The following is a 114179-nucleotide window of genomic DNA, read 5'->3' as shown; positions in this document are numbered from 1 at the left end:
GGTCGCGGGCGGCATTGGGCTCGGCTTCGTGCTGCCGAACCTCACCGTCTTCGCGCAGCAGACGGCCGGCCGCGAGCATCTCGGTATCGCGACGGCGTTGCTGCAGTCGCTGCGGATGGTCGGCGGGATGGTCGGTACCGCGCTCACCGGCACGCTCGTCAACCAGATGTATTCGAGCGGCGTGCGCAATGCGCTGTCGGCCGACCACGCGATGCAGTGGCATGCGCAGCTCGCCGATCCGCAGATCCTGATCGATCGCGCCGCGCAGGGCGGTCTCGTCGCGGAGCTGACGCGGGCCGGGCATAATGGCGCGCTGCTGCTGGAAGCGGCCCGCGAATCGCTCGTCGGCGCGATTCACCTGGGCGTCGCGATGGCGGCGGTCGTCGCCGTGGTGTCGGTGTGGCAGTGCCGCCGCGTGCCGCCGATCGCGCTGCGGCACAAGATCGAACCGCATGTCGCGGCCGACTAAACGATTGAACGAGTAGAACTGAGCGCATGGAAGAACAGGACCGCGTCGCGATCTTGCAGCAATTCGGACGCACGTATCGCGCGTTCATGACCGCGTTCGAGGCGCACGTCGGGCAACCGATGCCGCGCTGGCGCATCATGGTCGCGTTGCACACGATGGGCGGGCATTCGTCGCAGAAGAAGCTCGTCGAAGTGCTGCGCGTCGATCCGGGCGCGCTCACGCGTCAGTTGAAGTCGCTCGACGCGCTCGGCTGGATCCAGCGCGAATCCGACGCACGCGACAATCGCGTGACCAACGTGACGCTGACGGACGACGGCCGCGCCGCGTTCGACGCTTGCCTGCCGCGCCGCAAGGCGTTTCTCGAACAGACGATGGCGCAATTGCCGGACGACGTGCTGACTGCGCTGTCGGGTGCGCTGGCGATGCTGGAGTCGCGGATCGCGGACGTCGGCTCGACGCCGGTCGCACGCTGAAGCGCGGGCAGGGCGGCGCGCATCCGCCGCCGGCCCGGCCCTTCATCTCATCTCAATTCACTTACGGTCAGACGCGGGTTCAAAGCTCGATGCGCGTGCCCAGCAGCGCGAGGAACTGCGCGAGCCACGCCGGATGCGCGGGCCACGCGGGCGCGGTGACGAACGGCGCGTCGGTCACGGCCGCGTCGACCGGGATGTCCGCGTATTCGCCGCCGGCGAGCTTCACCTCGGGCGCGCAGGCCGGGTAGGCCGAGATGCGCTTGCCGCGGATCACGTCGGCGGCCGCGAGCAGTTGCGCCGCGTGGCAGATCGCCGCGATCGGCTTGCCGGCTTCGGCGAACTCGCGCACGAGCGAGATCACCTTCGGATCGAGTCGCAGGTATTCGGGCGCGCGGCCGCCCGCGATCGCGAGTGCGTCGTAGCGCGATGCGTCGACGTCGTCGAACGCCGCGTTCAGCGTGAACTGGTGGCCCGGCTTCTCGGTGTAGGTCTGGTCGCCCTCGAAATCGTGGATCGCGGTCTTGATCTTGTCGCCCGCGCGCTTGCCCGGGCAGACTGCATCGACGTGGTGGCCGACGGCCTGCAGCGCCTGGAACGGCACCATCGTTTCGTAGTCTTCGGCGAAATCGCCGGTCAGGAACAGGATCTTCTTCGCGGCCATGGCTTTCTCCAGTGGAGCTGCGTTGAGGGCCCGCGCGACAGGCAAGTGCCACGCCCGCGTGGGGCCCCGAGGACGAAAGCGCAGTGTACTCCGGCCGCTTGAAGCGCGCGTGACGGCCGCCCCGCGCGAGCGGCGGGGCGGTGGTGCGCGCCGTGCGCGACGGGCGTCAGAAGAAGGTTTCGACGACTTCCGTCACGCCGAACTGCGGATCGAGCACGAGCACCTGGCGCCACTTGTCGAACGTCAGGCACGGGTGCGAGATGTCGAACGCGACCATGTCGCCCACTTTCACGTCCGCGCCCGGCGGGATCTGCAGGTACGCGTGCTGGTCCATCATTCCGGTCACGGCCCAGCCTTCGGTGGCGGCGACGTCGCGCGGCGCGGTGTCGCGGCCCGGGCGGAAGTGGCGCGCCGGCTCCGGCAGCCCCGCGTCGAACGCCGCATCGCGCTTGCCGAGCGCGACGATCGCGCGATCCGCCTCCGGCACCGACTGCACGTAGGCCCACAGCTGCAGCGCGGGCAGCAGCCCTTCGCCCATCGTGCGTGCGATCGGGTTGCGCGCGAACACGTCGGTCTGCGCCTTCTTGTAGATGCCGACATCGTGCGTCAGGTAGCAGCCCGGACGCAGCACGACCTCCGCGAAGCCGGCGTTCGACGCCTTCGCGAATTCCTCCGCGACCACGTCGTACCACGCCGAACCGGCGCCGGACAGGATCGCCGGCGTGCGCGCGAAGCGGCCGGCTTCGGCCAGCTCGCGCGTGAGCGCGACCGCTTCCTGCAGGAACGTGCGGATCTCGCCTTCTTCCTTCAGCACGCCTTCGTAGAGTTCGATACCGGCCAGCTTCAGCATATCCGGATAGCGCGCGATCGCGGCGAGCACGGCCTCGCGTTGCGCGGCATCGCGCACGCCCGCGCGGCCGCCCGGCACGCCGAGCTCGAGCAGCACGTTCAGCGGCTTCTTCAGCGCACCGAAGAAGCGGCCGAGCTGGTCGACGCTCTCCGCCGAATCGACGAGACAGAAGAATTCGAAATCCGGATCGGACAGCAGCCCGGCGATGATCGTCATGTTCTGGCGGCCGACCAGCTGGTTCGCGAGCAGCACGCGGCGCACGCCGCCGTGATACGCGGCCTGCGTCTGGTGCGCGGTCGCGAGCGTGATGCCCCACGCGCCGGCGTCGAGCTGGCGGCGGAACAGTTGCGGTGCCATCGTCGTCTTGCCGTGCGGCGCGAACTTGACGCCGTACTTCTGGACGAAGGCCTGCATCCAGTTCAGGTTGTGTTCGATGCGGTCCTCGTAAAGCACGGCGGCCGGGAGGCTGACGTCTTCCGCAAGCAGGTTCCACTCGAGGCGGCCTGCGTCGCCGAGCGGCACGCTCGCGCTGGGCAGATTGCCGAGGCCCTTGCCGAACGGATCGATCGTCGCTTCCTGATAGTTTGTAACTTTCATGTCATCCCGCTCCATCATCACTATGCATTGCACTGAAGTTGACACGCCGATGGTACAGAAAGTAGCATCGGCGCGGTGATGTTATTTAGTAACATCGAGCTTCGCACCCTTTTCCGCTGATGAATACGCCCGCCACTCCGTCCGCCCCGCTCGCAGCCGAGCTTCACCCGGCGCCGGCCGCTCCGCCGGTGCTCGACATCGTTGCGCGGATCGCCGAATGTGCGCCCGAGCTGCGCGAAGCCGAGCGCAAGGTCGCCGCGTTCATCCTCGCCGACCTGGCGCGCGCCGCGCATGCCAGCATCGGCGCGCTGGCACGCGACGCGGAGGTCAGCGTCGCGACGGTCACGCGTTTCGCGAAAGCGGTCGGTTGCCGCGACGTGCGCGAACTGAAGGTGCTCGTCGCGCAGGCGGCGGCCGTCGGCCAGCGCTTTCTGGTGCCGTCCGACGACGTGCCGGCCGACGACGCGAGCCCCGCGTCGATGGTCTACGACGAAATTCGCGTGGCGCTCGCGCACAACCATCAGTTGCTGCGCAACACGTCGTTCGACGCAGCCGCCGACCTGCTCGCCGCCGCGAAGATGACCTACGTGTACGGCCAGGGCGGCGGCTCGACCGCGCTCGCCGACGAGCTGCGCTTCCGGCTCGTGCGCTTCGGCCGGCCGGTCGCGAGCTACCAGGACAGCCTGCTGCAGCGGATGGTGGCCGCGACGCTGTCGCGCGACACCGTGGTCGTCGCGCTGTCGGTGAGCGGGCGTGTGCCCGAGCTGCTCGAAAGCTGCCGGCTCGCGAAGCGCTACGGCGCGAAGCTGATCGCGATCACCGCGCCGGCATCGCCGCTCGCGAAGCTGGCCGACCACCTGATTCCGGTCGTCGCGTTCGAAACCGATTTCATTTACAAGCCGTCGACATCGCGTTACGCGATGATGATGGCGATCGACGTGCTCGTCACCGGAGTCGCCTTGCGGCTCGGCGATGCGGGCCGAGAATCGCTGCGCCGCATCAAGCACGCGCTCGATGCGCATCGCGGCGGCGGAGACCGTCAACCGGTAGGAGACTGACCATGCATTCGCATCCCGAAGCCGCCGACACGCTGATCGTCGGCGCGCAGCTTTACGACGGTACCGGCGCGCCGCCCGTCACGCGCGACGTCGCGATTCGCAACGGCCTGATCGCGGCGATCGGCAACCTGTCGAACTGGCTGGCCGAGAACGTCGTCGATGCGAACGGCCGCGCGCTCGCGCCGGGCTTCGTCGACGTGCACACGCATGACGATACGCACGTGATCCGCGCACCGGAGATGATCCCGAAGATCTCGCAGGGCGTGACGACCGTGATCGTCGGCAACTGCGGGATCAGCGCGTCGCCGGTGACGCTCGCGGGCGATCCGCCCGATCCGATGAACCTGCTCGGCGAGCGCGGTGCGTTCCAGTACCCGACCTTCGCCGACTACGTCGCGGCCGTGAACGGCGCGCGTCCGGCGGTGAACGTCGCGGCGCTCGTCGGCCACACGGCGCTGCGCAACAACCAGATGGACCGCCTCGACCGCGCGGCGACCGACGGCGAGATCGCCGGCATGCGCGCGCAGCTCGAGGAGGCGCTCGCGAACGGCGCGCTCGGCCTGTCGTCGGGCCTCGCATATGGTTCCGCGTTCGCGGCGCCGGCCGAAGAGGTGATGGCGCTCGCCGAGCCGCTCGCGAATGCGGGCGCGCTGTACACCACGCACATGCGCACCGAGTTCGACGCGATCCTCGATGCGATGGAGGAGGCGTATCAGGTCGGCCGCCATGCACGCGTGCCCGTCGTGATCTCGCACCTGAAGTGCGCAGGCCCGTCGAACTGGGGGCGCAGCACCGAGGTGCTCGCGTCGCTCGAAGGCGCGCGCCGCTACCAGCCGGTCGGCTGCGACTGCTATCCGTACAGCCGCAGCTCGTCGACGCTCGACCTGAAGCAGGTGACGGGCGACATCGACATCACGATCACGTGGTCGGAGCCGCACCCGGAAGTGGCGGGCAAGCTGCTGAAGACGATCGCGGCCGAGTGGGGCGTGACCGAGCAGGAAGCCGCGCAGCGCATCCGCCCGGCGGGCGCGGTGTACCACAACATGTCCGAGGACGACGTGCGCCGGATCCTGTCGCATCCCGCGACGATGGTCGGCTCCGACGGCCTGCCGAACGATCCGCTGCCGCACCCGCGGCTGTGGGGCGCGTTCCCGCGCGTGCTCGGCCACTACGTGCGCGACACGAACCTGCTGCCGCTCGAGGAAGCGATCCGCAAGATGACATCGCTGTCCGCGCGCCGCTACGGGCTCGCGCGGCGCGGCGAGGTGCACGTGGGCTACCACGCGGATCTCGTGCTGTTCGACCCGGCGAGCGTGATCGATGCCGCGACGTTCGAGAAGCCGCAGCAGCCCGCGCACGGGATCGACGCCGTGTGGGTGAACGGCGTGCTCACTTATGAAAACGGCCAGCCGACCGGCGAGCGCGCCGGCGGCTTCGTCGCGCGCGGCGAGCGCGTGCCGGCGAGTGCCGACGCCGCGTTCTGAACGCGGTGGTTGTTCCGATCTGCCGCGCGCGCCGTCGTCGGTGCGCGCATCCGTAACCGTGCGTTGCATGGGGCCGGAGCAGGCGCTGAAGCGCCGGCTCCGGCCGACAAACAAGGAGAGAAACGATGAAGCGATATGGCGTAGGCGAAGCGAAGGGCACGGGCGGCCAGGTGATGCCGTTCGCACGCGCGGTCGAGGCCGACGGCTGGCTGTACGTGTCGGGCCAGACGCCGATGGTGAATGGCGAGGTCGTCGAAGGCGGCATCGTCACGCAGTCGAAGCAGACGATCGAGAACGTGATCGCGATCCTGAAGGAAGCCGGTTACGGCCTCGAGCACGTCGTGCGCTGCGGCGTGTGGCTCGACGACGCGCGCGATTTCGCGTCGTTCAACAAGGTGTTCATTTCGTACTTCGGCGAGCATCCGCCGGCACGCGCGTGCGTGCAGTCGAGCATGGTCATCGACTGCAAGGTCGAGGTCGACTGCATCGCGTACAAGGCGCCGGCGAAGTAACGCCGCCACGAGGAGCCGCTACGCAACGGGCCCGGCGCATTCACGTGCGCCGGGCCCGTTTTTCATGTGCAGGGCACCGGTCGACTGGCCGATGGCGCTTCCGAGGCCACAACCGCCGCAACGCATCCCGTCCGTTCATGTAATGTGCCGCATGACCTTATGGGGAGGACATGCATGAAATGGGCTGCGCTGGTGCCGGAGCTGATCTGCTCGGACCTTGCCGGAAGCGTTCGGTTCTATCGTGACGTGCTCGGATTCCGGATCCGCTTCGAGCGTCCGGAAGACGGTTTCGCCTATCTCGAGAGCGGGGGCGCTCAGCTGATGCTCGAGCAATACAGCCCGGAGAGCTGGCTGACCGGCCCGCTGGAGCCGCCGCTCGGGCGCGGGATCAACTTTCAGATCGAGGTCGATGCGCTCGAGCCCATCCTCGACAGGATTCACGCCGCGGGCGTGACGCTGTTCGTCGAGCCGCGCACGTCCTGGTATCGGGAGGACGAGATCGAGCATGGCCAGATCGAGATGCTGGTGCAGGATCCCGACGGCTACTTGTTGCGCCTGGTGGAGATTCTTCCGGAGCGGCCGGTGAGCAGGTGAGGGCTGTCCGCGCGTCTCCTGCACAATGAAAAACAGCCCGGCCGGTTTAACCCGGCCGAGCTGTTCTTGTCTGGGGTGGTCGCCGCGCGTTGCCGACTGCGAACCGCGGCGGCCGCCAGCCGCCGTCACTGCCGCGCATTACGCGCGTTATCCGGCATCGGCTGGTTGTAGTTGGTGCGGAACGGGTTGATGTCGAGCCCGCCGCGGCGCGTATAACGCGCATACACCGCGAGCTTCACCGGTTTGCACGCGTGCAGGATGTCGAGGAAGATCCGCTCGACGCACTGCTCGTGAAAGCCCGTGTGATTGCGGAACGAGATGATGTAGCGCAGCAGGCCCGCGTGGTCGATCTGCGGCCCGACGTAGTGGATCTGCACGCTGCCCCAGTCGGGCTGGCCGGTGACCGGGCAGTTCGAGCGCAGCAGGTCGGACACGAGCGTTTCCTCGACCGGCGCTTCGTCTTCAGCGGCCGACAGCAGCGACGGATCGGGTTCGTACACGTCGGTGTCGAGGTCGAGCCGGTCGAGCGACAGCCCGTCGAGCTCGTCCATCTCGAGCTTGCCGAAATCGTGCGGCGACACGAGCTGCACGGACACGGTCGCGCCGCACGCGGCTGATACGTCGCGCTTCAGCACGTCGCGCACTGCGTCGATCGAATCGAATTTCGTCTGCGCGAACGAGCCGAGATACAGCTTGAACGACTTCGATTCGACGATGTTCGGCGATTCGGCGGGCACATAGAACGTCGCCACCGCGATCTGCGGCTTGCCGCGCGCGTTGAGCCACGACAGCTCGTAGGCGTTCCAGATGTCGGTGCCGAAGAACGGCAGCGCCGACGTGATGCCGAGCTGTTCGCGCGCGCCGGCGCGCGGGATCGGGAACAGCAGCGACGCGTCGTACTGGGCGGCGTAGACGGTGGCCTTGCCGAGCGGGGAATGTTCGGGATTCATGCGTGACGCCTTTACGACAGGAAGAGGCGGTAAGCCGGGTTGGCGCTCTCCTCGACATACGGATAGCCGAGTGCCGCGAGGAAGCGTTCGAATTCGGCGCGATCCGCCTGCGGCACCTGCAGCCCGACGAGGATCGAGCTGTAGTCCGCGCCCTGGTTACGGTAGTGGAACAGGCTGATGTTCCAGTCCGGCGCCATCGACGACAGGAACTTCATCAGCGCGCCCGGGCGCTCCGGGAATTCGAAGCGGAACAGGCGCTCGTCGAGCGCGAGCGGCGAACGGCCGCCCACCATGTAGCGGATGTGTTCCTTCGACAGCTCGTCGTGCGTCAGGTCGACGCTCTTGAAGCCGTGCGATTCGAAGTTCGCGGCGATCTCGGCCGATTCGCCGCGGCGCTTGATCTGCACGCCGACGAAGATGTGCGCGGCCTGCGCATCGGCGATCCGGTAGTTGAACTCGGTGACGTTGCGGTCGCCGACGAGCGAGCAGAAGCGCTTGAAGCTGCCGCGCTCCTCGGGGATCGTGACGGCGAACACGGCTTCGCGCGCTTCACCCACTTCCGCGCGCTCGGCGACGAAGCGCATCCGGTCGAAGTTCATGTTCGCGCCGGACGTGACCGCGACGAGCGTCTGGTTCTCGATGCCTTCGCGTTCCGCGTAGAGCTTCGCGCCCGCGACCGCGAGCGCGCCGGACGGCTCCAGCACGCTGCGCGTATCCTGGAAGACGTCCTTGATCGCCGCGCACAGTGCGTCGGTGTTCACCGTCACGACGCCGTCGAGGTATTCGCTGCAGAGCCGGAAGGTTTCCTCGCCGACCAGCTTCACGGCGGTGCCGTCCGCGAACAGGCCGACCTCGCTCAGCTCGACACGCTTGCCGGCTTCCAGCGACTGCGCCATCGCGCACGAATCCTCGGCCTGCACGCCGATCACCTTGATCTCCGGGCGCACCGCCTTCACGTAGGCCGCGACGCCGGACGCGAGCCCGCCGCCGCCGATCGGCACGAAGATCGCGTGGATCGGGCCCTGGTGCTGGCGCAGGATTTCCATCGCGATCGTGCCCTGGCCGGCGATCACGTACGGATCGTCGAACGGGTGGACGAACGTGAGGCCGCGCTCTTCCTGCACCTTGACCGCGTGTGCATACGCGTCGCTGTACGACTCGCCGGCCTGGATCACCTCGACGCTCGGGCCGCCGTGCGCACGCACCGCATCGACCTTCACCTGCGGCGTCGTGACGGGCACGACGATCACGGCCTTGACGCCCATCCGGGCCGCCGAGAACGCGACACCCTGCGCGTGGTTGCCGGCCGACGCCGTAATCACGCCGCGCGCGAGCGCTTCCGCCGGAATGTGCGCCATCTTGTTGTACGCGCCGCGCAGCTTGAACGAGAACACCGGCTGGTTGTCCTCGCGCTTCAGGTAGACGGCATTGCGCAGGCGGGCCGACAGGTTGCGGGCGGATTCGAGTTCCGTCTCGATCGCGACGTCGTAGACGCGCGCGGTGAGGATTTTCTTCAGGTAATCGTGGGATGCCATGGGCGCTCGCGTGCAGTACGGAAAGCAGACGGTAAAGGATCAATGATAGCGCCAAGGGTCTGCCTGCACGCAAGCGGCATGCCGAGCGGGGGCTCGCGGGGCCGTGCGGGCGGGCGTCGGCGAGCGCGCGCCGCCTTTTTACCGGCTTAACCGGACGGTTACCGACCGGACGGACGGCGAATGATCGCATGAAATCGCGCCGAGCCAGGCCTGGCGCGGCTCGCGGGGATAGCCCCACGACCTGTCCGACGTGTCACGCGTGGCCCGATCATGGGTTAGAATTCCGTTTTGAATCAAGGATCGGAAGATGCAGAGGCACCCTCGGATCGCACCGTTGAAGCCGACGCCGCGCGCAGCCAGCCCCGCGGCCGAACGGCATGCGCGCCGCGCGCGATCGTGCTGATCGTTCCGAGTGCCGCCAGGCCCTGTCGCCGGCCAGGAGGGGCGAGTCGCCCGCTCCGGCCCCATGAAGGACAGCCGCGCGCCTGGTAACAGAACAGATTTCCCCAAGATTGCGCCCACGCGCTTGCCGACGCCCGTGCACGGTGTATCGGCCCTCCGAGTCGTCCGAACATGAACGCACCACAAGTTTTCGATCCGCATGGCGCGGCCGCCGCCGTCGCCGCCGACCCCGCGCCCCGCTTGCGCGAGATTCCCTACAACTACACGTCCTTCTCGGATCGCGAGATCGTGATCCGCCTGCTCGGCGAAGAAGCGTGGTCGGTGCTCGACGAATTGCGCGCCGAGCGCCGTACGGGCCGCTCGGCACGGATGCTGTATGAAGTGCTCGGCGACATCTGGGTCGTGCGCCGCAACCCGTACCTGCAGGACGACCTGCTCGACAACCCGAAGCGCCGCGCGCTGCTGATCGAGGCGCTGAACCACCGCCTCACCGAAATCGGCAAGCGCCGCAGCGCGGATCTCACCGAGCACCGCGACGATGCGGGCCGTGAGCGCGCGTCGCGCGTCGAGATGCTCGAAACCGCCGCGCAGCGAGCGGTCAACGAGTTCGCCGACGAATTCGAGAAGATGGCCGACCTGCGCCGCCGCGCGACCAAGGCGCTCGGCCGCTGCACGCAGAAGGACAACATCCGTTTCGACGGGCTGTCGCGCGTGTCGCACGTGACCGACGCGACCGACTGGCGTGTCGAATACCCGTTCGTCGTGCTGACCCCCGATAGCGAAGCCGAGATCGCCGGCCTCATCAAGGCCTGCTTCGAGCTCGGCCTGACCGTGATCCCGCGTGGCGGCGGCACCGGCTACACGGGCGGCGCGGTGCCGCTCACGCCGTTCTCCGCCGTCATCAACACCGAAAAGCTCGAGCAACTCGGCGCGGTCGAGCTGACCGAACTGCCGGGCGTCGCGCACAAGGTGCCGACGATCTTCTCCGGCGCGGGCGTCGTCACGCGCCGCGTGACCGAGGCGGCGGAAGCGGCGGGCTACGTGTTCGCGGTCGACCCGACCTCGCTCGACGCATCGTGCATCGGCGGCAACGTCGCGATGAACGCGGGCGGCAAGAAGGCCGTGCTGTGGGGCACCGCGCTCGACAACCTGGCCTGGTGGCGGATGGTCGACCCGGACGGCAACTGGCTCGAAGTCACGCGCCACGAGCACAACCAGGGCAAGATCCACGACATCGCGGTCGCGCGTTTCGAGCTGAAGTGGTTCGACGGCGCGTATGCGCCGGGCGAGAAGCTGCTGAAGAGCGAGATGCTCGAGATCGAAGGCCGCCGGTTCCGCAAGGAAGGGCTCGGCAAGGACGTGACCGACAAGTTCCTCGCCGGCCTGCCGGGCGTGCAGAAGGAAGGCTGCGACGGGCTCATCACGTCCGCGCGCTGGGTGCTGCACAAGATGCCCGCGCACACGCGCACCGTCTGCCTCGAATTCTTCGGCCAGGCGCGCGAGGCGATCCCGAGCATCGTCGAGATCAAGGATTACCTGTTCGAAACGTCGAAGCAGGGCGGCGCGATCCTCGCGGGCCTCGAGCACCTCGACGAGCGCTACCTGCGCGCGGTCGGCTACGCGACCAAGAGCAAGCGCAATGCCTTCCCCAAGATGGTGCTGATCGGCGACATCGTCGGCGACGATGCCGATGCGGTCGCGCATGCCACGTCCGAAGTGATCCGGATGGCGAACGGCAAGAGCGGCGAAGGCTTCGTCGCGGTCAGCGCGGAGGCGCGCAAGCGCTTCTGGCTCGACCGCAGCCGCACGGCCGCGATCGCGAAGCACACGAACGCGTTCAAGATCAACGAAGACGTCGTGATCCCGCTGAACCGGATGGGCGAGTACACCGACGGCATCGAGCGGATCAACATCGAGCTGTCGCTGAAGAACAAGCTGCAGCTCGTCGATGCGCTGGAAGCGTTTTTCCGTGCCGGCAACCTGCCGCTCGGCAAGACCGACGACGCGAACGAGATCCCGAGCGCCGAACTGCTCGAGGACCGGGTCCAGCAGGCGCTGGAGCTGCTCAAGCGCGTGCGTGCCCGCTGGGAATTCGTGCGCGACCGGCTCGACCAGCCGCTGCGCGAGGCGCAGCACTACCTCGTGCAACTCGGCTACGAGGCGCTTGCCGAGAAGTTCGCCGATCGCGCGGACGAGCAGCCGGGCGCGACCGTGTTCCACGTCACGCAGGACCGCACGGTCCGCATCTCGTGGAAGCAGGAGATCCGCGCCGAACTGCGCGCGATCTTCAACGGGGGCGCGTTCAAGCAGATCCTCGACGAGGCGCAGGCGATCCACAAGCAGGTGCTGCGCGGCCGCGTGTTCGTCGCGCTGCACATGCACGCCGGCGACGGCAACGTCCACACCAACCTGCCGGTCAACTCCGACAACTACGAGATGCTGCAGGACGCCCACGCGGCGGTCGCACGCATCATGACGCTCGCGCGTTCGCTCGACGGCGTGATTTCCGGCGAGCACGGCATCGGCATCACGAAGCTCGAGTTCCTGACCGACGACGAGATCGCCGAATTCCGCGCGTACAAGCAGCGCGTCGACCCGAACGGCCGCTTCAACAAGGGCAAGCTGCTCGAAGGCGCCGATCTGCGCAACGCGTATACGCCGAGCTTCGGGCTGATGGGGTACGAGTCGCTGATCATGAAGCAGTCCGATATCGGCGCGATTGCCGATTCGGTGAAGGACTGCCTGCGCTGCGGCAAGTGCAAGCCGGTGTGCGCGACGCACGTGCCGCGCGCGAACCTGCTGTACAGCCCGCGCAACAAGATCCTCGCAACCTCGCTGCTGGTCGAGGCGTTCCTGTACGAGGAACAGACGCGCCGCGGCGTGTCGATCAAGCACTGGGACGAGTTCAACGACGTGGCGGACCACTGCACGGTGTGCCACAAGTGCGCGACGCCGTGCCCGGTGAAGATCGACTTCGGCGACGTCACGATGAACATGCGCAACCTGTTGCGCAAGATGGGCAAGAAGAAGTTCAACGCCGGCAATGCGGCGGGCATGTTCTTCCTGAACGCGACCAACCCGCAGACGATCAACGTCGCGCGCAGCGTGATGATGGGCGCCGGCTATAAGGTGCAGCGCTTCGCGAACGACATGCTGAGGAAGGTCGTGACGAAGCAGACGCAGCACCCGCCGGCGACGGTCGGCAAGCCGCCCGTGGTCGAGCAGGTGATCCACTTCGTCAACAAGAAGATGCCGGGCAACCTGCCGAAGAAGACGGCGCGCGCGCTGCTCGACATCGAGGACAACAAGATCGTGCCGATCATCCGCAATCCGAAGTCGACCACCGTCGATTCGGAAGCGGTGTTCTACTTCCCTGGCTGCGGCTCCGAGCGCCTGTTCTCGCAGGTCGGGCTGGCCACGCAGGCGATGCTGTGGGAAGCCGGCGTGCAGACGGTGTTGCCGCCGGGCTACCTGTGCTGCGGCTATCCGCAGCGCGGCTCGGGCCAGTACGACAAGGCCGAGAAGATCGTCACCGACAACCGCGTGCTGTTCCACCGGGTCGCGAACACGCTGAACTACCTCGACATCAAGACGGTGGTCGTGTCGTGCGGCACCTGCTATGACCAGCTCGCCGGCTACGAATTCGACAAGATCTTCCCGGGCTGCCGGATCATCGACATCCACGAGTTCCTGCTCGAGAAGGGGATGAAGCTCGATGGCGTGACGGGCACGCGCTACATGTATCACGACCCGTGCCACACGCCGATCAAGACGATGGACCCGGTGAAGCTCGTCAACGAGCTGATGGGCTCGGAAAAGGACGGCTACAAGATCGAGAAGAACGAGCGCTGCTGCGGCGAATCGGGCACGCTCGCGGTCACGCGCCCGGACGTGTCGACGCAGGTCCGCTTCCGCAAGGAAGAGGAGATCCGCAAGGGTGCCGCGAAGCTGCGCAGCATCCCGGTCGTGGCCGGCAACGCGCCGGCGCCGGCCGCCGCGGCCGCGAACGGCCCGGACGTGAAGATCCTGACCAGTTGCCCGTCGTGCCTGCAGGGCCTGTCGCGCTACAGCGAGGACGCGAACCTCGAAGCCGACTACATCGTGGTCGAAATCGCGCGCCAGGTGCTCGGCGAGAACTGGATGGCCGATTATGTCGCACGTGCGAACAATGGCGGGATCGAGCGCGTGCTGGTCTAATGCGGGCATGACGACCGCCCGACCGGGCTAGGGATGAGCGGGCGCCGGCGCGGCAATGCCGGCGCCCGTCCACATGGGAGCGACGATGGAATGCGTGTTTTGCCGTGAAGACGGCGGCGAAGTGCTCTGGCAGGACGATGCGTTGCGTGTCGTCCTCGCGACGGGCGAGCACGAGTATCCGGGCTTCTGCCGGGTGATCTGGGGCGCGCACGTCGCCGAATTCTCCGATCTCGGCGAGCCCGAGCGGGCACATCTGATGCGCGTGGTCTATGCGGTCGAGCGGGCCGTGCGCCGCGTGATGCAGCCGAACAAGGTGAATCTCGCGAGCCTCGGCAACATGGTGCCGCACGTGCACTGGCACGTGATCCCGCGCTTTTCCAACGACGCCCACTTCCCGCAGCCCGTATGGGCGCCGCGCCAGCGCAGCGTGTCCGAGGCGCTGCTGCGCTCGCGCGCAGCGCAGGCCTCGCTGCTGCACAATGCGGTGCGCGAGGAAATTCAACGCATGACCGATTCGAGGCAGCCATGAGCGGTTTGACTTCCACGACGCCGATTCCGTCCGGCGTCGTCGTGCACGCGGTATCGCGCGTGCTCGAATTGCAGTACCCGAACGGCGACAGTTTCCGGATTCCGTTCGAGCTGATGCGCGTGTATTCGCCGTCGGCCGAGGTGCGCGGCCACGGGCCCGGCCAGGAGACGCTGCAGACGGGCAAGCGCGAAGTGACGATCACCGCGCTCGAGGGCGTCGGCCACTACGCGCTGCAGCCGACGTTTTCCGACGGCCATTCGACCGGCATCTACTCGTGGGACCTGCTGTACGAGCTGGCGACGCAGCAGGACGCGCTGTGGCGCGACTATTTCGACAAACTGAAGGCGGCGGGCGTCGAGCGCGATGCCCCGATGCCGGCGGCGAACGCGTCGCACGGCCACTGCCACTGAATTCGACGGCGCCCGCTCGGCGCCGTCTTGCCATTAACTGAGGATCAACGCGATGAGCAAAACCCACTTCGGCTTCGAAAGCGTCGAGGAAAACGAAAAAGCGAAGAAAGTGGCGGGTGTGTTCCATTCGGTCGCGAGCAACTACGATCTGATGAACGACCTGATGTCGGCGGGCATGCACCGCGCGTGGAAGGCGTTCACGATCGCGCAGGCGAACGTGCGCCCCGGCTTCAAGGTGCTCGATCTCGCGGCCGGCACCGGCGACCTGACCCGGTCGTTCGCGAAGGCGGCCGGGCCGACGGGCGAGGTCTGGCACACGGACATCAACGAATCGATGCTGCGCGTCGGCCGCGACCGGCTGCTCGACAAGGGCATCGTGACGCCGTCGCTGCTGTGTGACGCGGAGAAAATTCCCTTTCCGGACAATTACTTCGATGTGGTCACGGTCGCGTTCGGGCTGCGCAACATGACGCACAAGGATGCCGCGCTGGCCGAGATGCGCCGCGTGACGAAGCCCGGCGGCCGCGTGATGGTGCTGGAATTCTCGAAAGTCTGGGATCCGCTGAAAAAAGCGTACGATCTGTATTCTTTCAAAGTATTACCGTGGCTTGGCGACAAGTTCGCGAAAGATGCTGAAAGTTATCGGTATCTTGCTGAATCTATCCGGATGCACCCCGATCAGGACACGCTGAAGACGATGATGGAACAAGCGGGCCTCGATGCCGTCAAATATTACAATTTGTCAGGTGGCGTGGTAGCTTTACACATGGGAGCCAAGTACTAAGGGGCTCTTCCCATACATTTGTCTTACATTCGGAGAAGCTGATGTTCGAATCGCGTTCGTTGTTCAACCGTAGCAAGCCGTCGAAGCCGTGGGCTCGACGGGTCGGCACGCTGCTGATGGTCGGCCTGCTCACGGCCGGCACGTTCGCATCGCTCGACGCCGAAGCCAAGCGCATGGGCGGCGGGCGCAGCATCGGCCGCCAGAACTCCACCGTCACGCAGCGCCAGGCCACGCCGCCCGCGCAGCAGCCGATGCAGCAGGCCGCGCCGTCGCAGGCCCAGCGGGCGAATCCGGCCGCACCCGCACCGGCTGCGCAGCCTAACCGCTCGCGCTGGCTCGGGCCGATCGCCGGCCTTGCGGCCGGTCTCGGCATCGCGGCGCTGCTGTCGCACTTCGGTCTCGGCGGCGCATTCGCAAGCATGATGGCGAACGTCATCGTGATCGCACTGCTCGCGGCGGTCGGCATCTGGCTGATCCGCAAGTTCATGAACCGTCGTCGTCCGCAGGAGCCGGCGTATTCGGTCGGCGGCTCGGCGTCGTCGTCTGGCGGCTACTCGCAAAGCCCGTCGTTCCAGCAGGGCAGCACCGGCAGCAACTATGCGGGTAGCGGCAGCAGCTACGCGAACGAAGCGCAAGGCGTGTTCGGCGGCGGCGCCGCGGCTGCCGGCGCGGCAGCGGCTGCTGCGGCCGCACCGCTCCAGGTGCCGGCCGGCTTCGACACCGAAGCGTTCCTGCGCAGCTCGAAGGTCTATTTCGTGCGCTTGCAGGCCGCGTGGGACCAGGGCAACCTGGCCGACATCCGCGAGTTCACGACGCCGGAAATGTTCGCCGAGATCAAGATCGACCTCGATTCGCGCGGCAACGAGTCGAACCAGACCGACGTCGTGCAGCTCGACGCGGAACTGGTCGCGATCGAGGATCGCGGCATCGAGCAGTCGGCGAGCGTGCGCTTCCACGGCCTGATCCGCGAATCGGCGAACGCGTCGGCCGCGCCGTTCGACGAGGTGTGGAACCTGTCGAAGTCGGGCAGTCAGGGCTGGCTGCTCGCGGGCATCCAGCAGATCAACACGCACTGAGCGTGACCGGCGGCCCGCGCCGCCGGCACCCGGGCGACGGCCGCCGCACTGCGACCGCTTGCCGCCCGAGTGTGCGGTCAGGCACGGTCTGCCGACGATCCGACGTTACAATAGAAACCCGCGTGGGCGCCCGGCCTGCGCGGGTTTTTTCTTTCCCAGCCCGATGACCTTTGCCGCCAAGCCTTTTGCTGCCGCTGTCAATCACCTGCTCGCCCGCGAATCGTGGGCGCGTGACCGCCTGATTCCCTATTCGGGCAAGACTGCCCGGATCGACGTGCCCCCGGTTACGCTGACGCTGCTGGTGCAGCCCGACGGCTATCTGTCGGCCGTCGACGCGCACGATGCGCAACAGGTCGACGTGTCGATCGCGCTTGCCGGCGACACGGTCGCCGCGTTCCTGCAGGGCGGCCAGGCGGCCGTGATGAAGCACGTGAAGATCGAGGGCGACGCCGAGTTCGCCACGCAGATCGCGAAGCTGGCCGAGCACCTGCGCTGGGAACCTGAAGAAGATCTCGCGAAGCTGGTCGGCGACGCGGCGGCCTACCGGATCGCGACGGTCGTGCGCGACGCCGGCGCGCGCGCGCGACGCACCGGCCGCAACGTGCTCGATTCCGTCGCCGAATACTGGCTCGACGAGAACCCGCAGGTCGTCCGGCGCGCGTCGCTCGGCGGCTTCGACGCCGAACTGGCGCGCGCACGCGATGCGCTCGCACGGGTCGAAAAGCGGGTCGAGCGACTCGAACAAAAAATCGGCGCGCGCACGGGTTCCGGCCCGCGCGGCGCGCACTGAGGGGCCGCAGGGCATGCGCATTTTCCGTTTCATCAAGATTGTCTACACCGTCATCCGCTTTGGCCTCGACGAAGTGATGCTGTCCCGGATCGACGACCGGCGCGTGAAGCTGCTGTTGCGGATCACGACGATCGGCCGCCGCTATTCCGATCCGCCTGCGGTGCGGCTGCGTCACGCGCTCGAAAGCCTCGGCCCGATCTTCGTGAAGTTCGGCCAGGTGCTGTCGACGCGCCGCGACCTGCTGTCGGTCGATTTCGCGAACGAACTCGCGAAGCTGCAGGACCAGGTGCCGCCGTTCGATTCGGCGGTCGCGATCGGGATCATCGAGAAGTCGCTCGGCGCGCCGGTCGACGAGCTGTTCGACGAATTCGAGCGCGAGCCGGTCGCGAGCGCGTCGATCGCGCAGGTGCACTTCGCGAAGCTCAAGCAGGGCCAGCACGCGGGCAAGGCCGTCGCCGTCAAGGTGCTGCGCCCGAACATGCTGTCCGTGATCGACTCCGACCTCGCGCTGATGCGCGACATCGCGATCTGGACCGAGCGCATGTGGGCCGACGGCCGGCGCCTGAAGCCGCGCGAGGTCGTCGCCGAATTCGACAAGTACCTGCACGACGAGCTCGACCTGATGCGCGAGGCCGCCAACGGCAGCCAGCTGCGCCGCAACTTCGCGGGCCTCGACCTGCTGCTCGTGCCCGAGATGTTCTGGGATTTCTCGACGTCGCAGGTGCTCGTGATGGAGCGCATGACCGGCGTGCCGATCAGCCAGGTCGAGACGCTGCGTTCGGCCGGCGTCGACATCAAGAAGCTCGCGCGCGAAGGCGTCGAGATCTTCTTCACGCAGGTGTTCCGCGACGGCTTCTTCCATGCGGACATGCACCCCGGCAACATCCAGGTGAGCCTCGATCCGAACACGTTCGGCCGCTACGTCGCGCTCGATTTCGGGATCGTCGGCGCGCTGTCCGATTTCGACAAGAACTACCTCGCGCAGAACTTCCTCGCGTTCTTCAAGCGTGACTACCACCGCGTCGCGACGCTCCACCTCGAGTCGGGCTGGGTGCCGCCCGAAACGCGCGTCGAGGAACTCGAAAGCGCGATCCGCGCGGTGTGCGAGCCGTATTTCGACCGCGCGCTGAAGGACATCTCGCTCGGTCAGGTGCTGATGCGCCTGTTCTCGACGTCGCGCCGCTTCAACGTCGAGATCCAGCCGCAGCTCGTGCTGCTGCAGAAGACGATGCTGAACGTCGAGGGCCTCGGTCGCTCGCTCGACCCCGAGCTCGACCTGTGGAAGACCGCGAAGCCGTATCTCGAGCGCTGGATGACCGAGCAGATCGGCCTGCGCGGCTGGTACGAGCGCTTCAAGGTCGAGGCGCCGCAGTGGAGCAAGACGCTGCCGCAACTGCCGCGCCTGATCCATCATGCGATGGCCGCACGCCATGACGCGCCGCGTGCCGCGAGCGAAGAGCTGATGCGCCAGATCCTCGTCGAGCAGAAGCGGACGAACCGGCTGATGCAGGCGCTGCTGATCTTCGGCCTTGCCGTCGGCGTCGGGGCGCTCGTCGCGCGTGTGCTGCTGGCGCTCACGTACGGCACGTGACCGAAAGGAGCAGGGCGATGTCCGATCCGAAGCAACCCGCTACACCGTCAGCCGCCGATTTCGCGACGCGCGATCCCGGCAACGCATCGTTCTGGAACGAACGTTTCGAGCGTGGCGTGACGCCGTGGGAATTCGGCGGCGTGCCTGAGGGTTTCCGCGTGTTCGCGCATCGGCTCGAGCCGTGCACGGTGCTGATTCCCGGCTGCGGCAGTGCGCAGGAAGCCGGGTGGCTGGCCGAAGCCGGCTGGCCCGTGCGTGCGATCGATTTCGCCGCGCAGGCGGTGGCGGCCGCGAAGGCGCAGCTCGGCGCGCATGCGGGCGTCGTCGAGCAGGCCGATTTCTTTACGTACCGGCCGCCGTTCGACGTGCAGTGGGTGTACGAGCGTGCGTTCCTGTGCGCGCTGCCGCCGGCCATGCGTGCCGGCTATGCGGCGCGCATGGCCGAGCTGCTGCCTGCTGACGGATTGCTGGCCGGCTATTTCTTCCTGATGGCGAAACCGAAGGGGCCGCCGTTCGGAATCGAGCGTGCCGAACTCGATGCGCTGCTCACGCCGCACTTCGAGCTGATCGAGGATTTGCCCGTGACCGATTCGCTGCCCGTGTTCGAAGGGAACGAGCGCTGGCTCACGTGGCGCCGCCGCTGATGCGCGGGTATCGCGGCCATTGCCGGAGCGCGGCAGGGTTTCGGCTATAATTCAAGGTTTTGCAAGCCGTTTCCAGTTTCCGCGGGAAAAATATCATGCCGATCTACGCCTATCGATGCGAAGCGTGTGGTTTCGCGAAGGACGTGCTCCAGAAGATGAGCGACGCGCCGCTGTCGCAGTGTCCGGAATGCGGGAAGGATGCATTTCGCAAGCAGGTCACTGCCGCGGGCTTCCAGCTGAAGGGTTCGGGTTGGTATGTCACCGATTTCCGTGGCGGTTCGGGCGGCACCAGCGCACCGGCGACGGCGTCGGGCGACGCAGCCCCGGCTGCGGCAACGGACGCCGCGCCCGGCGCGGCCGCGCCGGCTGCATCGAGCAGTTCCGAAAGCACGACGACGAGCGCCGCGCCCGCCCCGGCTGCAGCGCCCGCCGCCGGCAGTTGACCGTCGCGGCCCGGCCGGGCTGCGACCAACCCGCGCCCGCCGGCGCGGTTCATTGACGGCAGATGATGAAAAAGACGACCCTGAAATCGGTGTTTCTGACCGGCCTGCTGGTTCTCGTCCCGCTCGCGATCACGCTGTGGGTGCTCGGCCTCATCATCGGCACGATGGATCAGACACTGCTCCTGCTGCCCGAATCGTGGCAGCCCGAGCGGATGCTCGGCTTCCATCTGCCGGGGATCGGCGCGGTGCTGACGCTCGCGTTCATCTTCGTCGTCGGGCTGGCCACGCAGAACTTCATCGGCCAGAAGCTCGTCACGTGGTGGAACGCCGTGGTGCGTCACATCCCGGTCGTCGGGCCGATCTACACGAGCGTCAAGCAGGTGTCGGACACGCTGCTGTCGAGCAGCGGCAACGCCTTCCGCAAGGCGCTGCTGATCGAATACCCGCGTCGCGGCTCGTATACGATCGCGTTTCTGACCGGCACGCCGGGCGGCGACGTGCTCAATCATCTGACGGAAGAATACGTGAGCGTCTATATCCCGACGACGCCGAACCCGACGTCGGGCTTCTTCCTGATGCTGCCGAAGAGCGAAGTCATCGAACTCGACATGTCGGTCGATGCCGCGCTCAAGTACATCGTCTCGATGGGCGTGGTGGCGCCCCCGGCGCCGGCTCCGGCGCCTGCACGCCGCCCCGTCGAGCCGCCGCTGTAAGTAAAGAATCATCGCCCGGGCCGCGCGTTGCGGCGCCCGTTGATCAAACCGAACGAAAGCAAACATCATGTCGATGCGTACTGAATACTGCGGTCTCGTGACCGAACACCTGCTGGGCCAAACCGTGTCGCTGTGCGGCTGGGTGCAGCGCCGCCGCGATCACGGCGGTGTGATCTTCATCGACCTGCGCGATCGTGAAGGCCTCGTGCAGGTGGTGTGCGACCCGGATCGCGCGGAAATGTTCGCGACCGCCGAAGGCGTGCGCAACGAGTTCTGCGTGCAGATCAAGGGCCTCGTGCGCAACCGTCCGGAAGGCACGGTCAACGCCGGCCTGAAGAGCGGCAAGATCGAAGTGCTGTGCCACGAACTGAACGTGCTGAACGCGTCGGTCACGCCGCCGTTCCAGCTCGACGACGACAACCTGTCGGAAACGACGCGTCTCACGCACCGCGTGCTCGACCTGCGCCGCCCGCAGATGCAGCACAACCTGCGCCTGCGCTACCGCGTGGCGATCGAAGCGCGCAAGTACCTCGACGAGCAGGGCTTCATCGACATCGAAACGCCGATGCTGACGAAGAGCACGCCGGAAGGCGCGCGCGACTACCTCGTGCCGTCGCGCGTGAACGCGGGCCAGTTCTTCGCGCTGCCGCAGTCGCCGCAGCTGTTCAAGCAGCTGCTGATGGTCGCGAACTTCGACCGTTACTACCAGATCACCAAGTGCTTCCGCGACGAAGACCTCCGTGCCGACCGTCAGCCGGAATTCACGCAGATCGACTGCGAAACGTCGTTCCTCGGCGAGCAGGAAATCCGTGACCTGTTCGAAGACATGATCCGTCACATCTTCAAGACGACGATCGACGTCGAGCTCGACGCGAAATTCCCGGTGATGCCGTACTCGGAAGCGATGGCGCGTTTCGGTTCGGACAAGCCGGACCTGCGCGTGCAGCTCGAATTCACCGAGCTGACCGACGCGATGAAGGACGTCGACTTCAAGGTGTTCAGCACGCCGGCCAACGCGAAGGACGGCCGTGTCGCGGCACTGCGCGTGCCGAAGGGCGGCGAGCTGTCGCGTGGCGACATCGACGGCTACACCGAGTTCGTGCGCATCTACGGCGCGAAGGGCCTTGCATGGATCAAGGTCAACGAGAAGGCGAAGGGCCGTGACGGCCTGCAGAGCCCGATCGTCAAGAACCTGCACGACGCATCGATCGCGGCGATCCTCGAGCGCACCGGCGCGCAAGACGGCGACATCATCTTCTTCGCGGCCGACCGCGCGAAGGTCGTCAACGACAGCCTCGGCGCGCTGCGCCTGAAGATCGGCCATTCGGAATTCGGCAAGGCGAACGGTCTCGTCCAGGCCGGCTGGAAGCCGCTGTGGGTCGTCGACTTCCCGATGTTCGAATACGACGACGAAGACGCGCGCTACGTCGCGGCTCACCACCCGTTCACCAGCCCGAAGGACGAGCATCTCGAGTACCTCGAGACGGATCCGGGCCGTTGCCTCGCGAAGGCCTACGACATGGTGCTGAACGGCTGGGAAATCGGCGGCGGCTCGGTGCGTATCCACCGCGAGGAAGTGCAGAGCAAGGTGTTCCGCGCGCTGAAGATCGGTGCTGAAGAAGCCCAGCTCAAGTTCGGCTTCCTGCTGGACGCGCTGCAGTACGGCGCGCCGCCGCACGGCGGTATCGCATTCGGTCTCGACCGCATCGTCACGATGATGGCCGGCGCCGATTCGATCCGCGACGTGATCGCGTTCCCGAAGACGCAGCGTGCGCAGGATCTGCTCACGCAAGCGCCGAGCCCGGTCGACGAGCGTCAGCTGCGCGAGTTGCACATCCGTCTGCGTCAGCCGGAACAACCGAAGGCGTAACGCGCTTCGTACCCGGTCGTGTGTGCGGTCACGCGCACTCGACACCCATGAAACAGGCGCAGCGATGCGCCTGTTTCGTTTTTTGCGGTACAGTCGCAGCACTTGCCGCCCGTTCGGAGCCTTTGCCCGGCGCGCGGCCCTGCGCTGCATGAAACAACGATGACGAAGCCGCCGAAAATCCCCGAATCCGTTCTTGTCGTGATCTACACGCCCGACCTCGATGTGCTCGTGATCAAGCGTGCCGACCAGCCCGATTTCTGGCAATCGGTGACCGGCTCGAAGGACACGCTCGACGAGCCGCTCGCGCTGACCGCCGCGCGCGAAGTGGCCGAGGAGACCGGCATCGCAGTCGGCACGCCGGACGTGCCGGCCAGCGCGCTCGTCGACTGGCGCCACAAGATCGAATACACGATCTATCCGCAATACTTGCACCGCTACGCCCCGGGCGTCACGCGCAATGTCGAGCACTGGTTCGGCCTGTGCGTGCCGCATCGTGTCGACGTGACGCTGTCGCCGCGCGAGCATGTCGACCATGCATGGCTGCCGTTCCGCGAGGCGGCCGCGCGCTGCTTCTCGCCGTCGAACGCCGAGGCGATCCTGCAACTGCCCGCGCGCGTGGCACTGTCGCGCGCGCCGCACGGCTCGTCCGCATGACGGCGGAAGCCCGCAAGCGCTTCGCGCAATTGCGGCAGATGTTCCTGCAGGAACGCGGTTCCGCGTCGCGGCTCGCCTTCACGTCGGGCAATACCGTGCGATTGTGCGAGACCGGCGGCGAGTTCTTCCGGGCGCTGATCGAGCGGATCGATGCCGCCCGCGAGCAGGTGATGCTCGAAACCTACATCTTCTGCGACGACGCGGCCGGCCGGCCGGTGTCGGACGCATTGATCCGCGCGGCGCAGCGCGGCGTGCGGGTGCGCGTGATCACCGACGGCATCGGCACCGCACGCCTGCCGTTGTTCGATACGTGGGCGGCAGCCGGCGTCGAGCACTGCATCTACAACCGTTACCTGTTCGGCCGCTTCGGCTTTTCGCGCACGCATCGCAAGCTCGCGGTGATCGATCACGCGGTCGCGTTCTGCGGCGGCATCAACATCATCGACGACTACGCGCAGGGCGGCACGACGCTGCCGTTCCCGCGCTGGGATTTCGCGGTCGAGATGGCGGGGCCCGCGGTGTCCGACGTGCGCGCCGCGTTCGAACTGCAGTGGCACCGGATCTTGTTCGGCCACAAGCCGTATGCGCAATACGCGACCGGACTGCATGGCGGCGAAGCATTTCCCGACATGTTCCGCCGCTGGATGCGCAGCCACCGGTGGATCAAGGCCGGTGCGCTGCGGGTCGTGACGGAGCCGAGCGTCGCGTTCGTCGCGCGCGACAACGTCGTGAACCGCCGCGCGATCGAGAAGGCGTATCTCGCCGCGATCGGCCAGGCCCGCCAGCGGATCCTGCTCGCCAATCCGTACTTCATGCCGGGGCGCAAGCTGCGCCGTGCGCTGACGGGCGCCGCGCGACGCGGCGTCGACGTACGGATCCTGATCGGCCGCAAGGAATTCGCGGCCCTCGATACGGCCGTGCCGTTCCTCTATCACGCGCTGCTGCGTGCGGGCGTGCGCGTGGCCGAATACGACAAGACGATGCTGCACGGCAAGGTGGCCGTGATCGACGACAACTGGGCGACGGTCGGCTCGTCGAACCTGGACGCGCTGAGCCTGATGTTGAACAATGAGGCGAATGTCGTGCTGGTGCGCTACGATGCTGTCACGAACGAACTGCGCGACGCGATCGCGACCGCGTTTGCCGACGGCCGGGAAATCGACCCCGCCCGGTTCGCCGCGCGCCCGCGCCTCGAGCGCATGCTGAACTGGCTCGCCTATACGGCGTATCGTCTCGTGATGAAGGCGCTGACGGTCGGCGGTTACGACTGACGAAGACTAAGCGTTCGCTTCAAAAAATCTGTCCGCACGTTCGTGCGGAAAAGCCGCTCCGGTCCCGCCGGAATCGCGCAAAATAGCGGCTCGGTTAGACACCGGTTTCTAATAATTTCCTTGTTTCGCGAGCGGCCGCACTCAATAATAGTACGGCCGTTCGATTTTATTCGAACCCCCGAACGGTTACAGAAATAGCTATGCGAAAAGGCGAACAGACGCGTGCCGCGATACTTGAAGCTGCTTTGGACCTCGCCAGCCGTGACGGGCTGGAGGGGCTGACGATCGGCCTGCTGGCCGAGCGCATGCAGATGAGCAAGAGCGGTGTGTTCGCGCACTTCGGATCGCGTGAGGACCTGCAGGTCGAGGTCGTCCGCGAGTATCACCATCGTTTCGAAAACGAGGTGTTCTTTCCGAGCCTGCGCGAGCCGCGAGGCTTGCCGCGCCTTCGGGCGATGCTGGCCCGCTGGACGGAGAAGCGCATCCAGGAGGTGACGACCGGGTGCATCTACATCAGCGGTGCGGTCGAGTACGACGACCGGCCTGACAGCCCCGTGCGCGAGCAGTTGATCGCAAGCGTGACGGCCTGGCGTGCCGCGATGCTGCGTGCCATTTCGCAGGCGAAGGAAGAAGGCCATCTGCGTGCGGATACGGATCCGGACCTGATGCTCTTCGAGTTGTATAGCTTCACGCTCGGCCTGCATCACGACGCACGCTTCCTGCATTCGCCGGACGCCGTGCGCCTCACGTGGGCCGCGCTGGAAAAGACGATTGTTTCGTATCAGAGCGAGAGCCGTTAGCGGCGCGTGATCCGCCCGCCAGGAGCTCGAGCCGTTTTGCCCACCTTTGGAGAGAGTCATGGGACAGTACGCCGCGCCGCTGCGCGACATGCAATTCGTGTTGCACGAGCTTCTGAACGTCGAAGCCGAAGTCAAGCAAATGCCCAAGCATGCGGACCTCGACGCCGACACGATCAACCAGGTCCTCGAGGAAGCGGGCAAGTTCTGCTCCGAGGTACTGTTCCCGCTGAACCAGGTCGGCGATCGCGAAGGCTGCACGTATGAAGGCGACGGCGTCGTGAAGACCCCGACCGGCTTCAAGGAAGCCTACCAGCAGTACGTCGAGGCCGGCTGGCCGGCGCTCGGCTGCGATCCGGACTACGGCGGCCAGGGCCTGCCCGCGTTCGTGAACAACGCGCTCTACGAAATGCTGAACTCGGCGAACCAGGCCTGGACGATGTATCCGGGCCTGTCGCACGGCGCCTACGAGTGCCTGCACGCGCACGGCGCACCGGAACTGCAGCAGCGCTACCTGCCGAAGCTCGTGACGGGCGAATGGACGGGCACGATGTGCCTGACCGAGCCGCACTGCGGCACCGACCTCGGCATCCTGCGCACCAAGGCCGAACCCAACGCCGACGGCTCGTACTCGATCAGCGGCACGAAGATCTTCATCTCGAGCGGCGAGCACGACATGTCGAAGAACATCATCCACCTCGTGCTCGCGCGCCTGCCGGACGCGCCGCAGGGCACCAAGGGGATCTCGCTGTTCATCGTGCCGAAGTTCATCCCCGACGCAGCGGGCGAGCCGGGCGAGCGCAACGGCATCAAGTGCGGCTCGATCGAGCACAAGATGGGCATCCACGGCAACTCGACGTGCGTGATGAACCTCGACGGCGCGAAGGGCTGGATGGTCGGCGAGCCGAACAAGGGCTTGAACGCGATGTTCGTGATGATGAATGCCGCGCGCCTCGGCGTCGGCATGCAAGGCCTCGGCCTCACGGAAGTCGCGTACCAGAATTCGCTCACCTATGCGAAGGAGCGCCTGCAGATGCGCTCGCTGACGGGCCCGAAGGCACCGGACAAACCGGCCGACCCGATCATCGTGCACCCGGACGTGCGCCGCATGCTGCTCACGCAGAAGGCTTACGCCGAAGGCGCGCGCGCATTCACGTACTGGTCCGCGCTGCAGATCGACAAGGAGCTGTCGCACGCCGACGAAGCGGTGCGCAAGGAAGCGGCCGACCTCGTCGCGCTGCTCACGCCGATCATCAAGGCGTTCCTGACCGACAACGCATTCGAGTCGACCAACCACGCGATGCAGATCTACGGCGGCCACGGCTTCATCTCCGAGTGGGGCATGGAGCAGTACGTGCGCGACGCGCGGATCAACATGATCTACGAAGGCACGAACTCGATCCAGTCGCTCGACCTGCTGGGCCGCAAGGTGCTCGGCGACATGGGCGCGAAGCTGAAGAAGTTCGGCAAACTCGTCACGGAATTCGCGGAAGCCGAAGGCGTGAAGCCGGAAATGGCCGAGTTCATCAACCCGCTCGCCGACATCGGCGAGAAGGTCCAGAAGCTGACGATGGAAATCGGCATGAAGGCGATGCAGAACCCGGACGAAGTCGGCGCGGCCGCCGTGCCGTACCTGCGCACCGTCGGCCACCTGGTGTTCTCGTACTTCTGGGCGCGCATGGCGCGCCTCGCACTCGACAAGGAAGCGTCGGGCGATCCGTTCTACAAGTCGAAGCTCGCCACCGCCCGCTTCTACTTCGCGCGCCTGCTGCCCGAGACGGCGTCGACGATCCGCGCGGCGCGCGCCGGTTCGAAGACGCTGATGGAAGTCGACGAATCGCTGTTCTGACGCGAGTCCGGGCGGTGCGCGCCGCGTGCCGCGCCGCCCGAACGCAACGGTTCCTGGTACTCACTTCGCCGTGCAGCCCCCACCTCCCGCGCTGCACGACACTATCCGGAGACATCCCGTGAGCAATTTCCTGATTCGCAAGGTCGCCGTGCTGGGCGCCGGCGTGATGGGCGCGCAGATCGCCGCGCACCTCATCAACGCGCGCGTGCCGGTGCTGCTGTTCGACCTGCCGGCCAAGGAAGGCCCGAAAAACGCGATCGCGCTGAAGGCGATCGAGAACCTGAAGAAGCTGTCGCCCGCGCCGTTCGGCGTGAAGGACGACGCGAAGTACCTCGAGGCAGCGAACTACGAAGACGACATCGCGAAACTCGCCGAGTGCGACGTCGTGATCGAGGCGATCGCCGAGCGGATGGACTGGAAGCACGACCTGTACAAGAAGGTCGCACCGCACATCGCACCGAACGCGATCTTCGCGACCAACACGTCGGGCCTGTCGATCACGAAGCTGTCCGAAGGTTTCTCGGACGAGCTGAAGTCGCGCTTCTGCGGCGTGCACTTCTTCAACCCGCCGCGCTACATGCACCTGGTCGAGCTGATCCCGACCGCGCACACGCGCCCGGAGATCCTCGACCAGCTCGAAACCTTCCTGACGAGCATCGTCGGCAAGGGTGTCGTGCGCGCGAAGGATACGCCGAACTTCATCGCGAACCGCGTCGGCATCTTTTCGATCCTCGCGGTGATCACCGAGGCCGCGCAGTTCGGCCTGCGCTTCGACGAAGTCGACGACCTGACGGGCAGCCGCCTCGGCCGCGCGAAGTCGGCGACGTTCCGCACCGCGGACGTGGTCGGCCTCGACACGATGGCGCACGTGATCAAGACGATGCAGGACAACCTCGCCGACGATCCGTTCTTCCCGGTCTACCAGACGCCTGCCGTGCTCGCCGAACTGGTGAAGCAGGGCGCGCTCGGTCAGAAGACGGGCGGCGGTTTCTACAAGAAGGAAGGCAAGGCGATCAAGGTGCTCGACGCGAAGACGGGCACCTACGTGGATTCGGGCGCGAAGGCGGACGAAACCGTCGGCCGCATCCTGAAGCGCCCGCCGGCGGAACGCCTGAAGCTGCTGCGTGAAACGGACCATCCGCACGCGCAGTTCCTGTGGTCGATCTTCCGCGACGTGTTCCACTACATCGGCGTGCATCTCGAATCGATCGCCGACAACGCGCGCGACGTCGACCTCGCGATCCGCTGGGGCTTCGGCTGGAACGAAGGCCCGTTCGAAGGCTGGCAGGCTGCCGGCTGGAAGCAGGTCGCCGAGTGGGTGCAGGAAGACATCGCGGCCGGCAAGGCGCTCGCGAACGTGCCGCTGCCGTCGTGGGTGCTCGAAGGCGCGGTTGCGGAAAAGGGTGGCGTGCACACGGCCGAAGGCTCGTGGGCGCCGGCAGCGAAGCGCTTCGTGCCGCGTTCGGACCTCGCCGTCTACGACAAGCAGGTATTCCGCGCGCCGCTGCTCGGCGAAGCCGGTGCCGATCCGAAGACGTACGGCAAGACGCTGTTCGAGACCGATGCCGTGCGTGCCTGGGTCGACGACCGCGCGGGTGAAGACGACGTCGTGATCGTGTCGTTCAAGTCGAAGATGAACACGATCGGACCGAGCGTGATCGACGGCCTCGTGCAAGCCATCGAACTCGCGGAGAAGGACTACAAGGGCGTCGTGATCTGGCAACCGACGTCGCTGAAGCTCGGCACGCCGGGCGGCCCGTTCTCGGCCGGTGCGAACCTCGAAGAGGCGATGCCCGCGTTCATGATGGGCGGCGCGAAGGGCATCGAGCCGTTCGTGAAGAAGTTCCAGGAAGGCATGCTGCGCGTGAAGTACGCGAACGTGCCGGTCGTCGCAGCCGTGTCGGGCATCGCGCTCGGCGGCGGGTGCGAGCTGATGCTGCACAGCGCGAAGCGCGTCGTGCACGTCGAGAGCTACATCGGTCTCGTCGAAGTGGGCGTCGGCCTCGTGCCGGCGGGCGGCGGCCTGAAGGAAGCCGCGCTGCGCGCAGCGGACGCCGCAACGGCCGCGAACGCGACCACCGACATCCTGAAGTTCGTCACGAAGTCGTTCGAGAACGCGGCGATGGCGAAGGTGTCGGCGTCCGCGCACGATGCCCGTGCGATGGGCTACGTGAAGCCGTCCGACACGATCATCTTCAACGTGTTCGAACTGCTCGACACCGCGAAGAAGGAAGCGCGTGCACTGGCCGCAACCGGCTACCGCGCACCGCTGCGCGCGAAGGACGTGCCGGTCGCCGGCCGTTCGGCGATCGCGACGATCAAGGCATCGCTCGTCAACATGCGTGACGGCCGCTTCATCAGCGACCACGACTACCTGATCGCGAGCCGCATCGCCGAAGCCGTGTGCGGCGGCGACGTCGAAGCCGGCAGCCTGGTCGACGAGCAGTGGCTGCTCGCGCTGGAGCGCCGTGCGTTCGTCGAGCTGCTCGGCACGCAGAAGACGCAGGAACGGATCATGGGCATGTTGCAGACCGGCAAGCCGGTGCGTAACTGAGCGAGCGGATAAGGCAAGGAGTCTCAAATGAGCAAACAATTGCAAGACGCATACATCGTCGCCGCCAGCCGCACGCCGATCGGCAAGGCCCCGCGCGGTGTCTTCAAGAACACGCGCCCGGACGAGCTGCTGGTCCACGCGCTCAAGTCGGCGGTGGCGCAGGTGCCCGGCTTCGACACGAAGCTGATCGAAGACGCGATCATCGGCTGCGCGATTCCGGAAGCCGAGCAGGGGCTGAACGTCGCGCGGATGGGCGCGCTGCTCGCGGGCCTGCCGCAGACGGTCGGCGGCGTGACGGTCAACCGCTTCTGCGCGTCGGGCATCACGGCGCTGGCGATGGCGGCCGACCGCATCCGCGTCGGCGAATCCGACGCGATCTTCGCGGGCGGCTGCGAATCGATGAGCATGGTGCCGATGATGGGCAACAAGCCGTCGATGTCGCCGCACATCTTCGATCGCAATGAAGACTTCGGCATCGCGTACGGGATGGGCCTGACGGCCGAGCGCGTCGCGGAGCAGTGGAAGGTGAGCCGCGAAGACCAGGACGCGTTCTCGGTCGAGTCGCACCGCAAGGCGCTTGCCGCCCAGCAGGCCGGCGAGTTCAACGACGAGATCGCCGCGTACACGATCACCGAGCGTTTCCCGAACCTCGCGACCGGTGACGTCGACGTGAAGACGCGCGAGATCAAGCTCGACGAAGGTCCGCGCGCCGATACGTCGATCGAAGGCCTCGCGAAGCTGCGCACGGTGTTCGCGAACAAGGGCTCGGTCACGGCCGGCAACAGCTCGCAGACGTCGGACGGCGCGGGCGCGCTTCTGGTCGTGTCGGAGAAGGTGCTCAAGGAATTCAACCTGACGCCGCTCGCGCGCTTCGTGAGTTTCGCGGTGCGTGGCGTGCCGCCGGAAATCATGGGTATCGGCCCGAAGGAAGCGATTCCGGCCGCGCTGAAGGCCGCCGGCCTGAAGCAGGACGATCTCGACTGGATCGAGCTGAACGAAGCGTTCGCCGCGCAGTCGCTGGCGGTGATGCGCGATCTCGGCCTCGACCCGTCGAAGGTCAACCCGATGGGCGGCGCGATCGCACTCGGCCACCCGCTCGGCGCGACCGGCGCGATCCGCGCGGCGACCGTCGTGCACGGCCTGCGCCGCCGTAACCTGAAGTACGGGATGGTCACGATGTGCGTCGGCACCGGCATGGGCGCGGCGGGCATCATCGAACGCCTGTAAGCGGAGCACGACGACAAGCTGCGACGGTGCGCGGGCCACGAGCTCGCGCACCGTTTTTTCATTCCGATAGAGGAAAGTCAAAGGAGACGGTTGTGGCCGAAATTCAAGTGGAACGCGCCGACGGCGTGATGACGATCACGATCGCGCGCCCGGCGAAGAAGAATGCGCTGACGGCGGCGATGTACCAGACGATGGCCGACGCACTCGCCGAAGCGCAGGAAGACAAGGCGGTTCGCGTGATCCTGCTGCGCGGTGGCGACGGCAACTTCACCTCAGGGAACGATCTCGAGGATTTCCTGAAGTCGCCGCCGAAGGACGACACCGCTCCGGTGTTCCAGTTTCTCGCGCGGATCAGCAGCGCGAGCAAGCCGATCGTGGCCGCGGTGCCGGGCCTGGCGATCGGCGTCGGCGTGACGATGCTGCTGCACTGCGATCTGGTCTACGCGGCCGACACCGCGACGTTCTCGCTGCCGTTCACGCAGCTCGGGCTGTGCCCGGAAGCCGCGTCGAGCGTGCTGCTGCCGCGTCTGGCCGGCCATCAGGTCGCGGCCGAGAAGCTGCTGCTCGGCGAAGCGTTCGACGCGCTGGAAGCGCACCGGATCGGCATCGTCAACCGCGTGCTGCCGGCGGCCGAGCTCGACGCGTTCGCGGCGAAGCAGGCGGCAAAGCTCGCGGCGCTGCCGGCGGCATCGCTGCGTGTGACGAAGGCGCTGCTGAAGGATACGGGCGGCGTGGCGACGCAGGCGCGGATGGCCGAGGAAGCGGGCCACTTCGCCGCGATGCTGCGCGCGCCGGAAGCGCGCGAGGCGATGACGGCGTTCTTCGAGAAGCGCAAGCCGGATTTCCGTCAGTTCGACTGACCGTCTGACGGAGCAGGGCGCGCCGGCGGCGGATTGCCGGCGCGCTCCCGCGATCGCGATCAGGCCGTGCCGTAGTCGACGTGGCCGGTTTCGCGGCAGAAGCTGACGAGCCGCAAGCCGGCCGCTTTCGCGATCTCGATCGCGAGCGACGACGGTGCGGAGATCGTTGCCACCAGCGGGATGCCGACTCGTGCGGCCTTGCGCACGAGCTCGTAGCTCGCGCGGCTCGACAGGAACACGAAGCCGTCGGTCGCGTCGGCGCGCGACAGCACGAGCGAGCCGATCAGCTTGTCGAGTGCGTTGTGGCGGCCGACGTCCTCGAATGCCATCCGGATCGCCCCTGTTGCGTCGCACCACGCGGCCGCGTGCAGGCCGCCCGTGAGCCGCGTGAGCGCCTGGTGAACCGGCAGCGCCTGCGCCGCGCGCGTCAGCGCGTCGGGGGCGAGGCGTGCGAGAAAGCCCGTATCGGGCACGCGTTCGGGCGCGAGGTCGAGCAGGTCGATGCTTTCGATCCCGCAGACGCCGCAGCCGGTACGCCCCGCGAGCGCGCGGCGCCGGTCCTTCAGCGCGGCGAACGCCTGCTGGACGACCTCCAGGTGAACTTCCGCATGCGGCAGCGGCGCGTCGGCGTGCAGGATCACCTCGATGTCCTTGATGTCGCTGCCGCGCGCGACGATCCCCTCCGAGATCGCGAAACCGACCGCGAACGCTTCGAGGTCGCACGGCGTACACATCATCACCGCATGCGAGATGCCGTTGAAGACGAGCGCGACGGGCCATTCCTGGCCCACGTAGTCGTGTGCGGTTTCGACGGCACCGCCGCGCGTGCGGCGCACGGACAGTTCGATCGCGCCGCGCGGTTCGTCGCGCAAGTCGCCGGATTCGGTCGGATTCACGAGCACTCCCGTTGATTCGGCGCGCGGCCGGCGGCAATCGTATCCGCCACCCGCGCGCAGAGGTTCTAAAATACCCCAGGCAAGCCGGCCGCGCCGGTATCCGCCATATCAGGTCACGATCATGGGACTCAGCGACGCTCCACTGCTATTCGCCTTCGAACACGATTCGTCGGAAAACTTCACGTACATCCCGATGATCGTGCGTTTCAATCTCGACCGTTTCGGTCTGCGGATCTCACTGGAGCAGTGGCAGTTGCTGCCGCTCGAGGATCGCAAACTGCTCGCGCGCTTTCCGGCCGACGAGGACACCGCGATCGAGCCCAACTTCGATCACGCGCTGTTCGAAATGCTGCGTACGCACGCGGATCTGGAGCCCTCGTGGTTCCAGCCGGACGAGCAGCCGGCCTGGCGCGCCACCGACAGCGTGCCGGAGTCGCTCGTGCAGCAGAGCGCGCTGGCCGGGCTGATGGCGCCCGAGCTTGCACAGTGGCAGCGGCTCGCGCCGTTCCAGCGCTACGTGCTGGTGAAGCTGTCGCGCAAGCCGAAGCTGAACCACGATTTCCTGCCCGCGATGCGGGAGTTCGGGCTGACGGCCACGCACTGAGGCGGCCGAAGGCAAGGGGAAGCGCCGCCGCGCGGCGCTCGTCCGTCAGAGCGGCGGCAGTTGCCGCGGCTTGCGGTCGGAGCCGGTCGCGACGTAGGTGAGCGTCGCTTCGGTGACCTTCACGACCTCGCCCATCAGGCGCATGCGCTGTGCGTACACCTCGACGTCGACCGTGATCGACGTGTTGCCGGTACGCGTGATGGTCGCGTAGAAGCTCAGCAGATCGCCGACGAACACCGGCTGCTTGAACACGAACGAATTGACCGCGACCGTCGCGACGCGACCGTTCGCGCGCTGGCTCGCGGGGATCGAGCCGGCGATGTCGACCTGCGACATGATCCAGCCGCCGAATACGTCGCCGTGGACGTTCGCGTCGTGCGGTTGCGGGACGACGCGCAGCGCGGGCTGCTTTTGCGGGAGTTCGAGGGTCGAATCGGTCATGGCGGGGGCTTTCATCCTGTAATAAATACGCCGCCACGCGCAGGCCGGCCGGCGAGGGCGCCGGCAGCGGCGCGAAGCGGCTTCTGCGACAATACAACGTTCGCAAATTGTACGAGAAAGTGAGCGAGCCGGCCGCCGATGCGCGCGTCCGGCACCGCCGCCGATCCTTCCCCCATGCGCCGATTTCCTGCTTCCGGCGAGCCCGCGCCGGCTTCGACCGGGCCCCGCAACGACTGGCAAACCATCCGGTCGCTGCTGCCGTACCTGACCACCTACAAATGGCGCGTCGCGCTCGCGCTCGGCTGCCTGATCGGCGCGAAAGTCGCGAACCTCGGCGTGCCGGTCGTGATGAAGCGCATCGTCGACCACCTGTCCTACGTCCAGCAGATCACCGCGATCGGCCGCGCCGAACAGTCGGCCGGCATCGTGCTCGCGGGCGGGGTGGGGCTGCTGGTCGTTGCGTATGCGCTCGTGCGGCTGTCCACGTCGTTGTTTACCGAGCTGCGCGAGATCCTGTTCTCGAAGGTCACCGAGAGCGCGGTGCGCCAGCTCGCGCTGCAGGTGTTCCGGCACCTGCACGGGCTGTCGCTGCGGTTTCACCTGGAGCGCCAGACCGGCGGCATGTCGCGCGACATCGAGCGCGGCACGCGCGGCATCCAGCAGCTGATTTCGTATTCGCTGTACAGCATCCTGCCGACGCTCGTCGAGGTCGGGCTCGTGCTCGGTTTCTTCGTGGTCAAGTACGAGGCCTATTACGCGTACGTGACGTTCGCGGCGCTGGTGACGTACATCGTGTTCACGGTGAAGGTCACCAACTGGCGCACGCATTTTCGCCGCACGATGAACGAACTCGATTCGCGCGCGAACTCGCGGGCGATCGATTCGCTGATCAACTATGAGACGGTCAAGTATTTCGGCAACGAGGAGTGGGAAGCGCAGCGTTACGACGAGAACCTGAAGCGCTACCGGAAAGCCGCGATCCGTTCGCAGAATTCGCTGTCGGTGCTGAACTTCGGCCAGCAGGCGATCATCGGCACGGGGCTCGTGTTCATCCTGTGGCGCGCGACGCAGGGCGTGCTCGCGGGCAAGCTGACACTCGGCGACCTGGTGCTGATCAACACGTTCATGCTGCAGCTGTACATCCCGCTGAATTTTCTCGGCGTCGTCTATCGCGAGCTGAAGCAGAGCCTCACCGACATGGATCGCATGTTCGGCCTGCTGTCGGCCGCGAAGGAAGTGGCCGATTTGCCCGATGCTCGGCCGCTCGCGGTCGCCGGCGCGCAGGTGCGCTTCGAGCACGTGAATTTCGCGTACGAGCCGGCGCGGCAGATCCTGCACGACGTGTCGTTCACGATCGAAGCAGGGACGACGACCGCGGTGGTCGGCCATAGCGGCTCCGGGAAGTCGACGCTGTCGCGGCTGCTGTTCCGCTTCTACGATCTCGACCGGCAGGCGGGCGGGGCGATCCGGATCGACGGCCAGGACATCCGCGACGTCACGCAGGACTCGCTGCGCGCGTCGATCGGGATCGTGCCGCAGGACACCGTGCTGTTCAACGACTCGATCTACTACAACATCGCGTACGGCCGGCCCACCGCGACCCGCGACGAAGTGATCGCGGCCGCGCGTGCCGCGCACATCCACGATTTCATCGAAAGCCTGCCGAAGGGTTACGACACGCCGGTCGGCGAGCGCGGGCTGAAGCTGTCGGGCGGCGAGAAGCAGCGCGTCGCGATCGCGCGCACGCTGTTGAAGAACCCGCCGGTGCTGTTGTTCGACGAAGCGACGTCGGCGCTCGATTCGCGCTCGGAGCGCGCGATCCAGCACGAACTCGACCAGATCGCGCGGCATCGCACGACGCTCGTGATCGCGCACCGTCTGTCGACGGTCGTGCACGCGCAACAGATCCTCGTGATGGACCACGGGCGGATCGTCGAGCGCGGCACGCACGACGAACTCGTGCGCGCCGACGGGTTGTATGCGCAGATGTGGGCGCTGCAGCAGCAGCGCGCGGCGGCGGGCGGGGAAGAGGCGGAAGCCGCGTGAGCGGTGGGGCTGCGCGCGGGGTGGGCGCAGCAGGACGGGGCACGTTTGATGGGCGGGAGCCGGGCCGGCATGGCGGTCCGACACGCGCGGACCCTTTGATCGGCCAGGCCAACGCCGCCAGTTCGCCGGTCAGCCAGCTAGCCAACAAGTCAGTCAGCTGACCGGTCAGTTCGTCGATCAGCCCGACGACCCGTCAGCCGGTCACTCCGCGGCGCGCAGCCGCGCATCCAGCTCGCCGAGCTGCGCGGGAGTGCCGACGTTCTCCCAGATACCTTCATACAGTTCGCCGCTCGCGCGGCCGGCCTCGATCGCCGCGCGATAGTACGGCGTCAGCGCGCGCCGCGTGCCGGGCGCGAGATCGCGGAACATCCGCGTGTCGTACAGGCCGATGTTGCCGAACGTGAAGCGCGCGGCGCCGTCGAGCGCAAGGCGGCCATCGTCGCCGAGCGCGAAGTCGCCGGCCGGGTGGAACGGCGGGTTCGGCACCATCACGAGGTGCATCGCCGGCGCGTCGAGCGCGGCCATCCGGGCGGCGCGCGGCGCGAGCGACCGGTAGTCGAACGCGCAGTAGACATCGCCGCTGACCGCCGCGAACACGGCCGGCTGCCCGCCGCGTTCGAGCAGCGGCAACGCCTGCGCGATGCCGCCCGCGGTTTCCAGCGCGTCGCCTTCAGCCGAATACACGAGCCGCACGCCCCAGCGCGAACCGTCGCCCAGCGCAGCCTCGATTTGCTCGCCGAGCCACGCGTGGTTGATCACGATCGTCTCGATGCCTGCGCGGGCGAGCGCTTCGATCTGCCACACGATCAGCGGCTTGCCGCCCGCTTCGAGCAGCGGCTTCGGGCGGGTGTCGGTGAGCGGGCGCATCCGTTCGCCGCGCCCGGCGGCGAAGATCATCGCCGTGGTCAGGGTGTTGCTCATGTTCGGCCGGGTGTCAGGAGAGTCGGAACGGATCAGAACGTATAGCCGACGTCGGCCGGTGCGTTGCCCTCGAGCTCGTCGAGCAGCTTCGCGAACGGCACGAGCGGGCGATAGCGCAGCGCGACCTTGCGCGCGTACGCGATGAAGCGCGGCAGGTCGTTCAGGTAGTGCGGCTTGCCGTCACGGTAATTGATACGCGCGAACAGGCCGAGCACCTTGATGTGGCGCTGTAGCCCCATCCATTCGAGCTGGCGGTAGAACTCGCCGAAATCGGGGTCGACCGGCAGGCCGGCCTTTTTCGCCTTTTCCCAGTAGTACGCGAAGCAGTCGAGCTCGAACTCCTCGTCCCAGCTGATGAACGCGTCGCGCAGCAGCGACACGACGTCGTACGTCAGCGGCCCGTAGACGGCGTCCTGGAAATCGAGAATGCCCGGGTTGGGCTCGCACACCATCAGGTTGCGCGGCATGAAATCGCGCAGCATGAAACCCTGCGGCTGCGCGTGCGCGCTGGCGACCAGCAGCGCGAAGGTGCGGTCGAGCGTGCCGCGCATCGCGTCGGTGACCGGCTTGCCGAGGTGGCGGCCGACGAACCATTCGGGCATCAGCTCCATCTCGCGGCGCAGGAATGCCTCGTCGAACGGCGGCAGCACGTCGGGCTTCGACGTGAGCTGGAAGCGGATCAGCGCGTCGAGCGCCGCGCGCATCAGCGGTTTCGCGGCGGCCGGGTCGGCCGGATCGAGCACCGAGATGTACGACGTGCGGCCGAGATCGGTCACGAGCATGAAGCCCGCGTCGAAATCGTGGGCCAGCACGTCCGGCACGTGGTCGCCGGCCGCGGCGAGCAGTTGCGCGACCTGGACGAATTCACGGCACTTCTCGGGCGGCGGCGCGTCGACGGCGATCAGCGTGCCGCCGGCGCTCGTGGCCGACGCGACACGGAAATAGCGGCGGAAACTGGCGTCCGACGAGGCGGGCGCGAGGGTCGACAGGTCGAGCGCATAGCGTTCGGCGAGCGGGTGCAGCCACGCGGTGAGCGCTTCGAGGCGGGCGTCGGGCTGGGATGCGGCGGATGGGGGCGTCATGAAACTCGGCGGAGGGGGGAACGTCTTGCCATATAATACCCCACGACTTTTTTGACGCGCCCCGCGTCAGCTTTCCGCCGTGCAGGCCCGCCGCCTGTCGCGCGGTCGCCCGAACGCCTCCCCGGTTTGCGCTCAGCCGCAGTCGCGGTGCGACGGTGCGGCCTGCCGCGCGCGCATGTGCCGCGACGGCGCGGTTGACAAGGGGCGATTCGCCAAACGATAGATGCCGCCCAAACCGCTATTCCCGAATGTTTTCCCCGGTGACGGGGCGCCGCGCAAACGGCGGCTCGCGCTCGCACTCCTGGCCGTGCCCGGCCTCGTGCCGGCCGTGTCGTACGCGCAGCTGTCGGGCGCGGCCGCGCAGCCGCAGCCGCTCGACTCGCCGTGGGATCTGCGTCTCGCGCCCCAGCTCGAGGATCATCCGCTGAAGGACGGCGCGAAGCCGGCCGCGTTCGTGATCGCCGACCACACGAGCGGCACGGCCGAGCAGGATCTCGCCGCGAAGGGTTCGGCCGAGCTGCGGCGCGGTGACGCCGTCGTGAAGGCCGACGCGATCCACTACGATCAGGATACCGACATGGCCGATGCGTACGGCCAGGTCAGGATCAACAATGCCGGCACGTCGTTCGCGGGCCCCGAGGCGCACCTGAAGATCGAGGCGAACCAGGGCTTCATGACGGCGCCGAAGTATCACTTCAACGTGACGGGCGGCTCGGGCAGCGCGGAACGCGTCGACATGGTCGACAACGAGCGCTCGGTGTTCGTCAACGGCACCTACACCGCGTGCCAGTGCTCGACGAACCCCGCGTGGTACATCAAGGGCAGCCGCTTCGACTTCGATACGGGTGCCGACGAAGGCACCGCGCGCAACGGCGTGCTGTTCTTCCAGGGCGTGCCGATCTTCGCGAGCCCGTGGATGACGTTCCCGCTTTCGGGCGAGCGGCGCAGCGGCCTGCTGCCGCCGACGTTCGCGATTAATTCGAGCAACGGGTTCGAACTGTCGCTGCCGTACTACTTCAACATCGCGCCGAACCGCGACCTGACGCTCACGCCGCGCATCATCTCGCGGCGCGGCGTGATGACCGAGGCGACGTTCCGCTACCTGTCGCCGTCGTATTCGGGCACGTTTACGGCCAACTACCTGCCGGATGACCGGCTCGAGCACCGCAACCGCTACGCGATCTACTGGCAGCACCAGCAGAATTTCGGTGGCGGCTTCGGCGGCTACGTCTACTACAACAAGGTCTCGGACAATACCTATCCCGAACAACTGGGTTCGTCGAACCAGTTCATCAACGGGACGCAGACGCTGTACCAGCAGGAAGCGGGCCTCACGTACAACAACGGCCCGTGGTCGGTGCTCGCGCGCTACCAGCACTGGCAGACGCTGCCACCGTCGATCGCGCCGTACAGTCGCGAGCCGCAGTTGAACGTGAAGTACACGAAGTACAACGTCGGCGGCTTCGACTTCGGCGCGGAAGCCGACTATTCGCGGTTCCGCATCACGACCGCCGATGCGACCGAAGGCGACCGGATCGTCTTCAACCCGTACATCGCGTACGGCGTGTACGGCCCCGGTTACTTCGTCGTGCCGAAGGTCCAGTACCACTTCGCGTCGTACGACCTGAACTACCTGTCGTCGAGCACGCCGAACAATCCGAAGCGCTTCACCGAGTCGATCCCGACCGTGAGCTTCGATTCGGGCCTGATCTTCGACCGCTCGGTGCGCCTGTTCGGCCAGGACTTCATCCAGACCCTCGAGCCGCGCCTGTACTACGTGTACACGCCGTATCGCGACCAGTCGAACGCGCCGCTGTTCGACACCGCGGAGTCGGACTTCGGCCTCGCGGAGATCTACCAGCCGAACACGTTCGTCGGCAACGACCGGATCGCCGACGCGAACCGGATCACGGCCGGCCTCACATCGCGCTTCATCGACCCGCGCACCGGCGATGAGCGCGCGCGTTTCGTGATCGCGCAGCAGTATTACTTCGCCGATCAGCGCGTCACGCTGACGCCTGGGCAGAGCGCCGTGCTGGCGCGCCATTCGGACCTGATCGTCGGCGCCGCGCTGAAGCTCGGTTCGGGCTTCATGTCGGAGACGGCGTTCCAGTACAACCAGAACAACAACCAGCTCGTGAAATCGAGCGTCGGTTTCGGCTACAGCCCGGGCGAGCGCCGCGTGATCAACGTCGGCTACCGCTACACGCGATCGAATACCACGCTCGACAACCAGCCGATCAACCAGTTCCTGGTGTCCGCGCAATGGCCGCTCACGCGCCGCCTGTATGCGATCGGCCGCTTCAACTACGACCTCGCCGGCGATCGCGTGGTCGACGGTCTGGTCGGCTTACAATACGACGCGGACTGCTGGGCGCTCGGGGTCGGCGTGCAACGGGCGGCGAACGGCATCAATTCGTCGGGACAGCAGAACTCGTCGACGCGAGTCATGATGCAGCTCACGCTCAAGGGCCTGTCGACCGTCGACAACGGCCTCGTGTCGGCGTTCCGCGCCGGGGTGCCGGGCTACACGCCGCTGCCGCCGCCGCCGCCGCCGATGTCCCGCTTCAGCAACTACGAGTAACGCCGGCTTGTCTGCACCGGTCAGCACGATTTCAATGGAGTTCCAGTGGCAATGAAGAAAACCCTTCGTTTCGCGGCAGTCGTGTCCAGCCTCGCTGCGGCCTCCGCGCTGCTCGCCGCCGCGCCGGCCGCGGCGCAGGCGCTCGGTTCGCAAGGTGCGCAGCTCGCCGACGAAGTCGTCGCGGTCGTCAACAACGACGTGATCACGGGCCGCGAACTCGACCAGCGTGCCGGCCTGATCGCGCGCCGGCTGCAGCAGCAGAGCGCACCCGTGCCGCCGACCGACCAGTTGCGCGCGCAGGTGCTGAACCAGATGGTGCTCGAGCGTATCCAGGTGCAGAAGGCCAAGGACGACGGGATCCGCATCGACGACGCGACCGTGCAGGCCACGCTGCAGCGTCTCGCGCAGGCGAACGGTATGACGCTCGAGCAGTACCGCGCGCGTCTCGAGGCGCAAGGCGTGCCCTGGAGCATCTTCACGAGCGACGCGCGTACCGAACTGATGCTGTCGAAGCTGCGCGAGCGTGAGGTCGACGGCAAGATCACCGTGTCGGACGCCGAGGTCGCGAACTACATCGCGAGCCAGCGCGGGCCGAGCGCGTCGCAGCAGCAGGACCTGCGCTTCCAGCATATCTTCATCAAGGCGCCGACCAACGCGCCGCAGGCCGACATCGAAGCCGCGCAGAAGAAGGCCGACGCGTTGCTGCAGCAGGCGAAGTCGGGCGCCGATTTCGAGAAGCTCGCGAAGAACAATTCGGAAGCGAACGACGCGAAGAAGGGCGGCGACCTCGGCTTCAAGGCACCGAGCGCGCTGCCGGCCGACGTCGTCGACGCCGCATCGAAGCTGCGCCCGGGTCAGGTCAACCCGACGCTGATCCGCGTGCCGGACGGCTTCGAGATCGTGCGCCTCGTCGATCGCCGCCAGAGCCAGGGCGCGTCCGCGGCCGCACCGAAGATCGTCCAGACGCACGTGCGCCACATCCTGCTGCGCGTGGGCGAAGGCAAGTCGGAAGGCCAGGCGCGCCAGCAACTGGCCGACATCCGCAACCAGGTCGAGGCCGGCGGCGATTTCGCGAAGTTCGCGCGCACCTACTCGCAGGACGGCTCGGCGTCGCAAGGCGGCGATCTCGGCTGGATCAGCCCGGGCGAGACCGTGCCGGAATTCGAACGCGCGATGAACAACCTGCAGGACGGCCAGGTCAGCCAGCCGATCCGTACCGAGTACGGCTATCACCTGATCCAGGTGCTGAGCCGCCGCGAAGCGGAAGGCTCGGTGCAGCAGCAGATGGATATCGCGCGCCAGGCGATCGGCCAGCGCAAGGCCGAGCAGGCCTATGCCGACTGGCTGCGCGAGCTGCGCGATTCGTCGTACGTGCAGTACAAGATCGGCGGCGTCGGCCCGGCGAACTGAGCGAGCTTCGGATGACCACACCCGCGCTGCAGATCGCGATCACGACTGGCGAACCCGCGGGGGTCGGCCCGGAGCTGACCGTGCAGGCGCTGCGTGATGCCGCGCAGCGCTGGCCCGACGCACATTTCATCGTGCTCGGCGATGCGGCGCTGCTCGACGCGCGTGCGGCGGCCGTCGGCGCCGACCGGGCCACGCTGGCCGGCGGCGGGCCGGTGTCGGTCGCGCATCACGCGCTCGCCGTGCCCGTGCAGGCGGGCAAGCTGGACGCCGCGAACGGCCCGTACGTGCTCGGGTTGCTCGACGCGGCGATCGACGGTGCGCTGGCAGGCCGGTACGATGCGATCGTCACCGCGCCGCTGCAGAAGAGCACCATCAACGATGCGGGCGTGCCGTTCACCGGCCATACCGAATACCTGGCGGAGCGCACGCATACGCCGCGGGTCGTGATGATGCTGGCCGGTACCGGCCACCAGCCGCTGCGCGTCGCGCTCGCGACCACGCACCTGCCGCTGAAGGACGTGTCCGCCGCACTCACGGTCGACGGGCTCGTCGAGACACTCGCGATCATCGATCGCGACCTGCGGCGTGACTTCGGTCTCGCCGCACCGCGCATCCTCGTGACGGGCCTGAACCCGCACGCGGGCGAGAACGGTTATCTCGGCCGCGAGGAGATCGACGTGATCTCGCCGGCGCTGGCCCGCGCGAACGCGCAGGGCATCGACGCGCGCGGCCCGTATCCGGCCGACACGCTGTTCCAGCCGCGCCATCTCGCGGACGCCGATTGCGTGCTCGCGATGTTCCATGACCAGGGCCTGCCCGTGCTGAAGTATGCGACGTTCGGCGAGGGCATCAACGTGACGCTCGGGCTGCCGATCATCCGGACGTCGGTCGATCACGGCACGGCACTCGATCTGGCCGGCACTGGCCGCGCGGATCCGGGCAGCATGATCGCCGCGCTCGACACGGCCGTCACGATGGCGCGCCATCGCCGCACGGCCTGACGCGGCCCGGCTTCACCTCTTTCGTCGTATTTTTCGTTTTACTCAGTCGATGTCGAACAGCAGACAGCACCAAGGCCATTTCGCGCGCAAGCGCTTCGGGCAGAACTTCCTCGTCGATCACGGCGTGATCGACTCGATCGTCTCGACGATCGGCCCCGCGCGCGGCCAGCGCATGGTCGAGATCGGCCCCGGGCTCGGCGCGCTGACCGAGCCGCTGATCGAGCGCCTCGCGACGCCCGAGTCGCCGCTGCATGCAGTGGAGCTCGACCGCGACCTGATCGGGCGCCTGCAGCAACGTTTCGGCGCGCTGCTCGAACTGCACGCCGGCGACGCGCTCGCGTTCGACTTCCGGTCGCTCGCGGCGCCCGGCGACAAGCCGTCGCTGCGGATCGTCGGCAACCTGCCGTACAACATTTCCAGCCCGCTGCTGTTTCACCTGATGACGTTCGCCGATGCGGTCATCGACCAGCATTTCATGCTGCAGAACGAGGTCGTCGAGCGGATGGTCGCGGAGCCGGGCACGAAGGCGTTTTCGCGTCTGTCGGTGATGCTGCAGTATCGCTATGTGATGGAGAAGATGCTCGACGTGCCGCCGGAATCGTTCCAGCCGCCGCCGAAGGTCGATTCCGCGATCGTCCGGATGATTCCGTACGAACCGCATGAACTGCCGGACGTCGATCCCGTGCTGCTCGGCGAAATCGTCACCGCCGCGTTCTCGCAGCGCCGCAAGATGCTGCGCAATACGCTCGGCGACTATCGCGAGACGATCGACTTCGACGCGCTCGGCTTCGATCTCGCACGTCGTGCGGAGGACGTGAGCGTGGCCGAATACGTCGGCGTCGCGCAGGCGCTCGCGGCGGTGCGCAAGGCCGGTTGAGGCCGGTTACGCGAGCCGGACCGGATGGGAACAAGAGGCTGCCTTGCGAGGCAGCCTTTTTATTGCATGGGCGCGCGCGTGCTGCGTCGGGTCGTCATGCCCGTCGGCGCGGCGGCGCGTTGACGAGCGCGATGCCGGTCAGCACGAGTGCAACCGCGGACATGAAGCGCCAGCCGACCGATTCGCCGAGCAGCAGCACACCGAACGCGACGCCGAACAGCGGCGACAGGAACGTGAAGACCGACAGCCGCGACGCGCTGTAGCGCGTCAGCAGCCAGAACCACGACAGGTAGCTGACGAACGCGACGATCACCGACTGGTACGCGAGGCTCGCCACCGCGACCGGCGTGACGTGCGCGAACGACACCTGGCCGAACAGGGCAGCGAGCGCGACCAGCACGACCGCCGACACCGCGAGCTGGTAGAACAGCGTCTTGCTTGCGCTCGCCCGCGCGAGCGCCGTCGAGCGCACGACGACCGTCGTCGCGGCCCACATCGCGCCGCCCAGGATCCCGAGCGCGTCGCCGGCGAGTCCGGCCAGTACCGATGCGCCGGGTGCGCGCGGTTTCAGGAAGCCGTCCGCGAAGGCGAGCGCGATGCCGGCGAACGCCAGGCCGACGCCCGCCCACTGCGTGCGCTGCAGCCGCTCGCCCGGTGCGAACAGATGCAGGCCGAGCGCGGTGAAGCAGGGCGCCGTGTAGAGGAAGATCGCCATGTGCGACGCACTCGTCAGCGTCAGCCCGAAGAACACGCAGATGAATTCGCCGGCGAACAGCGCCCCGGCCGCGAGGCCCGCGCCGAACGTGCCGTCCGCCTGGAACAGCGGCGTACCGCGCGAGCGGGCCCAGCCCCACAGCAGCACCGCCGCGATCACCGAGCGCAGCCCGGCCTGGAACATCGGCGCGATCGCGGCGTTCGTGCTCTTGATCGCGACTTGCTGGAAGCCCCAGATCGCGCATAGCAGCAGCATCAGGCCGACGGCGCGCGTGTCGAGCGCGCGGCGCACGGGGGCGGCGGCGAGCGTGGTCATCGGCGAACCTCGCCGGTTCGGCGCGGCGGCTGCAAGATCGGGAGGGCGGCGCATCCGGCGCGCTCGAATCGGCGGTTTCGCACGGTAGTGTGGCTGTCTCGGGGGAGGGGTGGTCGCGTTCGGGCAGTCGGTCGCATGCCCGTTTTTGGTGCGAGGTGGAAGGATGTTACCCGATCGGCGCAGTCGCCGGGCGAGCCGGATCGTGCCGTTTTCCGCCGTTGCGCTCGCGCCGGTTAGTGTCGACGGATCGTATCGCCGCACGCGGGCGAGACGCATCCGGCTGGACGCTCGTGGACAGTCGCGGCCAGGCGGCCCCGGCTGAGCGCCCCCGGCTAGGCGCCCCCGGCTAGGCGCCCCCGGCGAAATTCACCCGACTCTGGTAGAGTTCCCCGTTCTGGAAAGTCCCCACAGGAGTACAACACATGCGATTTCTGCATACGATGCTGCGAGTCGGCGATCTCGACCGCTCGATCAAGTTCTACACCGAATTGCTCGGCATGAAGGTGCTGCGCCGCGACGACTATCCGGAAGGCAGGTTCACGCTCGCATTCGTCGGCTACGGCGATGAAAGCGACAACACGGTGATCGAGCTGACCCATAACTGGGATACGCCGGCCTACGATCTCGGCAACGGCTTTGGCCACCTCGCGCTGGAAGTCGACGATGCATACAAGGCATGCGAGCAGATCAAGGCGCAAGGCGGCAAGGTCACGCGCGAAGCGGGCCCGATGAAGCACGGCACGACCGTGATCGCGTTCGTCGAGGATCCGGACGGCTACAAGATCGAGTTCATCCAGAAAAAGGCGCACTGAGCGCCGGATGAGCCAGGCTGCGGCGTGCGATGTGCACCGCGGCAGCAAAAAAGGGCGATGCGGAGTGATCCGCATCGCCCTTTTTCGTTGGCGGCGAAGCCGTGCGCGTCACAGCGACGGCAGCAACTCGGGCGGGTGATGCTTGAGCGTATGCCGCGCTTCGCGGAACTCGGGGAAGATCGATTCGACGGTCTGCCAGAAGGCCGGGCTGTGGTTCATTTCGCGCAGGTGCGACAGCTCGTGCGCGACGACGTAGTCGATGATCGACATCGGGAAATGGATCAACCGCCAGTTCAGCCGGATCTTGCCGTCGCTCGAGCAGCTGCCCCAGCGCGTCGCGGCCGACGACAGCGCGTACATCGAATACGTGACGCCGAGTTTCTCCGCATAGAAGGCGAGGCGTTCGCCGAAGATCCGCTTGGCTTCGCCCTGCAGCCAGCCCTGCACGCGATCCTTGATCTGCTGCATGTCGGCCTGCACGGGCAGCGGCAGCGAGAGCCGCAGCGCATCGGTATCGAACGCGACGGCGCCCGCGCCGAGCGCGATCGTCACCGTCTTGCCGAGATAGGGAAGCGCCGCGCCGTCGCGCCAGTCGATCTGCGGCAGCGCGCGCTGTTCGGTGCGCGTCTTCCACTCCGCGAGCTTCGCGAAGATCCAGCGCTGTTTCTCGGCGATCGCGGCTTCGATGTCGGCGAGCGTGACCCAGCGCGGTGCGGTGATCGACAGCCCACTGCCGTCGATCGTGAAGCCGATCGTGCGGCGCGCGGAGCGCTTCAGGCGGTATTCGAGCACGCGGCTGTCGAGCGCGAACGTGCGCACGCGCGAGCGGTCGGGCGCGCGGCCCGGATCGAGGGGCGCCGCGGGTGCCGCTTCGGGCGGCGCCGGCGGCGTGGCGGGCACCGACGGTGCGGCGGCCGGCCCGTCGAAGAGCGGCAGGTCCATCTGGCGATGATCGAGAGCCACGACGGCAGGCCGTGGCCGCGGACGCTGTTTCATCAGTTCGCTTCTTTTTGTCGTACGCAACGGCTGCAACCTGGGGGCGTCAGACACGCGCGGCATCGCGCGTGCCCGCATTGCCTGCCTCGCGATACGAATCGGGATCGATCCGGCGCATTTCCGCTTCGATCCATGCTTCGACCTGCGAGTTCAATGCATCGGGCGTCAGCCCCTCACTGGGAATCGGCTTGCCGATCGACACGGTGACGATACCGGGGAATTTCGTGAACGAGTTGCGCGGCCACACCCGACCTGCATTGTGCGCGATCGGCACGACGGGTGCACCGGTTTCGATCGCGAAGCGCGCGCCGCCCGTCTTGTACTTGCCCTGCTTGCCGACCGGCGTGCGCGTGCCCTCCGGGAACATGATCATCCATGCGCCTTCCGACAGGCGCTTCTTGCCCTGGCGGATCACCGACGTGAACGCGTTCTTGCCTTCCTTGCGGTTGATGTTGACCATGTGCAGCATCCCGAGCGCCCAGCCGAAGAACGGCACGTACAACAGCTCGCGCTTGAACACGTAGCAAAGCGGCCGCGGCATCAGCGCCGGAAACGCGAGCGTCTCCCACGCGGACTGGTGCTTCGACAGCAGCACCGCCGGGCCGTCGGGCAGGTTCTCGTATCCTTCGATCCGGTAGCGGATGCCGTTCAGCCAGCGCACGACCCACAGCGTCGACTTGCACCAGCCGGCGGCCATCCAGTAGCGCGCGTCGGAACGCATGAACGGAAAGGCGATGAAGCACGCGGTGGCGTACGGCACCGTGTACAGGACGAAGTAGATCAGCAGCAGCAGGGAGCGGACGAAGCGCATCGGCGTAAGTCTGGCGTTAGGGAGGATGCGCGCGGCGGCTGCATCACTCGTGTTCGTGTGAAAGGAAATCGAGCGCGAACGCGCGCAGGTCGTCGTGGACCTTCGTGCCGGGCGGCAGGTTGCCGGCGGCGAGCGTCTTCTTGCCCTTGCCGGTGAGCACGAGGTGCGGCTGGAAGCCGACCGCGACGCCGGCCTGCAGGTCGCGCAGCGAATCGCCGACGACCGGCGTGTGATCGGGATCGATCTCGAAGCGCTCGGCGATCATCTGCATCATGCCGGGTTTCGGCTTGCGGCAGTCGCAGTGATCCTCGGCCGTGTGCGGGCAGAAGAACACCGCGTCGATACGTGCGCCGACCGCGGCCGCCGCGCGATGCATCTTCAGATGCATCTCGTTGAGCGCGGCCATGTCGAACAGCCCGCGACCGATGCCGGACTGGTTGGTCGCGACGACCACGCGATAACCCGCGTGGTTGAGCCGGGCGATCGCCTCGAGGGCGCCGGGCAGCGCGATCCATTCGTCGGGCGTCTTGATGAACGCATCCGAATCGACGTTGATCACGCCGTCCCGGTCGAGGACGACGAGCTTTCGGTTGGGGCTGGTCGGCATCGTGCGGCCCTTATGCAGCGAGCTTCGAGATGTCGGCGACGCAGTTCATCTGCTGGTGCAGCGCGGACAGCAGCGCGAGACGGTTCGCGCGCAGGGCCGGATCTTCCGCGTTGACCATCACGTCGTTGAAGAACGTGTCGACCGGTGCGCGCAGCGCGGCGAGCGCCGACAGCGCACCCGTGTATGCACGCGCCTCGAGTTGCGACTGCACGTGCGGCGTCACGGCCGCGAGCTGTTCGTGCAGCGCCTTCTCGGCCGCCTCGACGAGCAGCGTCGGCTGCACCGTGCCGTTCGCGCCGCCTTCCGACTTCTTCAGGATGTTCGAGATCCGCTTGTTCGCGGCCGCGAGCGCTTCGGCTTCCGCGAGGCGCGTGAACTCGCGCACCGCGTCGAGGCGCGCGACGAGATCGTCGACGCGCGTCGGGTTCAGGCTCAGCACCGCGTCGATTTCGCCGGCCGAATAGCCGCGCTCGCGCAGCAGGCCGCGCAGGCGGTCCATGAAGAACGCGAGGATCGCATCGGTCGATTCGGCCACGCCCGGCACGCCTTCGAAGCGTGCATGGGCCGTGCGCAGCAGCGACACGAGATCGAGCGGCAGCTGCTTCTCGAGCAGCAGGCGCAGCACGCCGAGCGCGTGGCGGCGCAGCGCGAACGGATCCTTCTCGCCGGTCGGCGCGAGGCCGATGCCCCAGATACCGACGATCGTTTCGAGCTTGTCGGCCAGCGCGACGGCGGTCGACACCGGCGTGGTCGGCAGGGCGTCGCCGGAGAAGCGCGGCTGGTAGTGCTCGGCGCAGGCGAGCGCGACGTCGTCGGCTTCGCCGTCGTGGCGCGCGTAGTACGTGCCCATCGTGCCCTGCAGTTCCGGGAACTCGCCGACCATGTCGGTCAGCAGGTCGGCCTTCGCGAGACGCGCGGCGCGCTTCGCATGCGTGGCGTCGGCGCCGATCGCGGGGGCGATCTCGCCGGCCAGCGCCTCGAGGCGCTCGACGCGTGCGAGCGCCGAACCGAGCTTGTTGTGATACACGACGTTCGCGAGCTGCGGCACGCGGTCGGCGAGCGGCTTCTTCTTGTCCTGCTCGAAGAAGAACTTCGCATCGGCGAGGCGCGGGCGCACGACGCGCTCGTTGCCTTCGATGATCTCGCCCGGCGTCTTCGTCTCGATGTTCGACACGATCAGGAAGCGCGAGCGCAGCTTGCCGGCGACGTCGGTCAGCGCGAAATATTTCTGGTTGGTCTGCATCGTGAGGATCAGGCATTCCTGCGGGACCTGCAGGAATTCGTCCTCGAAGCGGCACGGATAGACGACCGGCCATTCGACCAGCGACGTCACTTCGTCGAGCAGCGACTCGGGCATCACGACGGTATCGCCGTTCGCGTGTTCGTTCAGCTGCGTGCGGATCGTTTCGCGGCGATCGGCGAAGTGCGCGATCACGCGGCCCTTGTCGCGCAGCGTGTCGGCGTAGCTGCGTGCATGCTGGATCGCGACGAGGCCGTCGGACAGGAAGCGGTGGCCGAGCGTGGTGTCGCCGGCGTCGACGCCGAATGCGGTGACGGGCACGATGCGATCGTCGTGCAGCACCGTCAGGCGATGCACCGGGCGCACGAACTTCACGTCGGAGCCGTCCGGGCGCTGGTAGGTCATCACCTTCGGGATCGGCAGCTTCTCGAGCGTTTCGTCGAGCGCGGCCTGCAGGCCGTCGGCGAGCGTCGCGCCGGCTGCCGAATAGTTGATGAAGAACGCTTCGGCCTTGCCGTCCTGCGCGCGCTCGAGATCGGCGATCGACAGGTTCGGGTGGCCGAGCGCCGCGAGCTTCTTCGCGAGCGGCGCGGTCGGCTTGCCTTCGGCGTCGAGCGCGACCGACACGGGCAGGACCTTTTCGCGGACCTGCTTTTCAGGGGCGACGGCGCGCACGTTCTGCACGACGACGGCGAGGCGGCGCGGCGTGGCGTAGCGTTCGAACACGAGTTCGCCTTCGATGAGGTCGCGCGCCGCGAGGCGTTGCGCGAGACCTTCGGCGAATGCGTCGCCGAGGCGCGCGAGGGCCTTCGGCGGCAGCTCTTCGGTCAGCAGTTCGACGAGCAGGGGGGCGGGATGATTGTGCGTCATGATTGGAATGAATCTCGTCTCGTCAGTCCTGATCGATCTTGCGTTCGACCTTGAGCGGCGGCGCCCACGCCGGCTGTGCGGCGTCCTGGGCGTCGGTGGTGAGGCCCGGCACGCCCGGCGGGTTGCCGAGCATCGGGAAGCCGAGCTTCTCGCGCGAGTCGTAGTAAGCCTGAGCGACGAGACGCGACAGCGCGCGGATGCGGCCGATGTACGCCGCGCGCTCGGTGACCGAGATCGCGCCGCGCGCATCGAGCAGGTTGAACGTGTGGCCGGCCTTCAGCACGAGCTCGTACGCGGGCAGCGCGAGCTGCGCGTCGATCATCTTCTTCGCTTCCGCTTCGTAGCTGTTGAAGAACGTGAACAGCAGGTCGACGTTCGCGTGCTCGAAGTTGTAGGTCGATTGCTCGACCTCGTTCTGGTGGTAGACGTCGCCGTACGACAGGCGGCGCAGCTCGGGGCCGTTCGGGCCTTGCTCTTCCCACTCGGTCCACACGAGGTCGTACACGTTCTCGACCTTCTGCAGGTACATCGCGAGGCGCTCGAGGCCGTACGTGATCTCGCCGAGCACCGGCTTGCAGTCGAGGCCGCCGACCTGCTGGAAATACGTGAACTGCGTGACTTCCATCCCGTTCAGCCACACTTCCCAGCCGAGGCCCCACGCGCCGAGCGTCGGGTTTTCCCAGTCGTCCTCGACGAATCGCACGTCGTTCTGCTGCAGGTCGAAGCCGAGCGCCTCGAGCGAGCCGAGGTACAGGTCGAGGATGTTTTCCGGCGCCGGCTTGAGCACGACCTGGTACTGGTAGTAGTGCTGCAGGCGGTTCGGGTTCTCGCCGTAACGCCCGTCCTTCGGGCGGCGCGACGGCTGCACGTACGCGGCGCGCCACGGCTCGGGGCCGACCGCGCGCAGGAACGTGTGGACGTGCGAGGTGCCCGCGCCGACTTCCATGTCGATGGGCTGGAGCAGGGCGCAACCCTGCTTGTCCCAGTAGGACTGCAGCGTCAGGATGATTTGCTGAAACGTAAGCATGAAGAGCCTTCGTGGCGCTGGCGCTCCGTTGCGGGCGGCGCTCCGGGCGGGGCCCGGAGGGTCGGCTCGCGCGGCGGCGCGGCTTGTTAGTGTGCTGAAACGCGTAATTTTACCGGATCGGCGAGCGGATGCGGCCGGAACGCGGGCGGGCACACCGTCGGCCCCGTTCGGGCGGCCCGCGCGGGCGTGACCGATGGCCGCCGGACGGCCGCGTGCGGCCTGTCGTGACGCGCGTGCCGCGCGGCTTCGCGCGGGCGTTAAGATGCGCGTATTGCGGTGCGCGCGACGCGTGCCGCGCCACCGCTAGCCGACTCCGACTGCATGGACGATCCGACCGATATCCTCATTCCGCTGCTGCCGCCTTTCCTCGCGCTGCTCGGGCAGGCCGCCGACGCGCAGGCGCGCGGCGAGCATGCCGCGTACGATCTGTGGCTCGCCGCCGCCGCGCATCTGCATGCGGTCGACGCCGATGCGCTCGCGCAACTCACCGGCGCGCTCGTCTCGCGGCAGCGTACGGCCGATGCGCTCGCGCTCGCCGAATGCGCGGCGCGCGTGCAACCGGGCGCGACCGCGTACTTCAATCATGGCTACGCACTGCAGATGGCGGGCCGCCACGCGGACGCCGTGGCGCCGTATCGCGCGGCGCTGGCGCTCGATGCCGACCGGCCATCGCTGCGCAACAACCTCGCGATCGCGCTGCGGCTGTCGGGTAGCGGCCGCGCGGAGGAGATCGCGCTGCTCGAAGCGGCGGTGCGCTTCGACCCGCGCGACGTGCAGGCGTGGATCAATCTCGTCGTCGCGCGGCTCGCGACGCACGACCTGGACGCCGCGCTCGCGTGCGCGGCGCGGCTCGTCGAGCTCGCGCCCGACAACGCGCTCGCGATGAACAACGTCGCGCTGGCGATGAAGGAGGCGCAGCGCTGGGACGACGCCGAGCGCTACGCGGCGCGCGCGTGCGAGCTGGCGCCCGACGACGCGTCGTTCCGCTTCAACCTGGCGATCATCCAGCTCGTGCGCGGCAACTGCGCGGCCGGCTGGCGCGGCCACGAGGCGCGCTGGGACGGCGCGGGCGAGTTGCGCGGCCGCCGGCCGGTGCTGCCGGGCCCGCGCTGGCAGGGCGAGCCGCTCGCCGGCAAGACACTGCTCGTGTGGGGCGAGCAGGGGCTCGGCGACGTGCTGCAGTTCTGCCGCTTCGTCGCGCCGCTCGCCGAGCGCGTGCATCGCGAGGGCGGTCGGCTCATCTGGAATACGTTCCCGCTGGTCGGCACGCTGATGCAGCGCAGCCTCGGCGCGCATGCGGACGCGTTCAGCGCGGGCGGCGGCATCGAATCGCTGCCGGCCTTCGATTACGAAGTACCGCTGATCGGCCTGCCGCTGATGCTCGGCATGGAAGCATCGACGCTCGCGTCGTCGGTGCCGTATCTGCGCGCCGATCCGCATGCGCGCGATGCGTGGCGCGCGCGGCTCGCGGGCGACCGCCGGTTGAAGGTCGGGCTCGTGTGGACGGGCAGCGCGGGGCACCAGCGCAACCCGTTCCGGCGGGTCGGGCTCGAGCGCTATGCGGACGCGTTCCGCAGGATCGACGGCGTCGCGTTTTATTCGCTGCAGCCGGGCGCGAACGCGGATGTCGAGGCGGCGCGCGCGGCGCGCTTCGCGATCGAGGACGTCACGGCGGAACTGACGAGCTTCGACGATACGGCCGCGTTCATCGGTGCGCTGGATCTGGTGATCACCGTGTGCACGTCGGTCGCGCATCTGGCGGGTGCGCTCGGCGCGCGCACCTGGGTGCTGCTCGACGTGAATCCGCACTGGCCGTGGCTGCTCGAACGCAAGGACAGCCCGTGGTACCCGACCGCGACGTTGTACCGGCAACCGGTGTTCGGCGCGTGGGCGCCGGTGATGGAGGAGGTGAGCCGCGACCTGCGGCGTCTCGCCGCGCAGCCGGTTCAATCGGAGGAGTCGACCCGGCAGGCCTGAGCGGCTGCGGGCCGATGCTGCAAGTTGGATTCGGCGGCGGCCGCCACGCACTGCGCAGCGGCCGCCCGTTGCGTCATTCCGGCTGGTCGTCGTCGTTCTTCTTGCCGTTGCGCCGGCGCAGCCCCGGGCCGAACGTGAAGCCGAACGCGAGCAGCACGAGCGACACCGCGAGCACGATGTTGTTGCCGCTCGTCACGTACGGCGTGAAGCCGCTGGTGCCTTCGATCCGCACGTCGAGCGAGCCGATCGTGAACGGCTTCAACTGCCCGAGCACGCGGCCGCGCGCATCGATCGCGGCCGTCATCCCTGTGTTGGTCGCGCGCAGCATCGGCCGGCCCGTCTCGAGCGAGCGCATCCGCGCGATCTGCAGGTGCTGGTCGAGCGCGATCGTGTCGCCGAACCACGCGAGATTCGTCACGTTGACGAGCACGCCCGGCGGTTGCGGATTGTCGCGGATCGTCGCGGCGATTTCCTCGCCGAACAAGTCCTCGTAGCAGATGTCGGCCATCACGGGCTGGTTGTGCACGAGGAACGGCTTCTGCACGGGGGCGCCGCGCGCGAAGTCGCCGAGCGGCATCTTCATCAGGTCGACGAACCACCGGAAGCCCCACGGGATGAATTCGCCGAAGGGTACGAGGTGGTGCTTGTCGTAGTGATAGATGTCGCGCGAATTCGGCGTCACGCCGTACAGGCTGTTCGTGTAGTCGACGTAGTGACCGTCCTCGGTCACCGATGCGCCGACCGCGCCGAACAGCACGGCCGAGCCCGTCGTGTCGCTGAACTTGCGGATCGCGACGGCGAACGGCTCGGGCAGCTCCTGGATCATCACCGCGATCGCGGTTTCGGGCGTGACGATCAGGTCGGCCGGCTTCTCGATGATCATCTGCGTGTACATCTTGATCGCCGCGTCGATGCCCGCTTCCTCGAACTTGATGTCCTGCTTCACGTTGCCCTGCAGCAGCCGCACCGTGAGCGGCTTGTTCGCGGGCACGGTCCACGTGACCTGCGACAGGCCGATACCGGCCGCGATCAGCGCGAGCGCGATGCCGGCCGGCACGGCGACGCGCACGCGCGCATCGCCGGCGCGGGGCTCGGCGAGCGGCGACGGCCGGGCGGCGGCGAGCGCCTGCACGACGAGCGCGGCGAACAGCGCGAGCACCCACGCGATCCCGTACACGCCGGCGACCGGTGCGAAGCCCGCGAACGGGCCGTCGACCTGCGGATAGCCGCTGGCGAGCCACGGGAAGCCGGTGAGGACGGTGCCGCGCAGCCATTCGCCGAGCGCCCAGGCGCTCGCGAACGCGAATGCGCCGTGCCAGGTCGGCGAGAACGGCCGCGGGTCGAGCGTGCGGCGATGCCATGCATGGCCCGCGCAGAACGACCACAGCCCGGCGGAGAACGCCGGGTACAGCGACAGGTACAGCGAGAACAGCACGAGCGCGCCGCCCGCGAGCGGCGCGGCCATCTCGCCGTACACGTGCATGCTGATGTAGAGCCACCAGATGCCGGTGATGAAGTTGCCGAAGCCGAACGCGCCGCCGGTGAGCGCGGCGCTGCGCCAGCTTGCGGTGCGCGTGAGCTGCGCGAAAAACCAGACGAATACGACGAGTTGCAGCCAGCCGCCATGCGGCGTCGGTGCGAAGCTGAGCGTATTGGCTGCGCCGGCGAGCAGCGCGGCCGGGTAGTGCCAGCGCGGCAGCGCGCGACCGGGTGTCGGCGCGAGCAGGCCGCCAGCCGGGCGGGACAGGATCGGATCGTCCATGTGAAGCGGAAGTGGGCGAGCGGTTGTGGAACGCGCGGCTGGCGCGCGACGGTCAGTCCTCGTGCGAGGCTTCGGCGCGACGGCTGGCGAGTGGGTTGCGGCGCACCAGCAGTACGTGGACCTGGCGCGCATCGCCGCGCTGGATCTCGAACACGAGGTTGCCGAGCTGCAGCTTTTCGCCGCGGTGCGGGACGCGGCCGAAATGATGCGTGATCAGCCCGCCGATCGTGTCGACTTCGTCGTCGGGGAAATCGGTGCCGAACGTCTCGTTGAACTGCTCGATCTCGGTGAGCGCGCGTACGCGGTAGCGGCCGTCGGGCCCCGAGATGATGTTGCCGGCTTCCTCGTCGAAGTCGTATTCGTCCTCGATGTCGCCGACGATCTGCTCGAGCACGTCCTCGATCGTGATCAGGCCCGCGACGCCGCCGTATTCGTCGACGACGATCGCGAGGTGGTTGCGGTTCACGCGGAAGTCGTGCAGCAGCACGTTCAGGCGCTTCGATTCGGGAATGAACACGGCCGGGCGCAGCATCCCGCGCACGTCAAATTCCTCTTCGGCATAGAAACGCAGCAGATCCTTCGCGAGCAGCACGCCGATGACGTTGTCGCGGTTCTCCTCGTACACGGGGTAGCGCGAGTGCGCCTTCTCGAGGACGAACGGGATGAAATCTTCGGGTTTGTCGGCGATGTTGATCGCGTCCATCTGGGCGCGCGGCACCATGATGTCACGTGCGCACAGGTCGGATACCTGGAACACGCCTTCGATCATCGACAGCGAATCGGCGTCGATCAGGTTGCGCTCGTGGGCGTCCTGGAGGATTTCCAGCAGCTCGCCGCGGGATTCGGGCTCGGGCGAGATGAAGTCGGTCAGGCGCTCGAGCAGCGAGCGCTTTTCTTGCGGTTTGTCGGTTAGCTTACGACTGGGATACGAATCGTTCATGGTGGTGCGCCCGGGTCATGCCGGAGCGCGCGGTCACGGAGTAGGCAAGGATACACCAAGGGCACGACGCGACCGTGTCACACCGGCCGCCCGGCCAGGGTGGGCAGCTCGCGCGGGCCCCGCTCGCGGACGGCCGCGCCGGGCGCGGCATCGTCCTCGGTTCCATCCTATCTCAGAACGGCGCGGCGGGGCAGCGGCGGCAAAAAACGGGTGGGGAAGGGGTGGGGCGCCGCCACGGGGGGAAAATGCTCGGCGGCGGCCCGACGCGGCATTCTGACGCACGCGGGTTGGGTCGCAGCGCCTCGGTTCAGAACCGCATGCCGGCCGAGCAGCCGCCGGCGGCCGCGCCGTTGGTCGCGGCGCCGCCGCAGCCCAGGATGCCGCAGCCGGACAGCGCGACGCTCGCGGCGACGATCAGCGCGGCAATCATGCAATGCGACCAGCGTGGCGGTTTCATCATCGGAAGTGCCCTCGTTCGAATGCATACGCAGCGCGGCAGCGCGTGGCGGCAAGCCGGGCGCCGTGCCGCGTCACCGGCATCGCGCGAGCAGCCCTTCGAGTGCGCGATCGGGGATGCCGCTCGCGCGCAGCGCGTCGACCGTGCGGCTCACGTAGTCGAGCGTCGTGCCGTAGCGGCCGGCCGCGCAGCCGAACACTTCCTTCACGACGGGATCGGTCAGCTTGCCCGTGTAGGTCGGCGCGTCGCGGCGCATCACGAACGCGAGCGCGTTCACGCGTTCGCCGCTTTCCAGCGAGCACGGCAACCACGCGGGCCGGTAAGAGCCCATCGGCATTTCGCGCTTCCACAACGTTTCGAGGTGCGGTTGCGCAGTCGGGCCGGCGAGCCGGAACGCGATGCCCGAGCAGGAGCCGCCGCGATCGAGCGCGAGCACGAGGCCCGGGCGTTCGGGCGTGCCGCGGTTCACGCGCGACCACAGGTAGAGCCCGCGGTGATAGCCGTGCACCTTGCCGCGCACCGCGGCGACGGTCGGCAACCCCGGGTTCCAGATCAGCGAGCCATAGCCGAACAGCCAGAGATCCTGCTGGCCGTCCCAGTCGCGCATCGTGTGCGCGAGCGAAGCCGCCAGCTCGTCTTCCGTCAGCAGGCGCCCTTCACCGATCGACGGCGGGTAGGCGGGCGGGAGCATCGCGGCGTTGCGCATCGTGCGAAGGGCTTACTGGTATGGGTTCGGAAAGCCCAGCTTCGCGAGGATGTCGACTTCGAGCGCTTCCATTTCGGCCGCGTCCTCGTCGCTCGTCTCGTGGTCGTAGCCCTGCGCGTGCAGCGCGCCGTGCACCAGCAGGTGCGCGTAATGGGCCGTGAGCGGCTTGCCCTGGTCGTGCGCTTCCTTCTCGACGACCGGGCAGCACAGCACGAGGTCGCCGATCACGGTGCCGTCGGGCGCCGCGTCGTACGCGAAGGTCAGCACGTTGGTCGGGTAGTCCTTGTGGCGGTAGCCGGCGTTCAGCGTGCGGCCTTCTTCTTCGCCGACGAAGCGCACCGTGAGCTGCGCGCTGGCGAACAGCGCGGGCTCGATCCATTCGGCGATCAGCTTGCGCTTGGGCAGCGTCTTGCGCACGTCGCTCGTGATTTCGTCACCGTATTGCACGGACAGGTCGAGTTCCGGCTCGCGCAGTGCGTCTTCGGCGTCGTCTTCGCGCGGGGCGGGCTCGGCACCCACGTGCAGCGTCACGCTGTCGTAGTGCTCGGGCTGCAGCGCGAGCTTCGCGCGCATGGCCGGATCGTTGTGCTGCGCGACGATCGCGACGGCGGCTTCTCCCGAACTGCCCGACAGGTCGAACATCAGGCTGCGGCCATCCGGGAAGTCGATTCGCAGCCCTTGCGCGTTGACGGTCCGGGCCTTGCCCTTCGCATCGAACAGCGAAAGGCGGGGGGAGGCGGGCGCTGCCGACTGGGCGCGCCCGGACTTGCGGGAACGGGAGGATTTCATGACGCGTACGGCGATTAGGACGCGTTGAGGATACACCAAACGGCCGATCGCACCCGAATTCGCGCAGGCGAAAAAAAGCCCGGCGCGCCGTCTGGCGGGCCGGGGCGGCGTACGGGCGCCGCCGGCCGGTCAGCCGTCCTGGTGCTGCGCGTGGAATTCGTCGTACGCCTCGACGATGCGCGCGACGAGCGGATGGCGCACGACGTCCGCGCTGGTGAAGCGCGTGAGCGCGATGCCGCGCACGCCGCCGAGCACCTGCTGCGCCTCGACGAGGCCGCTCTTGTGGCCGCGCGGCAGGTCGACCTGGCTCGTGTCGCCGGTCACGACCGCCTTCGAGCCGAAGCCGATCCGCGTGAGGAACATCTTCATCTGCTCGGGCGTCGTGTTCTGCGCCTCGTCGAGGATGATGAACGCGTGGTTCAGCGTGCGGCCGCGCATGTACGCGAGCGGCGCGATCTCGATCATCTGGCGCTCGAACATCTTCGCCGTCTTGTCGAAGCCGAGCAGGTCGTACAGCGCGTCATACAGCGGACGCAGGTACGGGTCGACCTTCTGCGCGAGATCGCCCGGCAGGAAGCCGAGCCGCTCGCCGGCCTCGACGGCCGGGCGCGTCAGCACGATCCGCTTGACCTGGTCGCGCTCGAGCGCGTCGACCGCGCACGCGACCGCGAGGTAGGTCTTGCCGGTGCCGGCCGGCCCGATGCCGAACGTCACGTCGTGCGACAGGATCTGCTTCAGGTACTCGCGCTGCGCCGGCGTGCGGCCGCGCAGGTCGGCGCGCCGCGTGTAGAGCTTCGGCGCGGGCTCCTCGTCCGGCTCGCTGGCGTCGAGCTGTACGACGGGCTCGTCGAACGGATGGTCGGGGTCGCCGCGAAAGCGCACGTCGAGCGTGTCCTGACGGCCGTTGCCGGACGTGTGGCGCACTTCGACCAGCGCGAGCTGGATGTCGTCGACCGACAGCGCATCGCGCGCGCGGTTGTAGAAGTTCTCGAGCGCGGCGAGCGCGAGCTTGGCGCCGCGCCCGCGGATCGCGATCCGGTGGCCGCGTCGCGACAGCGTGACGTCGAGCGCCTGTTCGATCTGCCGCAGGTTCTCGTCGAGCGGGCCGCAGAGGTTGGCGAGGCGCGCGTTGTCGTCGCGCGGCGCGACGAATTCCAGTGCTTGGGTCGGCTTCAAAGTGGCGTCGGGCTCCTGTTGAGCATCAGTGCGTGGCCGCGCTCGCGTCGTCGCTGACGAGCACGAGCTCGCCGCGCAGCGAATGCGGGTACGCGTGGTTGATTTTCACGTCGATCATCTGGCCGATCAGGCGCGGGTGCGACGCGAGCGGCGCCGGGAAATTCACGACCCGGTTGTTCTCGGTACGGCCCGCGAGTTCGTTCGGGTCCTTGCGCGACGGGCCCTCGACGAGGATCCGCTCGACCTTCCCGACCATCGACTCGCTGATGCGCGCGACGTTCTCCTCGATGGTCGCCTGCAGATGTTGCAGGCGTTTGAGCTTCACTTCGCGCGGCGTGTCGTCATGCAGGTTCGCGGCCGGCGTGCCGGGGCGCGGGCTGTAGATGAACGAGAAGCTCGTGTCGTAGCGCATCTCGTGCACGAGCGCCATCATCTTGTCGAAATCGTCCTCGGTCTCGCCGGGGAAGCCGACGATCATGTCGGTCGACAGCGACAGGTCCGGGCGGATCGCGCGCAGCTTGCGGATCACCGACTTGTATTCGAGCACCGTGTAGCCGCGCTTCATCGCCATCAGGATGCGGTCGGAGCCGTGCTGGACGGGCAGGTGCAGGTGGCTCACGAGCTTCGGCACCTTCGCGTAGGTGTCGATCAGGCGCTGCGTGAATTCCTTCGGGTGCGACGTCGTGTAGCGGATCCGCTCGATGCCGGGAATGTCGGCGACGTATTCGATCAGCGTCGCGAAATCGGCGATTTCCGACGAGCCGGCCGCGAGCGCGCCGCGATACGCGTTCACGTTCTGGCCGAGCAGCGTGACTTCGCGCACGCCCTGGTCGGCGAGGCCGGCCACTTCGGTCAGCACGTCGTCGAGCGGGCGCGACACTTCATCGCCGCGCGTGTACGGCACCACGCAGTAGCTGCAGTACTTCGAGCAGCCTTCCATGATCGACACGAACGCGCTCGGCCCCTCGACGCGCGCGGGCGGCAGGTGGTCGAACTTCTCGATTTCGGGGAACGAGATGTCGACCTGCGCACGGCCGCTCTCGCGGCGTGCGTCGATCATCTGCGGCAGGCGGTGCAGGGTTTGCGGGCCGAACACGAGGTCGACGTACGGCGCGCGCGACACGATCGATGCGCCTTCCTGGCTCGCGACGCAGCCGCCGACGCCGATCAGCAGGCCGGGCTTCGCTTCCTTCAGCTCGCGCACGCGGCCGAGATCGGAGAACACCTTCTCCTGTGCCTTTTCACGCACCGAGCAGGTGTTGAACAGGATGATGTCCGCGTCTTCCGGCGTATCGGTCTTTTCGAGGCCTTCGGCCGCATTCAGCACGTCCACCATCTTGTCCGAGTCGTACTCGTTCATCTGGCAGCCGAAGGTCTTTACGTAAACTTTCTTGGTCATGGGGGTTCGCCGTTCGCAGTGGTTGACCTGGGGGCGTCGTCTATAAGGTGAATCGGGACGGCCGTGCGCTGCACGCGGATCGCGCGCATCGGACAGGAAAGGCCGTCGGGGAAGCCTTCCATTATAGCTTTTCGGGCCCCGACGGACGGGCGGCCGGTTGCGGGTACGCGACGCCGGTTTTCACGTTCCGACCCTGCATGATGGTGGGCCGGCCGTCAGCGGCACGTGTTCAGCAGGTCGTCGAGCGCGGCTTCCTCGCGCGCGAAGCGTTCGGCGAGAAAGTCGAGCAGCACGCGCACGCGCGGCGCCATGTAGCGCTTGCTGTGATAGATCGCATGCAGCGGCGCGTCCTGGTGCCGCCAGTCGGGCAGCAGCACGCGCAGCCGGCCCGCGCGGACGTCGTCGGCAATGTCCCACAGCGACTTCAGCGCAATGCCGTGGCCGCGCAGCGTCCATTCGCGCGTGAGGCCGCCGTCGTTGGTCTCGAACGCGGTCGACACGGGCACCGTGTGGATCTGCACTTCGTCGCCGCGCGTGAAGTGCCAGGTGTTCATCGGGCCGGACGCGATCGTGATCACGTTGCAGGGAAATCGGGCCAGATCGTGCGGGTCGGCCGGCACGCCATGGCGTTCGACGAACGACGGCGCCGCGCACAGCACGCGCCGGTTGGTCGCGAGCCGGCGGGCGATCAGCGCGCCGTCGGGCGGCGCGGCGAAGCGGATCGCGAGATCGATTTCGTCCTGCCACAGATTCGACGATGAATCGGACGCCGTCAGCGAGAACGTGACGCCCGGATGCAGCGTCGTGAATTCGTGTAGCCAGTCGAGCAGCTGGTGGCGGCCGAAATCGGATGTCGACGACAGCCGCACCTTGCCGCTCACGACGTTGCGGCCTTCCTGCAGCATCGCGTCCGCGTCGTCGAGCGCCTGCAGCGCCTGACGGCAGCAGTTCAGGTACAGCTTGCCCTCGTCGGTGAGCCGCAATTGCCGCGTCGACCGTTCGAACAGCCGCGTCGCGGTCTTCGCCTCGAGCTTCGCGAGCCGCGCGCTCGCGGCGGCCGGCGTGAGGTTCAGCTTGCGCCCGGCGGCGGACAGGCTGCCCAGTTCGGCCGCCTCGACGAACAGCCGGATATCGCCCAGTCGGTCCATGCAATTTTCCAAAAATATTTGAAAATGGTTCAAATGCCACGCCAATTATCAAATATAGGCGTCTTCGGGACAATGCGCGCACATCCCGCTTTCTTGTGCGGTGCGGCATCGGACTGGCGCCGCGTCCGCCGCCTTCCGGAGAACGTCATGCCCATTCCGTTACTGGCGCTTGCGATCAGCGCCTTCGCCATCGGTACCACCGAGTTCATCATCATGGGCCTGCTGCCCGAGGTCGCCCGCGACCTAGCCGTGTCGCTGCCGTCGGCCGGCCTGCTGGTCACGGGCTACGCGCTCGGTGTCGCGGCCGGCGCGCCGCTGCTCGCGGTGCTGACGAGCCGCATGCCGCGCAAGGCCGCGCTGCAGTGGCTGATGGCGATCTTCATCGTCGGCAACGTGCTGTGCGCGACCGCGTCCGGCTACGCGATGCTGATGGTCGCGCGGGTCGTCACGTCGTTCGCGCACGGGTCGTTCTTCGGGATCGGCGCGGTGGTCGCCGCGTCGCTCGTGCCGGCCGACAAGCGCGCGAGCGCGATCGCGCTGATGTTCACGGGACTCACGCTGTCGAACGTGCTCGGCGTGCCGTTCGGCACCTTCGTCGGCCAGTTGCTCGGCTGGCGCGCGTCGTTCTGGATCGTCGCCGCGCTCGGCGTGCTGTCGCTCGGCGGCGTCGCCGCGCTGGTGCCGAACCGCCACGACAGCGGGCCGGTCGGCCTCGGCCAGGAAGTGCGCGTGCTGAAGGAGCCGCAGGTGTGGCTCGCGCTGCTGATGACCGTGCTCGGCTTCGGCGGCGTGTTCGTCGTGTTCACGTACATCGCGCCGATTCTCCAGTCCGTGTCGGGCTATTCACCGCACGCGGTCGCGCTGATCCTCGTGCTGTTCGGCGCGGGGCTGACGATCGGCAACACGCTTGGCGGCAAGCTCGCCGACCGCGCGCTGATGCCGTCGCTGATCGCGATCCTCGTCGCGCTGATGGCCGTGATGGTCGTGTTCGCCAAGACGAGCCACCACCCGGTCGCGGCGGCCGTCACCGTGTTCGTATGGGGGATCGCCGCATTCGCGACGGTGCCGCCGCTCCAGGCCCACGTGGTCGAGAAGGCCGCGAGCGCGCCGCATCTCGCATCGACGCTGAACATCGGCGCGTTCAACGTCGGCAATGCGCTCGGCGCGTGGCTCGGCGGCCTTGCGCTGGAACACGGCCTGGCGCTCGATGCGCTGCCGTGGGTGGCCGTCGCGGTAACGTTCGCGGCGCTCGTCGTCACGGGGTTCGCGATGCGGCTCGACGCGCGCGGGCCGGCGCGCGGGACGGCGCCGGCGGCGCAATGAGCGGTGCAATGAGCGGTGCAACGCGCGGCGCCCGCACGACGCGATAGCGGCGGGAAAAGGTTCGCGGGGAACGCATTCCTCCGCGATGCTGATAACGGTGTGAAGATAACTTCGTTTGCCGGTGCAAGACCGGGTGATAGCGTCTCGATACGCGCCGTTGCTGGCGCAACCCGATTCCGATCCCGGCTTACCCCATACGCAGGGCTGCACCGCGGCCCGGAGGCAATGCTATGTCTTCATCCCTGGCGCTCGTGCGCGACGTGTCTTCCTTCGAATCCGGCAATGCCGCCGATGCGCGGGCGTCCGCGTCGCTCGACGTGCTCGAACAGGTCGTCGGCGTGAACCTCGCGCGGTTGCGCGCCGAGCGGCAATTGTCGCTCGATGCGCTCGCGCGGCTGTCCGGCGTGTCGCGCGCGATGCTCGCGCAGATCGAGTCGGCGCGCAGCGTGCCGTCGATCAAGGTGCTCTGCAAGATCGCCGCGGCGCTGAAGGTATCGGTCGCCGCCTTCCTGCGCCGCCATGCGGTGAACGGCTTCGAGCACCTGGCAGCCGAGCGCGCGTCGCGGGTCGTTAGCTCGAACGGCCGCTTCTCGGCGCGGGCGCTGTACCCGGAAGGCGAGCCGGCCGCGGCCGAGTTCCACGAGCTGCGGATCGCGCCGCTGCATACGGAGCCCGGCGCCCGCCGCGCGCCCGGCACGACGGTCAACCTCGTCGTCAGCGAGGGCACGCTCGAAGTCAGCGTGCATGACCGCCGCCAGTTGCTCGCGACCGGCGACGCGATCGTGTTCGATGCCGACCAGCCGTACAGCCTGCGCAACCCGGGCGACAGCGAGGCGCGCGCATTCCGCGTGACGGTGAGCCCCGAGGTGCCGCCGCGCTGGCTCGTGCCCGATGCGGCGCATGCGGCACATGCCGCGCACGCGGCCGGCTGACCGCGCAACGCAGGCCGTACGGAAGCGGGCCGCGTGCTCGTCGTTAGGACGAGACCGCGGGTCGTCCGTCGGCCGTTTGGACGATGCCGTTAGACGAGGTCGTCAGTAAGGTTTTAGGCCGTGTCCGCTGCGCCGAGCGCGCAGCTGTTGTATGCTTGGCCCGCCGTCGATGGGGTTGGTCCATCCGGCAAATCAGTGCGTCTTCAGGGCGGGGTGTAATTCCCCACCGGCGGTAGGCTGGCGTAAGCCGGCGAGCCCGCGAGCGCCCGCGCATCCGCGCGGGGTCAGCAGATCTGGTCGAATGCCAGAGCCGACGGTCATAGTCCGGATGAGAGAAGATGTGCAGATAGTCATGTCCGTCAGGGCCGCTTCGCCAGGTGTGCGAAGCGGGTTGTCGTTCTGTCTGTTTGCAATGCCCTGAAACGTTTTTCGCCCAAATCGTATTTGCGAGGAGCGTTTCACATGTCCTTGATGTCCGTTTCGTCGGCCCCCGCCGACGCCTTTGCCGATCTCCCGTTGCTGGATTCCGAACCGGTGCCGCCGCGCATCGCCGCCGCGCTCGAAGCGATGCGCGCAGGCCGTGCCGTGGTGCTGCAGGACGACCACGACCGCGAGAACGAAGCCGACCTGATCGTTGCCGCCGAGCGCATCACGCCCGAGACGATGGCACTGCTGATCCGCGAATGCAGCGGCATCGTGTGCCTGTGCCTGACCGACGAGACCGTGCGTGCGCTCGAGCTGCCGCCGATGGTGCAGACCAACGAGAGCCGCAACGGCACCGCGTTCACCGTGTCGATTGAGGCACGCGAAGGCGTGCATACGGGCGTATCGGCGGCCGATCGCGTGACGACGATCCGCGCGGCGATCGCGGAAGGGGCGAAGCCGCACGACATCGTGCGCCCGGGCCACGTGTTTCCGCTGCGTGCGCAACCGGGCGGCGTGCTGGCGCGCCGCGGTCACACCGAAGGCACGGTCGACCTGTCGATCCTCGCGGGCCTGAAGCCGGCCGGCGTGCTGTGCGAGCTGATGAATCCGGATGGCACGATGACGCGCGGCGACGATGTCGAGCGTTTCGCGCAACAGCACGGGCTGCCGATGCTCACGATCGCGGAACTCGTCGAGTTTCGCGAGGCGCTGGCCGCCGCGCGCGAGCGCTGCTGCGAGCCGGCCTGAGGGAAAGGAAGGGCGGGCGCGTTCGAGCGCCCGTTGCACGGCGTGCGTGAACCGGCGCACGCCGGATCGTCCCGATCAGCCTGATCGGGACGGAACGACCATCAGGACTGTACGTCCCCGAATTCGCCGCGCATGCCGGCTTCGACGAACGCCGGCAGTTCGTCCATCTTGCGCATGATCCGCGTGATGCCCATCGCGCGCAGCGCGTCCGCGTAGTTGTCGGGGATGTGGCTCGCGCCGACGAACGCGATCGTCTTCATGCCAGCCGCCCGCGCGGCATTCAGCCCCGACACGCTGTCCTCGACGACGATGCAGCGCTCCGGCGCGACGCCGAGCGTGTGCGCCGCATGCAGGTAGACGTCGGGGTAGGGCTTCGGCCGCGCCACCTGTTCGGAGCTGAACACGCGATCGCCGAAGATCTCGGTGAGTGCCGCGCGCTTCAGCGAGCTGCGCACGCGCGCGAGCCGGCTGTTCGACACGACGGCCGCCGGCAGGCTCACCTTCAGCAGTGCGTCGCGCACGCCGGAGATGGGCGCGAGCGATTGCGCCAGCGCGCGCTCGATGTTGTGCTCGATGGTCTCGATGAAGTTGGCCGGCATCTCGATCCCGAAGCGGGATTCGATTCCCGCCAGGAAGCGCGACGTCTGCTGGCCGAACGCCGACTTGGCGGCGGCTTCGAAATCGAGATTCGGAAACGTGGCGGACAGCGTGTCGAGCAGGACGCGGTCGGCAATGATTTCGCTGTCGACGAGCACGCCGTCGCAGTCGCAGATGAGGTGATCGAGCATGGTGGTGAAAAAGCGGGAGGTCGGCGACACAGATCAATTCGCCATCATACGTGTATTCGCGCACACGCCGCGCGACGCGTCGGCAAATTTTCCCGACGCGGTCGCGCGCTGACTGCGTCTCGTCCGGGTGGGGTGCCGATCGTCCGGCGGCGGCCCGCTTGCGCGGTTCGTCGCCGCATGCGGTTTCGGCCGCGTGTCGGGGTTCGTCAAGGACATGCGGGTGGCGAGAATGCTGGTCGAGCGCGGGATCGACGTGAACCCGTGGGCTGTCGCGGATGCGAGGGTGAAGCTGAAGTCGCTGATATCGGCCGAGTGAGACCGGCAGCGGAAACGAAGCGGCGAAGCCCGAGGGAAGGCGAACGAAGGAAGGAAAGCAAAACGCGCGGCGAAAATCGCCGCGCGTTTCGGTCAAGCGACGATCAGATCGTCGTGTGCAGATGCAGGTACAGGCCGGCGGCCGCGGCGCCGCCGAGCAGCGGACCGACGACGGGCACCCATGCATAGCGCCAGTCGCTGTCGCGCTTGCCGGGGATCGGCAGCAGCGCGTGCATGATGCGCGGCGACAGGTCGCGCGCGGGGCTCATTGCATAGCCGGTCGGGCCGCCGAGCGAGATGCCGATGCCGAGCACGAGCAGACCGACGGGCAGTGCGTCGAGCGCGCCGAGGCCGACTTGCGGCGACGCGAGGTACAGCACGCCGAGGATCAGCACGAACGTGCAGATCGCTTCGGTCAGCACGTTGTGCGTGACGCTGCGGATCGCCGGCGCCGTGCAGAACACCGCGAGCTTCAGGTCCGCATCGGCTTCCTTCGCGAAGTGCTGGCGATAGGCGAGCCACACGAGCAGCGCGCCGGCCATCCCGCCGAGCATCTGCGCGAGGACGTAGCCGCCGACTTTCGACCACGCGAACTTGCCCGCGAGCGCGAGACTGATGGTGACGATCGGGTTCAGATGCGCGCCGCTGAACGACGCGGTCACGTAGACGGCGACGAACACGGCCATCGCCCAGCCCATCACGATCACGATCAGGTCCGCGCCTTTGCCCTTGGTCTTTGCAAGCAGCACGTTTGCGACCGCGCCGTTGCCGAGCAGCACGAGGATCGCTGTGCCGATGAACTCTGCAATATAAGGTGACATTGTTTGTCTCTCTTGAGTCACGGCGGACTCGCGCATCGCGCGGTCCGCCGGTGTTGTTGTATTTCGTCTGGATTGCTTGGGATTACTGGGCGTCGTCGGCCCATGCCTTCGCGGCACGCACCGCACGCTGCCAGCCCGACATGCAGCGTTCGACGTGCTCCTTCGGCATCGACGGCGAGAAGCGGCGATCGAGCTGCCACTGGTCGCGCACTTCGTCGAGGTTCTTCCAGTAGCCGATCGCGAGGCCCGCGAGATAGGCCGCGCCGAGCGCGGTCGTCTCGGTGATCTGCGGACGCACCGCGTCGACGCCGAGCAGGTCCGCCTGGAACTGCATCAGCAGGTCGTTCGCGCTCGCGCCGCCGTCCACGCGCAACTCGCCGATGCTGATGCCCGAATCGGCTTCCATCGCGGCCAGCACGTCGAGCGACTGGTACGCGATCGAATCGAGCGCCGCACGTGCGAGGTGCGCGGAGGTCGTGCCGCGCGTGACGCCGAACACCGAGCCGCGCGCCCGCGCGTTCCAGTGCGGTGCGCCGAGGCCGGCGAACGCGGGCACCAGGTAGACGCCGTCGGTGTGCGGCACGCTCGCGGCGAGCGCTTCGATTTCAGCGGCCGACTTGATGATGCCGACGCCGTCGCGCAGCCACTGTACCACCGCGCCCGCGATGAAGATGCTGCCTTCCAGCGCGTACTGCACGTTGTCGCCGATCTGCCAGGCGATCGTCGTGACGAGGTTGTTCTTCGATTCGATCGGCTTGTCGCCGGTGTTCATCATCAGGAAGCAGCCGGTGCCGTAGGTGTTCTTCACCATGCCGGACTGCGTGCACATCTGGCCGAACAGCGCGGCTTGCTGGTCGCCCGCGATACCCGCGAGCGGGATCTTCGACGCGAACACGGTGGTCTTCGTGTGGCCGTAGATTTCCGACGATGCCTTCACCTCCGGCAGCATGCTGCGCGGGATGTCGAGCATGTCGAGCAGTTCGTTGTCCCACTCGCGCGTGTGGATGTTGAACAGCATCGTGCGCGACGCGTTCGTCACGTCGGTCACGTGCAGTTCGTGCTTCGTGAAGTTCCACACGAGCCAGCTGTCGACGGTGCCGAACGCGAGCTTGCCCTGCTTCGCCTTCTCGCGTGCGCCCGGCACGTTGTCGAGAATCCAGCGGATCTTGGTTCCCGAGAAGTACGAATCGATCGGCAGGCCGGTCTTCGCGCGCACCTTCGCCTCGAAGCCTTGCGCCTTCAGCGAATCGCAGAAGTCGGCCGTGCGGCGATCCTGCCAGACGATCGCGTTGTAGACGGGCTGGCCCGTCTCGCGATCCCACACGATCGTGGTTTCACGCTGGTTGGTGATGCCGATCGCGGCGATCGACGTGCCGTTCAGGCCCGTGCGCGTGACGGCTTCGGCGGCGACGCCGGCTTGCGTCGACCAGATTTCCTGCGGGTCGTGCTCGACCCAGCCGGGTTGCGGGTAGATCTGCTCGAATTCCTTCTGGGCGATCGAAACGATATTGCCCTGGCGATCGAACAGCATCGCGCGGGAACTCGTGGTGCCCTGGTCAAGCGCGAGGATGTACTGATCCTGCATGTCTCTCATCTCCATCCGTGGATTTGGCTTAGTTGTGATGCGCGCCGCATGTGGGCGGCGCGTCGGTGAGTCAACGTCGGTCAAGCAACTGCAACTGCATTCCGCTCAGGCATGCGGCGCGTGCGCGGCGGCGAACCACGCGTCGACCGCGGCGGTCACCGCGTCGAGCGTGCCGGGCGCGACGTGCAGGCCGAGCTTCGATCGGCGCCACAGCACGTCCTGCGCGCAGGTCGCCCATTCGGCGTCGCGCAGGTAGCGCAGTTCGGCGTCGTAGAGGCCCGGTGCGATTTCGGTGCCGAGATCGGCGAGTGACTTCGCGCCGTCGATCACGCGCTCCGCGCGCGTGCCGTAGGCACGCGCATAGCGGCGGGCGAGCGCGGCGGGCAGCCACGCATGGCGTTTGGCGAACGTATCGGCGAATGCGTCGAACTTCGCGTTCGCGATGTCGCCGCCCGGCAGCGCGACGCCGGCCGTCCAGGTCTTCGCGTCGCGGCCGAGTGCGCGGCACAGCATGTCGCCGGCTTCTTCCGCGAGCTTGCGGAACGTCGTGATCTTGCCGCCGAACACCGACAGCAGCGGGGCGCCCGCGCCGTCGTCCAGCTCGAGGCGGTAGTCGCGCGTGACGGCCGATGCGTTCGCGGCGTTCTCGTCTTCCAGTAGCGGGCGCACGCCCGAGTAAGTCCAGTGCACGTCGGCCGGCGATATCTTGCGCTTGAAGTAGCGGTTGATCGAATCGCACAGGTACTGCGTCTCGTCGCGATCGATCGCGACCTTCGCGGGATCGTTCGTGTATTCGACGTCGGTCGTGCCGATCAGCGTGAAATCGTGTTCGTACGGAATCGCGAAGATGATCCGCTTGTCCGGGTTCTGGAAGATGTACGCGTGGTCGTGATCGAACAGGCGGCGCGTGATGATGTGGCTGCCTTTCACGAGCCGTACGCTGTGGTGCGCGCCGCGGCCGAGCGCGCCTTTCAGCACGTCGCCGACCCACGGGCCGGCCGCGTTCGCGATCGCACGCGCATGCACGACGCGGATCGAGCCGTCGGCGTGCTGCAGTTGCGCTTCCCATTCGTCGCCGCGGCGTTCGGCGGACACCAGCTTCGTGCGCGTCAGGATCTGGGCGCCGCGCTCCTTCGCATCCATCGCGTTCAGCACGACGAGGCGCGCGTCGTCGACCCAGCCGTCCGAATAGACGAAGCCGCGCTTGATCGAATCGATCAGCGGCGCGCCGGCCGCATGGCGGCGCATGTCGATGCCGCGCGAGCCGGGCAGCAGTTCGCGTTTCGCGAGGTGATCGTAAAGGAACAGGCCGATGCGGATCAGCCAGGCCGGACGCAGGTTCGGCATGTGCGGCATCACGAAGCGCAGCGGCCACATGATGTGCGGCGCCGCGCGCAGCAGCGTCTCGCGCTCCTGCAGCGCCTTGCGCACGAGCCCGAACTCGTTGTACTCGAGGTAGCGCAGGCCGCCGTGAATCAGCTTCGTGCTGGACGACGACGTGTGCGACGCGAGATCGTCCTGCTCGCAGAGCATGACCGACAGGCCGCGGCCGGCCGCATCGCGCGCGATGCCCGCGCCGTTGATGCCGCCGCCGACGACGAGCAGATCGTAGCGATTCGGTTGGGTCACCTGCTGTCCTTATCGTCTGAGGGAAAGGGTTGAACAGAAAATGTTCGAATTCGAAATTTAACGAACGAAATCGAAAAAGTAAAGTTCGATAAAGCGGGGCCAGTAGCGCGCGGCGCGATCCCGGACGATACTGGCGAAATCGACCGTTTCACGAGGTGAATCATGCGTATTGGGATGTGGGCCGGCGCGTGCGCCGTCCTTCTGGCGGGGTGCTCTGCCGGGATGCCGCCGCTCGCCGGCAACTGGCGCACGCCGTCGTTCGCCGACCTGCAGACGTCGTGCGGCGGCACGGCGCGGGACTGGGGCCCGGACGCGCAGCCGGTCTACTCGACGCTGTATGACGCGTACGTGGCGAAACGGTATCGCGGCCTGACCGAGGCGAACTATTGTGCGTTCGTAAACGAACTTTCGACGCACTATGCGGCGCCGGACGCGGCGGCGCGTGCCGGCTGGATCGCGTATTTCAACGGTGCGCGGGCGCAGGCCATCAGCTGGCGGGCGGCGGTCGATCCGACGCTGCGCGGCGGCTGAAGCAGGCTGCGGCGGGGCGGTGGGAGAGAAGCGGGAGTGACCGCGCGGCCCGGCATCCGGGCGGCGCGGTCAGGTCAGGAATGGTGTGGTTTTACGAATAGCGGTACTTGATGGATCGCAGCGCGGCGTCGCCGGTTTCGGTCACGCAGTATTTGCGTCCCGAACCGAGGCCTTCCAGACGGACGAGCTGCTGTTCGAGCAGTGCGTCGATTTCGTCCCGATCCATGTGGGTTTGATCGGGAGCGTCCTTCACAAGCAATAGCGTGGCGAATTCATGCGGACTCAGCATCGTTCTCTCCATGGCGACCAGTCAGCCCGCGCAGCCGGCGCACGGGCCGACGCGCGATACCCATCGGGGTATGGCTTGGGGGGAAAGCTGTATTCGCCGGCCATGCCATTCGTCCGCGCCCTGGCACAGGCGGAACGGTCGAAATAGGCCGGGGAACTGGAGTCTAGTCGAGCGCGCAGGCAACGACAAATCGTGCCCCGTTAATTTTCCCTTTGACAGCCGGGCCGCGCGCAAGCGGTTTGCTCGCGACGCCAACTTCTTGATTTCACTTGAAGTTCTGGGTGCGGTGCAGCATCGGAACCGTCACTCGGCGACGTACACCTGGGTGCCGGCGGCCGCCACGGTATCGGCCATCTCGGGCGGCAGCGGCTTGTCGGTGAAGAGCGCGTGCACCTGGCTCAGGTGACCCTGGCGCACCAGCGCGGGACGGCCGACCTTCGAATGGTCGGTCACGAGATAGACGGTGCGCGCATGCTGCATGATCGCCTCGGCCACGCGCACCTCGCGGGTGTCGAAGTCGCGCAGCGTGCCGTCGGCCTCGATCGCCGACGTGCCGATGATCGCGTAGTCGACCTTGAACTGGCGGATGAAGTCGATCGCGAGTTCGCCGACGATCCCCTTGTCCCATGGCCGCACGATGCCGCCCGTGATCAGCACCTCGCAGTCGGGGTAGCCGCTCATCATCGACGCGACGTTCAGGTTGTTCGTGATCACGTGCAGCCCGTGGTGGCGGTTCAGCGCGCGTGCGACTTCCTCGGTGGTCGTGCCGAGGTTGATGAACAGCGACGCCTGGTCGGGAATGTGCGACGCCGCGAGCGCCGCGATGCGCCGCTTCTCGTCGTGGAACATCCGCTGGCGCGCGGTGTACGACACGTTCTCCGAGCTGGTCGGCAGACTCGCGCCGCCGTGGTAGCGGCGCAGCAGGTTCAGGTCGGCGAGCCAGTTCACGTCGCGGCGGATCGTCTGCGGCGTCACCGCGAAGTGCGCGGCGAGATCGTCGACGGTCACGAAGCCGTCGCGCTGCACCCATTCGAGCAATTCCTGCTGGCGCGCGTTGAGGGTGAGGCGGGGATCTCGGGTCATGGCTCGATGGTCGTGTCGTGAGACGGAGCGGGTATTGTAAGGGCGGCAACGGCGTTCAGCCGGCCCGGCCCGCATGCGCACCTGATATTCATGCGGAAATCGTATGGATTCATGTGACAAATGAATTTGTGCGATTGTGCCGATCGCGCTGCAATGGCGGATTGCCCGCGCACGCGGAGGGCGCGTCCGGCGCGATCATTCAGCTTTCGACGAGGTGGAACCGATGACTGGCTTCAACTGGCACAACCCGTATCCGACGACCCGCATCCCGGTGTTCGCGCGCAACGTCGTGTCGACGTCGCACCCGCTCGCGGCGCAGGCCGGGCTGCGGATGCTGTGGAAGGGCGGCAACGCGGTCGATGCGGCGCTGGCCGCCGCGGCCGCGATCACGGTCGTCGAGCCCGTGTCGTGCGGGCTCGGCGGCGACGCGTTCGCGCTCGTGTGGGACGGCGAGCGGCTGTCCGGGCTGAACGCGTCGGGCGTCGCACCGGCCGCCTGGAACGTCGACTATTTCCGCAAGCGCCACGGCGAGGCGGGCAACGGCATCGCGAACAAGCCGACGCGCGGCTGGGATACCGTCACCGTGCCGGGCGTGATCGCGGGCTGGGAAGCGCTGCATGCGAAGTTCGGTTCGCTGCCGTTCGCGGACCTGCTCGAACCGGCGATCGAGATCGCGGAGCGCGGCTATGCGGTGCCGCCGATCGTCGCGCACAAGTGGGCGGCCGCGGTGCCGGAACTCAAGGGGCTGCCGGGCTTCGCGGACACCTTCATGCCGCACGGCCGCGCACCGCAGGTGGGCGAGCGCGTGTGCCTGCCGGGCCATGCTCAGACGTTGCGCACGCTGCAGAAGGAGGGGGCGCGCGCGTTCTACGAGGGCGCGCTCGCCGAGCGCATCGCCGCGTTCTCCCGCGAAGGCGGTGGCGCGCTGACCGCAGCCGACCTGCAGGCATACCGGCCGGAATGGGTCGAGCCGATCGGCAAGCGCTTTGGCCGTCACACGATCCACGAGATTCCGCCGAACGGGCAGGGCATCGCCGCGCTGATCGCGCTCGGGATCGCCGAGCACGCGGGCGTGACCGAATGGCCAGTCGATTCGGTCGACTCGCAGCATCTGCAGATCGAGGCGATGAAGCTCGCGTTCGCGGACGTCTATCGCTACGTCGCCGATCCGCGCGCGATGGAAGTCACGCCCGAGGCGATGCTCGACGACGCGTATCTCGCCGAGCGCGCGAAACTGATCGATCCCGCGCGCGCGACGCACTTCGCCGCCGGCCGGCCGCATTCGGGCGGCACGATCTACCTGTCGGCGGCCGACGAGCGCGGGATGATGGTGAGCTTCATTCAGTCGAACTACATGGGCTTCGGCTCGGGGCTCGTCGTGCCCGGTACCGGCATCGCGCTGCAGAACCGCGGGCACGGCTTCTCGATGGATCCGGTTTCGCCGAACGTCGTCGCGGGCGGCAAGCGGCCGTTCCACACGATCATCCCGGCATTCGTCACCGAGGAGGTCGACGGCCGGACCGAGGCCGTGATGAGCTTCGGCGTGATGGGCGGCGACATGCAGCCGCAAGGGCACCTGCAGACCGTCGTGCGGATGCTCGGCTACGGGCAGCAACCGCAGGCGGCCTGTGATGCGCCGCGCTGGAAGGTCAACCGCGACTTCACGCTCGACGTCGAGGCGACGATGCATCGCGCGACCGTCGATGCGCTGGCCGCACGCGGCCATACGATCAAGTCGATCGACGATCCTTACATGGATTTCGGTTCGGGGCAGTTCATCTGGCGTCTCGATCGCGACGATCGCGAGCGCGGCTACGTGGCCGCGAGCGACAGCCGGCGCGACGGTCTGGCGGCCGGTTTCTGACGGATTCCCGGCGGCTTTCGCCGGCATGTCGTGTGCTTCGCGGGCGGCCGATCGGCCGCCCGTTTCGTTTGCGGCAAGCCGTATCACCGCGCGGGCGCAAGCGGTTTGAAGGACTCGTCTAACGAACGGCAACAGACGCCGTGGAACTGCGCTTGTCGGGTATGGTCAGTGCTTTGAAGCATGAACATCAAAGTCCGGCTAAGATGCCAGCATGGTTCGGCCGGACCAATCCACTATAAACGCAAGTAAAACGCCGCCTGCGGGATGGCCGGCGCCTGTGCCGAAGGCATGGGCCGGCCCCGCGCGACGACTGGGAGCGCACTACCATGGACACCAAAACGACGCATGTGATGCCGTGGCGAATCGAGGACATCGACCTGAACCGGATCGATCGTCAACGTGCCGCCGCGAACGAGGATCTGTTGCTGCTGCTGTGCGCGTCGTCGTTCATCGAAAGCGGCTCGGATCTCTACACGAGCAATCTGAGTCAGTTCTTCAACGACGATCCGGAAGTCTCCGCATGGCTCAACAATGCATGGGAGCACGAAGAATTGCAGCACGGGCGCGCGCTGAAGGCGTACATCGCGCACGTGTGGCCGGAGTTCGACTGGGATACCGCGTTCGCGAACTTCTTCGCCGAGTATTCGCAGACCTGCAAGGTCGAGGCGTTCGAGAAGACCCGCGCGCTCGAGATGGTCGCGCGCTGCGTCGTCGAGACGGGCACGGCCACGCTCTATCGCGCGATCAACGAGTGCTCGGACGAGCCCGTGCTGAAGGAAATCACCGACAACATTCGCACTGACGAAGTACGCCACTACAAGCACTTCTTCAAGTTCTTCAAGAAGTACAACCAGGTCGAAGGCAATGGCCGCCTTGCGGTGCTCGGCGCGCTGGCGCGCCGCGTGATGGAAATCAAGAACGAGGATTCGGAGATCGCGCTGCGCCACGTGTTCGCGGTGCGCTATCCGGATCGCGTCGGCGACAGCCAGTACAACCGCGAACGCGCCGCGCGCATCAGCACGCTCGTGCGGCGCAACCTGTCGGCCGACATGTGCGTGAAGATGCTGCTCAAGCCGCTCGACCTGCCCGCGAAGATTCAGCCGGGCGTTCACTATCCGCTCACGAAGATCACGCGGCACGTGTTCCTGCGCTGAGCGCCGCGGCGCGGCCCGACGCGCGTATGCTGCGGCTTCTTGATCCGCTTTCCACCGGGGCCACGCCATCATGACCGATACCCATCGCCACGCGCTCGAACAATGGACGTTCGACGCGTGGCCGCCGGCCGTCGTCTCGTTGTTCGACGGTACCGCGCTCGAGCGTCATGCCGACTTCGCCGCGTCGCTGATCGTCGCGACCGACGATGGCCAGTTGCGCACGACGCTGCTCGGCGTCGGCGAAATCTATGCACACGATGCGCGCACGCTGCTGCTGGCGCTCTGGCCGCAATCGCGTGCGGCGCGCGCGATCGCGCAACGGCGGTTGGCCGCGTTGACGCTGGTCGCGGACGGCGCGTTCTTTCAGGCCCAATTGAGGATGGCGCCGCTCGAAGGAGACTTCGGCGGACTGGCCGGATTCGCTGCGACGATCGCGCATGGCGATGCGCAGCGGGTCGGCTATGCGCGTCTCGCGACAGGTGTCACGTTCACGCTGGAAGGGGCGCGCGCCGAGGTGCTCGCGCGCTGGCAACGCCAGGTCGAGCACCTGCGGCGCGCAGCCGCACGGCTTCAGTGACCGCGCTGGCCGCTGCGCGACGAGCGGTTGCGGTTCGCGTGCGCGGCATTGCCGTTCGCCGGGCGCGCGCTGTTGCCGCCACCGGCCGGACGTCCACCGTTACCGCCGGCGCCACCTTGCCCTTGCGTGCGCGGCTTCGCGGCCTTCTGCTGGGTCGTCGCCTTCGGTTGCGCATTGCCGTCGCGTTTCGCGGCCGGCTGGCCTGAGCCGCCTGCGCGCGGCTGGCGATTGCCGCCGCCACCGCCACCGCCACCGCCACCGCCGCGCGGCTGTTGCTGCCCGCGGCGCTGCTGGATCGGCTCCGGCTTCGCGTTCGGATCGGGTTCGAAGCCCGCGATCACTTCCTGCGGAATCTCGCGCTTGATCAGCCGCTCGATGTCGCGCAGCAGCTGCTTCTCGTCGACGCACACGAGCGACACGGCTTCGCCGGTCGCGCCCGCGCGGCCCGTGCGGCCGATCCGGTGCACGTAGTCTTCCGGCACGTTCGGCAGGTCGAAGTTGACGACGTGCGGCAGCTGGTCGATGTCGATCCCGCGTGCGGCGATATCGGTCGCGACGAGCACCTGCAGCGTGCTGTTCTTGAACTCCGCCAGCGCGCGCGTGCGGGCCGACTGGCTCTTGTTGCCGTGGATCGCCATCGCGCTGATGCCGTCCTTCGTCAGTTGCTCGGCAAGCCGGTTCGCGCCGTGCTTCGTGCGCGTGAACACGAGCACCTGGAACCAGTTGTGTTCGCGGATCAGGTGCGTGAGCAGCTCGCGCTTGCGGTCGCGGTCGACCGGATGGATCTTCTGCGCGACGCTTTCGGCGGTCGTGTTGCGGCGTGCGACCTCGATCAGCGCGGGCGAGTCGAGCAGGCTGTCGGCGAGCGCCTTGATCTCGTCGGAGAAGGTGGCCGAGAACAGCAGGTTCTGGCGCTGCGGCGGCAGCTTTGCGAGCACGCGCTTGATGTCGTGGATGAAGCCCATGTCGAGCATCCGGTCGGCTTCGTCGAGCACGAGGATGTCGAGGTCCGACAGGTCGATCGTCTTTTGCTGCATGTGATCGAGCAGGCGGCCCGGCGTCGCGACGACGATGTCGACGCCGCGCTTGAGCGCATCGATCTGCGGGTTGATGCTGACGCCGCCGAACATCACGGTCGAGCGCAGCTTCAGGTACTTGCTGTACGCACGGACGCTTTCCTCGACCTGGGCGGCGAGTTCGCGCGTCGGCGTGAGGATCAGCGCGCGCACTGCGCGCTTCGCGCCGCGATGTTCCGCGTAGAACATATGCAGGCGTTGCAGGATCGGCAGCGTGAAGCCGGCGGTCTTGCCGGTGCCGGTCTGCGCGCCGGCGAGCAGGTCGCCGCCGCCGAGGACGGCCGGGATCGCCTGTTGCTGGATCGGGGTCGGCGATGTGTAGCCGAGCTCGTTGACCGCCTTGACCAGCGGTTCGGCCAAGCCGAGAGATTCGAAAGACATAGATACCACTCTTCAGTTTTATGATCGGCGACGTCGCGCGCGGCCCGCGCGGGAGGTGACATCGCAAAATGCAAAAGGGCGCGGCCGCGGTTTCCCGCAGCCGCGCCCCGTTTGTGTCAGCCGCTTCTTAGTCGAGCGGCGCGGAACGCAGGTCGCTCACCTGTTGCGGCGAGATCGGCGTACCGTTGTTGCCCCACGATACCCGGATATACGTGACGACCGCCGCAACTTCCTGGTTCGACAGCGACTGGGCGAACGGCGGCATCCCGTACGGACGCGGATTCTTGAACGTGCTCGGCGGATAGCCACCATTCAGCACCATGCGGATCGGGTTGACGGCCGATTCCATCATGATCGAGTGGTTGCCCGCGAGCGGCGGATACGCCGGCGGCTTGCCCGCGCCGTTTTCGGCGTGGCAGGTCGCGCAGTTGTCCGCGTAGATCTTCTTGCCCTGCTCGAACAGCGCGTTGCCGAACTGCTTCGACGGCTCGTACTGCATGTTCTTCGGCGCTTCAGCCTTCTGCGGGATCGACTTCAGGTACGTCGACATTGCGCGCGTATCTTCGTCGGTCATGTACTGCAGGCTGTTGTGGACCACATCCGCCATCGGGCCGAACACCGCGCCCTTCTGCGACACGCCGGCCTGCAGCAGGTCGGACAGCTCCTGCACGTGCCAGTCGCCGAGGCCGAGTTCCTTGTCGTTCGTCAGCGACGGCGCATACCAGTTCTGCAGCGGGATCAGGCCGCCGGCGAATGCCGAGCCCGTCACCGGGCCGCCCATCATGTTGATCGACGTGTGGCACATCGAGCAGTGGCCGAGGCCTTCGACGAGGTACGCACCGCGGTTCCATTCGACCGACTTGGTCGGATCCGGCTTGTATTCGCCTTCCTTGAAGAACAGCGTGCGCCAGCCGATCAGCAGGTTGCGGTTGTTGAACGGGAACTTCAGTTCATGCGGACGGCTCGGCACCGACACCGGCGCGACCGAGCGCAGGTACGCGTAGATCGCGTCCGAATCCGCACGCGTGACCTTCGTGTAGCTCGCGAACGGGAAGCCCGGGTAGAGCAGGCTGCCGTCCTTCGAGCGACCGGTGTGCATCGCGCGGTAGAAGTCGTCCGACGTCCACTTGCCGATGCCATCCTTGTCGTCCGGCGTGATGTTCGGCGTATACATCGTGCCGAACGGCGTCGCCATCGGCAGGCCGCCCGCGAACGACTTGCCGCCGCGCACGGTGTGGCACGCGATACAGTCGCCGACGCGCGCGAGGTATTCGCCCTTCTTGATCAGCGCGGCCTGGTCGGCCGGCGTGGCTGCGACGGCGGAGGCGCCGTGCAGCGTGTCGTTGCCCGGCCACAGGACCGGCACGAGGGCGGCAGCCGCGACGATCGCGACGGCCGAGAGTGCAAACAGGGACTTGCGTTTCATTGTGTCTGTCTCCCTTGCCTTATTGCGGTTCGCTGCCGCAGGCGAGCGGAGTCTTCATCGAACGCGCCGGGGCCGGCACGGGGTTGGCGGGCGCCGGTTGCGCGGCAAGCCATGCGGTCACGGCCGTCACGTCTTCGTCGGAAAGCTTCGAAGCGACTTCATGCATGCAGTCAGGCGCCTTCGCGTGACGGTTGCCCGAACGCCATGCGCCGATCTGCGCGCTCAGGTAGTCGGCGTGCAGGCCGACCAGGCCCGGGATCGCCGGCTGCATGCCGGTCAGCGTCGCGCCGTGGCAGGCCACGCAGGCCGGCAGCTTGCGGGACGGGTCGCCTTGCGTGACGAGCTGCTTGCCGCGCGCGAGCGTCGCGGCCGGCAGCGTCGGCTTCGCCGGCGTCGGGTACGGCGGGCGTTCGGCCGAGAAGTGCTCGGCCATTTCACGCAGGTAGTCGTCGTTCAGGTACGTCAGCAGGTAGTTCATCGGCGGGTACTTGCGCCGGCCGTCACGGAAGTTGACGAGCTGGTTGTACAGGTACTCGGCCGGCTTGCCGGCAAGACGCGGGAAGTAGTCGTTGTCCGTGCCCTGGCCGTGGACGCCATGGCAGGCCGTACAGCCGCGCACACGCTCGGCCATGGTATCGGGTGCCTTGAGCGGCGCCTGCTGGGCGTGCGCTTGCTCCGTGGGCTTGGTCTGCGCTTGGGCAGCGCTCATAAGGCCCGCGCCGCCGAACATCAGAACGGCGAGCAGCGGACGGAAGAGGCGTCTTGAAGACACACGAGACTCCATGTTTATTCGACGGGGACCTGTTGTCCGGGCTACGATCGGCTCGGCGCATGACGGCAAGGCAGCCGGGCTGCTGCGACGCGGCATTCTATCATCGATGGGTAATGACGGCTATTTGGCAAAAGGTCATCGGTTCCTGTCCGTTTGCGACTTGCGACAATTTGACGCGCATTGCGACGTGTCGGTGTGAACCGGCGTGCGTTTTCCCCATCGAAGACCGTACACTCGCGGGTCGCGCGGCGCCGCCTCCGCCGCAGGTCCAGTCATTTCTCCCGTTTCCGGATTCATCGATGACGTTTTCTACCGTGCCGTTGCCTTCCTCACGCTGTCCATCCCGTTGTTGCCATCTCGTCGGCCTGCCGCTGTCGGGAGGGTGTGCGCGATGAAGTTCGACAGCTTGTGGATCGGTCAGGTCGCGCTTGCGGCGCTGATGGACGCGGCGTTCGCGATGGCGGTCGGCTCGGCGCTGCTCAAGGCATGGCTCGGCAAGGACGGCGCACGTCCGGTCGTCGCGCCGTCGCATCCCGCGTGGCTGCGCGCGCAACATTCGCTGGTCGCGGCGGCGCTGGCGCTGGTGCTCGCGGATCTCGGCTGGCTCGTCTACGAGGCGGCGACGATGAGCGGGGCGGGGCTCGGCGGCGCGTTCGCCGCGATTCCCGTGATGCTGATGCAGACGCATACGGGCTTCGCGTGGAGCGTCGCGTTCGCCGGCGCCGTGGTGCTTGCGATCGTCGCGCTGGCGAAGCCGGAGGGCCCGGTTGCACACGCGGTGCTGTGGCTCGCGGTGATCGTGGTCGCGGCCGGCAAGGCGTCGCTCGGCCATGCGGCCGATACGGGTGCGCTGTCCGCGGCGGTCGGCGTGCAGACGCTGCACCTGCTCGCAACGGCCGTGTGGGGTGGCCTCGTGCTCGCGGGCGGGCTCACGGTGCTGCCGGCGCTCGGGTCGTCGGTCGCGCGCGGCGCGCTGATCCGCATCGGCCAGCACCTGTCGCGCACGTCGATCGTCGCGGTCGTCTTCGTGCTCGGCACCGGCGCGCTCAATGCGCTCCGCGGGCTCGGCGGTTCGCTCGCGCCGCTCGACGGCAGTACGTGGGGGCGCGTGTTGCTGCTGAAGCTGCTGCTCGTCGCGCTCGCGCTCGTGCTCGGCGGCCTGAACCGCTTCGCGGCGCTGCCGCGCCTGCGCCGCACCGCGTCGACCGAGGATGCGCACACGTTCCGCAACATCCTGCATCTCGAGGCGCTGACGATGATCGGCGTGTTCGTCGCGGCCGCCGTGCTGTCGTTCAGCGTGCCGGGGTTCGCGGCGATCGGCTGACGGCAGGGCGCGCGCGGCGCGCTACAAGGCCGCCGTCGCGCACCCGGCTCGTGCCGGGCGCCGCACCGCGCATGCAAAAACGGCTGCCCGTCGGCAGCCGTTCTCGAATCGATACTGGCCGCGCGCGCCGAAGCCGCGCGCCGCGCATCGCGCTCACCACTCGGCGACGCTGCCGTCCTCGTGACGCCACACCGGGTTGCGCCAGCGGTGCCCTGTCTTCGCCATCTCGCGCACCTTCTCCTCGTTCACGTCGATGCCGAGCCCCGGGCCCTGCGGGATCGCGACGAAGCCGTCCTCGTAGCGGAATACCTCGGGGTTGCGCAGGTAGTCGAGCAGGTCGTTGCCCTGGTTGTAGTGGATGCCGAGGCTCTGCTCCTGGATGAACGCGTTGTAGCTGACCGCGTCGAGCTGCAGGCACGCGGCGAGCGCAATGGGCCCAAGCGGGCAGTGCAGCGCGAGCGCGACGTCGTAGCTCTCCGCGAGCGTCGCGATCTTGCGGCACTCGGTGATGCCGCCCGCGTGCGATGCATCGGGCTGGATGATGTCGACGTAGCCGCCTGCGAGGATGTGCTTGAAATCCCAGCGCGAGTAGAGCCGCTCGCCGAGCGCGATCGGCGTGTTGGTCTGGTTGACGATGTCGCGCAGCGCCTCGGCGTTCTCCGACAGCACCGGCTCCTCGATGAACATCAGCTTGTACGGATCGAGCTCCTTCGCGAGCACCTTCGCCATCGGCTTGTGCACGCGGCCGTGGAAGTCGACGCCGATCCCGACGTGCGGGCCGACCGCGTCGCGCACCGCCGCGACGTTCGCGATCACCTGCTCGACCTTGTCGTAGGTGTCGACGATCTGCAGCTCCTCGGAGCCGTTCATCTTCACGGCCTTGAAGCCGCGCTCGACCACCGCGCGTGCATTGTTCGCGACGTCGCTCGGCCGGTCGCCGCCGATCCACGAATACACCTTGATGCGATCGCGCACCTGGCCGCCGAGCAGCGCGTGCACGGGCACGCCGTGATGCTTGCCCTTGATGTCCCACAGCGCCTGGTCGACGCCCGCGATCGCGCTCATCGTGATCGGGCCGCCGCGGTAGAAGCCCGCGCGGTACATCACCTGCCAGTGATCCTCGATCAGCAGCGGATCCTTGCCGACCAGATAGTCGGCGAGTTCGTGCACGGCGGCCTCGACCGTGTGCGCGCGACCCTCGACGACCGGTTCGCCCCAGCCGACGATCCCTTCGTCGGTTTCGATCTTGAGGAACAGCCAGCGCGGCGGGACGACGAAGGTTTCGAGGCGGGTGATTTTCACGGTGCGAGTCTCCAGGGTTGACCGGCGCGGGCAGTCGGGCGCGGCGCACGGTCGCGTGCTTTCACGGTTATCCTAGCGCAGCCCGATAAAAAATAGTATTAATAGCACTATTGTGCAGATAGTGGGCAGCCGGCGCGCCCGGGCACCGGCATAACGGAGAACGATCATTCGACGCGACCTGCATGGACAAACGGCCTTCCGGCTCGCCACGGCGATCCTGCGCGGCGACTACCCGCCCGAGTCGCTGCTGCCGAGGGAGCCCGACCTGATGGCAATGTACGGCGTGAGCCGCACGGTGATGCGCGAGGCGCTGCGTACGCTCACGTCGAAGGGGCTGGTCGAGTCGCGGCCGAAGATCGGCACGCGCGTGCGGCCGCGCGGCGTCTGGAACCTGCTCGACGCCGACCTGCTCGACTGGTATGCGCGTGTCGCGCCGCCGATCGCGTTCGCGCTGAAGCTGCAGGAAATGCGCGAGATGGTCGAGCCGTACGCGGCCGCGCTTGCCGCGCGCATGCATACGCCGGAGACGTTCGACGCGATCGACGGCGCGGCGCGCGCGATGGCCGCCGCGCGCAACGTCGACGAATGGGTGCGCGCCGACCTGCGCTTTCACCTGAGCGTGCTCGAAGCCGGCGGCAACGAACTGCTCGTGCCGCTCGGCGCGCTGATCGATCGCACGCTCGAGGCGCAACTGCATCTGAATGCGCGCCGCGCGGACGTGTACAACGCGTCGCTCGCCGAGCACACGGCCGTCAGCGACGCGATCCGCGTGCGCGACGAGGACGGTGCGCGCCGCGCGATGGCGGCGCTGCTCGCGGTGACGCGCGCACGGATCGAGATGTCGTGACGGGAGGGGCGGGGCCGTCAGGCGTTCGCGCAGCCGCCCGGCTTGTGGATGCGTTCGGTGGACGCCGGGTACTTCGCGAGCAGGCTCGCCGGCCGTCGCGGGCGCACGACCAGGTCGCCGCCGCAGTTCGGGCAGCGGCCCTTCAGCACGTCGTCGGCGCAGGTCGCGCAGAACGTGCATTCGAACGTACAGATGCGTGCATCCGCCGAATCGGGCGGCAGGTCCTTGTCGCAGCATTCGCAGCCGGGGCGCAGTTCGAGCATGACGGTTTTCCTTGGTTTGGACAGGGTCGGGACGGGCGCCGCTCGGACATTGCGTGCGGTGCATGTGCGCGCTACTGTACCCGCTTGGATCGGCCCGGCCAACGGTGTTCCGCCGGGGCGCCGTCGATGCGCACGGGCCGCACCGGGAGACGACCATGCTTTATCGCGGAAGCTGTCACTGCGGCGACGTGAAGTTCGAGGCGGAAGGCGACCTGCAGGGCGTGATGGCGTGCAACTGCTCGATCTGCCGGCGCAAGGGCGCGCTGATGTGGTTCGTGCCGCGCGACCACATGACGCTTCTCACGCCCGATGACGCTCTCGCCACCTACATGTTCAACAAGCACGTGATCCAGCACCGCTTCTGCAAGCGCTGCGGGATTCACCCGTTCGGCGAGGGCGTCCACCCGAACGGCACCGCGATGGCTGCGATCAACGTGCGCTGTCTCGAGGATGTCGATATCGACGCGCTGCCGGTCACGCACTACGACGGCCGCTCGCACTGAGCGGCGCGTCGGCGCACGGACGGACGCGCGGCCGTCAGGACGGTTGCGGCGCGGTCGCGGCGCCCGGCGCGGGCGTTTCCGCCTGCGGGGCGGGGCCCGCGGTGCGCGTGCCGGCCGGGCGCTCGATCAGCGGCGCGAGCGCCGGCGCCATCGACTTCAGCAACTGCACGGCCATCGCGCTCGTGAAGTCGTAGCGCGCCGCATACGGCTCGTGCGCCGTGGCGGTCAGGACCCCGAAGAACCGGTCGCCGAGCACGAACACGAAGGTGCCGCTGCGGTTCACCTTGCGCGACTCGATCAGTCGCGCGCCACGCGCATAGACGTTGAAGCGCTGGTCGCCCGTGCCCGTCTTGCCGTACACGTCGAGCGTCTTGCCGTCGGGCAGCGTGAAGCCGCCCGCGAGGCGGCGCGCGGTGCCGTTGAGCACGACGTCGCGCAGCAGCGTGTGCGCCACGTTGACGATCTCCGGCGACAGCATCGGCTGCGGCCGGGCGACCGCGCGCTCGAAGTGCGTTTCGTACGGCGTGCCCTTCGCGAAGTCGAGTCGCGTGATCGTCTCGGTCGGTGCCTTCTGGCCGCCGTCCGCGATCAGGCCGATCAGTTTCGCGAGTGCGTCGGGCTGGTCGCCCGATGCGCCGATCGCGGCCGCGTACGACGGCGTGACTTCCGCGAACGGGTAGCCGAGCGCGCGCCACGACTTCGTGATTTCCGCGTACGCGCGCAGCTCGACCATGCGGCGGATGCGACGGTCCTGGGTCGCGTGGTAGCGCGTCTTGTACAGCCACGAGTACGTGTAGAAACGCGTATCCCGGCTGTCGCGCTGGACGTCGGCGAGCGACGCCGACGGATGCGCGCGCAGGTAGTTGAGCGTCCACAGCGCGAGCGGATGCACGCTCGCGATATAGCCGCGATCGTTGAGGTTGAAGCGGTCGATCGCGTACTTCGCGTAGAGCTTGGCAAGATCGTCGTCTGACAGCGTCGCGGCCGGCGTGCCCTTCAGTTGCACGCGCATCTGCGCGTCGAACCATGCGAGCGATTCGTTCGGTGCGACGCTGCGCAGCACCGTCGCGATCTTCGGCGGCGATTTGCGCACGTCTTTCAGCATCAGCGCGAGCGCGTCGTCGGGCGCCTTGCCCGCATAGCGCGTGTAGTAGCGCTTCACGTAGACCTGACTTTCGCCGTCGACGAACTGCTGCAGGTAATGCCGGCGCTGCCCCGGATCGCCGAGCCACGATGACGACGGGCCGGCCGCCTGCAGCGTCTCGTAGTGGACGATATCGCGCATCAGCCGCACGAACACGAGGTTGACCGAATGCTCGAACGCCGTGTGCAGCGTCAGGATGCGGCCGTTGTCCGACTTCTCGAAGTTCGAGAACACCTGCGCGCCGCCGCCCGTGTAGAAGACGTCGGGGCTCGCCGAATACTTGCGTTCGACGGCCGCGTCGAGCATCGCCTGCAGCGAGCGGTCGCGCGTATGCGACAGGTAGTCGAGCGCCCAGTGCGACAGCCCGTCGATCGGGTCGGGCTTCACGCGCGCCAGCTCTGCGTTCGACAGGTTCGCGTAGCGCGCATGCAGGTCGGACACGATCTGCAGGTACGTGATCAGCGTGCGCAGCTTCGCGGTCGAGCCGAGGTTGATGCGGCCGCCGCGATTCACGTCGAACGGCTCGTTCACGCTGTCGGTCTGCACGCGCAGCAGGTTCGCGCCGTTGCGGTGTTCGTACAGCGTGAAGCTGTAGGTGAGGTGCGACGGGTCGTCCTTCGGCGCGAGCATCTCGAAACCGTACAGGCCGGCCTTCTGCGCCCCGTCGCGCGTCGACGCCTGGGCGAGCCGTTCGGCGACCGCCTGCTGCACGCCGTTGTCGAGCGTGCTGGTCGCCTGCAGGTCGAACTGGTCGAGCTGGTACAGGTCGCTGATGCCGAGCGCCGACAGCAGCGACGCGCGCGCGGACGTCACGGCCTTGCGCGACACGAACGACTGCACGTGGGCGGCGGCCGGCGGCGCGCTGCGTTCGATCTGCGCGGCAAGCGCGGCGTCGCGCAGCGCGGGCGAGATCACGCCGCCGTTCGACAGCAGCCGCAGATAGCTGTCGGTCAGCTTCTGCAGGGCCGGGTAGCCGCGGTTGAGGAAGTACGACGGCGCGCGCTGCGCGATGATCAGCGACAGCACCTCGCGGAACGTCTTGCCTTGCTCGTCGACGTTGTCGCCGGTCGTCGGCGCGGACAGGATCCGGTTCACGTCGTTGAAGTCCCGGCCGTACCACGCGGCGAGACCGTCGCCGATACCGGTGATTTCGCCGATATGCGGCCGTGCGGCGAGCGGCACCGAGTTCAGGTAGCGCACGACGATGGTGCGGCGCGCGAGCATCGTCTGCGGGCCGTTCAGGTATGCGCGCACCGACGCGGACGCGATCTGCCGCAGCTTCTCGGGCGGCGTCGCGGTACGCCCCTCGGGCGAATGGCGGAACTTCTCGATCTGCGTCGCGAGCGTGCTGCCGCCCGGACGCGCCTGGTGGCGGTCGACGACGTGCAGCGCCTGGTCGGCGACCGCGCGGCCGAAGCGCCCCCAGTCGATCGCCGGGTTGCGGTTCGGTTCGTTCGCATCGAGCAGGTAGCGATCCTCGATGAACAGCAGCGAATCGACCACCACGCGCGGCACCAGGTCGAAGTCGGCGTAGACGCGCTGCGGGAACACGGTCGCGAACAGCGGCGCACCGGTCGAGTCGAACAGCATCAGGCCCGCCTGGTCCTTTTCTTCAAACGGGAGGAACAACCCGCGTTCGCCGAGCGACAGCATCCGCTGCGAATCGCGCGCCTGCTTGCTGACGACGAAGCCGCGCGCGAGCAGCCGCTCCTGGAACGCCGGAATCATCGCGTAGCCGAGGCGCTGGTCGTAGGGGCCGTTCGCGGGGAAGCGGATGTGATCGCTCGGGCCCGTCTCGACCGTGTAGCCGACATCGCGGGTGAGCTCGGACAGGTAGTGCGCCTGCAGCCGGGACGTTTCGATCTCGCTCTGCACGAGTCGCGCAACGATCGCCACGGCGATCAGCAGCGCGGCCAGCAAAGACCACTTGACCCACGTCCAGACCGATGCGGGACCGGTCACGCGCGGCAGGATACGATTCAGCGGCCGATTCATGGCGGCGTCTCCCTGAAGGCGCGGGCTCCGGCCGCACCCCATTAAGGATTAGTGTAGTCCTCCGCAGCGGGCTGCCAAGGGCGTTCACTACCGAGATGCGTCGGCGCAACGCGCGTGCCCGCGACGCGCTGTCACCCGCGTTGCATTGCGGTGGTGCATGCCGTTGCCGCGTAACGTATGCGCGTTTCGTGCCGGGGGCGTCGTACGGCGGGGTGCGTCGTGGGCAGGCCGGACGGCTGGGTCGGCGGGGACAATGCACAGGTTTCGTGCGGCGCGGCGGAGCGACAATTGGGATCGGAACCCGACCGTAAAATTGTGTCCGGCGCACGGCGATGCTGAGGGTTTCCGTGATGGTCGCGTGTGTCGGTCACGGGTACGATCATTGGATCTGCGGCGCATTTCCGCGTTTGCCGGGAGTCCCATGCCGATCCACCCCGTCGCGCTCGGTTGCACGGCCATTCTCGGGCTGCTGCTGTTCGGGCTCGGGCTCGTCGTGTCCGTCACGCGCTTCCGGTGCACGACCGGTTCCGGGTGCGCGCCCGATCCCGCGAACGGGTTGCACAAGATCGTGCGCGCGCACGGCAACACGGCCGAATACGCGCCGTTTCTCGCGGTGCTGTTTCTCTATTTCGGCACACACGATCCATCGCGCGCGATTCTGGCGCTGATCGTCGCGGCGACCGCGTGCCGCTGCCTGCTCGTGATCGGCCTGCTTGCGTGGCCGACGATGGCCGACCCGAATCCCGTGCGTTTCGTCGGTGCGCTCGGCACGTATCTCTGCGGCGCCGCGCTGTGTCTCGCGCTGTTCGTCTGAATGGCGGCGCCGGCGGCATTCGGCACGGGTCCTGATCCGGGAGGCGGCTGCGGCGGGCGGTGATATGCTCGCGGGACGCCCGCGATCGACGGGCAGATTCCGACTGCCTGCGCGCTGCCGCGTCGCACGGCATTTCCGAGGGAAGAACCGACAACATGAGCCGCAAATTCATTCTGAAGGGCGACACGACCGACCACGGCGGCGTCGTGCTCGAAGGGATCGCCAATTCGTCGTTCGACGGACGGGAACTCGCCTATCTCGGCGCAGCGGTGTTCTGCGCCGCCTGCAAGTCGCCGGGCGTGATCGTGTCCGACGGCGGCGAGCGGACGATGACCGTGATGGGCAAGGTCGTCGCGCTCGAACACGACCTGTGCCAGTGCCTGTGCACGCCGCAGCCGAAGCTGATCGCGTCGCAGGCCACCGGGACGATCACCGGGTGAAACCGGCCGCGCGGAGGCGGCGGTTGCCATCCGCGCGGCATCGACACCCGGCCGCGGGCCGTCAGACGCTGCCTTCGGTTTCGATCACGAGGATGCGTGCTTCGCCGAGCGGATGCGCGACGTGCTCGGTGCCGGCCGATGCGTGGAACACGTCACCCGTTTCGAGCACCGTCGCGTGCTCGGCGCCTGCTTCTCGGTAGCGCATCTCGACGCGACCGTCGAGCACCGCGAACACTTCCTCGCCGTCGTTGACGTGCCACCGATACGGCTGGTCGGTCCAGTGCAGGCGGACCGTGATGCCGTTCAGGTTCGCGATGTCGAGCGCGCCCCACGCGCGGTCCGCCGTGAACGCCGCGCTGCGGATGATGTTCATCGATGTGTTCTCCCGCGCGAATGCGCGTCGTTCTCGTCTTCCAGTCTTCGAGCGTTCAAGTCAATTTTCCGGCGTCGGCATTCAGCGCGACATCGCGCGCAGCGCCTGTTCGATCGTCGCCTTGCGCGTCGCGAAACCCGCCGCCGACCGCTCGGTGACGCGCTTCACGACCGCTGCCGGTGCGGTGTCGGGCGAACCGGCATCGAACGGCGGTGCCGGCGCGTACTCGAGTTGCAACTGGATCGCCTGCGCTGCTTCTTCGCCGGCCAGCTCCGCGGCGATCGTCAGTGCGAAGTCGATGCCGGCCGTGACGCCGCCGCCCGTGATCAGGTTGCCGTCGCGCACCACGCGCTCGCGCACCGGCACCGCGCCGAGCGGTTCGAGCAGCGAGTGGAACGCCCAGTGCGTCGTCGCGCGCTGCCCGCGCAGCAGGCCGGCCACGCCCAGCAGCAGCGCACCCGTGCACACCGACGTCACGTAGCGCGCGGCGGCCGCGCGCTGCTGCACGAACGCGATCGTTTCGGCATCGAGCAGCAGCGCGTTGATCCCGATCCCGCCCGGAATGCAGATCACGTCGAGCGGCGGACAGTCGTCGAACGTGCAGGTCGGCGCGAGCGCGAGCCCGCTGCTCGACGCGACGGCGTCGCGCGACTTCCAGACCAGATGAACGGTGGCGTCGGGCAGCGACGCGAGCACGTCGTGCGGGCCGGTGAGATCGAGTTGCTGGACGCCCGGAAACACGAGAAAGCCGATATGCAGGGACATGCGAAGACTCCGATTGGATGGGGCGGGCCGTAGCTTGTACGGGATGGACAGGTCGATTCTAGGCGCGTAGTGTTTGGCGAAATTGCCATATCACCCACTTTTTCAGCCAATCATCATGCCTGCCGCCCCGCGTTCGATCCTGGTCCTCGCGTTCCCTCGTGCCCAACTGCTCGACGTGTCGGGGCCGCTGCAGGTGTTCGCGTCCGTCAACGAGCTGGCGCAGGAGCGCGGCGAGCCGGCGCCGTATGCGCCGCGCGTGATCGCGGCCGAGGCGGGGCCCGTCGAGACGTCGTCGGGTCTGGTCGTGATGGCGGAATCGCTGCGCGCGGCTGCGCGCCATCCCGACACGCTGATCGTCGCCGGCGGCAAGGGCGTGCATGCGGCATCGAAGGATGCGCGGCTGGTGCGTTGGGTGCGGCAGCAGGCGGCGCGCACGCGGCGCGTGGCATCGGTCTGCACCGGCGCCTTCCTGCTCGCCGAGGCAGGCCTGCTCGACGGGCGGCGTGCGGTCACGCACTGGGCGCGCTGCGACGAATTCGCGGCACGCTATCCGAATGTGCGCGTCGAATCCGATCCGATCTTCATCCGCGAAGGTGCGTTGTGGACGTCGGCCGGCGTGACGGCCGGCATCGATCTCGCGCTCGCGTTGGTCGAGGAGGATCTCGGGCGCGCGACCGCCCTCGACGTCGCGCGCGAACTCGTCGTGTTCCTGAAGCGTCCGGGCGGGCAGGCCCAGTTCAGCACGATGCTGTCGATGCAGCGCACCGACGACCGGTTCGGCGAACTGCACGCATGGATGGCCGAGCACCTGACGGCCGACCTGTCGGTGCCGGCGCTGGCCGAGCGCGTGCGCATGAGCGAGCGCAGCTTCGTGCGCCACTATCGCGCCGGAACCGGCCGCACGCCCGCGCGCGCGGTCGAGCAGATCCGCGTCGAGGCCGCGCAACGCCTGCTCGGCGAAACGGCGTGGCCCGTCAAGCGGATCGCCGCGCGTTGCGGCTTCGGCTCGGAGGAGACGCTGCGCCGCTGTTTCGTGCGCGTGCTGGGCGTGTCGCCGCAGGGGTATCGCGAGCGATTCGTGCGGTGATGCGCGGCGTGCGACCGTGATCGGGCGGGGCCGGAACGATCGCCGCGTGGGACTGGACGGAAATCGATCGCTTTCCAGTGCGAAACGCCGAAACTATTCAGGATCAGAGAACAATGGGTGGGGACTTGTGCCGCGCCCGTCGTGCGCTCTATTCTGTTCCGTTGGCGATTCGAAGGGGGAGCAGCATGGACCGAATCCAGGCAATGGAAGTTTTTACCCGCGTGGTCGACGCGAACAGCTTCACGCGCGCGGCCGACACGCTCGCGATGCCGCGCGCGTCGGTGACGACCATCATCCAGAATCTCGAGGCGCTGCTCGGCGTGCGCCTGATGCATCGTACGACGCGCAGGCTGTCGCTGACGCCGGAAGGTGCGGCGTACTACGAGCACTGCATGAAGATCATCTCGGAGATCGCGGAGGCCGACGCGAGTTTCCAGACCGGTAACCGCAAGCCGAGCGGCGTGTTGCGCGTTCACATGCCGAGTTCGCTCGGGCGACGCATCGTGCTGCCGTCGCTGTCGATTTTCCGGCAGCGCTATCCGGACATCACGCTCGAACTGGGGCTCTCCGACCGCTACGTGGATCCGGTCGAGGAGGGCATCGACTGCATGATCCGGGTCGGGCCGCTGGAGGATTCGTCGATGGTCGCGCGGCGGATCGGGATGCTCAAGCGCGTGACTTGCGCGTCGCCCGATTACCTCGCGCGTCACGGCGAGCCGCACGAGATTGCAGATCTCGCCGAACATCACGCGGTGAATTTTCGATCGAGCCACGGTGCGCGGGCGATTCCGTGGGTGTTCATGATCGACGGCAAGCCGTTCGAGGTGCGGATGAACGGGAGCGTCACGGTCAACGATTCGGATGCCTACGTGACGTGCGGGCTCGAAGGGTTCGGGATGATCCAGCCGACGCTGTTCATGGTGCTGCCGCACCTGCTCGACGGCTCGCTGGTCGAGGTGCTGCCGGACTGCAATCCGAAGCCGAAGCCGATTTCGATCGTCTATCCGCACAACCGGCATCTGTCGCAGAAGGTGCGCGTGTTCGCCGACTGGATCGCGGAGGTGTTCGAGTCGACGCCGTCGCTGGAAGGGGGGGAGAACTGGCGGGGGCGGGTGGGGGTGCAGGCGGCGAAGGTGCAGAGAGGGGCGGTGGCGGCGTGAAGCGGTCGAATCCCTGACAACCACGGCAGTTATCTTTTAATCGAGTGATGCGTTAAATTCGCGACGCGGCGTGCCACATCTCGTTGTGAGGCTGCGGCCCGGGCGACTGCGGCCACAAGAAATACTCGCGATCAAGGGGGAACCGTGCCGAAGTCCATGACGATCATTCGACGCCTGGCGTGCCTGACCAGCGCGCTGGCGCTCGGCGCGTGCTCGAGCGACTGCAGCAACCTGTTTTCCAGCAATCATTCAACGGCGTGCAATCTTGCGTGGGGCGCAGCGATTGTGGCCGTCGCGCCCGTTGCATTGGTGTCCAGTGCAATCGACGATCACAGGCAAAATGCGCGCGAAGAGGAAACCTGGAAGCGGTGGCAGGCGGGCGATCCGCCCGTTGTTGCGCGATGCGTGGTCAATTGTCAGTTGCCGTTGCGCGTGACTCAGTCCGACTCCGGTGAGTACAAGCAGCTCTTCGCGCGCAGTCTCGATCAAATCATCGCGTGGTGGGGCGAGCACCCGACGCCCGGCCAGCTTCCGGTCGTGGCCGTGGCCTACCAATACAAGGGGCAGCGCCTGATGGAGTCGGATCCGGCTGCGGCGGAAGCTTATCTGCGCAAGGCGGCGGTCATGGTGGCCGAGCCGGAAATGGCCGAAGGCCTCGAATCAGACTATTTTCCGGTGGGCGTCGTATCGAACAACAAGGGGTACTACGAGAAGGCGGCACAGGAGATTCAGGAAAGCCTGATGATCCTGCGCTTCAGAAAGAATGGAACGAGCGCCGACGATTTCAGGTGTCAGCCCATTGCGGCATGGCCACCGAGTTACCCGGTGAAACTGGATGACGCTTGCCGTCACGCGTACCAGGGCCTTTACGATCCTGAGTACAAGAAGATTTCCTATACGTATCAGCGTATCGACAGCGTTTATGAGCCGGTTCGTCCGAAGTAACGCGCGCATCTCGTCGCAGGGGCGGCGTGCCCGATCGGCGGCGCGGTTGGCTGCCGATCAGAGCGGCAGTCTGCCGATGCGCGGATTCAGGCACGCATAGACGAGGCTGAAGGCGAGCAGCGCGAACAGCAGCGACGTGACGATGCGGGCGACCGTGCGTGTGCGTTCGATCCGGATGAAGAGCGTGCCGCCGACGAGCATCAGCGCCGCGCCGACGTAGAAATCGTTGGCGAAATCGCCGAGGTCGCGTTCGACGCGGCCGTCCGCGAAGCTCATGTAGTCGTAGCTCAGCAGGCGATGCAACTGGTCGGGCGTCGACAGGTTGACGAACGTGCCGGCGACGGGCACGAGCCCGATCAGCGTGAACAGCGTGGCGATGACGATCATGATGCGTTGCTTCATCGGTCAGCCCACGTTGTAAAGCGCCTGGATTTGCGCGTTGACGAGCACGATCAGCATGACGACGGCCCAGCCGAGCACGAGCGCGAAGCGCCTGCGGCTGCGGTGGGCGTCAAGTGCAAACAGCGCGGCCATGGCGTTGAGTGAGGCCAGCACCAGCACGTAGAAGCGGCTGGCGAACAGGTTAGCCTCGGGGATCGCGCGGTCGACGTGATTGACCCAGTGATAGGTGATCGGCTTCAAGGCGAGGCCTTCGCCGATCACGGCGGGGTCGAGCAGGCGGGAGAGGGGCGGCGCACCGGCGGCGGCATAGCAAAGCACGACGGCCGCGAGTGCGAGAGCGGCGGTGCGCCATGGCTTGTCGGGGGTGGTCGGGATCATCGGGTGACGTCGGCCGTGTGATGGACGGCGTCATTGTGCCTGTGAAGCAGGGCGGTGTTGATGCACGACTGAGGGGCGGCGAAAGCTGGCTCGTGAAAGCGGAACCGGCGCATCGGGAGATGCAAATGAAAAAGCCGCTGTTTCTTTCGAAACAGCGGCTCTCGCATTTGGTGGCGAATCAGGGATTCGAACCCCGGACCTGCGGATTATGATTCCGTCGCTCTAACCGACTGAGCTAATTCGCCGAAGACTTGAATTATGTCGATCACCCGGCCGGCTGTCAATACCTTTTTCCATCTTTCCCGAAAAAAGTTGCCGGCGGCCCATGCCGGCTTTCATTGCGGGCGGGAGTCGGTCCTCGGAAGGAGGCCTTCCGCCGACCGTCCCCGCTGCGCAGCCGCCATCAATCCTGCGCGTAGATGTTCGAGTCCTTCGTCTCCTTGACGAACAGCAGGCCGATCACGAACGTGGCCAGCGCGATCACGATCGGATACCAGAGGCCCGAGTAGATGTTGCCCTTCGCCGCGACGATCGCGAACGCGGTGGCCGGCAGGAAGCCGCCGAACCAGCCGTTGCCGATGTGATAGGGCAGCGACATCGACGTGTAGCGGATCCGCGTCGGGAACATCTCGACCAGCATCGCCGCGATCGGGCCGTAGACCATCGTCACGTAGATCACGAGGATCGTCAGGATCACGATCGTCATCGGCCAGTTGAGCTGCGCCGGGTCCGCCTTCGCCGGGTAGCCGGCCGCCTTCAGCGTCGACGCGAGCGTCTTGTCGAACGCTGCGCCCTGCGCCTTCGCGTCGGCCGCCTTGCCTTCATAGGCGGGGATCACCGTGTCGCCGACCTTGATCTGGGCCGTCGCGCCAGCCGGTGCCGCGACGTTCTCGTAGTTCAGGCCGGCCTTCGCGAGCGCGCTCTTGGCGACGTCGCACGAGTTCGTGAACTTCGACGTGCCCACCGGGTTGAACTGGAACGAGCAGGCGGCCGGATCGGCGATGACCGTGATTGGTGCCTTCTGCGTCGCGATCTCGAGCTGCGGGTTCGCGTAGTGCGTGAGCGCCTTGAACAGCGGGAAGTAGGTCAGTGCCGCGATCAGGCAGCCCGCGAGGATGATCGGCTTGCGGCCGATCTTGTCCGACAGCGAACCGAAGAACAGGAAGAACGGCGTGCCGATCAGGAGTGCGATCGCGATCAGGATGTTCGCACTCGCACCATCCACCTTCAGCGTCTGCGTGAGGAAGAACAGCGCGTAGAACTGGCCCGTGTACCACACGACGGCCTGGCCGGCGGTCAGGCCGACGAGCGCGAGGATCACGATCTTCAGGTTCTTCCACTGGCCGAACGCTTCGGTCAGCGGCGCCTTCGATGTCTTGCCTTCCGCCTTGATGCGCAGGAACACCGGCGATTCGTTCAGCTGCATCCGGATCCACACCGACACCGCGAGCAGCAGGATCGACGCGACGAACGGCACGCGCCAGCCCCAGCTGCCGAACGCTTCCTCGCCGATGAACGTGCGCACGCCGAGGATCACGAGCAGCGACAGGAACAGGCCGAGCGTGGCGGTCGTCTGGATCCACGCGGTGTAGAAGCCGCGACGGTTGGCCGGCGCATGCTCGGCGACGTAGGTCGCCGCGCCGCCGTACTCGCCGCCGAGCGCGAGGCCCTGCAACAGCCGCATCGCGATGAAGATCACGGGGGCGGCGATGCCGATCGACGCGTAGCCGGGCAGGAAGCCGACCACGAACGTCGAGACGCCCATGATCACGATCGTCACGAGGAACGTGTGCTTGCGGCCGACGAGGTCGCCGAGGCGGCCGAACACGATCGCGCCGAACGGCCGCACCGCGAAGCCGGCCGCGAAGCCGAGCAGCGTGAAGATGAAGGCGGCGGTCGGATTGACGCCGGAGAAGAAACTCTTGCTGATGTAGGCCGCGAGCGAGCCGGCCAGGTAAAAGTCGTACCACTCGAACACGGTGCCGAGCGACGACGCGAAGATCACTTTCTTCTCTTCGCCCGTCATCGGCGAGTGGGAAATTTGCCCGCCTAACGTTGCCATGAGTCGTCTCCAAGTCCCTTGATATAGATGTGCGGCCGCCTTGGGTGGGCGGGCCTGTCGAGGATTATTGGTACGGAAACTTACGGCCGACTGACTCGCGCGTGCAAAACGACTGCAGGTTAACCCGCGCCGAACCGGTGGTTTTATGCGTCCATCGTGCGGTGAAGTGCTTTGATTTTCTGTTAAATCGCCGGTTTTGGCTCAATCGTGGCATGCTGCGGCGGCGCCCGTCAGGGTTAATCCGGGGCGGCTTCGGCCAGCGGCAGGCTGACGCGCACGAGTGTGCCGGCGAGGCGCGGTGCGTGCTGGTAGACGTGATCGTCGAGCGTCAGCGTGCCGCCGTGCTGCGTGGCGATCTCGCGCACGATCGCGAGCCCGAGGCCGCTGCCGTCGCCTTCGCGGCCGAGGATCCGGTAGAAGCGCTCGACGACGCGCTCGCGTTCGGCGGCCGGGATGCCCGGCCCGGTGTCCTCGACTTCGAGATGCACGAGCCCCGCCGCGGGCTCGGCGCGCACGCGCACCGTGATGCGGCCGCCGTCCGGCGTGTAGCGGATCGCGTTGTCGATCAGGTTGCCGAGCATCTCGCGCAGCATCACCGGATTGCCGTCGACGTCGAGCCGCGCGTCGTCGGGCGGATCCGGCGGGCCTTCGTAGCCGAGATCCATCCGTTTCGCGAGCGCGGCCTGTACCCAGTCGCGCACCGCGCGCCGCGCGAGCGTCGCGATCTCGACCGGCTCGAACGTCAGCCCGCTCGCGCGGTTCTCGGCGCGCGCCAGCGCAAGCAACTGCGTGACGAGCCGTGCGGCCTGCTCGGAGCTGGTCGCGATCTGCTCGAGCGAGCGCTGCACGTCGGGCGGCACGGGGTGGCGCAGCGCGAACTCGGCCTGCGTGCGCAGGCCCGCGAGCGGCGTCTTCATCTGATGGGCGGCGTCGGCGATGAAGCGCTTCTGCAGCGCCATGTTCTGTTCGAGGCGCGCGAGCAGGTCGTTGAACGACGTGACGAGCGGCTCGATCTCGGGCGGCGCGCGCTGCGCCTCGACCGGCGACAGGTCGTCGGGCCGCCGTGCGCGGATGTGCGCCTGCAGCGCGTTGAGCGGCGCGAGCCCGCGCGACAGCCCGAACCAGACCAGCAGGATCGCGAGCGGCAGGATCACGAACTGCGGCAGGATCACGCCCTTGATGATGTCGTTCGCGAGCGCGTTGCGCTTGTCCAGCGTTTCGCCGACCTGCACGAGCACGGGCTGCGGGCTGCCCGCTTGCGGCAGCGCGACCGTCGTATACGCGACGCGCACGTCGTTGCCGCGCAGCAGGTCGTCGCGAAACATGACGACGCCCGGCGGCGGGCGGTCCTCGTCGCGCGGCAGCGGCATGTCGGCTTCACCCGCGACCAGCTCGCCGCGCGTGCCGAGCACCTGGAAATACACGCTGTCGACGTTGTCCGCGCGCAGGAAATCGCGGGTCTGCTCCGGCAGCGTCAGCTCGGCGACACCGTTCACCGGATGGATCTGCCGCGCGAGTACATAGGCGTTGGTCTCGAGCGCGCGGTCGAACGGGCCGTTCGCGATCGTCTTCGCGACCAGATAGGTGACGGCGATGCTCATCGGCCACAGCAGCAGCAGCGGCGCGAGCATCCAGTCGAGGATTTCGCCGAACAACGAGCGCGGGCGCGGGGCCTCGGGCGCATCGGTTTCGTCGGGCGGCGCGAACGGGTTCTCGTAGCGCGCGTCGCGCGCCTCGTCGGCGGCCGACGACGGCGCGCCGGTCGGATGGCGGGGATGGGCCGGCGTGGCCATCGCGGCGACGCCCGGGGTCAGCGCAACGGCGTGCCGGCCACCGCGGGCTGGGGCGCTGCCGTGTCGGCCGGCGCGGCGGGCGCGACCTTCTCGAGGCAATAGCCGAGGCCGCGCACGGTCGAGATCCGTACGCCGCTGGGTTCGATCTTCTTGCGCAGCCGGTGCACGTAGACTTCGATCGCGTTGTTGCTGACTTCCTCGCCCCATTCACAGAGATGGTCGACGAGCTGCTCCTTCGACACGAGCCGGCCGATCCGCTGCAGCAGCACCTCGAGCAGGCCGAGCTCGCGGGCGGAGAGGTCGAGCACGTGATCGTTCGCATACGCGATCCGGCCGACCTGGTCGAACGCGAGCGAGCCGTGGCGCACGACGGTCGGGCCGCCGCCCGCACCGCGCCGGGTCAGCGCGCGCACGCGCGCCTCTAGCTCGTTGAGCGCGAACGGCTTGGCCATGTAGTCGTCGGCGCCGAGGTCGAGCCCCTTCACGCGCTCGTCGACGCTGTCGGCGGCCGTCAGGATCAGCACGGGGAGGTTGGAATTGCGGGCGCGCAGGCGCTTGAGCACGTCGAGCCCAGGCATTTTGGGGAGCCCGAGATCGAGGATCAGCAGGTCGAATGTCTGCATCGACAGCGCGGTATCGGCGTCGACACCGGTCTTCACGTGGTCGACCGCATAGCCCGATTGGCGGAGTGACCGGGTGAGGCCGTCCGCGAGTATGCTGTCGTCTTCCGCGATGAGAATTCGCATGGTGCTGACCGATGGCCGGCGGGGCGTTCGCACCGGCCGGCTGTCTCCGAAGTTATTCGTGTACAACGCTCTGCATTGCGGGCTTGCACAAAACACTGTTTTTTTATACAGTGTCTGCATTCGTGGGCAGCGCTTGAAAGTGGCGCGCCTCTAACAGACGCTGCTCATCATAGCAAAGGACGATTCATGGAAGATAGCAAGAAGGGCTCCGGGATGACCGCCGAGAAGAGCAAGGCGCTGGCCGCCGCGCTTGCCCAGATCGAAAAGCAGTTCGGCAAGGGCTCGATCATGCGCATGGGCGACGGCGAGGCGACCGAGAACATCCAGGTCGTGTCCACGGGCTCGCTCGGTCTCGATATCGCGCTCGGCGTCGGCGGCCTGCCGCGCGGCCGGGTGGTCGAGATCTACGGTCCGGAATCGTCCGGTAAAACCACGCTCACGCTGCAGGTCATTGCCGAACTGCAGAAGCTGGGCGGCACCGCGGCGTTCATCGACGCCGAGCACGCGCTCGACGTTCAATATGCGGCGAAGCTCGGCGTGAACGTGCCGGAGCTGCTGATCTCGCAGCCGGACACCGGCGAGCAGGCGCTTGAAATCACCGACGCACTGGTGCGCTCGGGCTCGATCGACATGATCGTCATCGACTCGGTCGCGGCGCTCGTGCCGAAGGCCGAAATCGAAGGCGAGATGGGCGATTCGCTGCCGGGTCTGCAGGCCCGCCTGATGTCGCAGGCGCTGCGCAAGCTGACCGGCACGATCAAGCGCACGAACTGCCTGGTGATCTTCATCAACCAGATCCGGATGAAGATCGGCGTGATGTTCGGCAACCCGGAAACCACGACGGGCGGCAACGCGCTGAAGTTCTACTCGTCGGTGCGTCTCGACATCCGCCGGATCGGCTCGATCAAGAAGAACGACGAGGTGATCGGCAACGAAACCCGCGTGAAGGTCGTCAAGAACAAGGTGTCGCCGCCGTTCCGCGAAGCGATCTTCGACATCCTGTATGGCGAAGGCATTTCGCGTCAGGGCGAGATCATCGATCTCGGCGTGCAGGCGAAGATCGTCGACAAGGCGGGCGCTTGGTACAGCTACAACGGCGAGAAGATCGGCCAGGGCAAGGACAACGCGCGTGAATTCCTGCGCGAGAATCCGGAAATCGCACGCGAGATCGAGAACCGCATTCGCGAATCGCTTGGCGTGGTCACCATGCCCGACGGTGTAGTCCAGGACGAAGCCGAGGCGATGGACGAAGAAGAGTGATGGTCGGGCGCCGAGGTCAGGCTGGCGAGCCGGAGGAGAGCGACGCGCCCGAAACGGCGGGTCGCTCCGGCCGGCGAACCGGATCCTCGGGCGCCGATCGGCGGGGCGCAGGCAGCGATGCCGCGAACCGCACCGCGACGAGGGCATCCGACGATGCCCTCGTTTCGTTTGAGATTGCCGCACCGGACGATCCGTTCGACGACGATGAATCGTTCGACGCGCACGACCGCTCCCGCCGTCGTGTTTCCGGTGTCAGCTTCCCGGGTGATCGCGCAGCCGATGCATCGGCGCCGGCCAGGGAAGATGTCTATACGCGCAGCAGCCAGCATCCGCGCCGCACACGTCGCGCGTCGGGAGCTTCTTCCAGCACTGCATCAGGTGACGCTCCGGGCGCGACCGAGCGCAAGTCGTCGAAGCCTCAACGATCGCTGAAGGGCCGCGCGCTCGGCTATCTATCCCGCCGTGAATACAGTCGCACGGAACTCGCGCGCAAGCTCGCGCCCTACGTCGGCGAAGGCGAATCCGTCGATCCCGTGCTCGATGCGCTGGAACAGGAAGGCTGGCTGTCCGATGCGCGCTTTGCCGAGAGTCTCGTGCATCGTCGCGCGTCGCGTGTCGGCGTCGCACGCATCGTCAGCGAGCTGAAGCGACATGCGGTGGGCGACACGCTCGTCGAAGAGGTGAATGCGCAGCTCCGCGAGACCGAATGGGCGCGTGCGCAGGCGGTCTGGCGCAAGAAATTCGGTGCACTGCCGCAAACGCCGGCCGAGCGTGCGAAGCAGGCGCGCTTTCTCGCCGCGCGCGGCTTCTCGAGTGCGACCATCGTGAAGTTGCTGAAGGTCGGCGACGATTTCCTGGTCGACGACTGACCGCGCCGATCGCGCGCGTGGCGCGCGATTTTGCTGCAACGCAACCGCTTCTGGACAGGCGGGAATACCCGCCGTTGCGTCAAACTGTCTCAAATACCCAATATGCTAAAATCCATGGGTTTTCCTCTTCGGCCTCAACCTCCAGCATGCCGCTATCCGAGCCCGTGCCCCGTCAGTTGCGACATCAACGCGCAATCCGAGCGGAAGCTTACGAGCGCGGCGACGGCTTGTGGGACATCGAAGCCTGCCTGACCGACCACAAGCCGCGCGATGTCGCGCTTGCGTCGGGCATCCGGCCCCAGGGCCTGCCGATCCACGAACTCTGGCTGCGCGTGACTATCGATCGTGACCTCAATGTCGTCGACGCCGAAGCGTCTTCGGAATGGGTTCCCTATCCCGGTCACTGTCAATCCGCCGTTCCCGCCTATCGGGCCCTCATCGGGCTCAATCTCTTCCGCAATTTCCGCCGCAACGCGAACCGGCTGCTCGCCGGCGTCGCAGGCTGCTCCCATCTCACCGAATTGTGCGCCGTGCTGCCGACGGCAGCGATCCAGGCGTTCGCCGGTGACGTGTGGAACGTGCGCGAGGAGGGGGGCGAAGGGCCGGATCATGACGGCGTGCACGACGAAGCGCCTTTCCAGCTCGGCCGCTGCCGGGCGTTGCGGTTCGACGGCGAGGTCGTGCGGCAGTACTACCCGCGCTGGTATGGCGCGAGCCGGCCGGACGTGCCCGGTGAAGGCAGCACGAAGGAATGAACGGAAATCATTCGAAGAAGCGTCTAAAGCGACTTTTCATCCAACTCTCAGACTGAAGGGAATCACGCATGAAGATTCACGAGTACCAGGGTAAGGAAATCCTGCGGAAATTCGGAGTCGCGGTACCGCGCGGCAAGCCGGCGTTCTCGGTTGACGAGGCCGTCAAGGTGGCAGAAGAGCTCGGCGGCCCGGTATGGGTCGTGAAGGCTCAGATTCACGCAGGTGGCCGTGGCAAGGGCGGCGGCGTGAAGGTGGCGAAGTCGATCGAGCAGGTCCGCGAATACGCGAACCAGATCCTCGGCATGCAGCTCGTCACGCACCAGACGGGCCCGGAAGGCCAGAAGGTCAACCGTCTGATGATCGAAGAAGGCGCCGACATCAAGCAGGAACTGTATGTCAGCCTCGTCGTCGACCGCATCTCGCAGAAGATCGTGCTGATGGGTTCGAGCGAAGGCGGCATGGACATCGAAGAAGTCGCCGAAAAGCACCCGGAACTGATTCACAAGGTCATCGTCGAGCCGTCGACGGGCCTGCTCGACGCGCAGGCCGACGACCTCGCGGCGAAGATCGGCGTGCCGGCTGCTTCGATTCCGCAAGCGCGCGCGATCCTGCAAGGCCTGTACAAGGCATTCTGGGAAACCGACGCATCGCTGGCTGAAATCAACCCGCTGAACGTCTCCGGCGACGGCAAGGTCACCGCACTCGACGCGAAGTTCAACTTCGACTCGAACGCGCTGTTCCGCCACCCGGAAATCGTCGCTTACCGCGACCTGGACGAAGAAGATCCGGCTGAAATCGAAGCGTCGAAGTTCGACCTCGCGTACATCTCGCTTGACGGCAACATCGGCTGCCTCGTGAACGGCGCAGGCCTGGCAATGGCGACGATGGACACGATCAAGCTGTTCGGCGGCGAACCGGCGAACTTCCTGGACGTCGGCGGTGGCGCGACCACCGAGAAAGTCACGGAAGCGTTCAAGCTGATGCTGAAGAACCCGGATCTGAAGGCGATCCTCGTGAACATCTTCGGCGGCATCATGCGCTGCGACGTGATCGCGGAAGGCGTGATCGCCGGTTCGAAGGCCGTGAACCTGAACGTGCCGCTCGTCGTGCGCATGAAGGGCACGAACGAGGACCTCGGCAAGAAGATGCTGGCCGATTCGGGCCTGCCGATCATCTCGGCGGACAGCATGGAAGAAGCTGCGCAGAAGGTCGTCGCGGCTGCCGCAGGCAAGTAAGCGCGCGCTAATGAACACGCATGGCGGCGCGGTTCATACGCGACGCCCATCGAACAGAGGTCAAAATACATGTCGATTCTGATCAACAAGGACACGAAGGTCATCACGCAGGGCATTACCGGCAAAACCGGTCAGTTCCATACGCGCGCCTGCCGTGAATACGCAAACGGCCGCGAAGCATTCGTCGCGGGCGTGAACCCGAAGAAGGCCGGCGAAGATTTCGAAGGCATTCCGATCTACGCAAGCGTCAAGGAAGCGAAGGCGGAAACCGGCGCGACCGTGTCGGTCATCTACGTTCCGCCGGCAGGCGCAGCCGCTGCGATCTGGGAAGCGGTCGAAGCCGACCTGGATCTCGCGATCTGCATCACGGAAGGCATTCCCGTGCGTGACATGATCGAAGTGAAGGACCGCATGCGTCGCGAAGGCCGCAAGACGCTGCTGCTCGGGCCGAACTGCCCGGGCACGATCACGCCGGACGAACTGAAGATCGGCATCATGCCTGGTCACATCCACCGCAAGGGCCGCATCGGTGTCGTGTCGCGTTCGGGCACGCTGACGTATGAAGCGGTTGCCCAGCTGACGGCACTCGGCCTGGGCCAGTCGTCGGCAGTCGGTATCGGCGGCGACCCGATCAACGGTCTGAAGCACATCGACGTGATGAAGATGTTCAACGACGATCCGGATACGGACGCAGTCGTGATGATCGGCGAAATCGGTGGTCCGGACGAAGCCAATGCGGCAGAGTGGATCAAGGACAACATGAAGAAGCCGGTGGTCGGCTTCATCGCTGGCGTCACGGCGCCTCCGGGCAAGCGCATGGGCCACGCCGGCGCGCTGATCTCGGGCGGTGCGGATACGGCCGAAGCGAAGCTGGAAATCATGGAAGCGTGCGGCATCACCGTGACGCGCAACCCGTCGGAAATGGGCCGTCTGCTGAAGAAGGCGCTGTAATATTTCCCCTGGGTTCGTCCTGCGGAAAACGCCGGCTTTGCCGGCGTTTTTTGTTATGCTCGCGCAATGAATTCGTAAGCACCGGGCATGCATCGCGCATGTGCCGGCGATGAACCGGGCCGCCCGCCGGCGGCCGCCGTCCTGCCCGTCACGCCATGCTCGAATTCCTGACGTCGCTCCACTGGGGCGCCGTTCTCCAGATCATCATCATCGATATCCTGCTCGGCGGCGACAACGCCGTCGTGATCGCGCTCGCGTGTCGCAACCTGCCGCCGAACCAGCGGTTGCGCGGCGTCATCTGGGGCACCGCGGGGGCGATCCTGCTGCGTGTCGCGCTGATCACGTTCGCGGTCGCGCTGCTCGACGTGCCGTTCCTGAAGCTCGGCGGCGGGTTGCTGCTGCTGTGGATCGGCATCAAGCTGATGGCGCCGGCCGGCGACGCGCACGACGACATCAAGCCGGCCAGCCGGCTGTGGGACGCCGTGAAGACGATCGTGATCGCCGATGCGGTGATGAGCCTCGACAACGTGATCGCGATCGCGGGCGCGGCCGAACAGGCCGACCCGTCGCACCGGATCGCGCTCGTGATCTTCGGGCTCGTCGTCAGCGTGCCGATCATCGTGTGGGGCAGCACGCTGGTGCTGAAGCTGCTCGACCGTTTCCCGATCTTCGTGGCATTCGGCGCCGGCCTGCTCGGCTGGATCGCGGGCGGGCTGATCGTGAATGACCCGGTGGGCGACCGCTGGCCGGTGCTCGATACGCCGGAGGCCCTCTACGGCGCGAGCATCGCGGGCGCGCTGTTCGTCGTGGCGATCGGTTACACGCTCAGGAAGCGCCGCGACGTACCGCGTGCGCACTGACATTGGCCGTCCGGCCGACTGCCGGATTCACGGCCCGCTGGCTACGATCGAGACGCCTGCCTTTACCGGCAGGCGTTTTTCGTTTCCGGAGCCTGCCATGTTCGAAGCCTTTTCCGTTTCCCTGTTCCGTCGCGTGGCCGCCGATCTGCGGCGCGCGAACCGGCCGTCGCCGCGCTGGCGGCCGGCCGGCTTCACGCTGATCGAACTGATGATCGTGCTGGCGATCGTCGGTGTGATCGCGGCCTATGCGATTCCCGCGTACCAGGATTACCTTGCGCGCTCCCGCGTCGGCGAAGGGCTCGCGCTTGCGTCGTCCGCGCGGCTCGCCGTCGCCGACAATGCTGCAAGCGGCGCGAGCCTCGACGGCGGCTACAGCCCGCCGGCCGGCACCCGCAACGTCGAATCGGTTGTGATCGACGGCGAGACCGGCCAGATCACGGTCGCGTTCACCACGCGCGTCGCCGCGGCCGGCAGCAATACGCTGGTGCTCGTGCCGTCCGCGCCCGACAAGGCCGACGCGCCCACCGCGCGCGTGCCGCTCAAAAAGGGCGCGATGCAGGCCGGCACGATCGCGTGGGAGTGCTTCGCCGCCGGCAAGGGGGCGTCATCGCTGCCCGCGCCGGGGGCCGGGCCGCTGCCGGGCGACGCGGCGACGCTGCCCGCGAAATATGCGCCGGCCGAGTGTCGCGCGTAGCGCCGGAGGCAGAGCAGGGCGGCGCGGGCAGCATGCCGGCCGCCTCGTCAGCCGGCCGGGGCGGCCGCGCCGTGTCGGGTCGCGGCGCGAAGGCCCCGCACAGAGGGGGGAAAGTTTTGTATAGTGCGCCGGTTGCTGACATCCGGTTCGCTCATGCCTTCTACTTTTTCCCGTTCGTTGCCGCTCGTTGCGCTGGCTGTCGCCCTGATCGTGCCCTACGCGATCACGAATCACACGTATCCGATCCCGACCTTCTATTCCGAGTTTTCGGCGCTGGTGCTGTATCTGCTGGTGGGGGTGTCCGTCGTGCTGCTCGCGCGCACGGGCCGCCCGGCCGAGCCGTTTGCGGCGCCGGCCGCGTTCGTCGCACCGCTCGGGTTCGCGGTGGTACTCATCGCGCAGGTCGCGCTGATCCCGCTCAAGGTGCCGTCGATGAACTGGCTGGCGGTCGGCTATCTCGCCGCCGCGCTGGTCGCGATGCAGGCCGGCTATGCGCTCGCGCGCGACGGGCTGGCCGAGGCCGTGTCGCGGATGATGGCCGGCGCGCTGCTCGTCGGCGGCGTGTTCGCGGTCGGAACGCAGATCGTGCAGTTGTTCCACCTCGAGTCGGCGCTGTCGCCGTTCGTCGTGGTGTACAACGTCGCGGTCGATCGCCGTCCGTACGGCAACATGGCGCAGGCGAACCATCTGGCCAGCTACATCGCGTTCGCGCTCGCGGGCGCGCTGTATCTCGTGCAGACGCGTCGGCTCGCGGTATGGGCGTGGCTCGCGCTGTCGGTCGTGCTGTCCGTCGGTCTGGCGCTGACGGTGTCGCGCGGGCCGTGGCTGCAGGTCGCGGTGATGGTCGTCGCGGGCTTCTGGATGGCGTGGCTCGAATCGCGCCGCGCGCCGGGCAATGCGCGTGCGTGGGCGATCCCGGTCGTGCTCGCGGTGGCGTTCATCGCGGTGAACGTCGCGGTGCGCTGGGCGAACGTCCACTACCACCTGGGTCTTGCGGAATCCGCGGCCGACCGGATGCGTGACGCGGGGCAGATCGCGCCGCGCCTCGCGCTGTGGAAGTACGGGCTCGCGATGTTCCGCGAACATCCGCTGTTCGGTGTCGGCTGGGGCGAATTCCCGTCGCACCAGTTCGCGCTCGTGCGCTCGCTCGGCGGTGTCGAGATCGCGAACAACTCGCACGACATCTTCATCGACCTGCTCGCGAAGTCCGGCCTCGTCGGCCTGGGCGTGCTCGTCGTCGCGCTCGTGACGTGGTTCGTGCGCGCGGTGCGCGCGCCGCAGTCGAGCATGCGCGTGTTCGGCTTTGCGCTGATCGGCATCCTGCTGATGCATGCGCTGGTCGAGTATCCGCAGCAGTACATGTTCTTCCTGTTGCCGGCCATGTTCGTGATCGGGCTGCTCGAGGTGAAGTCGCTGCGCATCCTGCCGGGGCGTGCGGCATTCGGGCTGTTCGCGGTGCTGTCGGTCGGCGGCGTGCTGGCGGCGGTGCCCGTGCTGCGCGACTACCAGCGCGCGGAAGTGCTGTATTACGGCAGCGATCCGGCTGCGCAGTACCGCGATGCGCCGTCGCTGCTGTTCGGCGCGTGGGGTGAATACGGTGCGGCAACGCTGCTCCCGATTTCGGCGGACGACCTGCCGGCCAAGCTCGCCGCGCATGAGCGCGCGATCGCGCTGCTGCCCGGCGAGACCGTGTTGCGCCGCTACGCGGCGCTGCAGGCGCTGGCCGGTCGCGAGGCCGACGCGCTCGACACCGTCGCGCGCCTGCACGTGTTTGCGAAGGAGTTGAAGGACTGGCCGCAGCAACTGGCCGCGCTGTACAAGCTGTGCGATGCGCAGCCGGCGCTGAAGCCGTTCAAGGCGGCGGTCGTCGCGAAATACGGCGAAGTTCCGGCCGATGCGGCCGATGACGAGGACGACGACGATTCGGATTGATGCGCGCAGCGCCTGCCGGAACGGGGAATTCCGGCATGTGCCGCGCCGTGAGGGAGCAGCGGTGCGTGTCGGGAGGAACCGCCCGGCGCGAACCCGGCGATTTCGGCCGTGCATTGATTACCTCGCGGATCGCGTGGATTCAGGCCGAAGGCCCGGCGATTCGCGTCAACCATTGTCAAATCGCCGCCGCTCGCCGGGCCGTGCGTGCACAATGCGCAAAAGCGCTTGCATGCCGACCCGTGTGAGGCAAGGGCAGCGCGAACACAGGCAACACCCCGGTCACCCGGGAAGTCCGCCACGCAGGATCGCGGCCGAGCATCGATCGGCCGTGCGGCCGTAACGGGGCGCCGGTCCGATGGCCGCGGCGCAGTGTGACGCATGCGGTGCGGCCGGGCGACGTGTTCCGGTGCGCGGCGCGTGCGTTCGGAACAGTGCTGAAGAACGATATTCGACCATGGCTATTCGCTCGACCTACCTGATCCTGCCCGCCGTCGCGATGCTGTTTTCCGGCTGCGCGATGCTGACGTCGTCGCAGGAAAGCAAGCTGACGTGCCATATTCCGCGCGCCGTCTATCCGGATACCGCGAAGCCGCTCACGCGCCCGGCGACCGTGCTCGTGCGCGCGCTGATGACGACGTCCGGCGAAGCGCAGAACGTCACCGTGACGACGAGCAGCCGCAATGCGGCGGCCGACCGTGCGGCTGTCGACGCGATGACGCACGCGACCTGCGTGCAGACGGGTGCGACCGCGAACCCGTTCCTGCTGACCCAACCGTTCGTGTTCGAGCCGCAGCGCGGCCAGTGATGCGTGGGCCGTGCGGCCCGCTTAGAGGTGTCCGCCGCATCGTTGTGCATGGCCGCCGACAGTCGATGCGCGCGGCCGTGACGGCACGCGCTTCCGACGTTCAGTGCTGCGGCATCAGGTTCGCGCCGCGGCAAGCCGGCTCGGCCGCGGTACTCAGCCCGAGCAGCGTGAACCCGTTGCGCTCCTGGCGAATCTGCGCGTAGTGTCGCGCGACCGTTTCCCCGGTGGTGCCCGTCAGATCGAGTTCGACCTGAAAGCGATCCTTGCTGTCCGAGCAGCCGCGCACCGGGCCATACGCGAACCCCCTGCCGGCCACCTTGCTGGCCTTGTCGAACACCTGCCGGCCTCTCAGCGCGGCCGCTGCTGCGGCGGGTTCGCTCCATTCGCGCGCCAGCGCATCATCCGCCTTCAGCCATTCGTCGACGAAATCGCGGCCGTTGAGCGCGACGGGCTGTACGCGCTGCACAATGTCGCCGTCGACGCGGTAGCGGAAGATGCCCGGCCGCGTCATCACGTCGCTGTCCATCGAGCCGACCGTCGCGCGCACCTCGAAGCCGTCGGGGCGCACCTTGAACCGGATCGGGTTGTCGTCGAGCACGTAGCTGTTCTCGGAATGGAACACGGCGCGTTGCGCGGTCGAGCCGCTGGCGGGCGCGATCACGTCCGCGGCGAACTGGCTCCAGCGCGACGCGCACGACGACGTGCCGTGGACGACCGCAACCTGTCCGCCGGGCAGCGCCGAGAACCAGAAGCCGCTGCCATACGCGCCGCCGATGTCCTTGTAATCGTCGGCCTGCCAGCGCAGCACGCGCCGCCAGCCGCCGTTTTCCCATGCGTAAGCGGTCAGCAGATTGTCGTCGCCGCATGCGATGTCGAAGCCGGCGCGCACGAACAGCAACGGACGGGACGTGCCGCCGCGCTCGACGTCGATGTCCGGGTTGCGGCCGAACGCCGATTCGCCGTCTTTCGGCTGGAGGGGCCGCGCCGGCACGCCTAGCGCGGCCGCGAGCGTGCGTTTCAGAGCGGCCGGGTCGACCTGCTCATCGCTGCACGCGAGCCGCGCATCGATCGTGCCGACGAGCGCCTGCTTGTACGCATGCAGTGCGTCGCGCAGCGGGGGCGGAATGTCGACGCCGCCGCCGTCGCTCGGCGGAAGACGGATCTGCCGTACGCGATGTTGAGCGTCGATGGCCGCGCGCGCGGCGGAGTCAGCGGCGGGGCAGGTGCCGGCGGCCGACGCGGCGACCGGCAGCAGGGAGAGCGCGCACAGCAGCGGCGCGCCGTATTTCAGCGTGAGGTTCTTCACTTGCGATGTGTTTTTCTGATTTTTTGTCGTTCGAACGGGGCATCGCTACGGCCGACGATGCCCCGGTGAATGGCTGCTACTGCCGTTGGCGCTCAACCCGCCGGTTCCTCCGCCTTCCAGTCCCCCGACTTCCCGCCGCGCTTCTCGCGCACGCTCACGTCGGTGATCACCATCCCGCGATCGACGGCCTTGCACATGTGTGGATACGGCTTGTGGCCTTGGGTGACGGCCTTTTGAATCAAAGACTTACTGCGTTCGATTCATTCGATCTTGTCCCACTCGGTTGATGAAGTGGGACAGCAGCGGGACGGATTTGGGACAACAATCGCGACCGCACTGTGCCGTAAGTTTACGCGATTGAACCGGTCGGACGGAAGTACATGTCGCGGCACGACATGGCATCTCTGATGCGATCCTGCGCCGAATTCTGGGGGATGCGCCGAAGCGTGGCGACGTGCTGCACCGGCATTACACGAGTCTCGATGCCCGAGATGTCGCAGGGCCGCTCGAACAGATTCAGGTGACTTTACTCTCGTCAGTTATCTCCTTCACGTAGAATTGACCATCCTGTTCGGACGTAAGGTCGAGATGCAACTGCTAAAGGACATCGTGACGTTGTTGAGCGACAAGGACGGTTCGCTGACGGATGCGCTTCTGAAGATGAAGGTTCTGCTGCACCGGATCGGACACAAGGAACTTGCCGATTGGGTTAACGACGAACTGAACGGATACGGCGACGGCAAGCCGGTACCCGCCTATCGCGTTGTTGGCGCACGATTGTTGGGAAACGTTCAGAACAGCGCGTGGCAGTTTTCCAAGCACGGACTACCAACCACGCATTTGCCGGACGACGTGCGCAAGAGTCTGTTGGAAGCCCCGTTGCGTGAATCGGTGGGTGTGCTCGAACAATTCGCGGCGAAGCCAGACACCAGTCTGTCGATCCCCATCCCACCAGAATTCAACAGTTTGCTTGGCAAGGCGATCCAAAATGCGTGGGTCACGAGTGCTTGGACGCAGATTGAAGCGACCCAAATTTTAAGTGTCCTGATCGAGATTCGGTCGCGCTTGTTGGATTTCGTGCTGAATGTGCAAGATCAACTTGGTGACGTGGCAGACGACAATATGAAGGAAGCGGCGAAAGGCATCGATGCTGCCGGGATGTTCGCATCAGCGGTGTTTGGTGACAACGCGACGGTCGTGATCGGGAATAGTAACGAAACCACGATTACGAACACCGTGACCAAGGGCGACTTCGCCGCACTGGCGAAAGCCTTCAAGGACACCGGCGTCGCCGAAGGGGATGTGGACGAACTGAAGGCCGCTGTAGACGATGACGATCCGAAGGCCGTAGCCGAAACGAAGCAATTCGGTCCGAAAGTGAAGGCTTGGATGGGGAAGATGTCCGAGAAGGCAATCAGCGGCGCGTGGAGTATCGGGATTGCTGCCGGTGGGAAGTTGCTGGCCGATGCCCTTGGGGGCTATTACGGCATCAAGTGACGATGGTCGTCAACGAAGTGCCGAACATAGTCAGATAACGCTTGCTCGTTGGCTTTCTTGACAGGAGATACCGATGACCCCGGAAGAACAACGCGCCGAAGAACAAGCCGCTCTTGAGCGTGAGCGTCAGGCATTTGAACGGCGGCAGAAAGCCTTCATCAGTGTCACTAGGCAGTTTCTCCCACACGGATCGGGAAATCCGTCCTCCGACGACCTGAACGAACTAGATGCAGCAGATGCTGAATGGCGCGCGGCTGATGCGGAGATGCAGCGCATCGGCGAAGAGATTCGGACAGGCAAACGACGGTAGAGCGACCAGCGGTGATAGATCAGATACAGTCCGAACTATTGGACACCATCAACGACGTTGACGCGTTCCGCATCTTGGTTGCGGACCTACACGATGATCTGGTGGGTAAGGTCGCGCGGTTCCGGCAGCTTGCGGACCTTTCTGTTGCGCTCGGTTCATTGGGGACATTGATGCCGGGTGGCGAGACGGCTTCTGCCGCGTGGACGGAAGCACGGTCTAGCTTTGTTCATGGCAACTACGTTGCGACTGTATTGCTGTGTCAAGGTCTCGCCGAACATATGCTTGCCGCATACCTTACTATCGGCCTCGATGCAGAAGAGTTACCGGACCGCGTGTCATTCAACGACACATTGAAGCGATGCGTGTCGCGTGATGTCATCTCCGCGCAGGATGCCGACGATCTGCGTCGTCTCATGAATCTGCGCAACCCGCTGACGCACTACCGTTCAATCGATGATCCCTCGAATCTCTCGGCGTGTCTTGAACAGTATGATTCCGGCAGAGACTCACTTACTTACCGATGCCACCTTCGCGATGAGTATGGCGATTCGGTTGCTGGCGCTACCGGCGTTCCGATTGGGTGACTAGTATTCCAACCAACGGTGAGATTGGCCCGTGGCGTTGCCATCACTTACGGTGTCAGTGCTATGGTCGATGTCCCGCACCGTTGGACATGCACCGAAGCGCGGTGATGTGTGACACCGGCATTACATCAGCCTTGATGCCCGCGATCTTGCAGGGCCGTTGGAAGAGATTGAGGCGGCGTTGCTGACGTGTGCTTCGTGATTTCGTCAGGTGTCGAGGGATTGGCCGAAAGGCATAATGTCTACGATGCCACCCTGATTCGATTGCCACGATGAAGAAGTCACGCCGCGCAAAACCTGAGCAGCCGGGCATCGCCTTCGAGAAGGTGGTTGCCGCGATTCAGTCGCAGATCGATCCACAAGCTACCGTGACGCACAGCGAATTTCTGATCGACCGTCTCGGCCAAAGGCGGCAGTTTGATGTCGTTGTGCGGGGAACGTTCGCTGGTCAGCAGATGTTGGGCATCATCGAGTGCAAGGATTTGGGCGGCAAGGTTGGAACGCCGGACGTTGACGCGTTCGTAACGAAGGCGCACGACATCAATGCCAATTTCAAGGTGCTGGTATCGCGTCGGGGCTTTACCAAACCCGCACTTGCGAAATGTGCACATTATGGCGTTCAGGCGCTTTCGCTGATTGACAACGACCCCGCGAACAGAAATTTCTTTATTGGTACACGGTGGGAAGCAGACGTTATCCGATGGGGACGGCTCTCGTTATCGCTCCATTTTGTCAATGAACCAGCACAACCTGTCCACTTCGACGCGGGAAATGTCACCATTGCTGGGAAGAGGGTGATCGACTGGTTCACAAACTATCTTCTCGATAACACAGCGGAAGTCTCAGGCTTCGGATGGGTAGTGAACTTCCGGGGAGTGTTCGACAAACCACAGACAGTCGTGGTGCGTGCTGGCGAAGAATATCAATGTTCCGCGATCTCGTTTGCGGCGGAGCGGGTTTGCCAACAGCTTGAACGATACGTTGGCATTAGCGGAACCGGCTTCTATAGCTGGCTTGAACAAAAGGCTACGTTTCCGCCCGGTACGCAAATTCTGATGGATGCTGTCCCTATGGATTTCGCGCAATGGCAACCGCGTGGTAGTGAGCAAAGGCCAACGTCCGGATTCTTGGAAGTTAAACTGGAAGTCCATTCCATGTTTGATCGGGTTGCTGACACGATTCAACTGGATGCGCTGTAGGCTGCGCAAACTACGAGGATCGAGTTATGCAAAAAGGCACGATTGGGCGCTTCCTTTGGCACTGGCTTCGATATGCAATTCGAGATGCCGTTGCGCAAGCATTCGGATGGCCGACGTTGCTGAGTGCGGCCGTTCTCGGCTACATATTGCCGAAGGTCGGAATTGGTGACATCCCCAATCAAATCGCCAACAATCTTGCTATTGCAGCGGTCAGTTGGGCCATCGGGTTTATCGTATATCTGTTCGCAGCTTGTCTGAAGGCTTATTGGCGCATCGTTCCCCTCACCTTATCGATTACCGACGACGTGCGGTCGCCTGATTTTACCTTCAACGATCAGTTTCGGGGCTACAGCGTGGCGACTATCGTGCAGAACCGGTCGGACGTGCACTGGAACTGCAACGCGTATGTCATGAATGCCCCGCAGCACGATGGTTCGACCGGTCCGCGCTTCATCGAAAAATTTGACCTGCCGCCGAAGGCGAAGAAAACGGTATTCGTTGCATACTGGTTTTCGCGTGAACCGCCCCACGCCGACGACAAAGACATCAGATTGAGTGGTCCGACCGGATCAGGCTTTGGCGGCAATATGTGCTGGGTTTCGGGGACGGCAGCAAGGCTTCACGTTCGAGTTCATCCCCAAGATGGGGGCAGCAAGGACATTTACTGTCGGGTATGGATCGACACCGCCACCCGTCAATTGAGAGCGCAACAGTTGCCGGAGTGATGCTGTGCAACGTTAGGATATAGCGCCATGCTTCGATTTAGCACATCAGTGACAATGCCTCTGGGGACAATTGCGGTATCCTATTGATTAGTCCGGAGCAAACTTTTAACTAGACCAAAGGCGTTCAATATATTGACTCGCCTTAGGAACTTTATGCCGGACGCCAAGGGAATCTTCAACCCATAGCGTTTTGAGAAAAAGATCATCGTCTTCAGGGTGAAACTTGATAGTATCATCCTTGTTAAAAGTATGTTCGTACCGCTCATGCTCTCCCAAACGCAAACCACCGGTTTCGCGGGAAAGGTATTCTGCGCTCCACTTTCCGGCTGCGTCAGCGCCACCGATGAGGCGAAGAATGACAGGGCGTCGGCCTACGTTCACCATAGCGACGACTATTCGATTAGGGCCGTAATTGGAGGCCGGAATGAACTTGCCGGAAACAGTAAGTCTCGCGCGGTCACGAAAGGCAACGTGTGCAGAAACGCACAAGCTGACGAATGAAACGGCGAAGGCTGCGGTAGACATGTATTCGGCAAAAGTCGGCATGATTCCAAACTAGCACAGGTAAATGGCACGATAAGGTCAATCTTACGTCGACCCTGGGTTCGCAGGCCACGCTGGGTTGGCGTCTTTGGTGGTGTCTGCGACTGTCGACAACAATACTAGTCTGCCACGCGCAACGGGTGGCGCATTGCAACGGCAAGGACCGTGACCGGAACAACCAGCCCAACCATTGGTCAACAGTTGTGCCTGCGGAGTCGTTGCATACCTTCGACTGAGGTCGGTGGCTGGTGACGTGGTTACCGTGTAGCAACGGGAATCGTAGTACGGTCACCCGTTACAATGAAACCGCAACCAGTAGCCTCCACTACCAACGGTGGTAGGGTATTGGAATGGGTGCATCGTCACCCGTCTCACAACCAATCGTCGTGCTAGATCACTACTAATCTCGACACGGGTCGAGCTATGATTGTATTGGTCAGATAACCGTCTTCGATTTTCTGACCAATATAACCACAACTTATGATTGAAGCGTTGAGTACATCACTGTTTCTCAGCATCGCCGGAGGCGACCTTCTTTGAATTGATCCACTCAACAAGACGCTTTCGCTCAGTGAGTGGGTTGATGGCAAATCCACAATCGAGCTTTCCAAGTACGGGGACTCTTTGGAAATACAATGATTCTTCGGCGATGTAGTCCTTCTTTCTTGAATGTGCGATGAACTGAAAATCTGTAGCGAAGGTTTGCCTATTCGCTAATATTCCATACTTGTACAGCCAATTCTCAAGGGTTTTTCGCTTTGATGATCGATCTGTTATATCAACGTGTGGGTACACCCACGCAATCCAGCGATTGATTGCTGTTTCCAGATCAATGATGAGTCCGCCACGTGTGTTTCGTAGTCCGAGGATGTAAAGGATGAAGTATCGCTTTTCATCTGGTAGCGGCTGAACAACCGATTGCGCTCGAATCGTTCGAAGTGATGGTGATGGTGTAATATCGATCCCAAGATTTCGAACTTGATATTTTGTGAAAAGTTCGCCAGTCTCCATATCTACCCACTGAGAAGGTTCGGCATAGATTATGGTGTCTGATCCCTTCGGACGTTTCCATCCTGCTTTTTTCAGTTCCTTATCTCGAATTGGGGTAAAGTTCCATGAGAAAGGTTCAAGTTGCGGTT

The 114179-nt window shown here is 66.6% G+C and carries 105 protein-coding genes, 1 tRNA gene, 2 pseudogenes and 1 riboswitch (2 of these 109 running past the window's edge); of the genes and pseudogenes, 62 read left to right on the top strand and 46 right to left on the bottom strand.

The features are described from left to right. On the top strand, positions 1-469 hold the final stretch of the coding sequence (locus tag CFB47_RS15735) for an MDR family MFS transporter (RefSeq protein ID WP_089461628.1). The gene continues 1127 nt to the left of window position 1, outside the view; the window shows 469 of its 1596 coding nt (coding positions 1128-1596); its start codon lies off the left edge, out of view; the stop codon is at positions 467-469. A 26-nt stretch (positions 470-495) separates the two neighbouring features. Further along, positions 496-942 carry a MarR family winged helix-turn-helix transcriptional regulator gene (locus CFB47_RS15730; protein WP_089456909.1) on the top strand — a complete coding sequence of 149 codons (447 nt, stop codon included), beginning with the start codon at positions 496-498 and terminating at the stop codon, positions 940-942. Positions 943-1021: 79 nt separating this feature from the next. Here the strand turns inward: CFB47_RS15730 and CFB47_RS15725 are convergent, their stop codons facing one another. Both CFB47_RS15725 and CFB47_RS15720 read right to left on the bottom strand, forming a co-directional pair. After that, on the bottom strand, positions 1022-1603 hold the full coding sequence (locus CFB47_RS15725) for a DJ-1/PfpI family protein (protein ID WP_021161332.1): 582 nt from the start codon (positions 1601-1603) through the stop codon (positions 1022-1024). 166 nt (positions 1604-1769) lie between these two features. Next, positions 1770-3050, bottom strand: coding sequence for an amino acid deaminase (locus CFB47_RS15720; protein ID WP_089461627.1), 1281 nt, complete (start codon positions 3048-3050; stop codon positions 1770-1772). A 119-nt stretch (positions 3051-3169) separates the two neighbouring features. On the opposite strand from CFB47_RS15720, the gene CFB47_RS15715 reads away from it, so the two are divergent. The 4 genes from CFB47_RS15715 to CFB47_RS15700 all read left to right on the top strand — a co-directional run bounded on the left by CFB47_RS15715 (position 3170) and on the right by CFB47_RS15700 (position 6698). Continuing rightward, positions 3170-4108, top strand: coding sequence for a MurR/RpiR family transcriptional regulator (locus tag CFB47_RS15715; RefSeq protein WP_089461626.1), 939 nt, complete (start codon positions 3170-3172; stop codon positions 4106-4108). Between the two features lie 2 nt (positions 4109-4110). Next, positions 4111-5592 carry an amidohydrolase family protein gene (locus CFB47_RS15710; RefSeq protein WP_089461625.1) on the top strand — a complete coding sequence of 494 codons (1482 nt, stop codon included), beginning with the start codon at positions 4111-4113 and terminating at the stop codon, positions 5590-5592. A gap of 125 nt (positions 5593-5717) precedes the next feature. Then, on the top strand, positions 5718-6104 hold the full coding sequence (locus CFB47_RS15705; protein ID WP_011353171.1) for a RidA family protein: 387 nt from the start codon (positions 5718-5720) through the stop codon (positions 6102-6104). A gap of 174 nt (positions 6105-6278) precedes the next feature. Next, a complete protein-coding gene (locus CFB47_RS15700; RefSeq protein WP_089461827.1) occupies positions 6279-6698 on the top strand; it encodes a VOC family protein in 420 nt (139 codons plus the stop codon). 125 nt (positions 6699-6823) lie between these two features. On the opposite strand, the gene queF is transcribed toward CFB47_RS15700, so the two are convergent. Next, on the bottom strand, positions 6824-7648 hold the full coding sequence (queF, locus tag CFB47_RS15695; protein WP_089426312.1) for an NADPH-dependent 7-cyano-7-deazaguanine reductase QueF: 825 nt from the start codon (positions 7646-7648) through the stop codon (positions 6824-6826). Positions 7649-7659: 11 nt separating this feature from the next. Continuing rightward, the gene (gene ilvA / locus CFB47_RS15690) at positions 7660-9183 is read right to left on the bottom strand and encodes a threonine ammonia-lyase, biosynthetic (protein WP_089440998.1); all 1524 of its coding nucleotides are present in this window, start codon (positions 9181-9183) and stop codon (positions 7660-7662) included. 573 nt (positions 9184-9756) lie between these two features. On the opposite strand from ilvA, the gene CFB47_RS15680 reads away from it, so the two are divergent. The 18 genes from CFB47_RS15680 (at position 9757) to CFB47_RS15595 (ending at position 31844) form a co-directional block, all read left to right on the top strand. Continuing rightward, on the top strand, positions 9757-13782 hold the full coding sequence (locus tag CFB47_RS15680) for a DUF3683 domain-containing protein (RefSeq protein WP_089461624.1): 4026 nt from the start codon (positions 9757-9759) through the stop codon (positions 13780-13782). Positions 13783-13867: 85 nt separating this feature from the next. Continuing rightward, positions 13868-14311, top strand: coding sequence for an HIT family protein (locus tag CFB47_RS15675; RefSeq protein ID WP_059465769.1), 444 nt, complete (start codon positions 13868-13870; stop codon positions 14309-14311). Continuing rightward, a complete protein-coding gene (locus CFB47_RS15670) occupies positions 14308-14721 on the top strand; it encodes a gamma-butyrobetaine hydroxylase-like domain-containing protein (protein WP_089426307.1) in 414 nt (137 codons plus the stop codon). Before CFB47_RS15675 ends, CFB47_RS15670 begins: the two co-directional genes overlap by 4 nt. A 52-nt stretch (positions 14722-14773) precedes the next feature. Beyond that, positions 14774-15505, top strand: a complete 732-nt coding sequence (ubiE, locus tag CFB47_RS15665) for a bifunctional demethylmenaquinone methyltransferase/2-methoxy-6-polyprenyl-1,4-benzoquinol methylase UbiE (protein ID WP_039360112.1) — start codon at positions 14774-14776, stop codon at positions 15503-15505. A 41-nt stretch (positions 15506-15546) separates the two neighbouring features. Beyond that, a complete protein-coding gene (locus tag CFB47_RS15660) occupies positions 15547-16581 on the top strand; it encodes a Tim44 domain-containing protein (RefSeq protein ID WP_089440996.1) in 1035 nt (344 codons plus the stop codon). A 163-nt stretch (positions 16582-16744) separates the two neighbouring features. Further along, a complete protein-coding gene (locus CFB47_RS15655; RefSeq protein WP_069248831.1) occupies positions 16745-17371 on the top strand; it encodes an SCP2 domain-containing protein in 627 nt (208 codons plus the stop codon). A gap of 13 nt (positions 17372-17384) precedes the next feature. Next, positions 17385-18962 carry a ubiquinone biosynthesis regulatory protein kinase UbiB gene (gene ubiB / locus CFB47_RS15650; RefSeq protein ID WP_089440995.1) on the top strand — a complete coding sequence of 526 codons (1578 nt, stop codon included), beginning with the start codon at positions 17385-17387 and terminating at the stop codon, positions 18960-18962. 17 nt (positions 18963-18979) lie between these two features. Then, positions 18980-19606, top strand: coding sequence for an SAM-dependent methyltransferase (locus CFB47_RS15645; RefSeq protein ID WP_089461623.1), 627 nt, complete (start codon positions 18980-18982; stop codon positions 19604-19606). A gap of 95 nt (positions 19607-19701) precedes the next feature. Beyond that, positions 19702-20049 (top strand): FmdB family zinc ribbon protein, encoded by a 348-nt coding sequence (locus tag CFB47_RS15640; RefSeq protein WP_089461622.1) that lies wholly within the window; start codon positions 19702-19704, stop codon positions 20047-20049. A gap of 62 nt (positions 20050-20111) precedes the next feature. Beyond that, positions 20112-20762, top strand: coding sequence for a DUF502 domain-containing protein (locus tag CFB47_RS15635; RefSeq protein WP_069248829.1), 651 nt, complete (start codon positions 20112-20114; stop codon positions 20760-20762). A gap of 67 nt (positions 20763-20829) precedes the next feature. Next, complete coding sequence (gene aspS, locus CFB47_RS15630) at positions 20830-22632, top strand: aspartate--tRNA ligase (protein ID WP_089440992.1); 1803 nt, start codon at positions 20830-20832, stop codon at positions 22630-22632. 159 nt (positions 22633-22791) lie between these two features. Continuing rightward, the gene (gene nudB / locus CFB47_RS15625) at positions 22792-23286 is read left to right on the top strand and encodes a dihydroneopterin triphosphate diphosphatase (RefSeq protein WP_089440991.1); all 495 of its coding nucleotides are present in this window, start codon (positions 22792-22794) and stop codon (positions 23284-23286) included. Beyond that, positions 23283-24557, top strand: a complete 1275-nt coding sequence (clsB, locus tag CFB47_RS15620) for a cardiolipin synthase ClsB (protein WP_089461621.1) — start codon at positions 23283-23285, stop codon at positions 24555-24557. The genes nudB and clsB overlap by 4 nt, the downstream gene beginning before the upstream one ends. Positions 24558-24757: 200 nt before the next feature. Continuing rightward, positions 24758-25357 (top strand): TetR/AcrR family transcriptional regulator, encoded by a 600-nt coding sequence (locus tag CFB47_RS15615; RefSeq protein WP_006751498.1) that lies wholly within the window; start codon positions 24758-24760, stop codon positions 25355-25357. Between the two features lie 58 nt (positions 25358-25415). Beyond that, complete coding sequence (locus CFB47_RS15610) at positions 25416-27203, top strand: acyl-CoA dehydrogenase C-terminal domain-containing protein (protein ID WP_089461620.1); 1788 nt, start codon at positions 25416-25418, stop codon at positions 27201-27203. Between the two features lie 118 nt (positions 27204-27321). Continuing rightward, the gene (locus CFB47_RS15605; RefSeq protein ID WP_089461619.1) at positions 27322-29757 is read left to right on the top strand and encodes a 3-hydroxyacyl-CoA dehydrogenase/enoyl-CoA hydratase family protein; all 2436 of its coding nucleotides are present in this window, start codon (positions 27322-27324) and stop codon (positions 29755-29757) included. Positions 29758-29784: 27 nt separating this feature from the next. Next, entirely contained in the window at positions 29785-30984 is a 1200-nt protein-coding gene (locus CFB47_RS15600; protein ID WP_089461618.1) for an acetyl-CoA C-acyltransferase, read from the top strand. A 92-nt stretch (positions 30985-31076) separates the two neighbouring features. Continuing rightward, a complete protein-coding gene (locus tag CFB47_RS15595) occupies positions 31077-31844 on the top strand; it encodes an enoyl-CoA hydratase (RefSeq protein ID WP_089456900.1) in 768 nt (255 codons plus the stop codon). Between the two features lie 59 nt (positions 31845-31903). Here CFB47_RS15595 and fdhD read toward each other — a convergent pair whose 3' ends face one another. Then, a complete protein-coding gene (gene fdhD, locus CFB47_RS15590) occupies positions 31904-32746 on the bottom strand; it encodes a formate dehydrogenase accessory sulfurtransferase FdhD (RefSeq protein ID WP_373452550.1) in 843 nt (280 codons plus the stop codon). A 115-nt stretch (positions 32747-32861) separates the two neighbouring features. Here fdhD and CFB47_RS15585 point away from each other — a divergent pair, with 115 nt between their 5' ends. Further along, the gene (locus tag CFB47_RS15585) at positions 32862-33344 is read left to right on the top strand and encodes a nitrate reductase associated protein (RefSeq protein WP_089456899.1); all 483 of its coding nucleotides are present in this window, start codon (positions 32862-32864) and stop codon (positions 33342-33344) included. A 45-nt stretch (positions 33345-33389) separates the two neighbouring features. Here the strand turns inward: CFB47_RS15585 and CFB47_RS15580 are convergent, their stop codons facing one another. After that, positions 33390-33785 carry an acyl-CoA thioesterase gene (locus tag CFB47_RS15580; RefSeq protein WP_089440986.1) on the bottom strand — a complete coding sequence of 132 codons (396 nt, stop codon included), beginning with the start codon at positions 33783-33785 and terminating at the stop codon, positions 33390-33392. A gap of 174 nt (positions 33786-33959) precedes the next feature. Here CFB47_RS15580 and CFB47_RS15570 point away from each other — a divergent pair, with 174 nt between their 5' ends. Further along, on the top strand, positions 33960-35831 hold the full coding sequence (locus tag CFB47_RS15570; RefSeq protein ID WP_089440984.1) for an ABC transporter ATP-binding protein/permease: 1872 nt from the start codon (positions 33960-33962) through the stop codon (positions 35829-35831). 201 nt (positions 35832-36032) lie between these two features. On the opposite strand, the gene murU is transcribed toward CFB47_RS15570, so the two are convergent. Both murU and CFB47_RS15560 read right to left on the bottom strand, forming a co-directional pair. Further along, a complete protein-coding gene (gene murU, locus CFB47_RS15565; RefSeq protein WP_089461617.1) occupies positions 36033-36752 on the bottom strand; it encodes an N-acetylmuramate alpha-1-phosphate uridylyltransferase MurU in 720 nt (239 codons plus the stop codon). Positions 36753-36784: 32 nt separating this feature from the next. Continuing rightward, positions 36785-37834, bottom strand: coding sequence for an aminoglycoside phosphotransferase family protein (locus tag CFB47_RS15560; protein WP_089446375.1), 1050 nt, complete (start codon positions 37832-37834; stop codon positions 36785-36787). A 223-nt stretch (positions 37835-38057) separates the two neighbouring features. Here CFB47_RS15560 and CFB47_RS15555 point away from each other — a divergent pair, with 223 nt between their 5' ends. From CFB47_RS15555 to rsmA, 4 genes are read left to right on the top strand one after another with little or no spacing between them, the layout of a single operon-like run. Next, on the top strand, positions 38058-40418 hold the full coding sequence (locus tag CFB47_RS15555; protein ID WP_089461616.1) for an LPS-assembly protein LptD: 2361 nt from the start codon (positions 38058-38060) through the stop codon (positions 40416-40418). Between the two features lie 51 nt (positions 40419-40469). Next, on the top strand, positions 40470-41828 hold the full coding sequence (locus tag CFB47_RS15550) for a peptidylprolyl isomerase (protein WP_089461615.1): 1359 nt from the start codon (positions 40470-40472) through the stop codon (positions 41826-41828). An 11-nt stretch (positions 41829-41839) separates the two neighbouring features. Then, on the top strand, positions 41840-42829 hold the full coding sequence (gene pdxA, locus CFB47_RS15545; protein WP_089461614.1) for a 4-hydroxythreonine-4-phosphate dehydrogenase PdxA: 990 nt from the start codon (positions 41840-41842) through the stop codon (positions 42827-42829). Positions 42830-42878: 49 nt separating this feature from the next. Continuing rightward, a complete protein-coding gene (rsmA, locus tag CFB47_RS15540; RefSeq protein ID WP_047852199.1) occupies positions 42879-43706 on the top strand; it encodes a 16S rRNA (adenine(1518)-N(6)/adenine(1519)-N(6))-dimethyltransferase RsmA in 828 nt (275 codons plus the stop codon). A gap of 94 nt (positions 43707-43800) precedes the next feature. On the opposite strand, the gene CFB47_RS15535 is transcribed toward rsmA, so the two are convergent. Next, entirely contained in the window at positions 43801-44736 is a 936-nt protein-coding gene (locus tag CFB47_RS15535) for a DMT family transporter (protein ID WP_089461613.1), read from the bottom strand. A 422-nt stretch (positions 44737-45158) separates the two neighbouring features. Here CFB47_RS15535 and gloA point away from each other — a divergent pair, with 422 nt between their 5' ends. Beyond that, positions 45159-45548: a lactoylglutathione lyase gene (gene gloA / locus CFB47_RS15530; RefSeq protein WP_089461612.1), complete on the top strand. Its 390-nt coding sequence runs from the start codon at positions 45159-45161 to the stop codon at positions 45546-45548. 108 nt (positions 45549-45656) lie between these two features. Here the strand turns inward: gloA and CFB47_RS15525 are convergent, their stop codons facing one another. Genes CFB47_RS15525 through glyQ form a run of 5 tightly spaced genes read right to left on the bottom strand, consistent with a single transcriptional unit; the run spans position 45657 to position 51099 of the window. Continuing rightward, the gene (locus CFB47_RS15525) at positions 45657-46544 is read right to left on the bottom strand and encodes a M48 family metallopeptidase (RefSeq protein ID WP_089461611.1); all 888 of its coding nucleotides are present in this window, start codon (positions 46542-46544) and stop codon (positions 45657-45659) included. A 46-nt stretch (positions 46545-46590) separates the two neighbouring features. After that, complete coding sequence (locus CFB47_RS15520; RefSeq protein ID WP_089461610.1) at positions 46591-47355, bottom strand: 1-acyl-sn-glycerol-3-phosphate acyltransferase; 765 nt, start codon at positions 47353-47355, stop codon at positions 46591-46593. Positions 47356-47398: 43 nt separating this feature from the next. Then, positions 47399-47962 carry a D-glycero-beta-D-manno-heptose 1,7-bisphosphate 7-phosphatase gene (gmhB, locus tag CFB47_RS15515; protein WP_089426288.1) on the bottom strand — a complete coding sequence of 188 codons (564 nt, stop codon included), beginning with the start codon at positions 47960-47962 and terminating at the stop codon, positions 47399-47401. A 10-nt stretch (positions 47963-47972) separates the two neighbouring features. After that, entirely contained in the window at positions 47973-50072 is a 2100-nt protein-coding gene (gene glyS, locus CFB47_RS15510) for a glycine--tRNA ligase subunit beta (RefSeq protein ID WP_069248811.1), read from the bottom strand. A gap of 22 nt (positions 50073-50094) precedes the next feature. Beyond that, positions 50095-51099 (bottom strand): glycine--tRNA ligase subunit alpha, encoded by a 1005-nt coding sequence (gene glyQ / locus CFB47_RS15505; RefSeq protein ID WP_011885965.1) that lies wholly within the window; start codon positions 51097-51099, stop codon positions 50095-50097. Positions 51100-51420: 321 nt separating this feature from the next. Here glyQ and CFB47_RS15500 point away from each other — a divergent pair, with 321 nt between their 5' ends. Beyond that, positions 51421-53076 (top strand): hypothetical protein, encoded by a 1656-nt coding sequence (locus tag CFB47_RS15500; protein WP_089461609.1) that lies wholly within the window; start codon positions 51421-51423, stop codon positions 53074-53076. Between the two features lie 73 nt (positions 53077-53149). Here the strand turns inward: CFB47_RS15500 and lnt are convergent, their stop codons facing one another. The 8 genes from lnt to CFB47_RS15465 all read right to left on the bottom strand — a co-directional run bounded on the left by lnt (position 53150) and on the right by CFB47_RS15465 (position 61453). Continuing rightward, entirely contained in the window at positions 53150-54838 is a 1689-nt protein-coding gene (lnt, locus tag CFB47_RS15495) for an apolipoprotein N-acyltransferase (protein WP_089461608.1), read from the bottom strand. A gap of 52 nt (positions 54839-54890) precedes the next feature. Then, positions 54891-55778 carry an HlyC/CorC family transporter gene (locus CFB47_RS15490; RefSeq protein WP_039360042.1) on the bottom strand — a complete coding sequence of 296 codons (888 nt, stop codon included), beginning with the start codon at positions 55776-55778 and terminating at the stop codon, positions 54891-54893. 307 nt (positions 55779-56085) lie between these two features. Further along, on the bottom strand, positions 56086-56238 hold the full coding sequence (locus CFB47_RS41190) for a hypothetical protein (RefSeq protein WP_179258948.1): 153 nt from the start codon (positions 56236-56238) through the stop codon (positions 56086-56088). Between the two features lie 70 nt (positions 56239-56308). Beyond that, positions 56309-56941: a gamma-glutamylcyclotransferase gene (locus CFB47_RS15485; RefSeq protein ID WP_089440970.1), complete on the bottom strand. Its 633-nt coding sequence runs from the start codon at positions 56939-56941 to the stop codon at positions 56309-56311. 12 nt (positions 56942-56953) lie between these two features. Next, a complete protein-coding gene (gene ybeY, locus CFB47_RS15480; protein ID WP_089440969.1) occupies positions 56954-57730 on the bottom strand; it encodes an rRNA maturation RNase YbeY in 777 nt (258 codons plus the stop codon). 129 nt (positions 57731-57859) lie between these two features. Continuing rightward, a complete protein-coding gene (locus CFB47_RS15475) occupies positions 57860-58906 on the bottom strand; it encodes a PhoH family protein (RefSeq protein ID WP_089426281.1) in 1047 nt (348 codons plus the stop codon). Positions 58907-58931: 25 nt separating this feature from the next. Then, on the bottom strand, positions 58932-60305 hold the full coding sequence (miaB, locus tag CFB47_RS15470) for a tRNA (N6-isopentenyl adenosine(37)-C2)-methylthiotransferase MiaB (protein ID WP_089440968.1): 1374 nt from the start codon (positions 60303-60305) through the stop codon (positions 58932-58934). Between the two features lie 215 nt (positions 60306-60520). Further along, positions 60521-61453 carry a LysR family transcriptional regulator gene (locus tag CFB47_RS15465; RefSeq protein WP_089461607.1) on the bottom strand — a complete coding sequence of 311 codons (933 nt, stop codon included), beginning with the start codon at positions 61451-61453 and terminating at the stop codon, positions 60521-60523. Between the two features lie 147 nt (positions 61454-61600). Between CFB47_RS15465 and CFB47_RS15460 the strand changes: the two genes are divergently transcribed. The 3 genes from CFB47_RS15460 (at position 61601) to ribB (ending at position 64881) form a co-directional block, all read left to right on the top strand. Further along, a complete protein-coding gene (locus tag CFB47_RS15460; protein WP_089457198.1) occupies positions 61601-62776 on the top strand; it encodes an MFS transporter in 1176 nt (391 codons plus the stop codon). A gap of 230 nt (positions 62777-63006) precedes the next feature. Further along, the gene (locus CFB47_RS15455) at positions 63007-63708 is read left to right on the top strand and encodes a helix-turn-helix domain-containing protein (RefSeq protein WP_069248802.1); all 702 of its coding nucleotides are present in this window, start codon (positions 63007-63009) and stop codon (positions 63706-63708) included. Between the two features lie 195 nt (positions 63709-63903). Further along, positions 63904-64052: riboswitch (FMN riboswitch) on the top strand. A 118-nt stretch (positions 64053-64170) separates the two neighbouring features. Then, positions 64171-64881: a 3,4-dihydroxy-2-butanone-4-phosphate synthase gene (gene ribB / locus CFB47_RS15450; RefSeq protein ID WP_089461606.1), complete on the top strand. Its 711-nt coding sequence runs from the start codon at positions 64171-64173 to the stop codon at positions 64879-64881. A gap of 101 nt (positions 64882-64982) precedes the next feature. On the opposite strand, the gene CFB47_RS15445 is transcribed toward ribB, so the two are convergent. Next, positions 64983-65669, bottom strand: coding sequence for an HAD family phosphatase (locus tag CFB47_RS15445; RefSeq protein ID WP_089440963.1), 687 nt, complete (start codon positions 65667-65669; stop codon positions 64983-64985). Between the two features lie 160 nt (positions 65670-65829). Between CFB47_RS15445 and CFB47_RS15440 the strand changes: the two are divergent. Beyond that, positions 65830-65985: pseudogene (locus CFB47_RS15440) on the top strand (pyridine nucleotide-disulfide oxidoreductase); the annotation flags it as partial. Between the two features lie 103 nt (positions 65986-66088). Here CFB47_RS15440 and CFB47_RS15435 read toward each other — a convergent pair. From CFB47_RS15435 to glpD, 3 genes are all read right to left on the bottom strand, one after another. Continuing rightward, the gene (locus CFB47_RS15435; RefSeq protein ID WP_006484467.1) at positions 66089-66805 is read right to left on the bottom strand and encodes an MIP/aquaporin family protein; all 717 of its coding nucleotides are present in this window, start codon (positions 66803-66805) and stop codon (positions 66089-66091) included. Positions 66806-66887: 82 nt separating this feature from the next. Beyond that, the gene (glpK, locus tag CFB47_RS15430; RefSeq protein ID WP_089456878.1) at positions 66888-68390 is read right to left on the bottom strand and encodes a glycerol kinase GlpK; all 1503 of its coding nucleotides are present in this window, start codon (positions 68388-68390) and stop codon (positions 66888-66890) included. Between the two features lie 105 nt (positions 68391-68495). After that, the gene (gene glpD / locus CFB47_RS15425) at positions 68496-70019 is read right to left on the bottom strand and encodes a glycerol-3-phosphate dehydrogenase (RefSeq protein ID WP_089456877.1); all 1524 of its coding nucleotides are present in this window, start codon (positions 70017-70019) and stop codon (positions 68496-68498) included. A gap of 162 nt (positions 70020-70181) precedes the next feature. Here glpD and CFB47_RS15420 point away from each other — a divergent pair, with 162 nt between their 5' ends. After that, a complete protein-coding gene (locus CFB47_RS15420) occupies positions 70182-70550 on the top strand; it encodes a hypothetical protein (protein WP_089456876.1) in 369 nt (122 codons plus the stop codon). Between the two features lie 91 nt (positions 70551-70641). On the opposite strand, the gene CFB47_RS15415 is transcribed toward CFB47_RS15420, so the two are convergent. Together CFB47_RS15415 and CFB47_RS15405 are read right to left on the bottom strand one after the other, a co-directional pair. After that, positions 70642-70839 (bottom strand): hypothetical protein, encoded by a 198-nt coding sequence (locus CFB47_RS15415; protein ID WP_011353109.1) that lies wholly within the window; start codon positions 70837-70839, stop codon positions 70642-70644. A gap of 303 nt (positions 70840-71142) precedes the next feature. Next, positions 71143-71922, bottom strand: a complete 780-nt coding sequence (locus CFB47_RS15405; RefSeq protein ID WP_006493999.1) for a DeoR/GlpR family DNA-binding transcription regulator — start codon at positions 71920-71922, stop codon at positions 71143-71145. Between the two features lie 223 nt (positions 71923-72145). On the opposite strand from CFB47_RS15405, the gene CFB47_RS15400 reads away from it, so the two are divergent. The 3 genes from CFB47_RS15400 (at position 72146) to CFB47_RS15390 (ending at position 75517) form a co-directional block, all read left to right on the top strand. Then, positions 72146-73786: a gamma-glutamyltransferase family protein gene (locus CFB47_RS15400; protein WP_089461826.1), complete on the top strand. Its 1641-nt coding sequence runs from the start codon at positions 72146-72148 to the stop codon at positions 73784-73786. Positions 73787-74112: 326 nt separating this feature from the next. After that, entirely contained in the window at positions 74113-74940 is an 828-nt protein-coding gene (locus tag CFB47_RS15395) for a ferritin-like domain-containing protein (RefSeq protein WP_039360322.1), read from the top strand. A 70-nt stretch (positions 74941-75010) separates the two neighbouring features. Next, entirely contained in the window at positions 75011-75517 is a 507-nt protein-coding gene (locus tag CFB47_RS15390; RefSeq protein WP_089461604.1) for a hypothetical protein, read from the top strand. On the opposite strand, the gene CFB47_RS15385 is transcribed toward CFB47_RS15390, so the two are convergent. The 3 genes from CFB47_RS15385 to CFB47_RS15375 all read right to left on the bottom strand — a co-directional run bounded on the left by CFB47_RS15385 (position 75511) and on the right by CFB47_RS15375 (position 79184). Continuing rightward, positions 75511-76974, bottom strand: a complete 1464-nt coding sequence (locus CFB47_RS15385) for a DEAD/DEAH box helicase (RefSeq protein WP_089461603.1) — start codon at positions 76972-76974, stop codon at positions 75511-75513. The genes CFB47_RS15390 and CFB47_RS15385 overlap by 7 nt on opposite strands. A gap of 127 nt (positions 76975-77101) precedes the next feature. Next, a complete protein-coding gene (locus CFB47_RS15380) occupies positions 77102-78400 on the bottom strand; it encodes a cytochrome c (RefSeq protein WP_089440956.1) in 1299 nt (432 codons plus the stop codon). A gap of 19 nt (positions 78401-78419) precedes the next feature. Continuing rightward, positions 78420-79184, bottom strand: coding sequence for a c-type cytochrome (locus CFB47_RS15375; protein WP_027789194.1), 765 nt, complete (start codon positions 79182-79184; stop codon positions 78420-78422). A gap of 379 nt (positions 79185-79563) precedes the next feature. Here CFB47_RS15375 and CFB47_RS15370 point away from each other — a divergent pair, with 379 nt between their 5' ends. Then, the gene (locus tag CFB47_RS15370) at positions 79564-80496 is read left to right on the top strand and encodes a CopD family protein (protein WP_089461602.1); all 933 of its coding nucleotides are present in this window, start codon (positions 79564-79566) and stop codon (positions 80494-80496) included. A 153-nt stretch (positions 80497-80649) separates the two neighbouring features. Here the strand turns inward: CFB47_RS15370 and dgoD are convergent, their stop codons facing one another. Then, positions 80650-81798, bottom strand: a complete 1149-nt coding sequence (dgoD, locus tag CFB47_RS15365; protein WP_046544483.1) for a galactonate dehydratase — start codon at positions 81796-81798, stop codon at positions 80650-80652. A gap of 163 nt (positions 81799-81961) precedes the next feature. Here dgoD and CFB47_RS15360 point away from each other — a divergent pair, with 163 nt between their 5' ends. Beyond that, complete coding sequence (locus tag CFB47_RS15360) at positions 81962-82645, top strand: FadR/GntR family transcriptional regulator (RefSeq protein ID WP_089456872.1); 684 nt, start codon at positions 81962-81964, stop codon at positions 82643-82645. Positions 82646-82662: 17 nt separating this feature from the next. Here the strand turns inward: CFB47_RS15360 and CFB47_RS15355 are convergent, their stop codons facing one another. Continuing rightward, complete coding sequence (locus CFB47_RS15355) at positions 82663-82908, bottom strand: DUF1272 domain-containing protein (protein WP_069248784.1); 246 nt, start codon at positions 82906-82908, stop codon at positions 82663-82665. Between the two features lie 155 nt (positions 82909-83063). On the opposite strand from CFB47_RS15355, the gene CFB47_RS15350 reads away from it, so the two are divergent. Then, complete coding sequence (locus CFB47_RS15350; protein WP_089457197.1) at positions 83064-83411, top strand: GFA family protein; 348 nt, start codon at positions 83064-83066, stop codon at positions 83409-83411. Between the two features lie 34 nt (positions 83412-83445). Here the strand turns inward: CFB47_RS15350 and CFB47_RS15345 are convergent, their stop codons facing one another. Then, a complete protein-coding gene (locus tag CFB47_RS15345) occupies positions 83446-86550 on the bottom strand; it encodes a transglycosylase domain-containing protein (RefSeq protein ID WP_089461601.1) in 3105 nt (1034 codons plus the stop codon). Between the two features lie 421 nt (positions 86551-86971). On the opposite strand from CFB47_RS15345, the gene CFB47_RS15340 reads away from it, so the two are divergent. Further along, positions 86972-87364 (top strand): MAPEG family protein, encoded by a 393-nt coding sequence (locus CFB47_RS15340; protein WP_089456870.1) that lies wholly within the window; start codon positions 86972-86974, stop codon positions 87362-87364. Between the two features lie 155 nt (positions 87365-87519). Then, positions 87520-87804: a PAAR domain-containing protein gene (locus CFB47_RS15335; protein ID WP_039359956.1), complete on the top strand. Its 285-nt coding sequence runs from the start codon at positions 87520-87522 to the stop codon at positions 87802-87804. 61 nt (positions 87805-87865) lie between these two features. Here the strand turns inward: CFB47_RS15335 and CFB47_RS15330 are convergent, their stop codons facing one another. Next, positions 87866-88177, bottom strand: coding sequence for a cupin domain-containing protein (locus tag CFB47_RS15330; protein ID WP_089456869.1), 312 nt, complete (start codon positions 88175-88177; stop codon positions 87866-87868). A gap of 81 nt (positions 88178-88258) precedes the next feature. Then, a complete protein-coding gene (locus tag CFB47_RS15325) occupies positions 88259-88942 on the bottom strand; it encodes a DJ-1/PfpI family protein (protein WP_089461600.1) in 684 nt (227 codons plus the stop codon). A gap of 115 nt (positions 88943-89057) precedes the next feature. Between CFB47_RS15325 and CFB47_RS15320 the strand changes: the two genes are divergently transcribed. From CFB47_RS15320 to CFB47_RS15310, 3 genes are all read left to right on the top strand, one after another. Continuing rightward, complete coding sequence (locus tag CFB47_RS15320; protein WP_089461599.1) at positions 89058-90029, top strand: GlxA family transcriptional regulator; 972 nt, start codon at positions 89058-89060, stop codon at positions 90027-90029. A 185-nt stretch (positions 90030-90214) separates the two neighbouring features. After that, positions 90215-91189: a LysR family transcriptional regulator gene (locus tag CFB47_RS15315; protein ID WP_089456867.1), complete on the top strand. Its 975-nt coding sequence runs from the start codon at positions 90215-90217 to the stop codon at positions 91187-91189. A 156-nt stretch (positions 91190-91345) separates the two neighbouring features. Further along, positions 91346-92134 carry a hypothetical protein gene (locus CFB47_RS15310; RefSeq protein WP_089456866.1) on the top strand — a complete coding sequence of 263 codons (789 nt, stop codon included), beginning with the start codon at positions 91346-91348 and terminating at the stop codon, positions 92132-92134. 57 nt (positions 92135-92191) lie between these two features. On the opposite strand, the gene CFB47_RS15305 is transcribed toward CFB47_RS15310, so the two are convergent. The 6 genes from CFB47_RS15305 to CFB47_RS15275 all read right to left on the bottom strand — a co-directional run bounded on the left by CFB47_RS15305 (position 92192) and on the right by CFB47_RS15275 (position 97515). Beyond that, a complete protein-coding gene (locus CFB47_RS15305) occupies positions 92192-92536 on the bottom strand; it encodes a hypothetical protein (protein WP_089461598.1) in 345 nt (114 codons plus the stop codon). A 3-nt stretch (positions 92537-92539) separates the two neighbouring features. Then, entirely contained in the window at positions 92540-92914 is a 375-nt protein-coding gene (locus tag CFB47_RS15300; RefSeq protein WP_089461597.1) for a hypothetical protein, read from the bottom strand. A gap of 168 nt (positions 92915-93082) precedes the next feature. Continuing rightward, positions 93083-93159: transfer RNA gene (locus tag CFB47_RS15295), tRNA-Met, on the bottom strand. Positions 93160-93317: 158 nt separating this feature from the next. Next, on the bottom strand, positions 93318-94976 hold the full coding sequence (locus tag CFB47_RS15285; protein ID WP_089461596.1) for an MFS transporter: 1659 nt from the start codon (positions 94974-94976) through the stop codon (positions 93318-93320). Positions 94977-95212: 236 nt separating this feature from the next. After that, positions 95213-96769, bottom strand: coding sequence for a sensor histidine kinase (locus tag CFB47_RS15280; protein WP_089456861.1), 1557 nt, complete (start codon positions 96767-96769; stop codon positions 95213-95215). Positions 96770-96786: 17 nt separating this feature from the next. Further along, positions 96787-97515, bottom strand: coding sequence for a response regulator transcription factor (locus CFB47_RS15275; RefSeq protein WP_041492943.1), 729 nt, complete (start codon positions 97513-97515; stop codon positions 96787-96789). Positions 97516-97701: 186 nt separating this feature from the next. Between CFB47_RS15275 and recA the strand changes: the two genes are divergently transcribed. From recA to CFB47_RS15230, 9 genes are all read left to right on the top strand, one after another. Then, a complete protein-coding gene (gene recA, locus CFB47_RS15270; RefSeq protein ID WP_089440940.1) occupies positions 97702-98775 on the top strand; it encodes a recombinase RecA in 1074 nt (357 codons plus the stop codon). Continuing rightward, complete coding sequence (gene recX / locus CFB47_RS15265) at positions 98775-99644, top strand: recombination regulator RecX (protein WP_089461595.1); 870 nt, start codon at positions 98775-98777, stop codon at positions 99642-99644. Before recA ends, recX begins: the two co-directional genes overlap by 1 nt. Positions 99645-99790: 146 nt before the next feature. After that, positions 99791-100399, top strand: coding sequence for a DUF2889 domain-containing protein (locus tag CFB47_RS15260; RefSeq protein ID WP_089461594.1), 609 nt, complete (start codon positions 99791-99793; stop codon positions 100397-100399). A gap of 68 nt (positions 100400-100467) precedes the next feature. Continuing rightward, entirely contained in the window at positions 100468-101634 is a 1167-nt protein-coding gene (gene sucC / locus CFB47_RS15255; RefSeq protein WP_006477915.1) for an ADP-forming succinate--CoA ligase subunit beta, read from the top strand. 69 nt (positions 101635-101703) lie between these two features. Then, positions 101704-102585 carry a succinate--CoA ligase subunit alpha gene (sucD, locus tag CFB47_RS15250; RefSeq protein ID WP_006477916.1) on the top strand — a complete coding sequence of 294 codons (882 nt, stop codon included), beginning with the start codon at positions 101704-101706 and terminating at the stop codon, positions 102583-102585. Between the two features lie 155 nt (positions 102586-102740). Beyond that, on the top strand, positions 102741-103445 hold the full coding sequence (locus CFB47_RS15245) for a TerC family protein (RefSeq protein WP_089440937.1): 705 nt from the start codon (positions 102741-102743) through the stop codon (positions 103443-103445). Between the two features lie 97 nt (positions 103446-103542). Beyond that, positions 103543-104139: a pilin gene (locus CFB47_RS15240; RefSeq protein ID WP_089461593.1), complete on the top strand. Its 597-nt coding sequence runs from the start codon at positions 103543-103545 to the stop codon at positions 104137-104139. Between the two features lie 153 nt (positions 104140-104292). Continuing rightward, the gene (locus CFB47_RS15235) at positions 104293-106071 is read left to right on the top strand and encodes a Wzy polymerase domain-containing protein (protein WP_089461592.1); all 1779 of its coding nucleotides are present in this window, start codon (positions 104293-104295) and stop codon (positions 106069-106071) included. A 454-nt stretch (positions 106072-106525) separates the two neighbouring features. Further along, positions 106526-106876, top strand: coding sequence for a TonB family protein (locus tag CFB47_RS15230; protein ID WP_089461591.1), 351 nt, complete (start codon positions 106526-106528; stop codon positions 106874-106876). A gap of 100 nt (positions 106877-106976) precedes the next feature. Here CFB47_RS15230 and CFB47_RS15225 read toward each other — a convergent pair whose 3' ends face one another. Together CFB47_RS15225 and CFB47_RS41755 are read right to left on the bottom strand one after the other, a co-directional pair. Beyond that, entirely contained in the window at positions 106977-108167 is a 1191-nt protein-coding gene (locus CFB47_RS15225; protein ID WP_089461825.1) for a hypothetical protein, read from the bottom strand. Between the two features lie 107 nt (positions 108168-108274). After that, positions 108275-108379, bottom strand: a pseudogene (locus CFB47_RS41755) (cyclic pyranopterin monophosphate synthase MoaC); the annotation flags it as partial. Positions 108380-108740: 361 nt separating this feature from the next. Between CFB47_RS41755 and CFB47_RS15220 the strand changes: the two are divergent. The 5 genes from CFB47_RS15220 (at position 108741) to CFB47_RS15200 (ending at position 112497) form a co-directional block, all read left to right on the top strand. Beyond that, a complete protein-coding gene (locus CFB47_RS15220; RefSeq protein ID WP_256946696.1) occupies positions 108741-109679 on the top strand; it encodes a hypothetical protein in 939 nt (312 codons plus the stop codon). 73 nt (positions 109680-109752) lie between these two features. After that, positions 109753-109989, top strand: coding sequence for a hypothetical protein (locus tag CFB47_RS40435; RefSeq protein ID WP_143330836.1), 237 nt, complete (start codon positions 109753-109755; stop codon positions 109987-109989). Positions 109990-110027: 38 nt separating this feature from the next. Then, on the top strand, positions 110028-110573 hold the full coding sequence (locus CFB47_RS15210) for a hypothetical protein (RefSeq protein ID WP_218829426.1): 546 nt from the start codon (positions 110028-110030) through the stop codon (positions 110571-110573). A 272-nt stretch (positions 110574-110845) separates the two neighbouring features. After that, on the top strand, positions 110846-111772 hold the full coding sequence (locus tag CFB47_RS15205) for a restriction endonuclease (RefSeq protein WP_089461589.1): 927 nt from the start codon (positions 110846-110848) through the stop codon (positions 111770-111772). 26 nt (positions 111773-111798) lie between these two features. Continuing rightward, the gene (locus tag CFB47_RS15200; RefSeq protein WP_143330835.1) at positions 111799-112497 is read left to right on the top strand and encodes a hypothetical protein; all 699 of its coding nucleotides are present in this window, start codon (positions 111799-111801) and stop codon (positions 112495-112497) included. Between the two features lie 105 nt (positions 112498-112602). Here CFB47_RS15200 and CFB47_RS40430 read toward each other — a convergent pair whose 3' ends face one another. Both CFB47_RS40430 and CFB47_RS40425 read right to left on the bottom strand, forming a co-directional pair. Continuing rightward, positions 112603-113043, bottom strand: coding sequence for a hypothetical protein (locus CFB47_RS40430; RefSeq protein ID WP_143330834.1), 441 nt, complete (start codon positions 113041-113043; stop codon positions 112603-112605). Positions 113044-113541: 498 nt separating this feature from the next. After that, on the bottom strand, positions 113542-114179 hold the 3' portion of the coding sequence (locus CFB47_RS40425; RefSeq protein ID WP_143330833.1) for a hypothetical protein. Its footprint extends 106 nt past the window's final position; 638 of the gene's 744 nt are visible here — the last part of the coding sequence; its start codon lies off the right edge, out of view; it ends in the stop codon at positions 113542-113544.

The organism is Burkholderia sp. AU27893, from assembly GCF_002223205.1.
Lineage (GTDB): Bacteria > Pseudomonadota > Gammaproteobacteria > Burkholderiales > Burkholderiaceae > Burkholderia.
The sequence above is the reverse complement of the archived record's forward strand: the minus strand, read 5'-3'. Positions and strand labels throughout refer to the sequence as shown.

Bases quoted from the DNA above. Each gene is read 5' to 3' on its own strand.
- CFB47_RS15730 (WP_089456909.1), top strand. From the start codon at position 496: ATGGAAGAACAGGACCGCGTCGCGATCTTGCAGCAATTCGGACGCACG.
- CFB47_RS15725 (WP_021161332.1), bottom strand. From the start codon at position 1,603: ATGGCCGCGAAGAAGATCCTGTTCCTGACCGGCGATTTCGCCGAAGAC.
- CFB47_RS15720 (WP_089461627.1), bottom strand. From the start codon at position 3,050: ATGAAAGTTACAAACTATCAGGAAGCGACGATCGATCCGTTCGGCAAG.
- CFB47_RS15715 (WP_089461626.1), top strand. From the start codon at position 3,170: ATGAATACGCCCGCCACTCCGTCCGCCCCGCTCGCAGCCGAGCTTCAC.
- CFB47_RS15710 (WP_089461625.1), top strand. From the start codon at position 4,111: ATGCATTCGCATCCCGAAGCCGCCGACACGCTGATCGTCGGCGCGCAG.
- CFB47_RS15705 (WP_011353171.1), top strand. From the start codon at position 5,718: ATGAAGCGATATGGCGTAGGCGAAGCGAAGGGCACGGGCGGCCAGGTG.
- CFB47_RS15700 (WP_089461827.1), top strand. From the start codon at position 6,279: ATGAAATGGGCTGCGCTGGTGCCGGAGCTGATCTGCTCGGACCTTGCC.
- queF (WP_089426312.1), bottom strand. From the start codon at position 7,648: ATGAATCCCGAACATTCCCCGCTCGGCAAGGCCACCGTCTACGCCGCC.
- ilvA (WP_089440998.1), bottom strand. From the start codon at position 9,183: ATGGCATCCCACGATTACCTGAAGAAAATCCTCACCGCGCGCGTCTAC.
- CFB47_RS15680 (WP_089461624.1), top strand. From the start codon at position 9,757: ATGAACGCACCACAAGTTTTCGATCCGCATGGCGCGGCCGCCGCCGTC.
- CFB47_RS15675 (WP_059465769.1), top strand. From the start codon at position 13,868: ATGGAATGCGTGTTTTGCCGTGAAGACGGCGGCGAAGTGCTCTGGCAG.
- CFB47_RS15670 (WP_089426307.1), top strand. From the start codon at position 14,308: ATGAGCGGTTTGACTTCCACGACGCCGATTCCGTCCGGCGTCGTCGTG.
- ubiE (WP_039360112.1), top strand. From the start codon at position 14,774: ATGAGCAAAACCCACTTCGGCTTCGAAAGCGTCGAGGAAAACGAAAAA.
- CFB47_RS15660 (WP_089440996.1), top strand. From the start codon at position 15,547: ATGTTCGAATCGCGTTCGTTGTTCAACCGTAGCAAGCCGTCGAAGCCG.
- CFB47_RS15655 (WP_069248831.1), top strand. From the start codon at position 16,745: ATGACCTTTGCCGCCAAGCCTTTTGCTGCCGCTGTCAATCACCTGCTC.
- ubiB (WP_089440995.1), top strand. From the start codon at position 17,385: ATGCGCATTTTCCGTTTCATCAAGATTGTCTACACCGTCATCCGCTTT.
- CFB47_RS15645 (WP_089461623.1), top strand. From the start codon at position 18,980: ATGTCCGATCCGAAGCAACCCGCTACACCGTCAGCCGCCGATTTCGCG.
- CFB47_RS15640 (WP_089461622.1), top strand. From the start codon at position 19,702: ATGCCGATCTACGCCTATCGATGCGAAGCGTGTGGTTTCGCGAAGGAC.
- CFB47_RS15635 (WP_069248829.1), top strand. From the start codon at position 20,112: ATGATGAAAAAGACGACCCTGAAATCGGTGTTTCTGACCGGCCTGCTG.
- aspS (WP_089440992.1), top strand. From the start codon at position 20,830: ATGTCGATGCGTACTGAATACTGCGGTCTCGTGACCGAACACCTGCTG.
- nudB (WP_089440991.1), top strand. From the start codon at position 22,792: ATGACGAAGCCGCCGAAAATCCCCGAATCCGTTCTTGTCGTGATCTAC.
- clsB (WP_089461621.1), top strand. From the start codon at position 23,283: ATGACGGCGGAAGCCCGCAAGCGCTTCGCGCAATTGCGGCAGATGTTC.
- CFB47_RS15615 (WP_006751498.1), top strand. From the start codon at position 24,758: ATGCGAAAAGGCGAACAGACGCGTGCCGCGATACTTGAAGCTGCTTTG.
- CFB47_RS15610 (WP_089461620.1), top strand. From the start codon at position 25,416: ATGGGACAGTACGCCGCGCCGCTGCGCGACATGCAATTCGTGTTGCAC.
- CFB47_RS15600 (WP_089461618.1), top strand. From the start codon at position 29,785: ATGAGCAAACAATTGCAAGACGCATACATCGTCGCCGCCAGCCGCACG.
- CFB47_RS15585 (WP_089456899.1), top strand. From the start codon at position 32,862: ATGGGACTCAGCGACGCTCCACTGCTATTCGCCTTCGAACACGATTCG.
- CFB47_RS15580 (WP_089440986.1), bottom strand. From the start codon at position 33,785: ATGACCGATTCGACCCTCGAACTCCCGCAAAAGCAGCCCGCGCTGCGC.
- CFB47_RS15570 (WP_089440984.1), top strand. From the start codon at position 33,960: ATGCGCCGATTTCCTGCTTCCGGCGAGCCCGCGCCGGCTTCGACCGGG.
- murU (WP_089461617.1), bottom strand. From the start codon at position 36,752: ATGAGCAACACCCTGACCACGGCGATGATCTTCGCCGCCGGGCGCGGC.
- CFB47_RS15560 (WP_089446375.1), bottom strand. From the start codon at position 37,834: ATGACGCCCCCATCCGCCGCATCCCAGCCCGACGCCCGCCTCGAAGCG.
- CFB47_RS15555 (WP_089461616.1), top strand. From the start codon at position 38,058: ATGCCGCCCAAACCGCTATTCCCGAATGTTTTCCCCGGTGACGGGGCG.
- CFB47_RS15550 (WP_089461615.1), top strand. From the start codon at position 40,470: ATGAAGAAAACCCTTCGTTTCGCGGCAGTCGTGTCCAGCCTCGCTGCG.
- pdxA (WP_089461614.1), top strand. From the start codon at position 41,840: ATGACCACACCCGCGCTGCAGATCGCGATCACGACTGGCGAACCCGCG.
- rsmA (WP_047852199.1), top strand. From the start codon at position 42,879: ATGTCGAACAGCAGACAGCACCAAGGCCATTTCGCGCGCAAGCGCTTC.
- CFB47_RS15535 (WP_089461613.1), bottom strand. From the start codon at position 44,736: ATGACCACGCTCGCCGCCGCCCCCGTGCGCCGCGCGCTCGACACGCGC.
- gloA (WP_089461612.1), top strand. From the start codon at position 45,159: ATGCGATTTCTGCATACGATGCTGCGAGTCGGCGATCTCGACCGCTCG.
- CFB47_RS15525 (WP_089461611.1), bottom strand. From the start codon at position 46,544: ATGAAACAGCGTCCGCGGCCACGGCCTGCCGTCGTGGCTCTCGATCAT.
- CFB47_RS15520 (WP_089461610.1), bottom strand. From the start codon at position 47,355: ATGCGCTTCGTCCGCTCCCTGCTGCTGCTGATCTACTTCGTCCTGTAC.
- gmhB (WP_089426288.1), bottom strand. From the start codon at position 47,962: ATGCCGACCAGCCCCAACCGAAAGCTCGTCGTCCTCGACCGGGACGGC.
- glyS (WP_069248811.1), bottom strand. From the start codon at position 50,072: ATGACGCACAATCATCCCGCCCCCCTGCTCGTCGAACTGCTGACCGAA.
- glyQ (WP_011885965.1), bottom strand. From the start codon at position 51,099: ATGCTTACGTTTCAGCAAATCATCCTGACGCTGCAGTCCTACTGGGAC.
- CFB47_RS15500 (WP_089461609.1), top strand. From the start codon at position 51,421: ATGGACGATCCGACCGATATCCTCATTCCGCTGCTGCCGCCTTTCCTC.
- lnt (WP_089461608.1), bottom strand. From the start codon at position 54,838: ATGGACGATCCGATCCTGTCCCGCCCGGCTGGCGGCCTGCTCGCGCCG.
- CFB47_RS15490 (WP_039360042.1), bottom strand. From the start codon at position 55,778: ATGAACGATTCGTATCCCAGTCGTAAGCTAACCGACAAACCGCAAGAA.
- CFB47_RS41190 (WP_179258948.1), bottom strand. From the start codon at position 56,238: ATGATGAAACCGCCACGCTGGTCGCATTGCATGATTGCCGCGCTGATC.
- CFB47_RS15485 (WP_089440970.1), bottom strand. From the start codon at position 56,941: ATGCGCAACGCCGCGATGCTCCCGCCCGCCTACCCGCCGTCGATCGGT.
- ybeY (WP_089440969.1), bottom strand. From the start codon at position 57,730: ATGAAATCCTCCCGTTCCCGCAAGTCCGGGCGCGCCCAGTCGGCAGCG.
- miaB (WP_089440968.1), bottom strand. From the start codon at position 60,305: ATGACCAAGAAAGTTTACGTAAAGACCTTCGGCTGCCAGATGAACGAG.
- CFB47_RS15465 (WP_089461607.1), bottom strand. From the start codon at position 61,453: ATGGACCGACTGGGCGATATCCGGCTGTTCGTCGAGGCGGCCGAACTG.
- CFB47_RS15460 (WP_089457198.1), top strand. From the start codon at position 61,601: ATGCCCATTCCGTTACTGGCGCTTGCGATCAGCGCCTTCGCCATCGGT.
- CFB47_RS15455 (WP_069248802.1), top strand. From the start codon at position 63,007: ATGTCTTCATCCCTGGCGCTCGTGCGCGACGTGTCTTCCTTCGAATCC.
- ribB (WP_089461606.1), top strand. From the start codon at position 64,171: ATGTCCTTGATGTCCGTTTCGTCGGCCCCCGCCGACGCCTTTGCCGAT.
- CFB47_RS15445 (WP_089440963.1), bottom strand. From the start codon at position 65,669: ATGCTCGATCACCTCATCTGCGACTGCGACGGCGTGCTCGTCGACAGC.
- CFB47_RS15435 (WP_006484467.1), bottom strand. From the start codon at position 66,805: ATGTCACCTTATATTGCAGAGTTCATCGGCACAGCGATCCTCGTGCTG.
- glpK (WP_089456878.1), bottom strand. From the start codon at position 68,390: ATGCAGGATCAGTACATCCTCGCGCTTGACCAGGGCACCACGAGTTCC.
- CFB47_RS15420 (WP_089456876.1), top strand. From the start codon at position 70,182: ATGCGTATTGGGATGTGGGCCGGCGCGTGCGCCGTCCTTCTGGCGGGG.
- CFB47_RS15415 (WP_011353109.1), bottom strand. From the start codon at position 70,839: ATGCTGAGTCCGCATGAATTCGCCACGCTATTGCTTGTGAAGGACGCT.
- CFB47_RS15405 (WP_006493999.1), bottom strand. From the start codon at position 71,922: ATGACCCGAGATCCCCGCCTCACCCTCAACGCGCGCCAGCAGGAATTG.
- CFB47_RS15400 (WP_089461826.1), top strand. From the start codon at position 72,146: ATGACTGGCTTCAACTGGCACAACCCGTATCCGACGACCCGCATCCCG.
- CFB47_RS15395 (WP_039360322.1), top strand. From the start codon at position 74,113: ATGGACACCAAAACGACGCATGTGATGCCGTGGCGAATCGAGGACATC.
- CFB47_RS15390 (WP_089461604.1), top strand. From the start codon at position 75,011: ATGACCGATACCCATCGCCACGCGCTCGAACAATGGACGTTCGACGCG.
- CFB47_RS15385 (WP_089461603.1), bottom strand. From the start codon at position 76,974: ATGTCTTTCGAATCTCTCGGCTTGGCCGAACCGCTGGTCAAGGCGGTC.
- CFB47_RS15380 (WP_089440956.1), bottom strand. From the start codon at position 78,400: ATGAAACGCAAGTCCCTGTTTGCACTCTCGGCCGTCGCGATCGTCGCG.
- CFB47_RS15375 (WP_027789194.1), bottom strand. From the start codon at position 79,184: ATGGAGTCTCGTGTGTCTTCAAGACGCCTCTTCCGTCCGCTGCTCGCC.
- CFB47_RS15370 (WP_089461602.1), top strand. From the start codon at position 79,564: ATGAAGTTCGACAGCTTGTGGATCGGTCAGGTCGCGCTTGCGGCGCTG.
- CFB47_RS15355 (WP_069248784.1), bottom strand. From the start codon at position 82,908: ATGCTCGAACTGCGCCCCGGCTGCGAATGCTGCGACAAGGACCTGCCG.
- CFB47_RS15350 (WP_089457197.1), top strand. From the start codon at position 83,064: ATGCTTTATCGCGGAAGCTGTCACTGCGGCGACGTGAAGTTCGAGGCG.
- CFB47_RS15345 (WP_089461601.1), bottom strand. From the start codon at position 86,550: ATGAATCGGCCGCTGAATCGTATCCTGCCGCGCGTGACCGGTCCCGCA.
- CFB47_RS15340 (WP_089456870.1), top strand. From the start codon at position 86,972: ATGCCGATCCACCCCGTCGCGCTCGGTTGCACGGCCATTCTCGGGCTG.
- CFB47_RS15335 (WP_039359956.1), top strand. From the start codon at position 87,520: ATGAGCCGCAAATTCATTCTGAAGGGCGACACGACCGACCACGGCGGC.
- CFB47_RS15330 (WP_089456869.1), bottom strand. From the start codon at position 88,177: ATGAACATCATCCGCAGCGCGGCGTTCACGGCGGACCGCGCGTGGGGC.
- CFB47_RS15325 (WP_089461600.1), bottom strand. From the start codon at position 88,942: ATGTCCCTGCATATCGGCTTTCTCGTGTTTCCGGGCGTCCAGCAACTC.
- CFB47_RS15320 (WP_089461599.1), top strand. From the start codon at position 89,058: ATGCCTGCCGCCCCGCGTTCGATCCTGGTCCTCGCGTTCCCTCGTGCC.
- CFB47_RS15315 (WP_089456867.1), top strand. From the start codon at position 90,215: ATGGACCGAATCCAGGCAATGGAAGTTTTTACCCGCGTGGTCGACGCG.
- CFB47_RS15310 (WP_089456866.1), top strand. From the start codon at position 91,346: ATGACGATCATTCGACGCCTGGCGTGCCTGACCAGCGCGCTGGCGCTC.
- CFB47_RS15305 (WP_089461598.1), bottom strand. From the start codon at position 92,536: ATGAAGCAACGCATCATGATCGTCATCGCCACGCTGTTCACGCTGATC.
- CFB47_RS15300 (WP_089461597.1), bottom strand. From the start codon at position 92,914: ATGATCCCGACCACCCCCGACAAGCCATGGCGCACCGCCGCTCTCGCA.
- CFB47_RS15285 (WP_089461596.1), bottom strand. From the start codon at position 94,976: ATGGCAACGTTAGGCGGGCAAATTTCCCACTCGCCGATGACGGGCGAA.
- CFB47_RS15280 (WP_089456861.1), bottom strand. From the start codon at position 96,769: ATGGCCACGCCGGCCCATCCCCGCCATCCGACCGGCGCGCCGTCGTCG.
- CFB47_RS15275 (WP_041492943.1), bottom strand. From the start codon at position 97,515: ATGCGAATTCTCATCGCGGAAGACGACAGCATACTCGCGGACGGCCTC.
- recA (WP_089440940.1), top strand. From the start codon at position 97,702: ATGGAAGATAGCAAGAAGGGCTCCGGGATGACCGCCGAGAAGAGCAAG.
- recX (WP_089461595.1), top strand. From the start codon at position 98,775: ATGGTCGGGCGCCGAGGTCAGGCTGGCGAGCCGGAGGAGAGCGACGCG.
- CFB47_RS15260 (WP_089461594.1), top strand. From the start codon at position 99,791: ATGCCGCTATCCGAGCCCGTGCCCCGTCAGTTGCGACATCAACGCGCA.
- sucC (WP_006477915.1), top strand. From the start codon at position 100,468: ATGAAGATTCACGAGTACCAGGGTAAGGAAATCCTGCGGAAATTCGGA.
- sucD (WP_006477916.1), top strand. From the start codon at position 101,704: ATGTCGATTCTGATCAACAAGGACACGAAGGTCATCACGCAGGGCATT.
- CFB47_RS15245 (WP_089440937.1), top strand. From the start codon at position 102,741: ATGCTCGAATTCCTGACGTCGCTCCACTGGGGCGCCGTTCTCCAGATC.
- CFB47_RS15240 (WP_089461593.1), top strand. From the start codon at position 103,543: ATGTTCGAAGCCTTTTCCGTTTCCCTGTTCCGTCGCGTGGCCGCCGAT.
- CFB47_RS15235 (WP_089461592.1), top strand. From the start codon at position 104,293: ATGCCTTCTACTTTTTCCCGTTCGTTGCCGCTCGTTGCGCTGGCTGTC.
- CFB47_RS15230 (WP_089461591.1), top strand. From the start codon at position 106,526: ATGGCTATTCGCTCGACCTACCTGATCCTGCCCGCCGTCGCGATGCTG.
- CFB47_RS40435 (WP_143330836.1), top strand. From the start codon at position 109,753: ATGACCCCGGAAGAACAACGCGCCGAAGAACAAGCCGCTCTTGAGCGT.
- CFB47_RS15205 (WP_089461589.1), top strand. From the start codon at position 110,846: ATGAAGAAGTCACGCCGCGCAAAACCTGAGCAGCCGGGCATCGCCTTC.
- CFB47_RS15200 (WP_143330835.1), top strand. From the start codon at position 111,799: ATGCAAAAAGGCACGATTGGGCGCTTCCTTTGGCACTGGCTTCGATAT.
- CFB47_RS40430 (WP_143330834.1), bottom strand. From the start codon at position 113,043: ATGCCGACTTTTGCCGAATACATGTCTACCGCAGCCTTCGCCGTTTCA.